This window comes from Glutamicibacter sp. HZAU (assembly GCF_004100365.1).
Classification (GTDB): Bacteria; Actinomycetota; Actinomycetes; order Actinomycetales; family Micrococcaceae; genus Glutamicibacter; species Glutamicibacter nicotianae.
In genome coordinates this window covers 88,075-203,417 of record NZ_SCKZ01000007.1, presented here as the reverse complement: position 1 = coordinate 203,417, position 115,343 = coordinate 88,075, and the positions used below count along the sequence as shown (strand labels likewise).

At 60.3% G+C, this 115,343-nt stretch carries 112 protein-coding genes, 4 tRNA genes, 1 pseudogene and 1 riboswitch (1 of these 118 running past the window's edge); of the genes and pseudogenes, 30 read left to right on the top strand and 87 right to left on the bottom strand.

What is annotated here, in order from left to right:
• On the top strand, positions 1–280 hold the end of the coding sequence (gene cpaB / locus EKH49_RS12935) for a Flp pilus assembly protein CpaB (protein WP_161567522.1). It extends 431 nt beyond the left edge of the window; 280 of the gene's 711 nt are visible here — the last part of the coding sequence; the start codon falls outside the window, past its left edge; it ends in the stop codon at positions 278–280.
• A 4-nt stretch (positions 281–284) separates the two neighbouring features.
• Here cpaB and EKH49_RS12930 read toward each other — a convergent pair whose 3' ends face one another.
• The 7 genes from EKH49_RS12930 to EKH49_RS12900 all read right to left on the bottom strand — a co-directional run bounded on the left by EKH49_RS12930 (position 285) and on the right by EKH49_RS12900 (position 11,098).
• On the bottom strand, positions 285–602 hold the full coding sequence (locus EKH49_RS12930) for a hypothetical protein (RefSeq protein WP_128471153.1): 318 nt from the start codon (positions 600–602) through the stop codon (positions 285–287).
• Positions 599–4,831 carry a DUF4011 domain-containing protein gene (locus tag EKH49_RS12925; RefSeq protein ID WP_236641150.1) on the bottom strand — a complete coding sequence of 1,411 codons (4,233 nt, stop codon included), beginning with the start codon at positions 4,829–4,831 and terminating at the stop codon, positions 599–601. The genes EKH49_RS12930 and EKH49_RS12925 overlap by 4 nt, the downstream gene beginning before the upstream one ends.
• A gap of 392 nt (positions 4,832–5,223) precedes the next feature.
• Positions 5,224–6,810 (bottom strand): glutamine-hydrolyzing GMP synthase, encoded by a 1,587-nt coding sequence (guaA, locus tag EKH49_RS12920; RefSeq protein WP_066140650.1) that lies wholly within the window; start codon positions 6,808–6,810, stop codon positions 5,224–5,226.
• A 146-nt stretch (positions 6,811–6,956) separates the two neighbouring features.
• A complete protein-coding gene (locus EKH49_RS12915) occupies positions 6,957–7,421 on the bottom strand; it encodes a DUF3817 domain-containing protein (RefSeq protein WP_128471151.1) in 465 nt (154 codons plus the stop codon).
• A gap of 50 nt (positions 7,422–7,471) precedes the next feature.
• Positions 7,472–8,281 (bottom strand): SURF1 family cytochrome oxidase biogenesis protein, encoded by an 810-nt coding sequence (locus tag EKH49_RS12910; protein WP_128471150.1) that lies wholly within the window; start codon positions 8,279–8,281, stop codon positions 7,472–7,474.
• A gap of 174 nt (positions 8,282–8,455) precedes the next feature.
• Positions 8,456–9,607 (bottom strand): GuaB3 family IMP dehydrogenase-related protein, encoded by a 1,152-nt coding sequence (locus EKH49_RS12905; RefSeq protein ID WP_128471149.1) that lies wholly within the window; start codon positions 9,605–9,607, stop codon positions 8,456–8,458.
• 174 nt (positions 9,608–9,781) lie between these two features.
• Positions 9,782–11,098 carry a BtrH N-terminal domain-containing protein gene (locus EKH49_RS12900; RefSeq protein ID WP_128471148.1) on the bottom strand — a complete coding sequence of 439 codons (1,317 nt, stop codon included), beginning with the start codon at positions 11,096–11,098 and terminating at the stop codon, positions 9,782–9,784.
• A 232-nt stretch (positions 11,099–11,330) separates the two neighbouring features.
• Here EKH49_RS12900 and EKH49_RS12895 point away from each other — a divergent pair, with 232 nt between their 5' ends.
• Positions 11,331–11,885 (top strand): hypothetical protein, encoded by a 555-nt coding sequence (locus EKH49_RS12895; RefSeq protein WP_128471147.1) that lies wholly within the window; start codon positions 11,331–11,333, stop codon positions 11,883–11,885.
• Positions 11,886–12,153: 268 nt separating this feature from the next.
• Here the strand turns inward: EKH49_RS12895 and guaB are convergent, their stop codons facing one another.
• From guaB to EKH49_RS12870, 5 genes are all read right to left on the bottom strand, one after another.
• Entirely contained in the window at positions 12,154–13,659 is a 1,506-nt protein-coding gene (gene guaB / locus EKH49_RS12890; protein WP_038990687.1) for an IMP dehydrogenase, read from the bottom strand.
• A 121-nt stretch (positions 13,660–13,780) separates the two neighbouring features.
• The gene (locus tag EKH49_RS12885; protein ID WP_236641155.1) at positions 13,781–15,934 is read right to left on the bottom strand and encodes an acyltransferase family protein; all 2,154 of its coding nucleotides are present in this window, start codon (positions 15,932–15,934) and stop codon (positions 13,781–13,783) included.
• Positions 15,935–16,433: 499 nt separating this feature from the next.
• Complete coding sequence (groL, locus tag EKH49_RS12880) at positions 16,434–18,038, bottom strand: chaperonin GroEL (protein ID WP_128471145.1); 1,605 nt, start codon at positions 18,036–18,038, stop codon at positions 16,434–16,436.
• Positions 18,039–18,071: 33 nt separating this feature from the next.
• A complete protein-coding gene (gene groES / locus EKH49_RS12875) occupies positions 18,072–18,368 on the bottom strand; it encodes a co-chaperone GroES (protein WP_013349608.1) in 297 nt (98 codons plus the stop codon).
• Between the two features lie 204 nt (positions 18,369–18,572).
• A complete protein-coding gene (locus tag EKH49_RS12870) occupies positions 18,573–20,111 on the bottom strand; it encodes an amino acid permease (protein ID WP_128471144.1) in 1,539 nt (512 codons plus the stop codon).
• Positions 20,112–20,584: 473 nt separating this feature from the next.
• Here EKH49_RS12870 and EKH49_RS12865 point away from each other — a divergent pair, with 473 nt between their 5' ends.
• Complete coding sequence (locus tag EKH49_RS12865) at positions 20,585–21,826, top strand: THUMP-like domain-containing protein (RefSeq protein WP_128471143.1); 1,242 nt, start codon at positions 20,585–20,587, stop codon at positions 21,824–21,826.
• Positions 21,827–21,981: 155 nt separating this feature from the next.
• Positions 21,982–23,124, top strand: coding sequence for a glutamate--cysteine ligase (locus tag EKH49_RS12860; protein WP_128471142.1), 1,143 nt, complete (start codon positions 21,982–21,984; stop codon positions 23,122–23,124).
• 27 nt (positions 23,125–23,151) lie between these two features.
• Here EKH49_RS12860 and EKH49_RS12855 read toward each other — a convergent pair whose 3' ends face one another.
• Complete coding sequence (locus EKH49_RS12855) at positions 23,152–23,826, bottom strand: FadR/GntR family transcriptional regulator (protein ID WP_128471141.1); 675 nt, start codon at positions 23,824–23,826, stop codon at positions 23,152–23,154.
• A complete protein-coding gene (locus EKH49_RS12850; protein WP_128471140.1) occupies positions 23,823–25,094 on the bottom strand; it encodes an MFS transporter in 1,272 nt (423 codons plus the stop codon). Before EKH49_RS12850 ends, EKH49_RS12855 begins: the two co-directional genes overlap by 4 nt.
• A 227-nt stretch (positions 25,095–25,321) precedes the next feature.
• On the opposite strand from EKH49_RS12850, the gene EKH49_RS12845 reads away from it, so the two are divergent.
• Positions 25,322–26,491: a metallophosphoesterase family protein gene (locus EKH49_RS12845; protein WP_128471139.1), complete on the top strand. Its 1,170-nt coding sequence runs from the start codon at positions 25,322–25,324 to the stop codon at positions 26,489–26,491.
• Positions 26,492–26,643: 152 nt separating this feature from the next.
• Here EKH49_RS12845 and tsaD read toward each other — a convergent pair whose 3' ends face one another.
• The 7 genes from tsaD to coaA form a co-directional block, all read right to left on the bottom strand.
• The gene (gene tsaD / locus EKH49_RS12840) at positions 26,644–27,714 is read right to left on the bottom strand and encodes a tRNA (adenosine(37)-N6)-threonylcarbamoyltransferase complex transferase subunit TsaD (RefSeq protein ID WP_121867119.1); all 1,071 of its coding nucleotides are present in this window, start codon (positions 27,712–27,714) and stop codon (positions 26,644–26,646) included.
• On the bottom strand, positions 27,711–28,202 hold the full coding sequence (gene rimI / locus EKH49_RS12835) for a ribosomal protein S18-alanine N-acetyltransferase (protein WP_128471138.1): 492 nt from the start codon (positions 28,200–28,202) through the stop codon (positions 27,711–27,713). Before rimI ends, tsaD begins: the two co-directional genes overlap by 4 nt.
• Entirely contained in the window at positions 28,199–28,876 is a 678-nt protein-coding gene (gene tsaB, locus EKH49_RS12830; RefSeq protein WP_128471137.1) for a tRNA (adenosine(37)-N6)-threonylcarbamoyltransferase complex dimerization subunit type 1 TsaB, read from the bottom strand. The genes rimI and tsaB overlap by 4 nt, the downstream gene beginning before the upstream one ends.
• A complete protein-coding gene (gene tsaE, locus EKH49_RS12825) occupies positions 28,869–29,447 on the bottom strand; it encodes a tRNA (adenosine(37)-N6)-threonylcarbamoyltransferase complex ATPase subunit type 1 TsaE (protein WP_128471136.1) in 579 nt (192 codons plus the stop codon). Before tsaE ends, tsaB begins: the two co-directional genes overlap by 8 nt.
• Positions 29,440–30,639, bottom strand: coding sequence for an alanine racemase (gene alr, locus EKH49_RS12820; protein ID WP_038992322.1), 1,200 nt, complete (start codon positions 30,637–30,639; stop codon positions 29,440–29,442). The genes tsaE and alr overlap by 8 nt, the downstream gene beginning before the upstream one ends.
• Before the next feature lie 146 nt (positions 30,640–30,785).
• A complete protein-coding gene (mscL, locus tag EKH49_RS12815; RefSeq protein ID WP_128471135.1) occupies positions 30,786–31,184 on the bottom strand; it encodes a large conductance mechanosensitive channel protein MscL in 399 nt (132 codons plus the stop codon).
• Between the two features lie 110 nt (positions 31,185–31,294).
• On the bottom strand, positions 31,295–32,254 hold the full coding sequence (coaA, locus tag EKH49_RS12810) for a type I pantothenate kinase (RefSeq protein WP_038992165.1): 960 nt from the start codon (positions 32,252–32,254) through the stop codon (positions 31,295–31,297).
• Between the two features lie 167 nt (positions 32,255–32,421).
• On the opposite strand from coaA, the gene glmS reads away from it, so the two are divergent.
• The 3 genes from glmS (at position 32,422) to EKH49_RS12795 (ending at position 36,341) form a co-directional block, all read left to right on the top strand.
• Positions 32,422–34,293: a glutamine--fructose-6-phosphate transaminase (isomerizing) gene (gene glmS / locus EKH49_RS12805; RefSeq protein ID WP_128471134.1), complete on the top strand. Its 1,872-nt coding sequence runs from the start codon at positions 32,422–32,424 to the stop codon at positions 34,291–34,293.
• Positions 34,294–34,380: 87 nt separating this feature from the next.
• Positions 34,381–34,731: a holo-ACP synthase gene (locus tag EKH49_RS12800; protein ID WP_128471133.1), complete on the top strand. Its 351-nt coding sequence runs from the start codon at positions 34,381–34,383 to the stop codon at positions 34,729–34,731.
• 161 nt (positions 34,732–34,892) lie between these two features.
• Positions 34,893–36,341, top strand: a complete 1,449-nt coding sequence (locus tag EKH49_RS12795; protein WP_161567521.1) for an NAD(P)H-hydrate dehydratase — start codon at positions 34,893–34,895, stop codon at positions 36,339–36,341.
• A 75-nt stretch (positions 36,342–36,416) separates the two neighbouring features.
• Here the strand turns inward: EKH49_RS12795 and EKH49_RS12790 are convergent, their stop codons facing one another.
• The 5 genes from EKH49_RS12790 to truA all read right to left on the bottom strand — a co-directional run bounded on the left by EKH49_RS12790 (position 36,417) and on the right by truA (position 41,694).
• Positions 36,417–37,787 carry a UDP-glucose dehydrogenase family protein gene (locus tag EKH49_RS12790; protein ID WP_128471131.1) on the bottom strand — a complete coding sequence of 457 codons (1,371 nt, stop codon included), beginning with the start codon at positions 37,785–37,787 and terminating at the stop codon, positions 36,417–36,419.
• 148 nt (positions 37,788–37,935) lie between these two features.
• Positions 37,936–39,282, bottom strand: a complete 1,347-nt coding sequence (glmM, locus tag EKH49_RS12785; protein WP_128471130.1) for a phosphoglucosamine mutase — start codon at positions 39,280–39,282, stop codon at positions 37,936–37,938.
• Between the two features lie 169 nt (positions 39,283–39,451).
• Positions 39,452–39,952 (bottom strand): 30S ribosomal protein S9, encoded by a 501-nt coding sequence (rpsI, locus tag EKH49_RS12780; protein WP_128471129.1) that lies wholly within the window; start codon positions 39,950–39,952, stop codon positions 39,452–39,454.
• 38 nt (positions 39,953–39,990) lie between these two features.
• Entirely contained in the window at positions 39,991–40,434 is a 444-nt protein-coding gene (gene rplM, locus EKH49_RS12775; RefSeq protein ID WP_038992172.1) for a 50S ribosomal protein L13, read from the bottom strand.
• Positions 40,435–40,758: 324 nt separating this feature from the next.
• Positions 40,759–41,694 (bottom strand): tRNA pseudouridine(38-40) synthase TruA, encoded by a 936-nt coding sequence (truA, locus tag EKH49_RS12770; RefSeq protein WP_236641148.1) that lies wholly within the window; start codon positions 41,692–41,694, stop codon positions 40,759–40,761.
• Positions 41,695–41,861: 167 nt separating this feature from the next.
• On the opposite strand from truA, the gene EKH49_RS12765 reads away from it, so the two are divergent.
• Together EKH49_RS12765 and EKH49_RS12760 are read left to right on the top strand one after the other, a co-directional pair.
• A complete protein-coding gene (locus tag EKH49_RS12765) occupies positions 41,862–42,314 on the top strand; it encodes a hypothetical protein (protein WP_161567520.1) in 453 nt (150 codons plus the stop codon).
• 124 nt (positions 42,315–42,438) lie between these two features.
• Entirely contained in the window at positions 42,439–42,879 is a 441-nt protein-coding gene (locus EKH49_RS12760; RefSeq protein WP_128471127.1) for a hypothetical protein, read from the top strand.
• Between the two features lie 167 nt (positions 42,880–43,046).
• Here EKH49_RS12760 and rplQ read toward each other — a convergent pair.
• The 20 genes and pseudogenes from rplQ to EKH49_RS12660 form a co-directional block, all read right to left on the bottom strand.
• A pseudogene (gene rplQ, locus EKH49_RS12755) lies at positions 43,047–43,487 on the bottom strand (50S ribosomal protein L17); the annotation flags it as partial.
• A gap of 82 nt (positions 43,488–43,569) precedes the next feature.
• Positions 43,570–44,571, bottom strand: a complete 1,002-nt coding sequence (locus EKH49_RS12750) for a DNA-directed RNA polymerase subunit alpha (RefSeq protein WP_038992178.1) — start codon at positions 44,569–44,571, stop codon at positions 43,570–43,572.
• 169 nt (positions 44,572–44,740) lie between these two features.
• The gene (rpsK, locus tag EKH49_RS12745) at positions 44,741–45,142 is read right to left on the bottom strand and encodes a 30S ribosomal protein S11 (protein ID WP_038992179.1); all 402 of its coding nucleotides are present in this window, start codon (positions 45,140–45,142) and stop codon (positions 44,741–44,743) included.
• 43 nt (positions 45,143–45,185) lie between these two features.
• Complete coding sequence (rpsM, locus tag EKH49_RS12740; protein ID WP_022874115.1) at positions 45,186–45,560, bottom strand: 30S ribosomal protein S13; 375 nt, start codon at positions 45,558–45,560, stop codon at positions 45,186–45,188.
• Positions 45,561–45,708: 148 nt separating this feature from the next.
• Positions 45,709–45,822, bottom strand: coding sequence for a 50S ribosomal protein L36 (gene rpmJ / locus EKH49_RS12735; protein WP_013349661.1), 114 nt, complete (start codon positions 45,820–45,822; stop codon positions 45,709–45,711).
• Between the two features lie 127 nt (positions 45,823–45,949).
• Entirely contained in the window at positions 45,950–46,171 is a 222-nt protein-coding gene (gene infA, locus EKH49_RS12730; RefSeq protein ID WP_013349662.1) for a translation initiation factor IF-1, read from the bottom strand.
• A gap of 230 nt (positions 46,172–46,401) precedes the next feature.
• The gene (gene map, locus EKH49_RS12725) at positions 46,402–47,235 is read right to left on the bottom strand and encodes a type I methionyl aminopeptidase (RefSeq protein ID WP_128471126.1); all 834 of its coding nucleotides are present in this window, start codon (positions 47,233–47,235) and stop codon (positions 46,402–46,404) included.
• A 144-nt stretch (positions 47,236–47,379) separates the two neighbouring features.
• A complete protein-coding gene (locus EKH49_RS12720; RefSeq protein WP_038992181.1) occupies positions 47,380–47,952 on the bottom strand; it encodes an adenylate kinase in 573 nt (190 codons plus the stop codon).
• Positions 47,949–49,253, bottom strand: coding sequence for a preprotein translocase subunit SecY (secY, locus tag EKH49_RS12715; RefSeq protein ID WP_038992182.1), 1,305 nt, complete (start codon positions 49,251–49,253; stop codon positions 47,949–47,951). The genes EKH49_RS12720 and secY overlap by 4 nt, the downstream gene beginning before the upstream one ends.
• A gap of 256 nt (positions 49,254–49,509) precedes the next feature.
• Positions 49,510–49,962, bottom strand: coding sequence for a 50S ribosomal protein L15 (gene rplO / locus EKH49_RS12710; protein ID WP_038992183.1), 453 nt, complete (start codon positions 49,960–49,962; stop codon positions 49,510–49,512).
• A 2-nt stretch (positions 49,963–49,964) separates the two neighbouring features.
• Positions 49,965–50,171, bottom strand: a complete 207-nt coding sequence (gene rpmD, locus EKH49_RS12705) for a 50S ribosomal protein L30 (protein WP_038992184.1) — start codon at positions 50,169–50,171, stop codon at positions 49,965–49,967.
• 3 nt (positions 50,172–50,174) lie between these two features.
• Positions 50,175–50,852 (bottom strand): 30S ribosomal protein S5, encoded by a 678-nt coding sequence (gene rpsE, locus EKH49_RS12700; protein WP_174520608.1) that lies wholly within the window; start codon positions 50,850–50,852, stop codon positions 50,175–50,177.
• Between the two features lie 29 nt (positions 50,853–50,881).
• A complete protein-coding gene (rplR, locus tag EKH49_RS12695; protein WP_038992187.1) occupies positions 50,882–51,253 on the bottom strand; it encodes a 50S ribosomal protein L18 in 372 nt (123 codons plus the stop codon).
• 2 nt (positions 51,254–51,255) lie between these two features.
• Positions 51,256–51,792, bottom strand: a complete 537-nt coding sequence (gene rplF, locus EKH49_RS12690) for a 50S ribosomal protein L6 (RefSeq protein WP_038992188.1) — start codon at positions 51,790–51,792, stop codon at positions 51,256–51,258.
• A 20-nt stretch (positions 51,793–51,812) separates the two neighbouring features.
• The gene (gene rpsH / locus EKH49_RS12685) at positions 51,813–52,211 is read right to left on the bottom strand and encodes a 30S ribosomal protein S8 (protein WP_013349671.1); all 399 of its coding nucleotides are present in this window, start codon (positions 52,209–52,211) and stop codon (positions 51,813–51,815) included.
• A gap of 57 nt (positions 52,212–52,268) precedes the next feature.
• Positions 52,269–52,838, bottom strand: a complete 570-nt coding sequence (gene rplE, locus EKH49_RS12680) for a 50S ribosomal protein L5 (RefSeq protein ID WP_128471125.1) — start codon at positions 52,836–52,838, stop codon at positions 52,269–52,271.
• A complete protein-coding gene (gene rplX, locus EKH49_RS12675; RefSeq protein ID WP_128471124.1) occupies positions 52,838–53,182 on the bottom strand; it encodes a 50S ribosomal protein L24 in 345 nt (114 codons plus the stop codon). Before rplX ends, rplE begins: the two co-directional genes overlap by 1 nt.
• A gap of 2 nt (positions 53,183–53,184) precedes the next feature.
• Positions 53,185–53,556, bottom strand: a complete 372-nt coding sequence (gene rplN / locus EKH49_RS12670; protein WP_038992191.1) for a 50S ribosomal protein L14 — start codon at positions 53,554–53,556, stop codon at positions 53,185–53,187.
• Positions 53,557–54,020: 464 nt separating this feature from the next.
• Positions 54,021–54,974 (bottom strand): endonuclease/exonuclease/phosphatase family protein, encoded by a 954-nt coding sequence (locus tag EKH49_RS12665; protein WP_145964446.1) that lies wholly within the window; start codon positions 54,972–54,974, stop codon positions 54,021–54,023.
• Positions 54,975–55,075: 101 nt separating this feature from the next.
• Positions 55,076–55,582, bottom strand: a complete 507-nt coding sequence (locus tag EKH49_RS12660) for a VOC family protein (RefSeq protein ID WP_128471122.1) — start codon at positions 55,580–55,582, stop codon at positions 55,076–55,078.
• Between the two features lie 70 nt (positions 55,583–55,652).
• Between EKH49_RS12660 and EKH49_RS12655 the strand changes: the two genes are divergently transcribed.
• On the top strand, positions 55,653–56,444 hold the full coding sequence (locus EKH49_RS12655; protein ID WP_128471121.1) for a helix-turn-helix domain-containing protein: 792 nt from the start codon (positions 55,653–55,655) through the stop codon (positions 56,442–56,444).
• A 189-nt stretch (positions 56,445–56,633) separates the two neighbouring features.
• Here EKH49_RS12655 and rpsQ read toward each other — a convergent pair whose 3' ends face one another.
• The 18 genes from rpsQ to rpoB all read right to left on the bottom strand — a co-directional run bounded on the left by rpsQ (position 56,634) and on the right by rpoB (position 78,737).
• The gene (rpsQ, locus tag EKH49_RS12650) at positions 56,634–56,921 is read right to left on the bottom strand and encodes a 30S ribosomal protein S17 (protein ID WP_013349679.1); all 288 of its coding nucleotides are present in this window, start codon (positions 56,919–56,921) and stop codon (positions 56,634–56,636) included.
• Complete coding sequence (gene rpmC / locus EKH49_RS12645; protein ID WP_038992193.1) at positions 56,921–57,184, bottom strand: 50S ribosomal protein L29; 264 nt, start codon at positions 57,182–57,184, stop codon at positions 56,921–56,923. The genes rpsQ and rpmC overlap by 1 nt, the downstream gene beginning before the upstream one ends.
• Before the next feature lie 2 nt (positions 57,185–57,186).
• Positions 57,187–57,603, bottom strand: a complete 417-nt coding sequence (gene rplP / locus EKH49_RS12640; RefSeq protein ID WP_022874131.1) for a 50S ribosomal protein L16 — start codon at positions 57,601–57,603, stop codon at positions 57,187–57,189.
• Positions 57,604–58,383: a 30S ribosomal protein S3 gene (gene rpsC / locus EKH49_RS12635; RefSeq protein ID WP_038992194.1), complete on the bottom strand. Its 780-nt coding sequence runs from the start codon at positions 58,381–58,383 to the stop codon at positions 57,604–57,606.
• A complete protein-coding gene (gene rplV / locus EKH49_RS12630) occupies positions 58,384–58,749 on the bottom strand; it encodes a 50S ribosomal protein L22 (protein ID WP_013349683.1) in 366 nt (121 codons plus the stop codon). It abuts the gene before it with no gap.
• Positions 58,750–58,808: 59 nt separating this feature from the next.
• Entirely contained in the window at positions 58,809–59,090 is a 282-nt protein-coding gene (rpsS, locus tag EKH49_RS12625; RefSeq protein WP_022874134.1) for a 30S ribosomal protein S19, read from the bottom strand.
• 12 nt (positions 59,091–59,102) lie between these two features.
• Positions 59,103–59,942: a 50S ribosomal protein L2 gene (rplB, locus tag EKH49_RS12620; protein ID WP_038992195.1), complete on the bottom strand. Its 840-nt coding sequence runs from the start codon at positions 59,940–59,942 to the stop codon at positions 59,103–59,105.
• Between the two features lie 31 nt (positions 59,943–59,973).
• On the bottom strand, positions 59,974–60,276 hold the full coding sequence (rplW, locus tag EKH49_RS12615; protein WP_038992196.1) for a 50S ribosomal protein L23: 303 nt from the start codon (positions 60,274–60,276) through the stop codon (positions 59,974–59,976).
• Positions 60,273–60,875, bottom strand: a complete 603-nt coding sequence (gene rplD, locus EKH49_RS12610; RefSeq protein ID WP_038992197.1) for a 50S ribosomal protein L4 — start codon at positions 60,873–60,875, stop codon at positions 60,273–60,275. The genes rplW and rplD overlap by 4 nt, the downstream gene beginning before the upstream one ends.
• 4 nt (positions 60,876–60,879) lie before the next feature.
• Positions 60,880–61,530, bottom strand: a complete 651-nt coding sequence (rplC, locus tag EKH49_RS12605; RefSeq protein ID WP_038992198.1) for a 50S ribosomal protein L3 — start codon at positions 61,528–61,530, stop codon at positions 60,880–60,882.
• 20 nt (positions 61,531–61,550) lie between these two features.
• Positions 61,551–61,859 (bottom strand): 30S ribosomal protein S10, encoded by a 309-nt coding sequence (rpsJ, locus tag EKH49_RS12600; RefSeq protein ID WP_013349689.1) that lies wholly within the window; start codon positions 61,857–61,859, stop codon positions 61,551–61,553.
• A gap of 399 nt (positions 61,860–62,258) precedes the next feature.
• Positions 62,259–66,056, bottom strand: a complete 3,798-nt coding sequence (locus EKH49_RS12595; RefSeq protein WP_128471120.1) for a hypothetical protein — start codon at positions 66,054–66,056, stop codon at positions 62,259–62,261.
• A gap of 126 nt (positions 66,057–66,182) precedes the next feature.
• Entirely contained in the window at positions 66,183–67,373 is a 1,191-nt protein-coding gene (gene tuf, locus EKH49_RS12590; RefSeq protein ID WP_066140741.1) for an elongation factor Tu, read from the bottom strand.
• 241 nt (positions 67,374–67,614) lie between these two features.
• Complete coding sequence (gene fusA, locus EKH49_RS12585) at positions 67,615–69,729, bottom strand: elongation factor G (protein WP_066140744.1); 2,115 nt, start codon at positions 69,727–69,729, stop codon at positions 67,615–67,617.
• A gap of 69 nt (positions 69,730–69,798) precedes the next feature.
• Positions 69,799–70,269, bottom strand: a complete 471-nt coding sequence (gene rpsG / locus EKH49_RS12580) for a 30S ribosomal protein S7 (RefSeq protein WP_038992204.1) — start codon at positions 70,267–70,269, stop codon at positions 69,799–69,801.
• Entirely contained in the window at positions 70,269–70,643 is a 375-nt protein-coding gene (gene rpsL, locus EKH49_RS12575) for a 30S ribosomal protein S12 (protein WP_013349694.1), read from the bottom strand. The genes rpsG and rpsL overlap by 1 nt, the downstream gene beginning before the upstream one ends.
• A gap of 599 nt (positions 70,644–71,242) precedes the next feature.
• A complete protein-coding gene (locus EKH49_RS12570) occupies positions 71,243–75,133 on the bottom strand; it encodes a DNA-directed RNA polymerase subunit beta' (RefSeq protein ID WP_128471119.1) in 3,891 nt (1,296 codons plus the stop codon).
• A 97-nt stretch (positions 75,134–75,230) separates the two neighbouring features.
• Positions 75,231–78,737: a DNA-directed RNA polymerase subunit beta gene (rpoB, locus tag EKH49_RS12565; protein ID WP_128471118.1), complete on the bottom strand. Its 3,507-nt coding sequence runs from the start codon at positions 78,735–78,737 to the stop codon at positions 75,231–75,233.
• Between the two features lie 613 nt (positions 78,738–79,350).
• Between rpoB and EKH49_RS12560 the strand changes: the two genes are divergently transcribed.
• A complete protein-coding gene (locus EKH49_RS12560; RefSeq protein WP_128471117.1) occupies positions 79,351–79,848 on the top strand; it encodes an aminoacyl-tRNA deacylase in 498 nt (165 codons plus the stop codon).
• Here EKH49_RS12560 and EKH49_RS12555 read toward each other — a convergent pair.
• The 8 genes from EKH49_RS12555 to EKH49_RS12520 form a co-directional block, all read right to left on the bottom strand.
• Positions 79,802–80,971 (bottom strand): acyltransferase family protein, encoded by a 1,170-nt coding sequence (locus EKH49_RS12555; RefSeq protein WP_128471116.1) that lies wholly within the window; start codon positions 80,969–80,971, stop codon positions 79,802–79,804. The two genes, EKH49_RS12560 and EKH49_RS12555, sit on opposite strands and share 47 nt — an antisense overlap.
• 147 nt (positions 80,972–81,118) lie before the next feature.
• The gene (rplL, locus tag EKH49_RS12550; RefSeq protein ID WP_066140753.1) at positions 81,119–81,493 is read right to left on the bottom strand and encodes a 50S ribosomal protein L7/L12; all 375 of its coding nucleotides are present in this window, start codon (positions 81,491–81,493) and stop codon (positions 81,119–81,121) included.
• Positions 81,494–81,566: 73 nt separating this feature from the next.
• Positions 81,567–82,088 (bottom strand): 50S ribosomal protein L10, encoded by a 522-nt coding sequence (rplJ, locus tag EKH49_RS12545; RefSeq protein ID WP_128471115.1) that lies wholly within the window; start codon positions 82,086–82,088, stop codon positions 81,567–81,569.
• Positions 82,089–82,643: 555 nt separating this feature from the next.
• Positions 82,644–83,345, bottom strand: coding sequence for a 50S ribosomal protein L1 (rplA, locus tag EKH49_RS12540; protein ID WP_128471114.1), 702 nt, complete (start codon positions 83,343–83,345; stop codon positions 82,644–82,646).
• Positions 83,346–83,480: 135 nt separating this feature from the next.
• Positions 83,481–83,912, bottom strand: a complete 432-nt coding sequence (gene rplK / locus EKH49_RS12535) for a 50S ribosomal protein L11 (protein WP_038992213.1) — start codon at positions 83,910–83,912, stop codon at positions 83,481–83,483.
• Positions 83,913–84,041: 129 nt separating this feature from the next.
• A complete protein-coding gene (gene nusG, locus EKH49_RS12530) occupies positions 84,042–84,854 on the bottom strand; it encodes a transcription termination/antitermination protein NusG (RefSeq protein ID WP_201739611.1) in 813 nt (270 codons plus the stop codon).
• 72 nt (positions 84,855–84,926) lie between these two features.
• A complete protein-coding gene (secE, locus tag EKH49_RS12525) occupies positions 84,927–85,175 on the bottom strand; it encodes a preprotein translocase subunit SecE (protein ID WP_038992215.1) in 249 nt (82 codons plus the stop codon).
• A 114-nt stretch (positions 85,176–85,289) separates the two neighbouring features.
• Positions 85,290–85,362 (bottom strand) — tRNA-Trp (locus EKH49_RS12520).
• Between the two features lie 268 nt (positions 85,363–85,630).
• Here EKH49_RS12520 and EKH49_RS12515 point away from each other — a divergent pair.
• The gene (locus EKH49_RS12515) at positions 85,631–86,830 is read left to right on the top strand and encodes a pyridoxal phosphate-dependent aminotransferase (RefSeq protein ID WP_128471112.1); all 1,200 of its coding nucleotides are present in this window, start codon (positions 85,631–85,633) and stop codon (positions 86,828–86,830) included.
• A gap of 80 nt (positions 86,831–86,910) precedes the next feature.
• On the opposite strand, the gene EKH49_RS12510 is transcribed toward EKH49_RS12515, so the two are convergent.
• Entirely contained in the window at positions 86,911–87,579 is a 669-nt protein-coding gene (locus tag EKH49_RS12510; RefSeq protein ID WP_066140762.1) for a LuxR C-terminal-related transcriptional regulator, read from the bottom strand.
• Positions 87,580–87,583: 4 nt separating this feature from the next.
• Positions 87,584–88,837 carry an ATP-binding protein gene (locus EKH49_RS12505; protein WP_128471111.1) on the bottom strand — a complete coding sequence of 418 codons (1,254 nt, stop codon included), beginning with the start codon at positions 88,835–88,837 and terminating at the stop codon, positions 87,584–87,586.
• A gap of 126 nt (positions 88,838–88,963) precedes the next feature.
• Between EKH49_RS12505 and EKH49_RS12500 the strand changes: the two genes are divergently transcribed.
• The 4 genes from EKH49_RS12500 (at position 88,964) to EKH49_RS12485 (ending at position 92,094) form a co-directional block, all read left to right on the top strand.
• Positions 88,964–90,286: a PspC domain-containing protein gene (locus EKH49_RS12500; protein WP_128471110.1), complete on the top strand. Its 1,323-nt coding sequence runs from the start codon at positions 88,964–88,966 to the stop codon at positions 90,284–90,286.
• Between the two features lie 12 nt (positions 90,287–90,298).
• Complete coding sequence (locus EKH49_RS12495; protein WP_128471109.1) at positions 90,299–90,547, top strand: hypothetical protein; 249 nt, start codon at positions 90,299–90,301, stop codon at positions 90,545–90,547.
• Between the two features lie 35 nt (positions 90,548–90,582).
• Positions 90,583–90,825, top strand: coding sequence for a PspC domain-containing protein (locus EKH49_RS12490; protein WP_128471108.1), 243 nt, complete (start codon positions 90,583–90,585; stop codon positions 90,823–90,825).
• A 240-nt stretch (positions 90,826–91,065) separates the two neighbouring features.
• The gene (locus EKH49_RS12485) at positions 91,066–92,094 is read left to right on the top strand and encodes a 6-phosphofructokinase (RefSeq protein WP_128471107.1); all 1,029 of its coding nucleotides are present in this window, start codon (positions 91,066–91,068) and stop codon (positions 92,092–92,094) included.
• A 75-nt stretch (positions 92,095–92,169) separates the two neighbouring features.
• Here EKH49_RS12485 and ygfZ read toward each other — a convergent pair whose 3' ends face one another.
• The 3 genes from ygfZ to EKH49_RS12470 form a co-directional block, all read right to left on the bottom strand.
• Positions 92,170–93,252, bottom strand: coding sequence for a CAF17-like 4Fe-4S cluster assembly/insertion protein YgfZ (gene ygfZ / locus EKH49_RS12480; protein WP_128471106.1), 1,083 nt, complete (start codon positions 93,250–93,252; stop codon positions 92,170–92,172).
• Positions 93,253–93,254: 2 nt separating this feature from the next.
• On the bottom strand, positions 93,255–93,869 hold the full coding sequence (locus EKH49_RS12475) for an FABP family protein (RefSeq protein ID WP_128471105.1): 615 nt from the start codon (positions 93,867–93,869) through the stop codon (positions 93,255–93,257).
• Between the two features lie 266 nt (positions 93,870–94,135).
• Entirely contained in the window at positions 94,136–94,804 is a 669-nt protein-coding gene (locus EKH49_RS12470) for a hypothetical protein (RefSeq protein WP_038992227.1), read from the bottom strand.
• A 198-nt stretch (positions 94,805–95,002) separates the two neighbouring features.
• Between EKH49_RS12470 and EKH49_RS12465 the strand changes: the two genes are divergently transcribed.
• The 9 genes from EKH49_RS12465 to asd all read left to right on the top strand — a co-directional run bounded on the left by EKH49_RS12465 (position 95,003) and on the right by asd (position 103,417).
• Positions 95,003–95,671: a winged helix-turn-helix domain-containing protein gene (locus tag EKH49_RS12465; RefSeq protein ID WP_128471104.1), complete on the top strand. Its 669-nt coding sequence runs from the start codon at positions 95,003–95,005 to the stop codon at positions 95,669–95,671.
• A gap of 52 nt (positions 95,672–95,723) precedes the next feature.
• Positions 95,724–96,680 (top strand): mycothiol synthase, encoded by a 957-nt coding sequence (gene mshD, locus EKH49_RS12460; protein WP_066140780.1) that lies wholly within the window; start codon positions 95,724–95,726, stop codon positions 96,678–96,680.
• Between the two features lie 84 nt (positions 96,681–96,764).
• Complete coding sequence (locus tag EKH49_RS12455; protein WP_128471103.1) at positions 96,765–98,981, top strand: RNA degradosome polyphosphate kinase; 2,217 nt, start codon at positions 96,765–96,767, stop codon at positions 98,979–98,981.
• Complete coding sequence (locus tag EKH49_RS12450) at positions 98,981–99,988, top strand: NUDIX hydrolase (RefSeq protein ID WP_236641147.1); 1,008 nt, start codon at positions 98,981–98,983, stop codon at positions 99,986–99,988. The genes EKH49_RS12455 and EKH49_RS12450 overlap by 1 nt, the downstream gene beginning before the upstream one ends.
• A 139-nt stretch (positions 99,989–100,127) precedes the next feature.
• Positions 100,128–100,460, top strand: coding sequence for a GNAT family N-acetyltransferase (locus EKH49_RS12445; protein ID WP_066140787.1), 333 nt, complete (start codon positions 100,128–100,130; stop codon positions 100,458–100,460).
• 109 nt (positions 100,461–100,569) lie between these two features.
• Positions 100,570–101,379 carry a thymidylate synthase gene (locus EKH49_RS12440; protein WP_128471170.1) on the top strand — a complete coding sequence of 270 codons (810 nt, stop codon included), beginning with the start codon at positions 100,570–100,572 and terminating at the stop codon, positions 101,377–101,379.
• Positions 101,376–101,951, top strand: a complete 576-nt coding sequence (locus tag EKH49_RS12435; RefSeq protein WP_128471102.1) for a dihydrofolate reductase — start codon at positions 101,376–101,378, stop codon at positions 101,949–101,951. The genes EKH49_RS12440 and EKH49_RS12435 overlap by 4 nt, the downstream gene beginning before the upstream one ends.
• A gap of 7 nt (positions 101,952–101,958) precedes the next feature.
• On the top strand, positions 101,959–102,186 hold the full coding sequence (locus tag EKH49_RS12430; protein WP_038992232.1) for an NF038396 family protein: 228 nt from the start codon (positions 101,959–101,961) through the stop codon (positions 102,184–102,186).
• A gap of 112 nt (positions 102,187–102,298) precedes the next feature.
• Positions 102,299–103,417 carry an aspartate-semialdehyde dehydrogenase gene (asd, locus tag EKH49_RS12425; protein ID WP_128471101.1) on the top strand — a complete coding sequence of 373 codons (1,119 nt, stop codon included), beginning with the start codon at positions 102,299–102,301 and terminating at the stop codon, positions 103,415–103,417.
• 84 nt (positions 103,418–103,501) lie between these two features.
• Here asd and EKH49_RS12420 read toward each other — a convergent pair whose 3' ends face one another.
• The 7 genes from EKH49_RS12420 to EKH49_RS12390 form a co-directional block, all read right to left on the bottom strand.
• Entirely contained in the window at positions 103,502–104,026 is a 525-nt protein-coding gene (locus EKH49_RS12420; RefSeq protein WP_128471100.1) for a GNAT family N-acetyltransferase, read from the bottom strand.
• Between the two features lie 43 nt (positions 104,027–104,069).
• The gene (locus EKH49_RS12415) at positions 104,070–105,131 is read right to left on the bottom strand and encodes a UDP-N-acetylmuramate dehydrogenase (RefSeq protein WP_128471099.1); all 1,062 of its coding nucleotides are present in this window, start codon (positions 105,129–105,131) and stop codon (positions 104,070–104,072) included.
• Positions 105,132–105,184: 53 nt separating this feature from the next.
• Positions 105,185–106,387 carry an MFS transporter gene (locus EKH49_RS12410; RefSeq protein WP_128471098.1) on the bottom strand — a complete coding sequence of 401 codons (1,203 nt, stop codon included), beginning with the start codon at positions 106,385–106,387 and terminating at the stop codon, positions 105,185–105,187.
• Positions 106,388–106,389: 2 nt separating this feature from the next.
• On the bottom strand, positions 106,390–106,830 hold the full coding sequence (locus tag EKH49_RS12405; protein ID WP_128471097.1) for a MaoC family dehydratase: 441 nt from the start codon (positions 106,828–106,830) through the stop codon (positions 106,390–106,392).
• Between the two features lie 2 nt (positions 106,831–106,832).
• Positions 106,833–107,279: an FAS1-like dehydratase domain-containing protein gene (locus EKH49_RS12400; protein WP_128471096.1), complete on the bottom strand. Its 447-nt coding sequence runs from the start codon at positions 107,277–107,279 to the stop codon at positions 106,833–106,835.
• A 100-nt stretch (positions 107,280–107,379) separates the two neighbouring features.
• The gene (locus EKH49_RS12395; RefSeq protein ID WP_128471095.1) at positions 107,380–107,655 is read right to left on the bottom strand and encodes a hypothetical protein; all 276 of its coding nucleotides are present in this window, start codon (positions 107,653–107,655) and stop codon (positions 107,380–107,382) included.
• Positions 107,656–107,739: 84 nt separating this feature from the next.
• A complete protein-coding gene (locus EKH49_RS12390) occupies positions 107,740–108,681 on the bottom strand; it encodes a DUF2797 domain-containing protein (RefSeq protein WP_128471094.1) in 942 nt (313 codons plus the stop codon).
• Positions 108,682–108,920: 239 nt separating this feature from the next.
• On the opposite strand from EKH49_RS12390, the gene EKH49_RS12385 reads away from it, so the two are divergent.
• Positions 108,921–109,697 carry a GTP pyrophosphokinase gene (locus EKH49_RS12385; protein WP_236641146.1) on the top strand — a complete coding sequence of 259 codons (777 nt, stop codon included), beginning with the start codon at positions 108,921–108,923 and terminating at the stop codon, positions 109,695–109,697.
• 92 nt (positions 109,698–109,789) lie between these two features.
• Here EKH49_RS12385 and EKH49_RS12380 read toward each other — a convergent pair.
• Together EKH49_RS12380 and EKH49_RS12375 are read right to left on the bottom strand one after the other, a co-directional pair.
• A tRNA-Met gene (locus EKH49_RS12380) sits at positions 109,790–109,866 on the bottom strand.
• 47 nt (positions 109,867–109,913) lie between these two features.
• A tRNA-Thr gene (locus EKH49_RS12375) sits at positions 109,914–109,985 on the bottom strand.
• 530 nt (positions 109,986–110,515) lie between these two features.
• Between EKH49_RS12375 and EKH49_RS12370 the strand changes: the two genes are divergently transcribed.
• A tRNA-Thr gene (locus EKH49_RS12370) sits at positions 110,516–110,587 on the top strand.
• A 276-nt stretch (positions 110,588–110,863) separates the two neighbouring features.
• A riboswitch (TPP riboswitch) is annotated at positions 110,864–110,971 on the top strand.
• A complete protein-coding gene (gene thiC, locus EKH49_RS12365) occupies positions 110,968–112,710 on the top strand; it encodes a phosphomethylpyrimidine synthase ThiC (protein ID WP_128471093.1) in 1,743 nt (580 codons plus the stop codon). Its footprint overlaps the riboswitch before it by 4 nt.
• Positions 112,711–112,800: 90 nt before the next feature.
• Here thiC and EKH49_RS12360 read toward each other — a convergent pair whose 3' ends face one another.
• Complete coding sequence (locus EKH49_RS12360; protein WP_128471168.1) at positions 112,801–114,693, bottom strand: DEAD/DEAH box helicase; 1,893 nt, start codon at positions 114,691–114,693, stop codon at positions 112,801–112,803.
• Positions 114,694–115,001: 308 nt separating this feature from the next.
• Between EKH49_RS12360 and EKH49_RS16590 the strand changes: the two genes are divergently transcribed.
• The coding region (locus EKH49_RS16590; RefSeq protein WP_161567518.1) for a hypothetical protein at positions 115,002–115,343 on the top strand (342 nt) is incomplete at its 3' end.

The window sequence follows — 115,343 nt, the reverse complement described above, 5'->3', positions numbered from 1 at the left end:
CGACCCGGCCACGGTGACGCTGCTTCACCCCGGGCAATTGGTGGATATCGTGCTGACCACCGGCGACGGTTTTGAGAAGGAAATCAGCTCGCAAACCATCGCCAAAGCGGTGCCGGTGCTCTGGGTTCCGGATAATGCCACTGGTTCTGAATTCGGCATGCTCAGCAGCGCTGACCCGACCGGCGAGGGGATTGTCGTGGTTGCGGCGGCCAACAGCCTCTCGGATGATCTGGCCGGGGCGGTATCGCGCGGCAAGGTTTCAGCGGTCTTGGTGAATTAGACGTTCAGCCCCAGTGCGGCGGCTTCTCGCGCTTCATCATTTCAGCAAGATCTTCCTTGGAGTCGCCCCAATTTCGCGGGTCCTGGTCCTTGGCGAGCAAATCAGCCAGCGGATCGGTGGTGCGCTTCTTGGGTCCTGCCGCCATCGTGTCCTCGGGTGTTCCTGCACTCTGCGGGCCCGCTAGCGCACGGTTGACGGAATCTGAATGGGGCACCGGTGTGTAGCTGCCGGTGAGTTCGACACGTGCAGCCAAATGCTGCGGCGGTGCCACAACGCGCGGCCGCTTGCGGCGGCCGCGCGTTGGTTCTTGCTCAGAAGTCATGGCTTCTTCGGTTCCGATTCATCAATCTTGCTGGTGGCCGGCACAGGTGCTGGAGTCACCGGCTTGCCTGCATTGTCCTTGGCAGGCGACTCGGTTTCAGCCTTGGCCGCGCTGCCGGCAGCCGGTGCTTCCTGCTTGCTCTCTGCCTTGGGTTCCTGACGCGTCTTGGCGGACTTCAGCAGTTTCGATTTTTCCTTCGGCGTCTCCGGCTCGGTGGTGACTTCACGGGCCGAGACTGGTCGAGCGGCGGCCATGCCGCTACGGGCCGATGGTTGTTCAGGAGACGCAGTCTTTTTCAGGCCCAGGGCATGGGCCAGGCGATCGGCGACAGCACCCGGGTCGGTGAAGACATCGATGGTCCACAGCGGAACATAACGCCAACCGTGCTTCTCGAAGAATTCCGGGCGCAGGCGGCTGCGCTCACGCACGGTCAGGCCGGCATAGTGCTCGGTGCCGTCGTAGACCACGGCCAGCGGACGGATGCCGGTGTGCGCCGAGTCGTAGGCATGTGCCGACAAATCCAGCACGCCACGGTAGTCCTCGGAAACTATCGCACCGCTTTCGCGCAAGCGGCGGGCAAGATCCGAGACCAATGGGTCGAAGCGCGGGTTGCGCATCGAGCTGACTCCGGAATCCCCGGCCTGCACGCGTCCAAACAGCTCGAAGAACTGGCGGGCTCCACGGTAGACGCGGTTCAGGTCGACGTCTTCCGGCAGCAGGCTGGAAACCAGGGTCATGCGGGTGCGCGACCGGGTCATCGCGGCGACGAACAGCTGCTCGCCGCCCTCGCGGGACAGGGCGCCGAATTCGTGCAGCGTCTTGCCGTGCGGGGTCCGTCCGTAGCCCCAGGCGAAGATCACCGAATCCCGGCGCAGGCCGATCAGCCGGTCCATGGTGGTCACCACGAACGGTTCGCGCTTGGAGCGCAGGTGCTCCATCGCGTACTTGTGGTTGGGCAGCTGGACGCGGATCGCTTCGGCGATGGCCGAGGCATGGCTGCGGTTCGAGGCAATGACCGCCAGCGATTCGCCACCATGGTTCTTGAAATGCTCGAAGACCAGGTCCACGACCCGCGCCACTTCAGCGGCGGTGGTCTGCACGCCGTCTTCGCTGCTGGACAGCGATCCGGTGGCATCCGGAACATATTCGCCGCGCAACAGCGACGAGTTGCCGGTGAGGTTCACCGCCATCGGCAGGCGCGAGAGCGCAGCGTCGTAGTAGGTGGTGGACAGCTGTTCCACCAGGCCTTCGTCGATTCCGCGGTACACGGTGGACAGCGAACCGGTGACCAGCACCTTGTTCAGCGCTTCCAGCGCGGAACGGTCCACGCCCTGCTCGCGAACACGGGCGGTGGGGTCCACGGAGACTTCGAAGCGCTTCGGGCCACCAAGCATTTCATCGCCGATGGCGATGACCTGCTCGGAGCGGCGGATCGCATCCAGGACTTCCCGCAGGGTCAGGTAGTTGGCTTCAAGCAGGATGACGGCATCGAACTTCGTGTCCTCCGGCAGGGCGCTGCCCAGCAGCAGCGGAGCCGAAACGATGACAGGAGTCAGCGAATTGGCCAGCGGCGCACCAAGATCCAGCAGCCCTGCAATGCTCGGGGTACCGCCCTTGAGCATCTCGCGCAGCGCCCGCGAGCCTGCACGGTGGTCAGCCAGCGCAGCCTTCCAATTGCGGGCCAGCGCCCAGCGGATGCGCTGCGGTCCGGCGGCGATATGCGCACCGTCAGCCAGGCGGTAGTCCGCTTCGATCTTCTCCAGCTTGGAACCGTCGTTCATGGCCAGGAAGTCATCGCCAGAGATCATGGCGTCCAGCACGGACTGCCACCAGGCAAGTTCCAATTCGCTGTCTACCTGGTCGGCATCGATCTCGCGTTCGGCGAAGTCATCAAGCAGGTCGCCGAGGCCGGCTTCGGCCAGCTGCTCGGAGATCAGCGTGCGTTCGGGCAGCTCGCCCAGGTCCTCGCGGCGCTCAACCAGCGAGGCGATCACCGAGAGCAGTTCCTTGATCGGCATTTCACGCAGGCGCGAGCCCAGGGAGGATGGCAGCATTTCGGCCAGCTTGTCGATGCGGGCACCGGCGTCATGGTAGCCGGCCTCGACATCCAGCAGTCCGCCCGGGACCTGGGGGTTGCGCTGGCTCGTGGCGATGGCTCGCCACGCATCGCGCTGGACCGATACGGCTTGCAGCGCAGACTGCAGGTCGGCGACGTGCATGCCCGGACGGACATATTCCTTGGCGATCTTGCGCAGCCGGGAACGGACTATCGAGCCCATCTCGACACCGTGTTCACGGCGCCATGCGCTGGTTGCGGTAGCGGCGATCAAATCGTCGATATCGCCCTCGAAGATATCTGCTTCGAACTTGTCCAGCGAGCCGCGGACGGCGACCAGCAGCTGCAGCTGGTCTCCCCACTTATCGTAGCTTTCTTCCAGCCGGATCTGCGAACGCTCGGCAATCTGCAGCATGTGGTCATGCAGGATTGGCAGGTCGCGGCCCAGGCCGCTGGCCAGGTTCAGGGCCTTCTCGGTGGCCTCGGTGTTGCGCAGCGGAGCACCGTGCCAAGGGCTGGTGGTGTGCACCTTGGAGAAGGCGCCGAGCTGGGCGGCGCGCTTGAGCTGCGCGGCAACATGTCCGCGCTGGCCCATGGAATCGAGCACCGAACGCTTCAGGCGAACGGTGGTGGATGGCGCAGGTTCCAGTGCAGAGAGGCGTGCCAGCTCCTGCATCGCCTGGTACGGCGAGCAGCCCCAGCGGCTGCGGACCGAATGCAGCGACTTCACATGCTCGTGCAACGCATGGCGGGATTCGCGCAGGCGCTTGAACATGGAGCCCAGCTGCGGCTCGGCGGCGCGTTCATTGCGCAGGATCGCCTTGGTGAGCATGGCCCGCAGCGCTTCGGGATCCTCATTCGGTTCCAGCAGCATGCTGCCGGCATCCAGCTGCTCGTTGAAGCGAGACACGAATTCCTCGGCAGCGGAGCGCTGTTCGGCAACAACCAGCACGCGCTTGCCCTGGGCTGCCAGCAGCGCGGCGGCATTCAATGCGGTCTGGGTGGCACCGGTGCCGGCGGCGGCATTGATGGCCACCGATTCGCCAGCGGCGATGTAGTCGAGCATCTTGGACTGGGATTCATCGGCGTCCAGCAGGAACAGCTCGTCTTCCGGATCGCGATCATCGGAAGACTTGGCGATGGTCGTGGTTCCGGTGTGGACCTTGCGGGCCGACGATTCCTCGGAGACTGCGCCCTGCTTCCGCGAGCGAGCGCTTTCCTTGAGGATGTTCTTCACGCGGCTCAGCCTCGAACCGGAGCCTTCATTGCCCTTGGCCTCGGCAGCCTGCGCGGCTGGCTGCTCGTCCTGCTTCTTTGCAGCAGGATCTTCCGTGGCCGCTTCGGGCTTCGCGGCGTCAGCCTTCGGCTCTTCTGCTTTGGCGGCGCCCGGCTTGGACGCCACCAGGTTGGCCAGCGCCTCCGAGGTCTTGCTGCTTTGGCTGTTCCCTTCCTGCTTTTCCACGGTGTCATGGCGGATCAGCGCCTCGATGACCGGGTGCGAGCCGTTGAGCTTGGCCGGGTCTGCAGGGTCCATCAGTTCGGAGAAGGTGGAGAGCAGCAGGCGGTGGCCCACGACTACGCCGGGGACCTCTGCCATCTGGTGGCGCAGGGCATCCATGCCCCGGACCGGATCAAAGCGGGCGATAGAATAGGCGGCGGCGTCAACGGCGTCGACGTCGACCTTGGCGTTGTGGTCGGCTTCGAACTGGCGGACGAACGCCGGGGACACGGTGGCGCGGCCAACGAGCTGCAGGTCGTAGTCGTCGGCGTCCACATGCTTGGTCAGCGTGATTCGTCCGAGCATGATGGGAGCGGACACCGGCTCGCTCTTGCCATCATGGACGGCACGCCAGTTGGCGACACCGGCGGCCAGGTAGCCGACGTCGATGCCGCGTTCTTCCCACAGTTCGCTGATCTTGGCCGACAGCGCACGGGCGGTGCGGCGCGCGGTGGCGTACTGGTCCGCATCATGCAGCAGGGTGGACAGGCGGGTGCGCCGCCCGGCAAGGAACTGGGCCAAGCCCGATGGATTGGCATGGGTTATGTCGATGCTATTGGAGGTCGACGGAGCAAACCGCAGGGTCGTATCCGCCCCGGCACTCTGCCCCAGCGATTTGACCCAGGCAGCTACACGCTCGGCGGCAGCATTCTGTCCACTAGTCACGACAGTCATTCCCTTCACTGAACCGACCACATTCGGGCGCACCACAGGTGCAGATACGCCTCTTTCTAACGTAGTGCACCGACCGTGCAGAACCGGTGCGCGAAACACGTTTTAACCGCGGGATGCGCAAGCTCATGCTCGCGGCGTTCGCTCATGGGCCTCGCGAAGCAAACTGCGGATATTGGATGCGCGATTTCATGAAGCCGTGGCGCGTGGCCAGCGCTCTCGTGCACGATCTGTGCCCATTGGCCAAGATGCGCTTGCGGCCACCTTCCAACTACGATGTCCGCTTCGCGACGCTGCCTTGGCCCTCAAGAGGGTTCCGCGCGCCAGAACACAAAAAATTCCCCTGCCTGTTGCCGCAAGCGCGGCAGCAGGCAGGGGAATTCCAGGCTACGGGATTACTCCCACTCGATGGTTCCTGGTGGCTTGGAGGTGACGTCCAGCACCACGCGGTTCACCCCATCGACCTCATTGGTGATGCGGTTGGAGATCTTCGAGAGCAGATCGTATGGCAGGTGCGACCAGTCGGCGGTCATGGCATCCTCGGAGGATACCGGACGCAGCACGATCGGGTGGCCGTAGGTGCGGTGATCGCCCTGCACGCCTACCGAGCGCACGTCGGCGAGCAGCACTACCGGCATCTGCCAGACCTCGTCGTCCAAGCCTGCGGCGGTCAGCTCGGCGCGGGCAATCGCGTCGGCCTTGCGCAGGATGGCCAGGCGCTCCTCGTTGACCGCACCGATGATGCGGATGCCCAGGCCCGGGCCGGGGAACGGCTGGCGGCCAACGATTTCCTCAGGCAAGCCCAGCTCGCGGCCCACGGCGCGCACTTCGTCCTTGAACAGGGTGCGCAGCGGCTCGACAAGTTCGAACTGCAGATCCTCTGGCAGGCCGCCCACGTTGTGGTGGCTCTTGATGTTGGAGGTACCTTCGCCGCCGCCGGACTCGACGATGTCCGGGTAGAGGGTGCCCTGGACCAGGAACTTAACCGGCTCGCCCTCGGAAGCGGCCTCGGCGATGATCGCAGCTTCGGCTGCTTCGAACGCGCGAATGAATTCGCGGCCGATGATCTTGCGCTTGGTCTCCGGGTCGGTGACACCGTCCAGAGCGGTCAAGAAGCGCTCGCGCTCGTCGGCAATGTACAGCTTGGCGCCGGTGGAAGCGACGAAGTCCTTCTCAACCTGCTCGGCTTCGCCTTCGCGCAGCAGGCCGTGGTTCACGAACACGCAAGTGAGCTGGTCGCCGATGGCGCGCTGCACCAGGGCGGCCGCCACAGCGGAGTCCACGCCGCCGGACAGGCCGCAGATGGCCTTGCCGGTGCCGACCTGGGCGCGGATGCGCTCGATCTGCTCGTCAGCAATGTTGTCGGCGGTCCAGTCGCCCTTCAGGCCGGCACCGTTGTACAGGAAGTTCTCCAGGACGTCCTGGCCGTACTCGCAGTGCTTCACCTCCGGGTGCCACTGCACGCCGTACAGGCGCTTGGCTTCATTGGCGAACGCCGCCACTGGAGCACCAGCGGTGGTGGCCAGGACCTCGAAGCCTTCCGGCGCCTGGGAAACGGCGTCGCCGTGGCTCATCCAGACGGTAGGGGCCTGTGCGGCGCCTGCCAGGATGGAGCGGGCTTCGCCCTCGAAGGTGGTTGCGGTGCGGCCGTACTCGCGCAGGCCGGTCTCGGCCACGGTGCCGCCCAGGGCGTTGGCCATGGCCTGGAAGCCGTAGCAGATGCCCAGGACCGGTACGCCGGCCTCGAACAGGTCGGCCCCCACGGAAGGGGCGCCATCGGCATAGACGCTGGAAGGACCACCGGAAAGGATGATCGCAGCAGGATTCTTGGCCAGGATGGCTTCGGTGGACAGGGTGTGCGGAACGATCTCCGAGTACACACGGGCCTCGCGTACGCGGCGAGCAATGAGCTGCGCGTATTGGGCCCCGTAGTCGACGACCAGAACCGGCTTATGTTCTGGATTGAGGGGAGCAGTAGTCACCGTTACAGTCTACGCGGTTCACTGCGCGCGAAACAGCCAAGGTGATGTCATCAGCGTCACCAAGTGCATTTTTGGCAAAGAGCAAGGGCGGACCGATTCATCGCGAGATGAACCGATCCGCCCTTGCAAGGCAATGCGGCGCAGTGTCAGTAGCGCTTGGCCGCCTTCGGATGGGCCGCCAGCTCGCGATCAACTTCAGCGTGCACCTTGGCCTCGGTCCAGAAGGACAGGAATGGAACAACGCCGCCGAGCGCAATCGTAATGAAGCGCATGAATGGCCAGCGCATCAGCGACCACAGGCGGAAGTCGGCAAACAGGTACACCACGTAGAGCCAGCCGTGCGCAATCAGGATGCCCAGCGAGAGGTTCAGTCCCCCAGCTACCTCGGCGCGGTTGTACATGCCGATGGCGTTGTCGGTGCCATCCACCAGGGTGCCGCCCACGAACAGTTCCAAGGACCAGAAGTACTTGAAAATCATTTCCAGCACGAGCAGCAGCAGCATCACGCCGGTGACGTAGGCGAAGACCTTGTAGAAGTTCGCGGCTGCACGGATCTGCTTAGGTGTGCCGCCGAATTTCCGGGGCTTCGGTGCCGGGGTGGTGCTGGACATCGTTGGTGGTTCCTTCCGATTTCGGTAAGAAGTGCGGTGTGCGTGAAATGCTATTCGTTGCTGTTGCCAGCCTGGGTGGCATTGCCACCCTTGTGATGTGCTTCGGCGGCGCGCTCAGCAATCTCGTCAAGGTCTCGCTGGTAGTCATCGCGCACCATGCGGTACCAGAGGAAGATGGCGAAGCCTGCGAAGAGGACCCATTCCAGGCCGTAGAAGACGTTCAACCAGTTGATCTGGCCTTCTTGGGGCTGCGGGCCGACATTCACGAGCTCCAGGCCCGCCTGCGTTGCGGCCTCGCCCTTGGCCGTGGTGATTTCGTGGGCTGAGACGAATCCTTCATAGAGGATCGAATCCCAGATGTTCGCCAGCTGCGCCGAGGCGACCGTAGGCAGCGTTGGGCTGCGCAGGTCCACGCGGAATTCCGGGCCTTCGCTAGGCAGCAGGCGTCCGGTGATTTCCAGTTCGCCCTCCGGTGCCGGTGCAGGCTTGGTTGCTTCAGGCTGCCAGCCGCGCACCACTGCTATGCCGGCGTCCTTGTCCGCGCCCTCGACCTTGAACTCGGTGACCACCCAGACACCGCGCTGTTCCCCATTGAGCCGCGGCGAGATCAGCTGATCGGTGCCGGGGACGAATTCGCCCTCCATGGTGATGATCTGGTCTGCCTTGATGCCCAGCAGTTCCTTGCCGACTTCCTGATGCTCGATCAGCGCAACCGGCTTCTCGGTCTTGTCGACTTTGACCGGCGGCTCGGTTTCGGAGGCGCCAAACTGCCAACCGGACAGCAGTACAAATCCGGTGGCGAGAGCTAGCGCGGCAAGCAGGGCGCCGATCCATTTGGGCTTCAGAGCGGTTTTAAGCACACTCTAACGGTACTTCTATTTGGCGTAGAACTCGAAATGCGAGGGCGTGAGATTAACCCTGTTGCCTTATTTTCCGCTGGTGGAACCAACTTGCTTATTCATTCGTTGAGACCCAGCGTGCAAATGGCACTGGCCCCGCCCTCCAGCAGAAGAACGGGGCCAGATCGGGATCTGCTAGAAGCGATCCGATTCGTAAGGGGAAAGCACGACATCGACGCGCTGGAATTCCTTGAGCGTCGAGTAGCCGGTGGTGGCCATCGAGCGGCGCAGCGCGCCAACCAGGTTCGAGGTGCCGTTGGTCTCATGCGACGGGCCATGCAGGACCTTCTCCAGCGAGCCGACGGTGCCGACCTTGGCGCGGTCGCCGCGCGGGCTGGCCTCGTGGACAGCTTCCATGCCCCAGTGGTAGCCGGCGCCTGGCGCTTCATCGGCACGAGCCAGAGCGGTACCGAGCATCACTGCGTCGGCCCCCATGGCGATGGCCTTGACGATGTCGCCGGAGTTGCCCATGCCGCCGTCGGCGATGACATGGACATAGCGTCCGCCGGACTCTTCGATGTAGTCGCGGCGGGCAGCTGCCACGTCGGCAATTGCTGTAGCCATCGGGGCATGGATGCCCAGGGTGCGGCGGGTGGTCGAGGATGCGCCGCCGCCGAAGCCGACCAGCACGCCTGCTGCGCCGGTGCGCATCAGGTGCATGGCCGGGGTGTAGCCAGCTGCGCCGCCGACGATCACTGGGACGTCGAGTTCATAGATGAACTGCTTCAGGTTCAGCGGTTCAGTGGTCTTAGAGACGTGCTCGGCCGAGACGGTCGTGCCGCGGATGACAAAGATGTCAACGCCGGCGGCGACTACGGTCTTGTAGTGCTCCTGGGTGCGCTGCGGGGTCAGCGAGCCGGCTACGACAACACCAGAGTCGCGGATCTCGGAGATGCGCGAGGTGATCAGCTCCGGCTGGATTGGAGCCGCATACAGTTCCTGCAGCTTGGCGGTGATCTTGGGGTCGTTGCGGGTTGCCGCCTCGGACTTCAGGCCGGCGATTTCAGCCAGCACTGCTTCCGGGTTCTCGTAGCGGGTCCACAGGCCTTCGAGGTTCAGCACGCCCAGGCCGCCGAGCTTGCCCAGTGCGATGGCGGTAGCCGGGGAGGTCACCGAATCCATTGGTGCGCCCAGGATAGGGGTGTCGAACTGGAAGGCGTCGATCTGCCAGGACACCGATACGTCCTTCGGATCACGGGTACGGCGATTCGGTACGATCGCTACGTCGTCCAGGGAATATGCCTTAGTTGCCCGCTTGCCGCGGCCGATCTCAATCTCGTTACTCACCTAACTAGGTTATCAAGATTCGGGGATAATCCCGCTTTTGATAGCGCGCTGGCTCTCGGTGATGTTTCCGCCCTGGCTTTGAAGCGTGGGGCCGCAGGTGGCGTGCCGGGACAACAATGCCCTGCCAGCCGGTGAATAAGATCACCGGACGGCAGGGCTTATATTGAGCCAGGTTTACTTGGCTGACTTGGATGTCAGCTTCTTGGCGGTCTCGGCCAAGGCGGTCGCGGCCTGTTCCTCGGCTTCGGCGATCCGCTCTATCGCGTCTGCCAGTAATGCGAAGTGCTCTGCGCGCTGTGAGAATTCGATCTCTGGATCGATCAGGTCAGCGAATTCGTCCCATTGCGCAGACAACTGCTGATACGCATCCACGTGCGCTGCCAGCGCCGAGAGACCCGGAAGTTCGGCTGCTTCGGCAAGGAAGTCGGAGTATAGCCCGCGCAATGCGCCTTCACCGCTGAAGCGCGTATCAGAGAAGAACCCGGCCAGCTGGTCCAGGCCATTGGCCAGCGCTTGCTGGCTTGCGAAGATCTGGGACCAGCCGGTCTTGGACTCGGAATCGCGCAGTCGCGTGGCCAAAGTGCGCATTCCGGTAATGCCGAAATTCTTGGCGAAGTGCACCGGGACCCCGGACAGCTCGCTGGTGCCCAGCAACCGAGCGGTGGTTTCCTCGATAGCCTCCACAGCGTTGGCGGACAGGGTTTCGGTCTTCGGCGAGCGCGAGGACGGGATCCACGCCTGCCAGTGCTTTTCCTTCTTGCGCATGGCACGGGCGATGGCCAACTCCTTGGGGCTGATCAGGTTCAGGGCACCGGATCCGTCATCGACCAGCAGGTCTTTCTTGTGCTCGCCAACCACGGCGAGGTCCAAGGTCTCGGCTTCATCCACCGTAGTGCCGTCGATCCATGGCAGCGCGCTGATTGCCACGCGAACCACGACGGCGCGGCCTGCGTCCAGGGCGGCGTCCATGTATTCGGCGGCGCGTTCAGCTGAGCCGGTGGTGCGTTCGGTGACCGTGGCACCGCAGCGGGCCAGCAGGTTCTGGGTGTACGGCTCCGGGTTGTGCCGGGTCACCAGGGTTACTGCGGTTTCTTCGCCGCCTTCGTGGGTGAAGGCCATGAAGCCAATGCCGCCAGCAAGACCGGCGAGCAGCGCCTGGCTCAGCGGTTGGCCGGTGTGCTTGTTGGTGACGCCAGCTTGAACCAGCACGCGGTGCCACAGCGCGGCATCGTATTGGATGACATCTTCTGGGGCCGGGTATTCAGGTAACTCGTCAGCCGGCGAAGCTGCCGGAGCTTCCTTGTCCTTCTTGGCTTGCGCCTTGGCCTTCTCGCGTGCTTCCTTGGCGTAGTCGCGTGCGGCCGCGGCGCGGGCTGCCCGCGGGCTTTCAGGCTTGCCGGCCAGGATGTTCTTGCGCGCGGTCGTGTAGCTCTCCCCCGTGCGCTCCATTCGCTGGCGAGTTTGCTTCTTCAGATTGGCTGGCTGGCCCAAATTGATGTCCTTCGTTGACGTTCGCTCACTTGCGGGTGGTTCCCGCGCACCGAGAGGTATTGCCGAGCTTTCATTCTACGTGGGGTCGCTGGTACTGGATGCCTTGTGCACTGTGCTTCTGGACAAGTCAGTCCCACGCATAAGTCCACTAGATCGCGATGAGGCGTCTTTGTCCCTGTGTTCCCTTAGCCTGACGTCTAGCATCACTCCCCTCGTCTTCAGAAAGATAACCGTGCGCAAATCGCTGACCTGTTTGCCTCTGCTTGCCATCGCAGCTCTGGCTTTGGCATCTTGCACTTCTACCGGATTTGAGCAGGTCCGGGCCTCCACAACTGCAGTCGAGCCTGCTCCTGGGCAGCAGGAAACATCCGAACTGCCAGCACTTGCAGAACCGACGGCTTCGAAAGCACTCGAGGACTATTCGGACAAAGAGCTGCAGGACTGGGCCGATGAAAAGATGCAGCAATGGATGGACGAAATCAATGAGGGCTGGGAGGACGTTGTCATGGACATCGATGAGCCGGAGGATTTCCTGAAGTGGTACCCAACGGATCCACATGGGCATATGCTTCCCTTTGGAGCGCCCGAATACGGTGAATTGCTGATTACCCTTGAACCCTATGAGTGGGAAGTCGACGCCAGGTCCGATTTGGCCTATGTAGGCAGCAACACGATGCTTCGGGTCGGAGAACAGGACAAGAACCTTCGCTCTGTCACAGTGGTTACACAAGATGGAGAATTCAAATACGTGGCAACTCGTAAAGATTGGCCTCCATTCGAAAGCTGAAGACGAACCCCATCGGCCACCAGACCTCTAGGAAACACGATCATCCCTAGCCTGATTCGTTTCTGAACGCATTGCCTGCGGCGTTGCGCCCGTGGGCACCTCGGCTCGTGCCCCGCTGCGAACCGTATTGCTCCTGGCACTGGGCAACCGACCTCCTAGCTGCCACTGTCACGCTGGGCTGTTGACGTGAGAACCCCGGCGAAAGTTGCAACGAAAAACCCCACCAAGCAGAACTCTTTGCTTGGTGGGGTTTCCCTATCAGATGCGTTTAGCGCGAACGGTAGTTCGGAGCCTCAACGGTCATCATGATGTCGTGCGGGTGGGATTCCTTCAGGCCTGCAGCGGTGATGCGGACGAACTTGCCGCGTGCCTTCAGCTCCGGAACGGTGCGGCCGCCAACGTAGAACATGGTCTGGCGCAGGCCGCCAACCAGCTGGTGGGTGACAGCGGACAGCGGGCCGCGGTATGGCACCTGGCCTTCGATGCCTTCAGGAATCAGCTTCTCGTTCGATGGGGCATCCGCCTGGAAGTAGCGGTCCTTGGAGTATGAGGTGTTCTTGCCGCGGGTTTCCATGGCGCCCAGCGAACCCATGCCGCGGTAGGCCTTGAATTGCTTGCCGCCCATGAAGACCAGATCGCCCGGGGATTCTGCGGTACCTGCCAGCAGGGAGCCGAGCATGACCGAGTCGGCGCCGGCAACCAGTGCCTTGCCGATGTCGCCCGAGTGCTGCAGACCGCCGTCGGCGATCACTGGCACGCCAGCTGGAATCGCGGCCTTGGCTGCTTCGTAGATCGCGGTTACCTGCGGGACGCCCACGCCGGCAACAATGCGGGTGGTGCAGATGGAGCCTGGGCCAACGCCGACCTTGATCGCGTCGGCACCAGCATCGATCAGCGCCTTGGCACCGTCGTAGGTTGCTGCCTGGCCGCCGATGACATCCACGTGCGCAGCGGCTGGGTCCTTCTTCAGACGGGCGATCATGTCCAGCACGCCCTGCGAGTGGCCATTGGCGGTGTCGACAACCAGTGCATCAACGCCGGCATCGATCAGGGTCATGGCGCGCTCGTAGCCTTCGCCGAAGAAGCCCACGGCTGCGGCTACGCGCAGGCGGCCGTCCTCGTCCTTGGTGGCCAACGGGTACTGCTCTGCCTTGTCGAAGTCCTTGACGGTGATCAGGCCGGTCAGCTTGCCCTCGTCATCGATCAGCGGCAGCTTCTCGATGCGGTTCTTGGACAGCAGCTCGATAACGGTCTCGCGCGATACGCCTTCCTTGGCGGTGATCAGCGGCATGCCGGTCATGACTTCGTAGACCTTGGTGGTCATGTACTGCTCGCGTGGAACAAAACGGGTGTCGCGGTTGGTGATGATGCCCATCAGCTTGCGGTTCTCGTCGACTACCGGCAGGCCGGAGACGCGGTACTGCGCGCACAGCTCATCCCAGTCGGCCAAGGTGGCGCCCGGGTGGACGGTGACCGGGTCGGTGATCATGCCCGATTCGCTGCGCTTGACCTGGTCAACCTGCTTAGCCTGGTCCTCGATGGACAGGTTGCGGTGGATCACGCCGATGCCGCCCTGACGTGCCAGCGCAATGGCCATTGGAGCCTCGGTCACGGTGTCCATGGCGGCGGAGCTGATTGGCACCTGGATGTTGATGCGCTTGGTGAAGCGAGTGGTGGTGTCCGCCTCCGAAGGAATCACATCCGTCGGGCCAGGCAACAGCAGAACGTCGTCGTAGGTGAGTCCTTCAAAAGCAAAGGGGTTGAACTCAGTCACGTGGAAACCTTTCGGGGCGACAGCGGAGGTTGGTTAAATGGTAGAGCTCTTTTGGCGTTCCAGTTATTCCTTCGTGGTGCACTGTGTTCAAGCTCATGCTTCACACCGGATCCATGGTGACTTATTCCCAGTTTGTTGCTTCCTTGAAGGAGGTGGCGAACTGGCGCTTGGCGCTGAGCACGAAGGTCTTGGACAGGTGCGAATCGTCCAGATACGTCAGGACATTGCCAATGACAGCTTTGCAGACCCCGTCGGGGCAGAGCAACCCCGTCATGTCGAGGGAAACGACCTGGTTCCCGTAATCCTTCGAATCCAGGAACTGCTCTACAGGGTTCACGCTATTCAAGGCGTAGCCGGCCGAGCCATCGCAGTTGTCCAATTCGCCCTTGTTGGAATCCACGCATTCGGGAATGGAGTAGGTGTAGCGCGGGGTATCGCGCATCGCGATGACGCGGCTTCCCGCATCCAGCAACGGCTGGATCATCTCGGCGTAGTTGTCCACCAGAGTTTCCTGCTCTCCCGGGCTGCGCAGCATGGCATCCGGGGCAGCAACGGTCTTGCTGGCGGTGGTCAGCACCATTTGCGGTGCCAAATCCGCGACATAGTCCTGCGCGGCATCCTGGAAGTCGGAGCAGGTTTCATCCACGCGATCCGCATCGGAACCGTAGCGGCATCCTGGCTCGTAGACCAGGATCCAGCTTCCGCCGGCTTCCTCGATCATTGCCGATGCCGCCGCAGACCAGTGCTGCATGTGGGAATCGCCGAGCAGTACCAGGTCCGGTGCTCCCCCGTCAAAGTCGCCGCCCTGCTCGCAGAAGTGGATCCGCTTATCTTCGGGAGCGTTGGGCCCTTCGCAGGCGATGCCCGGGGTCTGCCACTCGCTATCCAGCTCGGTGGCCAGCGGCAAGGTCAAGGCAGCAGGCGATGGATCCCAGTCCTCGGTCGCGTTGGCACCGGGGTTGTCGGTATCGGTCTGCGCCGCAGCCAGGGCACGGCGGTGCTCGACATTGTTCTCCCATGCCAGTACAGGGAGGCTGGCTACGCCAATTCCCAATGCAACAACCGCGAACTGGGCGATCAGCTTGAAGCCGGCCTGCGGTATCAAGCGCGAGAAGCTTGGGCTGGCCTGCCAGGCGATGGCCGGCTTCTCAATGAACTTGGTGGTGCACCACGAGGCGCCGATGGATGCCGCGATGAGGATGGCACCAGCCAGGAAGGAGGCCTTCTCATTGCCGGAGACCTCAAGATAGAAGACCAGCATGGGCCAGTGCCACAGGTACATGCCGTAGGACAGGTCGCCCAGCTTGACCAGCGGGGGCAGGGAAAGCAGGCCGGATGGGTTGGCCCAGCTGCGCGGTGCCGGGGCGGCGATCACCAGCGCGGCGGCGACGGTGGGAACCAGCGCCATGAAGCCCGGGAACTGTCCCTGCACATCCAGCACGGCACCGCTGCCGATCACGGTGACCAGTCCTGCCCAGCCGCCAATGCGGCGGATCTTCTCCGGCAGGGTGGACAGCCATGGCAAGGCCAAAGCCAGCAGCGAGCCGAGCGCGAATTCCCACAGTCGCGCGCCAGTGTGGAAATACGCGACCTGCTGGTTGGTGGCGGTGATGTGGATGGAATATGCCAACGAGCCAACGAAGATGGCACCGAAGGCGCTGCCGGCTACTAGCGCGAAGCTGCGGCGGGAGAAGAACTTCTTCCAGACCAGTGCGCTGCCGGCGAGCACCAGCGGCCAGATGATGAAGATCTGGCCCTGGACCGACAAGGACCAGAAATGCTGAAGCGGCGAGGCGGCAGCGGTGTTGAAGGCGTAGTAGTCCACCTGGTGGTTCGAGAGGTACCAGTTCTGCCAATAGAACAGGGAGGCATTGGACTGGTCAATCAGTTCCAGCCAACGGGTGCTTGGCAGGATGATCCACGCAGCGATGACCACGCCGATGATGACCGCCGCGGCTTGCGGGATCAGGCGGGAAAATCGATGCAGCCAGCCGTCAAGCAGGGGCGGGCGCTGCCCGCGGGCAATGCGCCGGGCAGTGGAGGAAGTCAGGAAGAAAGCGGAGAGCATCAAGAAGATGTCCACACCGCCGGAGACCCGGGAGAACCAGATGTGATAGCACATCACCAGCAGGACTGCGAGGGCGCGAAGTCCCTGCAAATCAACTCGGAAACCGGCACGTTCCGTGGTTTTCCGAGGCTGATCCAAGGTATGGGTCACTGGCTGCGCTTTCGTCGGGAACAGGAAATGGTCCTCGGCGCTTTCTTCTCGAATCACGTCAGACAACCAACCATCTTATCAATCCGCACCACGCGTTCTTCCCCATCTAGTGCTTTCAACCACTGTTCTGCCTCGAATGCTGAAAGCTCCCACAGTGCTGACTTGTGATGGTTTAGTTGCGGTTCCTTGGAAAAATGTCACCGGAATTCCGGCGGTTCATGCTCAAGACCACGCATCTCGGGCTATTCCAACATGCAATGGCGCAATTTGCCTTGGGCCCGACGCTGCGCAATTGGGATGCTAAAAAGGCAGTTGCTACGGCTCAGGACAGGAAGATGCATGTACTCTGCCAGATGCATGGCGCTCCGCTCGAAGCTTGGCCAAGGGCACTACCTGGCCACAGCTTGGACCCGGCGCGCTTTTCCGGTTCCATGCTTTCCAACCTGTCTCGCTATCTGAAGGCAGCATGGAGAAAGCCGCCACCGGAACCAGCTTGAGGCTGGTCCCGGCGGCGGCTTTCGCGCACGGGCACTATGCCCATGCTTCACGCTTGGCCTTAGTGGCTGTGCGCTTCTTCGTCTGCTTCTTCGGCCTTCTCTGCCACCAGGGTCTCGGTGGTCAGCACCAAGGCCGCGATCGACGCTGCGTTGCGCAGTGCCGAACGGGTGACCTTGACCGGGTCGATGACGCCTGCGTGCAGCAGGTTCTCGTAGACACCGGTCTTGGCGTTGAAGCCTTCGTTGGCGCCGGACTCTGCGACCTTGGAGGCAACTACCGAACCGTCGAAGCCTGCGTTGGTAGCGATCCAGAACAGCGGCTGCACCAGGGCGCGGCGAACAATCGCTACGCCTGCTGCTACGTCGCCTTCGGTGGCTGCGATGCGGGCATCGGTATCCAGCGAAGCCAGCGCGTCAACCAGGGCGGTACCGCCGCCGGCAACGATGCCTTCTTCCAGGGCAGCACGGGTGGAGGACACAGCATCCTCGATGCGGTGCTTGCGTTCCTTCAGCTCGACCTCGGTGGAAGCGCCCACCTTGATCACGCCGATGCCGCCGGACAGCTTGGCCAGGCGCTCGGACAGCTTCTCGCGGTCCCACTCCGAATCGGTGCGGTTCAGCTCAGCCTTCAGCTGGGCTACGCGCTCTGCGACATCTTCCTCGGTGCCAGCGCCATCAACGATGGTGGTGGAATCCTTCGTGATGGTCACGCGGCGTGCCGAGCCGAGCACCTCGGTGCCGACCTGGTCCAGGGACAGGCCCAGTTCCGAGGAGACAACCTGGGCACCGGTGAGGATGGCCAGATCCTGCATCATGGCCTTGCGGCGGTCGCCGAAGCCCGGGGCCTTAACGGCTACCACGTTCAGCAGGCCACGCAGCTTGTTGACCACCAGGGTGGACAGGGCTTCGCCCTCGACGTCCTCGGCGATGATCAGCAGCGGCTTCTTCGCTTCCAGGACCTTTTCCAGCAGCGGCAGGAATTCTGCCACGGTGGAGATCTTGCCCGGGTTGATCAGGATCAGTGCGTCTTCCAGGACAACTTCCTGGCGCTCCTGGTCGGTGATGAACTGCGGCGAGAGGTAGCCCTTGTCGAACTGCATGCCTTCGGTCAGGACCAGCTCGGTGGCGGTAGTCGAGGACTCTTCGATGGTGATTACGCCATCGGTGCCCACGGTCTTGAAGGCCTTGGCCAGCAGTTCGCCGATTTCATCCGACTGCGCGGAGATCGCGGCAACGTTGGCAACCTTGTCCTCGACGGCCACGGCGTTTGTTGCCAGTGCGTCAGAGACGATCTCGACAGCCAGTTCAATGCCCTTGCGGACATCGCCCGGAGCGGCGCCAGCGGCGACGTTCTTCAGGCCTTCCTTGACCAGGGCCTGGGCGAGCACGGTGGCGGTGGTGGTGCCGTCGCCTGCTACGTCATTGGTCTTGGTGGCTACTTCCTTGGCCAGCTGCGCGCCAAGGTTCTCGTATGAATCTTCCAGATCGATCTCACGCGCAATGGTGACACCGTCGTTGGTGATGGTCGGGGCGCCCCAGGTCTTGGCAAGCACCACGTTGCGGCCGCGTGGGCCGAGGGTGACCTTCACCGTGTTTGCGAGCTTATCGATGCCCGCTTCGAGGGCGCGTCGCGCATCCTCGTTGAATGCTAGCTGCTTAGCCATGCATTTTCTCCTGAAACTTTAGAGAGGTTGGCGTTACTTTACGACGACTGCCAGTACGTCGCGAGCCGAGAGCACCAGGTACTCTTCGTTGCCGACCTTGACCTCGGTTCCGCCGTACTTCGAGTACAGGACTACGTCGCCTTCTGCGACGTCCAGAGGAATGCGGTTGCCGTTGTCGTCGATGCGGCCTGGGCCTACTGCAACTACGGTGCCTTCCTGCGGCTTTTCCTTAGCGGAGTCTGGGATGACCAGGCCCGAAGCAGTGGTGGTTACGGCTTCGACCTGCTTGATGACAATGCGGTCTTCGAGCGGCTTGATGGAGACAGACATGGTCTCTCCTTTTCGTGTATGAACCAATGGTTGTAGGGGTGCGCCCTATGGCATTGGACCAACCGTCGTCGCGGTGCCAGTTGGTGGTATCCAGTCAGGCGGTGTGCCACGCTGCAAGCTGCAGATGCAACTTCCAATGCGACACCCACACATGACTTTAGGACGAGCTTTAGCACTCGGTCAAGGTGAGTGCTAATCATTGCCCTAGTTCTTCACACCGGTTCGCGCAGAGCGCACAGCCGCGGACTCCTCGATGTCCTCCGGAGCATTCAGGTCCATCTCGGTGAGCTTGACCAGCTTGGACTTGGTCACCATGCGATGCACCAGCCACAGCCCGAGGAACAGCGGCAAGCCGATATAGGCCGAGAGCACTTCCAGGGCATGGCCTGCGAGCACCGCTTGGTAGTTCTGCCCGATGATCACTGCGATGAGCATCAGGAACGCGACTATCGGCCCCAGCGGGAAGAGCGGGGCCACATAGGGCAGGTCCTTTGCGCTGTAGCCCTGCGCGAGGTAGCCGCGGCGGAACCGGTAATGGGAGACGGCGATGCCCACCCAGACGATGAATCCGCACAGGCCCGAGACGTTCAGCAGCCAGGTATAGGCCGCACCCTGGCCCACCAGCGCGGTGAGGAATCCGAACAGGCCGACCGCCGCGGTGGCCAGCAGCGCCATGATCGGCACGCCGCGAGTGTTGGTGCGCCCGAAGATTTTCGGCGCCTTGCCGTCATGGGCCATGGCATAGAGCATGCGGGTCGACGCGTAGAGCCCGGAATTGCCGGCTGACAGGATGGCGGTGAGGATGACGGCATTCATGGCAGCCGCGGCAAAGGCGATGCCGGCGCGCTCGAAGACCAGGGTGAACGGCGAGGACGCCACATCCGCTTCGCCGCTGGCCAGCAGGCTCGGGTCGGTGAAGGGAATCAGGCAGCCGATGATGAAGATGGCGCCAATGTAGAAGAGCATGATGCGCCAGAACACCCGGCGGATGGCCTTGGGCACTTCGCGGCGCGGATCCTTGGCCTCGCCGGCGGCTACACCCACCAGCTCGGTGCCCTGGAAGGAGAAACCGGCAATCATGAAGACCGAGACGATGGACAGCCAGCCGCCATGGAAAACATCCCTGCCTTCGCGCCAGTTCGCCAGGGGATCGGCGTGCGATCCGAGGACGCCGAAAATCATCAGCACGCCGGCGGCCAGGAAGGCGATGACGGTGGCCACCTTGATCAGGGCGAGCCAGAACTCGCCCTCGCCGAAGGCCTTGGCAGACAGCGCGTTCAAGGCGGTCAGCGCAACCAGGAAGACTCCGGCCCAGACCCAACCGGGAACATCGGGCAGCCAGAAGCTCATCACGATGCCGGCCGCGACCAGTTCCGCCGCGACGGTGATGGCCCAGTTGAACCAGTAGTTCCAGCCAATGGCGAATCCGAAGGACGGAGAGACGAAGCGGGTGGCGAAGGTCTGGAAGGATCCTGCCACCGGGATCTTCGCGGTCATCTCGCCCAGGGACTGCATGAGCAGGTACACCATGAGCCCTACGGCCGCATAGGCCAGCAATGCGCCGCCGGGTCCCGCCTGGGCAATCGTGCCGCCCGAGGCCACGAACAGCCCGGTGCCGATGGAACCGCCAATGGCGATCATCTGCAGGTGGCGGCTGCTCATGCCGCGCTTGAGCTGGTTCTGCGCCTGAGGCGCCGGATCCCCCGGCGCAACGGCCGCGGTCTTTTGGTCGATAGTCGACATCGTTGTCGTTCGCTGCATAGGTTTCATCACAGGTGCCATACAACACCAGTCGCGCGACGGAATGCGACGCGGATCACTTCACGTTTTGCGGAAGGCGTTTGCCCGCTTGCCGGCAATACTGCTCCCCGGTCCAGATAACCGGTGCACGGCGACGGTGAACTGTAGAACAGCGAGAGCTCTACTTGTTAGTCGGATGCACCAGATGGCAATAAGGATTACGCTTTCTAACCACTTTAATGCTCATGAAAAAGTATCCCTTTCTCTAGACAGTTCCGGATTTCAGATCCTCCGGCTCCAAGATGCCTCTTGTCCGGGCGCGCCCCGCCCGCGTACCAAGTCGCGGCAATGCCTTCCCGGCGATTCTGTGAATTCCGAATATGACGCGCTTTTGTCATATAGATCACGTTCTTTGCGGGCTGGACGCACCATGATGCCCGCACATCCCCGAGGCTCATCGACGATAGTCTTGGGTCATGGCCCAGGCTTCAAATGACTCCACGCTGAATGAACAATTCGCCGCTCTGCTTTCGGAAGATGGCTGGAAGCTGCTTTCCACCATCGATCCATCCATGGTGGCTACAAAGGATGCCGCTTGGGCGCTAAATGAGAAGCTGCGCAAGGAGGGCCACGACCCCAAGGTTGTCCGCGCCGTCATGGCCCAGGCCCAGCTGCGATTCAGGGCGCGGGTGAAATTCGGCCCATTCGCCGATTCACTGGTCCTGACCCCGGCCGGATTGGAGCAGGCGACCCGCCTGACCATTGCCGGGCTGCATGCCCGTCGCTACACGAATGCCGGATCCACCCATGTGGCCGACCTCGGATGCGGCATCGGCACCGATTCGATTGCGCTGGCCAGCGCAGGACTGCAGGTCACCGCCGTTGAGCTGGATGAAACGACTGCGGCCGCCACAACCTTGAACCTGATGCCTTTTGACAACGCCAAAGTGATCCACGGCAGTGCCGAGGATACGGATCTGACGGGCATTGATGGTGTCTGGCTGGATCCTGCACGGCGCACCGACGTGAAAGGGAGCACCCGTCGGCTCTTCGACCCCGAGGCGTTCTCCCCTCCCCTGTCTTTCGTGGAGAAACTGGTGGACTCGGGGCTGGATGTCGGAGTGAAGCTGGGCACTGGCCTTCCTCATGAAGCGATCCCGGCGAATGCCGAGGCGGTCTGGATCTCCGACCACGGCTCGGTCATCGAGGCCTGCCTCTGGTTCGGCAAGCTGAAGCGCAAGGACATTGCCCGCGCCGCGCTGGTGATCGACAAGGACGGCGCCCACGAATTGTCCAGTGCTGAAACGGCAGAGAATGACCAGCCAGCACCGGTAGGCGACTTGGAAGCGCACATCTACGAACCCGATGGCGCAGTCATCCGCTCACACCTGATTTCGACGCTGCTGGAGCAGACTGGCGGCCATCTGCTCGATGAGCATATCGCCTACTTCACCCATGAGCAGCAGATTTCCACGCCGTTTGCGCGCGGCTACAAAGTCCTGGCAGTCCACGACTACAACGTGAAGAAGCTGCGCAGCTGGGTGAAATCAAACGGCATCGGCACGCTGGATATCAAGAAGCGCGGAGTCGATGTCACTCCGGAAGAACTGCGGCGCATTCTACTGGCAGGCTCTCCCAAGAGTGCCAAGAACAAGGCCACGCTGATCTTGGCCCGCCTCGGAGACAAGCGCGTAGCATTCGAGGTCATCCCGCACTAATCTGGGGTGACGCAGGTCCCACCGGAAGATTGCCCTGGCGGGAGCGGCGCAATACATACAATAAGTATGGAGAATCACCGGGCAATCGGTGCGTACTCCATCCGTTTGGTTCGGCTCCGGAGCAGTCCGTCCGAGATGTCATCAATAGGAGCGCCGTGCAGAAAATCGAGTTCGCCCAGTCTTCCCAATCCACCATCGGTGTCGAGTGGGAAATTGCCTTGGTCAATCGCGAAAGTGCGGACTTGTGCTCGGTTGCCGAGAACATTCTCAATCAGCTCAAGGACGAGGCCGGCCTCGACCATGATGAAGAGCATCCCACGGTGAAGCCGGAGCTGCTGATGAATACCGTCGAGGTAGTCACCGGCGTCCACACCACCGTGGCCGATGCGGCCGAGGAACTGCGCACCAATGTGCGCATGCTCAACGAGGTGGCGGGCAATCACGGCGTGGACTTGTACTCTGCAGGTTCGCATCCGTTTGCCGCCCCGACCTTGCAGCCGGTGACGGACAAGGACCGCTACGCCAAGCTGATTGACCGTACCCAGTGGTGGGGACGGCAGATGGTGATCTACGGCGTGCACGTACATGTGGGACTCGATGACCGCGAGAAGGCTCTGCCCATCACCGACGGGTTGATCAACTACCAGCCGCATTTCCAGGCGCTCAGCGCTTCCAGCCCCTACTGGGGCGGGGAAGACACCGGCTACGCGTCGCAGCGTTCGCTGATGTTCCAGCAGCTGCCGGCGGCAGGGATTCCTTTCCACTTCGATTCGTGGTCCGAGTACGAAGCCCACGTGGCAGACATGCTGCACACCGGGGTCATTGACGATGTCTCGGAAATCCGTTGGGATGTGCGACCGGTGCCGCGTTTGGGCACCGTGGAAATGCGCATCTGCGATGGCGTCAGCTCGCTGGAGGACATTGCAGCGATCACCGCGCTGACGCAGTGCCTGGTGCACGACATGTCGCTGTCCATCGAAGCCGGCTACAAGATTCCGGTCATGCCGGCCTGGTTCCGTGTGGAGAACAAGTGGCGCGCCGCCCGCTACGGACTGGATGCCATCATCATCCTCAATGCGCAGGGCGATGAGATGCTGGTGACCGACCACCTGCGCTCAGAGGTCAAGCGACTGGCGCCGATCGCCGAGCAGCTGGGGTGCTCCGAGGAATTGCAGGGCATCATCCGCTTGATTGAGCGCGGTGCCGAATACCAGCTGCAGCGCAATACCTTTGCGGCTGCGGGCGGGGACTTCAAGGCCGTGGTGCAGGAAAACGTGAGCCGAATGAAGGCCGTCTAGCCTGGGCAGCACCGCAGTGGTCGCAAATTACGGCATCCAGCTCATGCAGTAGTCGAGGTTCTTGATGACGGTGCTGGCGGCGGCTTCAGGGTCGCCTGCCTGGATTGCGTCCACCAATGATTCGTGGCCCTCGTGCAGGCAGCCATCGAATCCGTCGGAAAGCCGCTGGACCATCTTGGTTCCGTGGAAGACATCCCCGAAGCTCTCATAGATCTCGCTCATCAGCGGAATTCCGGATGCCCGCGCCACTTCCAAATGGAACTTCCAATCGGCTTGCGCCCAGGCCGGATAGTCCCGGGATTCCCACGCCTCGCTTCGCTGGCTCAGCAGCGTTCGCAGCTTTTCGATGACTTTCGCATCAGCAGCTTTCGCTGCGAGCCGGGCCGACTGGGTATCGAGGGCGAAGCGCACTTGGAGCACGTCCTGGTCTGAGTGCTCTCGGAACACGCGTTGAGCGGTGCCGCTGATCTCGCTGGTCGCACGCACATAGGTCCCATCACCGCGGCGAACCTCGACGATACCAGTACTGGCCAGCGCCTTGATGGCTTCGCGCAAGGTTCCCCGGGAGACACCCATTTCAGCCATCAGCTCGGGCTCTGCTGGTATCCGTTCCCCGACCTTCCAGCGGCCTTGGGTTACGGCGGCTTGCAACTTCGCTCCGACCTCTTCGGACAATGGCGGACGCAACGGGGTCTTGCTCATGATCGCTCCACTTCGGCATCGCTGTCGACTTCAATCAGCTGGTGGTCATCGGTTTCGGTACGCAAGCCGCCGAGCTTGAAGCAGAACAACAGCTGCATCACGGAGAAGCCAAGGATAATCACCAGGCCAGCCGTCCAAGACCCCAACGCGCCTTGCATGAGTCCCAGTGCGAAAGGGCCGATGGCCGCAAGCAGGTAGCCGACAGATTGGGCCACGGTGGACAGTGCAGTGGTTTCCGCTGCGCTGCCGCCGCTGCGGCTGATCATGAGCATCACCAGCGGGAACACCCCGAAACCCAGGCCGATGAGGATCGAGCTGATCAGGGACAGCTCCACTGGCAACAGCAGCAACGCGATAAAGCCAAGGACAGAGCAACTGGTTGTCAGCAGGAAGGCACTGCGCAGCAAGGTCGGCTTCGACCCCATCCAGAGCATGATCATGACTGCCGGAATGCTGACGCCCTGCACGATGCCCAGCATCAATCCGGCATCAACTGGCTCCAACCCGCGCGAAATGAGAATGTGGGGCAGCCAGCTGACCACGGTGTAGACCAGCAGCGACTGGAGGGCGAAAACGGTGGTGAACAGCAAGCCCTTGCGCGTAGCCAGCAACGGCCATGGGGAAACATGCGCGCCTTTTTCAACGGCAGGCCCCTTCCCGGAAATGGAAAGCGGCACCATGACCAGCAAAGCCATGCCTGCGGGAATAGCCCACAAGGCCAAGGCGGTTGTCGGAGAACCTGCCTGAACCGCCAGTGGAACGCTGACCGCCGAGGCCAGCGTCGCGCCGATGGACATGGTTGTCGTGTAAGCAGCAGTCATCGACGCAGCACGATTCCTGTGGTGCTCTCGGATGAACGATGGCATCGCCACATTGCAGATGGCCAAGCCGCACATGCCCATAACGGTGCCGGCCAGCAAAGCCCAGGTTGAATCGACAACACGCAGGGCGAGGCCTGCGGTGAGCAGCAGCAAGGACAGCGCTATGCCCAGTTCCAGGCCGGTCCAGCGGATCACCAGGCTCGTTGCCGCGCCAGCTACGGCAAAGCACAAAACCGGGATGGTGGGCAGCAACGAAGCGACGAACGTCCCGTACCCCATCATCTCCTGCAGGTCATGGAATAGCGGCGATGCCGAGGCAATGCCCATGCGCAGGTTCAGGCCCACGAGAATAACGGCTGCTACAGCGAGTGCACCAGCCAGCCATGGGGATTTGCGTGGAACGCTGGCCACTGGAGGAAGCACTGATTCAGAGGAGTTGTCGATCACATTTAAACATTAGACGTTTGATGTTTAGCTTAGCGAATCATGTGACTCGTTCCACGTTCTGACCGGCACAAGCGCGAAAGACGGAAGTTCGCCCGTTCTATTTATGCACAACAATGCATGCGGACTACCAATGTTCACCAACCGGTCACTAGACATCCATACGCTCTAGGAGTTATCAGCCGGTCCACTTTGCAGCTGGCTACTAATTTCATGTGAAAGGCAGTTCTTTGAACACTTCGTCTCCTGTCCCCCGTCGTGGAGTATTGATTGGCAGCACCGCTGCCGCGATTACCGGTCTGTTCGCCGCCAGCGGCACCGCAGCAGCTGCTGCTCCAGCCAAGAAGTCCACGGCATCTGCCCCGAAGCTCAAGTTCGCTGCCGACGGCAAATTCAAGATCGTCCAGTTCAATGACACCCAGGATGGGCCACGCACCGACCGACGCACGCTTGAACTGATGAGCAAGGTGCTCGATACCGAGAAGCCGGGCTTCGCACTCATCAACGGCGACGTCATCAACGGTTCGCCGAAAACCGTCACTGAGGTCAAGCAAGCTATCAACAACGTGGTGCAGCCAATGGAATCGCGGGGCATCCCCTGGGCTTTGACTTTTGGCAACCATGACGAGGATTCGATGCCCAACGGCACGAATATGTCCGATGCCAAGATCCTCGATTTCATTCGCGGGTACGAGTTCAATGTCAACGCGAAGAATGACAAGATCCAGGGGGAGTCGAACTCCCAGCTTTTGATCGCTTCGTCCAAGAACGCCAAGCCCGCCTTCGGCATTTGGCTGCTCGACTCGAATCGCTACGCGCCAGATGCCATTGGAGGCCAGGATTTCGCAGGGCTCATGTCCTATGACTGGATCCGTCCGGAGCAGATCGCGTGGTACCGCGACGCGTCCAAGGCCACCGAATTACGCTACGGCAAGGTCCAGTCATTGATGTTCTTCCACATCCCGCTGTGGGAGCACCACCACATGTGGTACGGAGCCCAGTTCACTTCGAGTGATGCCGACCATGAGAAGGCCGTCAAGAAGCACTCCATCGAGGGAGTCAAGAACGAGGGCATCTACACCGCAGCGTTCAACTCGGGCATGTTCACTGCTCTGCAGGAACGCGGAGATGTGCGTGGCGTGTACTGCGGCCACGACCACATCAACACCTTCAAGGGCGACTACTACGGCATCGAGCTGGGCTACGCGCCAGGTACCGGATTCGGCACCTACGGATTAGGCGGTACCGAGAACCACGAGCTTCGTGGCGCCCGCGTCTTCGAACTCGACGAGACTAGGGACGGGGTCTACACCGGAACCCGCACCATCTTTGCCAAGGATCTGGGCATCGATATGGGCACCAAGGCCCAGCCGATCGACGAGCCGCTTCCTCTTCCATAGCAGTGAGGCCTGCTGGACGCTGAATAACCAGCGTGCAGCAGGCCATCTGAACCGAAAAGCACAGGCATAATGGCGTTCCGGTATTTGCCTAAGCCTCCCAGGGACTAGAGGACCAGTACGAGTATCCGGTTCTAAGAAATGCAGATCTGCGCTTACCGCAAGGTGATCTGCGTGACCGGCTGCGACGAGTCAGTAGCGAAATCCAGGCCCGACGGAGCCACACCATCAGCGACCAACTGTGCGCCGAGCGCCGCGACCATGCCGCCATTATCCGTGCAGAGGCTGAACGGCGGAACCACGAGTTCGATTCCCGCCGAGGTGCAACGCGCTGCCAGCAGTTCGCGCAAGCGGGTATTAGCTGCCACTCCCCCGCCCAAAAGCAAGGTCTTCAGGCCTTGTTCTTGCATGGCACGCACGGCCTTCGAGGTGATGACATCCACGACTGCTTCCTGGAAGGACGCAGCAATGTCGGCGACTGGGACTTCTTCGCCATTGGCCTCGAAGTGCTCTACGCAGCGGGCTACAGCAGTCTTGAGTCCCGAGAATGAGAAGTTGTTGCGGTGCTTGCCAGGATTCGCGGCGCTGCCGACGAACTTCGGCAAGGACAAGCCGCGAGGGAAGCGGAATGCCTTGCGGTCTCCGTCTTTGGCCGCTTTGTCGATGGCTGGCCCGCCAGGATACCCCAGGCCCAGCAGACGAGCAGTCTTGTCATAGGCTTCGCCGGCCGCATCATCAATGGTCGAGCCCAGCAGCTGCACATCGTTGGTCAGCGAAGTGACTTTCAAGATTTCGGTATGCCCGCCCGAGACCAGCAAAGCTCCGAAGGTCGATGGCAATACGGTTCCTTCGAGAACACCTACGCCTACATGGGCAACCAGGTGGTTGATGCCGTAGAGCGGTTTGCCGGTTGCCAGGGCCAAGGCTTTGGCCGCTGAAACGCCCACCATGAGCGCTCCAGCCAGGCCCGGACCACTGGTTACAGCGATGGCATCAATATCGTCAAGAGCCAGTTCGGCTGTATCCAACGCGGACTGCAAAGTTGGCACGAATGCTTCCAAGTGCGCACGGGCCGCAATCTCGGGAATGACACCGCCAAAGCGCACGTGTTCATCCATGGAACTGGAGACAGCGTTGGCCAGAAGCTTGTTGCCGCGCACGATGCCTACGCCGGTTTCGTCGCAAGAGGACTCAATGCCTAGTACTACGGGTTCGTTGAAGCTCATGCGTTGCGTTCTTCCTCTTGTCCGTGCTGTGCATCCAGCGGGAGTCTCATAATTAGTGCATCGACCCCGCCCTTGTAGTACCCCTTGCGGCGGTGGATAGTGGTGAATCCAAAGGATTCATACAGGCCAATGGCGGTGGGGTTGTCAAAGCGAACTTCGAGCATCACATCCAGTGCATTTTTCTCACCGGCCGCCTGGACAAGCAATGACAACAGCTTGCGGCCCAAGCCCCGGCCTTGGTAATCCGGGTGCAGGGCTATGGTCTGGACATCGGCTATCGGCAAGACCACGCAAAGCCCTGCATAGCCGACAACTCGACCAGCGTCTTCATAGACCCAGTAGGTGCGGGTATCGCGTTGCGCCAGCTCGGATTCGAAACCGGCAAGGGGCCATGCATCCTCGGGAAAAAGCTGCTGCTCAAGATCATGGACGGCTTGCAGATCATCTGGCTGCATGCGGCGCAGGAGAACCTCGTGCTGCTCGCTCACGCCTTGGCCTGCTTCATGAAGGCAGGAATCTGGGCATCGGATTCGCGCAGATACTGAGGCGAAGTATCTGCGAGGTCCTTGCCTCCAGCGAGGTCGCTCAATGCCCGGCGGGCCAGGAAGCCGGCGTCGGCAATCCATTCGAAGGACTCAGGCATTGGCTTGGCACCGGCTTCCTCAAGCTGCTCGGCGTAGATGCCGGCCCCGACACCGAAAACTGGCATCGCTGGAAGAGCTGACGCTGCTGAAACGTGCGGCCCTCCAACCATGGATCCGGAATTGTCGTAGCGTGCCCAGTAGACTTCTTTGCGTCGTGCGTCCGAGGCGACAACGAATTCAGCAGGAACATCGCTGGACTCCAGCACCTGTTCGGCGAGCGCATGCAGCGACATCACTCCGTGCACAGGTACTTGCCATACGAATCCGAAGGTACGCGCGGCCACCAAGCCAACGCGCAGGCCTGTGAAAGGACCCGGGCCAACGCCGACGATGATGCCCGCAAGGTCTTGGCCCTTCTGGCCTTGGGTGTCCAATAGCTCCTTGACGTATGCCGACAAGGTTTCGGTCTGGTCGTTTCCCTTGGAGGAAACACGCTTGTCGACAAGTAAACCGGTGGTTTCGTCAACTAGTGCCACCGATGCGTTGGCAGAGGTGTCGATTGCTAAGTAATTAGACATGTTTTTCTTCCGTGCGCTGTGCAGCAACCGCAGACAGCAATGAATCTTTCAGCTGGGCAAAGGCATCTTCGTTCCAGCGCGGGCCGATAGCTTTCAGGCTGAACAACCGCGGCTCATCCAGTTCCTCTTCAGCTTCTTCCCATGGATTGCCGACTGGTGCGGCCAGGGCTTCGCGATCCAGCTGGATTTCCAAGCGTGAATCGGTAAGGTGTTCGACCTTCCCCAAGCCCCATTCCACGACGGTAACTGAATCTGCCAGCGTGGATTCAAGATCCAGGGTGTCCACGTCATCATGGTCCTTGAGACGGTAGGCATCTACGTGGATCAGACCGGGTCCATCCCCAAGTGATGGGTGCTGGCGAGCCAGTACGAACGTCGGGGAGATGATTCCTTCACGGACGTTCAGTCCCACGCCCAGCGACTGGGTCAGCGTGGTCTTGCCAGCGCCAAGGGCACCGGTAAGGATGACGAGGTCGCCGGCTTTGAGCTGAGCGCCCAAGGCTTCACCCATTGCTTCGGTGACGGTGAGGTCATCGAGCTGGCAGGAGAACTCCGATACCGTGTTATTCACCGGCCTCACCCCAGCTGCCTTCAATGTAGTAGCGAGGTACACGTGGCGAGATGCGGGTTACCACTTCGTAGTTGATGGTGTTCGCTGCGTAAGCCCAGGTGTTAACTGACTGCCCGCCGTCACCGAAGATAATTGCTTCAGCTCCCAGGAATTCTTCTGGGTTGATATCTGATCCCAAATCGATGACGCACTGGTCCATGGCAATGCGACCACGTACTGGATAGGTGCGCCCATTGACAGTCACTGGAGCACCGGTTGCGATCCTTGGCAGTCCATCGGCATAACCCATGGGGATCAGGCCGAGGTAGGTTTCCCCTTCGGTCTTGTAATTCAGGCCATAGGAAACACCCTGCCCCGGGTGAACCTTCTTGACATTCGCAACCCGGGTCTTCACTGTCATGGCTGGGCGCAGCCCGAAGCTCTCTGGCGATTCACCGTCAAACGGGCTAAGTCCATACAGGCCCAGACCCAGGCGCACCATTTCGTGATGTGAATCCGGTCGAGAAAGGATGCCAGGAGTGTTGGCGATATGACGCACTTCCAAATCGAAGCCAGCAGCTTCCACCAGTTCTATGGCCCTGTCGAAGACTTCCAGCTGCTCATCGGTTTCCGGGCGTTCAGGTTCATCTGCCACCGCCAGGTGGGAGAAGATGCCAACTACACGCAATAACCCTTCTTCCTGGAAATCGCTGGCGCGGTTCAGCAGATCCGGCAGGGCATCCATGGTGGAGCCATTGCGGCCAAGCCCGGTATCTACCTTGATATGGATCCGTGCCGGAGTCTGCACAGCACGAGCCGCGGCGGCAACGTATTCAAGTTCCCAGCCTGAAACACCGAGGTCAAGACCGGCGTCAATGGCGGCCTCGAACGGGGTGTCTTCGGTATGCAGCCAAGCCATCATGGGCGCATCGACTCCCGCGTCGCGCAGGGCGAGTGCTTCAGTGACATGGGCGCAACCTATCCACCGGGCTCCGCCTTCCAAGGCAGCCTTGGCTACCGGGATGGCACCGTGCCCGTACGCGTCAGCTTTGACGACGGCCATGACTGCAGCTGGGGCCACAACATCAGAAATCTGCTTGACGTTGTTGCGGATGGCCGACAGGTCAATGACTGCGCGGCGTTCGAAGCCGATCGCCTGTGCACTGCTGGTGCTGTTTGTCAGGTTGCTTTCTTCAAGCGCTTCAGAGTTCACCCATTCATCTTCGCACTTTTCTGAACCACTTGCCTTGTTCACCCATGCGCCGTTCGGCACATGATGCTGGTTAAAGCCGGAAGGAGCGGGTACGAACAACTTTGCTGTTCGAACCCGCTCCTTGAAGACGGATGTTTTATCGGGGGTTAGCGAAGAGTCTTCAGCTCATCGCGGATCTGGGCAAGCAGCTCCAGCTGTGGATCTACTTCTTCCTCAGGCTCTTCTGCACCTGCAGCACGGCGCGCTGCCATGCGCTCGTTCAGCTTGGTCATTGGCAGAACCAACGCGAAGTAAACGGCTGCGGCAATCAGCAGGAAGTTGACCAGGGCGGTCAGGAAGACGCCGAACTTGATCTCTACCCCGTTAATAGTTAGCAACAGGAAGTCGTCGAAGCTTGGTGAACCAACCAGGGCGGCAATCAACGGCATCAGCACATTGTCGACCAAGGCGGTAACTACGGCGCCGAAGGCAGCGCCGATAACAACGGCAACGGCCAAATCGACAACGTTGCCCTTCATAATAAAATCGCGGAAACCTTTTAGCATGGTTAGAGCATACACAGGAAAAACACAGCACCACTACGATTTTGTGGAGCGATTTCCATTAGTTCGGCAAATTCACAGAATTCGTTTGCTTAAAAATCAGCTGAAGAAGCCTAGATTTTCCGCAACAGCATTCGCCGCACCGAATGATCGGCTGATTTGCGCAGTACCAATTGCGCCCGTCCTCGCGTGGGCAAGACGTTCTCCTTGAGATTCGGTTCATTGATGCGCTTCCAAATGCCGTGCGCGGTTTCCCGCGCTTCCACATCGGTGAGCTGGGAATAGCGATGGAAGTAGCTCGCCGGGTCGGAGAAGGCTCCCGAGCGCAGGCGCATGAATCTTTTGATGTACCACTCTTCGATATCCGCCGTACGTGCATCGACGTATACGGAGAAGTCGAAGAAATCGCTCAGCGCGAGTCCCACGGTTCCATCGGAACGAGTTCGCGCCGGCTGCAGCACGTTCAATCCCTCGACAATGAGCACCTGCGGCGAGCGGATTACATTGCGCTCCCCCGGGATGATGTCGTAGGTCAGGTGCGAATACACCGGGGCACTGACTTCTGGGGCACCAGACTTCACTGCCGAGACGAAGCGCAGCAATGCACGACGGTCATAGGATTCAGGGAAACCCTTGCGGTGCATGATGCCGCGGCGCTCAAGCTCCGCATTGGGGTACAAGAAACCATCAGTGGTGATGAGCTGGACATCAGGAGTATGCGGCCAGCGGCGCAGCATTTCCTGCAATACACGAGCGGTCGTGGATTTTCCCACGGCAACGGATCCGGCGACGCCAATGACAAAAGGCGTCCGATTGGTCTGCTCACCCAGGAAGGTAGTAGTCGCCTGATGCGTTGCACCGGCTCCCTCCACGTACAGCGACAGGAGGCGACTCAGTGGCAGGTAGACGTCGCGGACCTCCTGGAGGTCCAGCTGATCACCGAGGCCGCGAAGGCGTTCGATGTCGGAGTAGTTCAGCGGCTGTTCCATCTTGTTGGACAGTCGCGCCCATGTCTCGCGTTCAAGTTCAACAAACGGCGAGATGGATGATTCTAGTGTTCCGTGTGGTTCCACGAGGGTAAATTCTGCCAAGAATATGCTCCACATCCCAATTAGCAAGATCAACAAGGCAATTAGTTTCGGTGAAATACGGCGGCCTGGTGAGCTAAGACATAGGTAATTTTGAGTGCTGCGCCACGATTATTCCCATCGATGGGGATTGAACCGGTAGGATTTTTCCCATGTGCGGAATTGTTGGATATGCAGGAACCTCGAGCCAGATCGCCGAGCACGGCGCCCTCGACGTTCTAATTGAAGGTTTGCGTCGTTTGGAATACCGAGGCTACGACTCGGCTGGAGTCGCGGTAGTTGCCGACGGCGCCATTCATTCTCGGAAGAAGGCCGGCAAGCTGGTCAACCTTGAAAATGAAATTGCCGAGTCCCCTTTGCCTCAGTCGATGACCGGCATTGGACATACCCGTTGGGCAACCCACGGTGGACCGAGCGATCAGAACGCTCACCCTCACCTGGCCGATGGTGGCAAGCTTGCCATGATCCACAACGGAATTATTGAAAACTTCGCCGGCATCAAGGCCGGTTTGGCAGCCGAGGGCGTTGAATTCCACTCGGATACCGATACCGAGGTTGCCGCAGCTCTGCTGGGCAAGCTCTACAGCACCGAGGCGGAGGGCGATTTGACCCGCGCCATGCAGCTTGCTGTTCAGCAGCTGGAAGGTGCTTTCACCCTCTTGGCCGTTCACCAGGACCACCCAGGCGTTGTCGTCGCGGCCCGCCGCAATTCCCCTCTCGTTCTGGGCCTGGGCGAGGGCGAGAACTTCCTGGGTTCGGATGTCTCGGGCTTCATCGACTTCACCCGTCGTGCCGTAGAGCTGGGCCAGGACCAGATCGTTACCATCACCCCGGATAGCCACTCCATCACCGACTTCGACGGCAACCCTGCCGAAGGCAAGGAATTCACCGTTGACTGGGACGCAGCCAGCGCTGAAAAGGGCGGCTTCCCATCCTTCATGGAGAAGGAAATCTTCGACCAGCCAGCAGCTGTTGCTGATACCCTGCTGGGCCGCTCGGACGCTGATGGCCGTCTGACCCTGGACGAACTGCGAATCGCTCCGGAAGAGCTGGCTGCCATCTCCAAGATCGTGGTTCTTGCTTGCGGCACTTCGGCCTACGCCGGCTCCGTTGCCAAGTACGCGATCGAGTCCTGGTGCCGTATCCCGGTTGAGGTTGAGCTTTCCCACGAGTTCCGCTACCGCGAGCCAATCGTGGACGAGAAGACCCTGATCGTTTCGATCTCCCAGTCCGGCGAGACCATGGACACCCTGATGGCTGTGCGTTATGCCAAGGAGCAGGGCGCCAAGACCATGTCGATCTGCAACACCAACGGGTCGACCATCCCGCGCGAATCCGATGCGGTGCTGTACACCCACGCCGGTCCAGAAATCGCAGTGGCATCCACCAAGGCATTCCTGGCGCAGATCACCGCCACCTACCTGCTGGGCCTGTACCTGGCGCAGTTGCGCGGCAACTTGTTCCAGGGCCAGATCAAGGACATCCTTGCCGACCTGGGCAAGATCCCTTCCAAGATCCAGGACATCCTGGACCGTGCGGACGAGATCAAGGATCTGGCACGCAACATGTCGGAAGCCAACTCCGTGCTGTTCCTGGGCCGCCACGTCGGCTACCCGGTGGCAATGGAAGGCGCCTTGAAGCTCAAGGAAATCGCCTACATCCACGCCGAAGGCTTCGCCGCCGGCGAGCTGAAGCACGGCCCTATTGCGCTGATTGACGATGGCCAGCCGGTGTTCGTGGTAGTTCCTTCCCCACGTGGTCGAGACTCGCTGCACTCCAAGGTTGTCTCCAATATCCAGGAAGTGCGCGCCCGTGGCGCCAAGACCCTGGTTATTGCCGAAGACGGCGATTCCGCCGTCAAGGACTTCTCCGAGTGGGTCTTCTACGTACCAGAAACCCCAACCCTGCTGATGCCTCTGCTGGCCACCGTGCCACTGCAGATCTTCGCTTGCGAACTGGCTTCCGCCAAGGGCTTCGACGTTGACCAGCCACGTAACCTGGCCAAGTCGGTGACCGTGGAGTAATCCACCCAGCATGAATCATTGCGGGCATTCCCTTTCGGGAGTGCCCGCAATTTTTTTGCCTTGCACGCACTGGATAAACTGATAGGCATGATTGCAGGTATTGGAGTGGACATCGTTGATGTGCCACGTTTCGGCCGTCAGCTCGAGAAGACTCCACGGTTGCGCGACCGGCTCTTCACCGAAGAAGAACGGGACCTGCCCCTGCGTTCTCTTGCAGCCCGTTTCGCAGCCAAGGAAGCAATCGCCAAAGCACTGGGCGCTCCTGCCGGGATGAACTGGCAGGACTGCACCATCCGCAAGGACGAAGCCGGTGATCCCCAGATTCTCAACACCGGCTCAGTGGCCGCCGCCAGCGAGCTGCGCGGCATCAAATCCTGGCACCTGACCATGTCCCACGATGGAGACATGGCCATCGCCATGGTAGTTGCCGAACGCTGAGCACCAACGCCACGACGAAGGAATAACGACACGTATCTCATTAAATAGGGCATCGCACAGAAGCCTTGAGTATTGTTTGTCTTATGATTCCTGTCTACAGTGTTGCGCAAATTCGTGCGGTTGAAGCCCAGGAGAAATCCAAGCGGGGCGAGACCAGCTTAATGAAGCAAGCCGCCGCCCATTTGGCTTCAACGGCTGTCGCCATGCTGGCCGAAGGACACAGCACCGAACCGGCGTTCGTGGTCGGACTGATTGGCCCGGGCAACAACGGTGGCGATGGCTTGTATGCACTGGCAGAGCTTCAGCAGCAGAAGATTTCCACGCTGGCTCTGCAATGCCACGAGCAGATTAACGCAGAGGCTGCTGCAGCGTACCAAGCCGCCGGCGGCACCATACTGGATCTGTCAGATGGCGACGGCGAACTAGCGAATGCCTCGCTCGTTATCGACGCCATCTATGGTCTTGGATATCGAGCCGGTTCCGACGTGCCGTCGGTTCCGGCTGGAGTACGGGTGCTGGCTTGCGATGTTCCCTCAGGGTTGGACCCTGAAACCGGCGTTGCGCAGGACTCGGTTCTCCGAGCTGAACGCACGGTGACCTTCGGCGCCATGAAGGCCGGCCTGCTGTCCGTGGATGGACCGCTGGTTACCGGCGAGATCACCGTGGCTGATCTGGAATTCGACTTTTCTTCCGTCCAGCCCGGCACCCAGCTAGTGGACGAGCAGGCTGCCCGCGAGCTGCTGGACCAGCACCGCTCCTGGCGGGATGCCGGACGCCACAAATACCAGCGTGGAGTCCTCGGCCTCATCGCCGGTTCCGATCTGTATCCCGGAGCTGCCCAGCTGACTGCCAAGGCCGCCGTGGCTTGCGGAGTCGGGCTGCTCCGCACCCACGTACCCGATTCCATCCAGCCGCTTATGGCAGTCTCCGTGCCGGAGTCCGTGCCGTTGGATGATGAGCAGATCAAGGAAGCGCTGTCATTCTCGCGCCGCCAGATCCACGGCAAGAGCGCCAAGATCAAGGCGTGGGCTATTGGTCCGGGCTTGGATGGACGCACGCCCCCGACTGGTGCCATCGCTGATGTCTTCGCCAGCCCCCAGCCAGCTGTCATCGACGCATCCGGTTTGGAAGTTGTTCCTACCGGTCCCAGCGAGCAGCCCCGCGTGCTGACGCCCCACACCAAGGAATTGCGCATGCTGCTCAACCGCGCGGGTGTGAAGATCACTCCTGATGAGCTTTCCCAGGACCCGATTCGCTGGACCCGTTGGGCCGCCTTGGCTTACAACGCTGTAGTCCTGCTCAAGGGCCCCACCAGCTACATTGTTGCGCCTAATGGCGACAGCCTGATGGTGAGCCACTCGGCACCGGAACTGGCCACTGCGGGCAGCGGAGATGTCCTGACCGGCATCCTCGGCTATATGCTCTCCGACAGCTCGCTGACGGGCACCGAAGGCCTGCGAACCGTGCCCAACCGCCGCATGATGGAGTTGACTGCGTGCGCTGCTTACATCCACGGCCATCTGGGCAGGGTGACCGCGGCGGATGGCACCGTAAATGCTTCTCGCCTGATCGAGAATCTTCCCAAGGTCATGAAGCAGTTCGGCTTCTAGCCTGCGCGTGCAACACGTAGAACGGGCGGTTCTCCCAATGTGGAGAACCGCCCGTTCCATGTCCGGCTACACCGTTCAGGCCTGCACCGGAATCGAGGTGGTTGCCGGAGCCATGTTGCCCAGCTCGAAGTACTCTCCCGGGCCGGTGATGGTCCAGCCCTGCTTCCGCCATTCCGGGCGGTCCAGGACATTGCGACCGTCGATCAGCTGCTTGTTTGCCACCACGTCGGCAAGGTCAGACGGGTTCATTTCCCGGAACTCGTTCCATTCGGTCAGTACCAAGGTCAAATCTGCGTCCTGCGCGGCTTCCTTGCAGGAGTCCACATAGTTCAAGCGCGGGAAGCGCCGGGCAGCGTTGGCGTTGCCTTGTGGGTCGTAGACGGAGACTTCAGCGCCTTCGTTGTACAGGCGTACGGCGATATCCAAGGCTGGAGAGTCGCGCACGTCGTCGCTGTCCGGCTTGAAGGTCACGCCGAGTACGCACACATGTTTGCCCGCCAGCTCGTTGCCGAGCATGTGCGAGGCGAGCGAGACCACGCGGTCGCGGCGGCGCAGGTTGATCTGGTCGACTTCAGCCAAGAAACCCATGGTCTGGCTCAACCCAAGTTCGCTGACCCTGGCTTGGAGCGCGCGGATGTCCTTCGGCAGGCATCCACCGCCAAAGCCCACCCCGGCGTTCAGGAAGCGGCGTCCAATGCGCTTATCGTGCCCAATGGCGTCGGCGAGGACCTTGATGTCGCCACCCACGGTCTCAGTGACTTCGGCAAAAGCATTGATGAAGGAAATCTTGGTAGCCAGGAAGGCGTTGGCCGCGACCTTGACCAGTTCCGCAGTTTCCAGATCCGTGGCGATCTCTGGCGTGTCCAAGGCTAGGATCGGAGCATAGACTTTGCGCAGCAGTTCCAGGCCTCGCCCATCCTGCAATCCATAGACCAGCCGGTCGGGGCGCAGGGTGTCCTGGACGGCAAAACCCTCACGCAGGAATTCTGGATTCCAGGCCAGCGCGATGTCGCTTCCCGGCTTGGCAGATCGGGCAATCTTCTCGCTCAGCCGTCGTGCGGTGCCTACCGGGACGGTGGACTTGCCGACAATCAGCGCTTCGCCGGTGATGTGCTCCAGCAGGGAGTCCACGGAACCATCGACGTAGGACATGTCTGCGGACTGCGAATCAGCACGCTGCGGCGTTCCCACGGTGATGAAGTGGATATCCGCGCCGGCAGCGACTTCTGCGTAGCTGTCGGTGAAGCGCAGGCGCCCGGAGGCCACGTGCTTGCGCAGCAGCTCGGGCAGGCCCGGCTCGTGGAAAGGCAGAACACCAGCGGCCAAGGCTTCGAGCTTGGCCGTGTCCACGTCCAGTCCAATGACTTCATAGCCCAGTTCAGCCATGCAGGCGGCATGGGTTGCACCGAGGTAGCCGGTGCCGATCACGCTGATGCGTAGAGTCACGAAAGTCCTTCTCTCCGAGAACGCGAACCCATATCGGTTCCTACTAGTTAGCATGCCACACCCCCGCAACGCGTTCCGGCATGGAACGCGCTGCGGGGGTGTGAGTTTTCTTGATATTTACGGAGTGGTTGCTGGGCAGTTGCAGAGCCTAGAGGGCCAAGTGCTCCTTGACCGACTCGGCCAGGGTTTCAGCTTCCGCCTGGGCCTGGTCGTGGGTAGCCGCCTCAACCATGACGCGGACTACAGGCTCGGTACCCGACGGGCGCAGCAGCACTCGACCGGTGGTGCCCAAGCGGGCCTCGGCGGCGGCAACAGCGTCCTGCAGCGGATCGCAGTCCGGAACCCCGGCCTTGTCTACGCCGCGTACATTGATCAGGACCTGCGGCAGGACGGTCAGCACAGCAGCAAGTTCCTTCAAGCTCTTGCCGGTAGCCTTCACACGAGCCGCGATCATCAGGCCGGTCAGGACACCGTCGCCGGTGGTGGCGTGCTTGGAGAAGATCACGTGGCCGGACTGCTCGCCACCCAGGGAGAAGTCGCCTTCACGCATGCCTTCGAGCACGTAGCGGTCGCCCACGCCGGTCTGCTTGACGGTGATGCCTGCAGCTTCCATGGCCAGGGTCAGGCCGAGGTTGCTCATCACGGTGGCAACGAGGGTGTTGTCCTTCAGCTCGCCGCGGTCCTTCATGTCCAGTGCCATGATGGCCATGATCTGGTCGCCGTCAACGATCGTGCCTTCATGGTCAACGGCCAGGCAGCGGTCGGCGTCGCCGTCGTGGGCGATGCCCAGGTCCGCTCCGTGCTCCAGCACAGCGGCCTGCAGCTTCTCCAGGTGGGTGGAGCCGTAGCCGTCATTGATGTTGATGCCATCCGGATCTGCGCCAATGACGATGGTTTCGGCGCCGGCAGCCTTGAAGACCTCCGGGGAGCATCCCGAAGCAGCGCCGTGGGCGCAGTCCAGGACTACCTTCAAGCCGTCGAGTCGGTTGGGCAGCGCCTGCAGCAGGTGCATGATGTAGCGGTCTTCAGCGTCGGCGAAACGCGAGACACGTCCTACCTCTCCGCCGGTTGGGCGTGGCTTTGGCATCTTCAAGCAGGCTTCGATGGCGTCTTCCAGCGCATCGTCCAGCTTCTTGCCGCCACGGGCCAAGAACTTAATGCCGTTATCCGGAGCCGCGTTGTGCGAGGCGGAAATCATGACGCCGAAATCAGCGTTCAAGTCCCCTACCAGGAATGCCGCCGCGGGAGTGGGCAGCGTGCCGGCATCCATCACGTCGACGCCGGAGGCAGCCAGGCCGGCCTCGATTGCGGCGGACAGGAAGTCACCGCTGATGCGCGGATCCTTGGCAACCACTGCGACTGGCTTGTAGCCGTCCTCTGGTTGGCTCAAGCCCAGCACCACGGATGCCGCCTGCGCCAGTTCCAGCGCGAGCTCGGGAGTTAACAGTTCGTTTGCTTTTCCTCGGACCCCATCGGTCCCAAATAACCTTGCCATCGCATTCAATCATATGCCCTCTGCATTGATTTAAATGGCTCAAAGCCCCGGAATAACAGTGATATGAGAAAAGTTTAATAGCATTTTGCGTTCCTCGGCGTTAAATGCCCAAGGGCCCTGGCATCCTTTGCAGGATGACAGGGCCCTTGGAAAGACCTTGAAGTAAGGTTTAGCGCTTCGAGAACTGCGAAGCCTTGCGTGCCTTCTTCAGACCAGCCTTCTTACGCTCGATGACGCGTGCGTCACGGGTCAGGTAACCGGCCTTCTTCAGGGTGGCGCGGTTAGCGTCGCGGTCGATCTCGTTCAGGGCGCGGGCAATGCCCAGGCGCAGTGCGCCAGCCTGACCGGAGATGCCGCCGCCGTTGATGCGTGCGATAACGTCGTATGCGCCTTCCAGACCCAGAACCTTGAATGGTTCGTTAACATCCTGCTGGTGCAGCTTGTTTGGGAAGAAGTTGTCCAGCTCGCGACCGTTTACGGTCCACTTGCCGGAGCCTGGTACCAGGCGAACGCGGGCGATAGCCTGCTTGCGACGGCCAACAGCTGCACCTGGCACGGTCAGTGGAGCGCGCTCGGTGTCAGCAGCAACAGTCGAAGCTGCGGTCTCGGTAGTGTAGGTCGAAGGGGTCTCACCCTCGAATTCAGTGGTTTCTTCAGCGTTCTGAGCCACGATAATCTCCTATTAAGTATTTCTTCTCGGGGCCAGGACTACTGAGCGACCTGGGTGATTTCCAGTGCCTTCGGCGACTGAGCAGCGTGTGGGTGCTCTGCGCCGCGGTATACCTTCAGCTTCGACAGCTGGGCATCCGAAAGCTTGTTCTTAGGCAGCATGCCCTTGATAGCCTTCTCAACAGCCAGTACTGGGTTCTTTTCCAGCAGGTCTGCGTAGTTGATGCTCTTCAGGCCACCTGGGAAACCGGAGTGGCGGTAAGCGCGCTTGTTCAGCAGCTTCTTACCGGTCAGTGCAACCTTGTCTGCATTGATGATGATGACATGGTCGCCCATGTCCATGTGTGCAGCATAGGTTGGCTTGTGCTTGCCGCGCAGCAGGGTTGCGGCCTGGACGGCGAGACGGCCGAGCACTACGTCGGTGGCGTCAATGACATACCACTGACGAGTCTGGTCAGCCGGCTTTGGGGTGTACGTACGCACAGTAATTGCCTTACGTTGATTCGTTTCTGGTCAAACAGTCGCTTGGCTGAAGGCGGTGAGATCCCCCAGTGACAGGCACTGTCGTGTTGTTCTTGTGTTTAGACCAGTACGTCAGGTGAGGACTGATGATAACCGGCCGTCCATATGCTGTTCGCACACCCAGCAGACCAGCGACTATGCAACTAAGCCGTCACGCTTGGGCGTGTAGTGTCGAACGTGGACATACACAACTCATAGAAGTTTAGCGGATTAAAGTGTTTCCGGCCAAAAAAGGATGTACGCCGTGAGCAACAACACCCTTAAGATTCCGGGGCTCAAGGGCAATCAGCCTTCCGAGCGGGCCGTATCCACTTCATCATCGGTGCGCAGCGCGCGGGTCCTGAGCGCCCGCTCTGCCAGCTCTCCCGCTTCCGGATAATAGACCTCTTCGAGAACCAGCGCCCGCGGGTGCGAAAGCTTCGTCTTCGAGTCGCGGACCATCTGCTCCAGCCGCTGGGCCAGGAAGCCCGGCTGCTCGCGCCCGTCCCCCACCATCATTGCAGCGCCGATCAGCGCACGGACCATGTTGTGGCAGAAGGCATCGGCCTTCAGGTGTGCCAGCACCAGGCCGTCGGCGCCGCGGGTGAAGGTGAATTCCTGCAAGGTGCGAATGGTCGTGGCATGCGGACGGGGCTTGCAGTAGGACAAGAAGTCATGGCGGCCCAGCACGCTTTGCGCCTCGCGATTCATCGCCTCGACATCGAGCTCTTCGCGGTGCCATGCGGTCAGGTGCCGTGTCAGCGGATCCCAGCGCTGCTGGCCATCGGCGATCCGATAGGAATAGCGGCGGGCCAGCGCCGAGAACCTGGCGTCGAAGCCTTCTGGAGCACGCTCGGCTTCATGGACCCACACGGCGCCGTCTTGGCGGCCAAGAATGCCATTGATGCGGCGGACGAGCGCTGGGCCAGGAGCCAGGGGCGCCTTGCGCGGCAGGCCCGCATATTCGTCATCGGTCAGGTCGAAATGCACCACCTGGTGGCGCGCATGCACGCCTGCGTCGGTGCGGCCGGCGACAACCACTCGCACACGGCGGCGGACCAGCATTTCCAATGCCTCTTCAACCAGCTGCTGCACGCCTAGTACATTGGGCTGGCGTGCCCAACCGCTGTAGGCGGCGCCGTCGTATCCGAGGACCATGCGCATCCGGATCCACGCTGGTGCGGCAGTGGCCCCCAATGCGCTGGTGCCCATGGGATCGATGCTCTCTGGCTGGATACTCATGCATTCAATTATGCGTAAGGACCTGCGCAACCGTCGAATCAACGGCCGCCTTACGGCCGGTTATCCACAGGCGCAATAACGCAACTCTCCCCCGGAGGTAGCCTGTGTGCATCCAACGTCCTGCCGCTTAGGCGGCAAGGCCATCATCACCGTTCCAAGGACTTCCCATGCGAAGGACTACCGCAAGCATCATTGCAGCATCAACCGCCATTGGGTTTTGCTTGAGTGGCTGCAGTGCCGGTCAGCTGAACACCGAGCAGTCATGCAACCTGCTGAAGGAATTGGCTATCGAACAATCGATCGGGGACAAGTGGGGCCTGGCATATATGGGCGTTATTGAGCAAGACACGCAACCTGTCGTAGATGCCATGGAAGCCACCATCGGCATCTGCCAAGAAGTTTTCGAGCAGACCAGCAATGGGAAACTGCGCACTGCATTGGACTCAGAAATCAGCAGGTTCCAGGACTTCGTCGACCTCATTGAGGGCCGCACTTTCGATGATCCAACGTTCGAGGCAGACCTTGAAGCGGCCGCGGTCGATCTGACAGACCAATATTCGGACTATGTGGATCAGGCCTGCGCGAATTCCGGTGAGGAATCCGGCACGGTCGATCCGTAAATGCGTTTCGTCCGCAGACCCAAGCACGTCAGGCACCGCCTGCAGTAAATCCTGAATATAGAATAATCAAGTAGTCATCAATGGCTACCCTGCTAGACCAGCGGTTCATCATCTAAGGATCTCCATGTTGAAAAAGTTCGCGGCACCTGCAGCTGCGCTCGCGCTTGCTTCCCTAATGCTCACCGGCTGCGGTGATGGAAAAATGTCCACAGAGGACACCTGCGCTTTCATTAACGACCAGGTAGCCGAACGCGAGCTGCAGAAGAGGGCAGATGATTCCAGCGCAAAACTCATGGCGGGCGATACTTCGGCATACGTCGAGGTCATGCACGAGTTCGATGCCATCTTGGGTGAAGCCGCTGAGAAAACCAAAGACAACAAGCTTGCTGTGTCGTTGAACGCAGCTGCCGGGCAGAACAAGGAAATGGCTGGCCTGTTGGCTGAAGCAGACGGCAGCAATATGATGGAGATTTCGCAAAAAGCGGCCAAGCTCGATACTGCCGAAGCTTCAGAGGCTACCGAATACCTGAATACAGCCTGCCCGGACATGGATTCGTTCAGCTAGGAAATTCGAAGTTGCGGATGCTCGTGCCCCGCCATATGACGGGCACGCGCTCCGGCCAGAATCACTGAACAGGCTTAAACGAAAGATTCCCGTTGGCTCCTTGCGGATCCAACGGGAATCTTTTTGCCCTTGCGGGTCAGCGAGCTTCAGCTCGAAGGGGCTTAGGCCTCTTCGGTCTCAGCAGCTTTCTCGGCAGCCTGGGTGGCTTCCTTGACGACAGCCTGCTTTGGCGAAACTGGCTCCATCACGAGCTCGATAACAGCCATAGGAGCGTTGTCGCCCTTGCGGTTGCCGATCTTGGTGATGCGGGTGTAGCCACCCTCGCGGTTTGCCATTGCTGGTGCGATGTTCTCGAACAGTTCGTGAACGATCGACTTGTTGGTGCGCGAACGCGAAGCGATGACGGCCTGGACGCGGCGACGCGAAGCCAGGTCTCCGCGCTTTGCGAAGGTGATCAGGCGCTCTGCGTGTGGACGCAGACGCTTGGCACGGGTCAGGGTGGTGGTGATCTTCTTGTTCTCGAAGAGCTGTGCCGACATGTTAGCGAAAATCAATCGCTCATGTGCTGCACTGCCGCCGAGACGCGGACCCTTGGTAGGGGTAGGCATGGTAGTTCTCCTAGATGAATAACCCGTACTGGACGAATCTGTCGTCCAGTCGGATGAAGTAGTGTGTCGCTAGACGCGGGTCTTACAGACCTTCGTCGTATTCGTCGCCATCGTCGATGGCGCTACGAGCGGCCAGATCGAAGCCTGGAGGGGAATCCTTCAGGGCCAGACCCAGTTCAACCAGCTTGGCCTTGACTTCGTCAATGGACTTTGCACCGAAGTTGCGGATGTCCATCAAGTCGGCCTCGGAGCGGGTAACGAGTTCACCCACGGAGTGGATGCCCTCACGCTTCAAGCAGTTGTACGAACGAACGGTGAGTTCCAGATCCTCGATCGGCAGCGCCATGTCAGCAGCCATGGCTGCATCGGTTGGCGATGGACCGATTTCGATACCTTCAGCCTGAGTGTTCAGTTCGCGGAACAAACCGAACAGCTCAACCAGGGTGGTACCTGCGGATGCAACTGCATCGCGCGGGGTGATCGATTCCTTGGTCTCCACGTCAACGATCAGGCGATCGAAGTCGGTGCGCTGCTCAACACGGGTTGCTTCCACGCGGAAGGTCACCTTCAGAACTGGGGAGTAGATCGAATCAACTGGGATTCGGCCAATCTCGCCATCGATGTTCTTGTTCTGAGCGGCAGACACGTAGCCACGGCCGCGCTCAATGGTCAGTTCCATGTCGAACTTGCCATTGGCGTTGAGGGTGGCGATGTGCAGATCAGGGTTGTGGAACTCCACACCTGCTGGAGGGGTGATGTCCGCTGCAGTAACGATGCCCGGGCCCTGCTTGCGCAGGTAGGCAACGACTGGCTCGTCGTGCTCGGAAGATACCGACAGGTTCTTGATGTTCAAGACCAGTTCGGTGACGTCTTCCTTGACACCGGCTACGGTGGTGAACTCGTGCAGTACACCGTCAATTCGAATGCTGGTGACGGAAGCACCAGGAATCGAAGAGAGCAGGGTACGGCGGAGCGAGTTACCAAGGGTGTAGCCAAAGCCTGGCTCCAGTGGTTCGATAACGAACCGGGAGCGGTTTTCGGCAACTACTTCTTCGGTCAGGGTTGGGCGCTGCGTAATGAGCACTTACATTTCCTTTCAGCGAGCGTCCGCTATATGACGCCTCACGGGGGTGGAAACGACGGTAGCCTGAGGTGGCCGTTCGTCTTTTGCAGGCTAATAAGTCCAAGATAGTCACCGGAGCACCCACGAGTGAATGCTTCGGTGACTTCTTAGGCTAAGCCTAGCGAATCAATTAGACGCGGCGACGCTTCGATGGGCGGCAACCGTTGTGAGCGCTTGGGGAAACATCCTGGATGGATCCAACCTCAAGGCCAGCAGCCTGCAGCGAACGGATCGCGGTTTCGCGTCCCGAGCCTGGGCCCTTGACGAAAACGTCAACCTTGCGCATGCCGTGCTCCTGAGCGCGCTTTGCAGCGGACTCGGCAGCCATCTGGGCAGCGTATGGGGTCGACTTGCGCGAACCCTTCATGCCTACCTCGCCGGCCGAAGCCCACGAGATCACAGCGCCAGTCGGATCGGTGATCGATACGATGGTGTTGTTGAAGGTGCTCTTGATATGCGCCTGTCCCTGCGCAATATTCTTTTTGTCCTTGCGACGCGGCTTACGTACCGCTCCACGAGTCTTTGGGGGCATTTCTTCTCCTACGAAAAAAGTATTTGAACTAGATCGCTAAGATTTAGCGAGTCTTCTTCTTACCGGCGACGGTACGCTTCGGGCCCTTGCGGGTACGTGCGTTGGTCTTGGTGCGCTGACCGCGGACCGGCAGGCCCTTACGGTGACGAATACCTTCGTAGGATCCGATCTCTACCTTGCGGCGAATGTCGGCCTGAACCTCGCGGCGCAGGTCACCTTCTACCTTGTAGGTGCCTTCGACGAAGTCGCGCAGCTGCACGAGCTGGTCATCGGTGAGATCCTTGACGCGAGTGTCCGGGTTGATACCGGTCGCTGCGATGGTCTCTTCTGCACGGGTCTTGCCCACGCCGTAGATGTAAGTCAGCGCGATGATTACGCGCTTCTCGCGTGGAATATCCACGCCTGCTAAACGAGCCAAGTGGCTACCTTTCAACGAACGGAGGTCTGGAGCAGCATCTTCCGTGATTGCTCACGGCCCCGGCCTCCGAATCCGGGGGTGCACCAGAACTTCCGTCCTGGCTGATACTGCCTAATTGACTACGCGTGGGAATCCCGTAAGAACGGAATTAGCCCTGACGCTGCTTGTGGCGTGGGTTCTCGCAGATCACCATGACCACGCCGTTACGACGGATCACCTTGCACTTGTCGCAGATCGGCTTCACGCTAGGGTTAACCTTCAAGGCTTTGTCCTTTTGCGGTTGCAGTTGAATGTGGAGCAGTAAATAGCTTCGCCCAAGAACAATCATCCAGCGGTTGTTGCGCATGACTGCGCTTTGGCCTGCTGGGAGAGTCTTGGGTTGTGCAGATTTACTTGTAGCGGTAGACGATGCGACCTCGGTTGAGGTCGTATGGGCTCATTTCAACCTGCACTCGGTCCTCTGGGAGGATTCGAATGTAGTGCTGACGCATCTTACCCGAGATAGTGGCGAGCACTACGTGTCCATTTGGCAGCTCCACGCGGAACATCGCGTTCGGCAGTGCCTCCGAGACGGTGCCCTCTACCTGGATGACGCCTTCCTTCTTGCCCATTTTCCCCGCTAACTTTTTTTGTTGGCAATTTCCACCAACAAGTAATTGGTTCCGGCTCTTGATCCCTGTACCGAAAACCTAAGGGTTTTAGGCGCAATTAAATCAAGAACCAACAAACAACGATACGGCATTAGTTCTCGCAGTGCCAATCGTTCATCGATATTTAAAATGTTAGATCCAGCACGCCACAGCGCGGTGGCGTACTGGATCCCATGGTTTCCGGGGTGGCGTTAGCCCTGGATCGGCGATGGGGTCACGCCGAATGGAGCCAGGCCCGCCGCTCCCCCGTCGTGCGCGGTCAATACCCAGATGCCGCCCATGTGGAAGGCTACGGTGTGCTCCCACTGCGAGGCGTTGGACTTGTCGTTGGTGACTACCGTCCAGTCATCTTCCAGCACGGAGGTCTCGATGCCGCCGCGTACGAGCATTGGCTCAATGGCCAAGCACATGCCTGGCTTGATCCGTGGGCCGCGGTGTCCGGAGTTGTAGTTCAGCACGTCCGGTGCCATGTGCATCTGCGAGCCGATGCCGTGGCCGCAGTAGTCTTCGAGGATGCCAAGCTCGTCGCCTGGCTGGCTGGTGACATAGTCATCGATGGCCTGCCCGATCTGGCCGACGAAGCGTGCGTTGGCTGCGGCAGCAATGCCGGCCCACATGGCCTGCTCGGTGATATCGCTCAGGCGCTGGTCGGCCGGGTCGATGTTTTCCCCGACCAGGACGGTGCGGGCCGAGTCGGCGTGCCAGCCCTCCACGACGGCGCCGCCATCGATCTTCAGCACATCGCCGTCCTTCAGCTCGTAGTCGGACGGGAAGCCGTGGACTACCTCATGGTTGACCGACGCGCAGATGTTGGCTGGGAAACCGTGGTAGCCGAGAAAGTTGCTGGTTGCGTTGTGGCGTTCCAGCACCTTGCCGAAAACCTCGTTGATAGCTTCGGTCCGCACGCCCGGGCGGGCCATCGCGACAGCTTCGTCCAGTGCTTCAGCCAGAACCAACCCGGCCTTGCGCATTTTCAAGATCTCGGAGTTGGACTTGTACTCGATTTTCGGCTGTCCTAATGCCAATGTGATTCCCCTGCCTTAAAGTGTGATGTCCCGCCCGGTGCCGTTGCCGGCATCTGCAAGGTCCATCAATGCAAAAAGTGCGCAGGGACCGGGCTGCAACATCCATTGTTGCTGCACGGTCCCTGCGCGTTGTAACGCTTGTGCCTAGGCGTTGACGTTCAACGCCGCAAGAACACGTTCGGTGACTTCGTCGATAGCGCCCAGGCCGTCGACCTTGCGCACGATGCCGCGTTCCTCGTAGCGCTCTACAACGACGCGAGTCTCTTCGTTGTACAGGCTCAGGCGGTGGCGGATGACCTCTTCGGTGTCATCGGCGCGGCCTTCGATTTCGGCACGCTTCAGCAGGCGGGCAACCAGCTCGTCATCATCGGCGGTCAGCTGCAGCACTGCGTCCAGGGCGATGCCCTTGTTGGCCAGCATCGCATCCAGTGCATCGACCTGCGCACTGGTGCGCGGGTAGCCGTCCAGCAGAAAGCCGTTGGCTACGTCGTCCTGGTTCAGGCGGTCTTCAACCATGTTGTTGGTGACCGAATCAGGGACGAAGTCCCCGTTGTCAATGTACTTGCTGGCTTCGAGGCCCAGCGGGGTGCCGCCCTTGACGTTGGCACGGAAGATGTCACCGGTCGAGATGGCAACAATGTCCAAGCGCTCGGAGATCTTTACGGCCTGGGTGCCTTTGCCGGCACCGGGAGGTCCAATAATTAGCAGTCGACTCATCGCAGAAGCCCTTCATAGTTCCGTTGCTGCATTTGAGCATTGATTTGCTTGACGGTTTCCAAACCCACACCAACCATAATCAGGATCGATGTACCGCCAAATGGGAAGCTTTGATCAGCGTTGAACAGCACGAAGGCAATCAGTGGAATCAACGCAACGAACGCTAGGTACAGGGCGCCCGGGAAGGTAATACGGGAAATCACGTACTGCAGGTACTGCGCGGTCGGACGACCTGCGCGAATGCCCGGGATGAATCCGCCGTACTTCTTCATGTTGTCTGCGACCTCTTCAGGGTTGAAGGTAATCGCAACGTAGAAGTAGGTGAAGCCGATGATCAGCAGGGTATACACCAGCATGTACCACGGCGAGGACGTCGCAGAGTGCTCCTGCAGCCACATCGCCCACTCGGGCAGGGTACCGTCGTCGTTCTGGTTGAACTGAACGATCATCTGCGGCAGCGCCAGAATGGAACTGGCGAAGATCACTGGGATCACGTTCGCCATGTTCAGCTTCAGTGGAATATAGGTGGAGGTGCCGCCCACGGTACGGCGTCCCACTGTGCGCTTGGCGTACTGCACCGGGACACGGCGCTGGGACTGCTCAACGAAGACCACCAGGGCCACAATCAGCAGGCCCACCAGCAGCACGCCGATGAAGGTCATGATGCCCTGTGCCTGGAAGATCGCGCCCATCGAGGATGGGAAGCCCGAAGCGATGGAGATGAAGATCAAGATGGACATGCCGTTGCCGATGCCGCGTTCGGTGATCAGCTCGCCCATCCACATGATCAGGCCGGTGCCTGCAGTCAGGGTGATGATCATCAGCAAGATGACGATCAGCGAGTCATCCGGGATCAGCGGAAGGGTGCAGCTTGGGAACAGGCTCCCGGTACGCGCCAGGGTGACCAAGGTGGTTCCCTGCAGCAGTGCCAGGGCGATGGTCAGGTAACGCGTGTACTGCGTCATCTTGGCCTGGCCGGCTTGGCCTTCCTTGTGCAGTGCCTCGAAGTGCGGGATCACCACACGCAGCAACTGGACAATAATTGCCGCAGTAATATACGGCATGATTCCCATTGCGAAAACCGATACCTGCAACAGGGCTCCGCCGCTGAACAGGTTCACGAATGAATAAAGTCCACCGGTGGTTTCACCCATTGCCAGACACTGCTGAACGTTGCTGTAATCAATGCCCGGTGCGGGAATGAATACGCCGACACGATAGATCGCAATGATCCCAAGCGTGAACAGCAACTTGTTGCGCAGATCAGGCGTCCGAAAAACTCGGGCTATGGCGCTGAACAAGCGTCCTCCTGAAGTAAGTGCTTGAGTCTGAGGAAGAGATTCTTCCCAGACCTAACGATTCTAGCGGTCAGTTAGGCAATCCTGCCAAATGCGCCACACGAAAAGCGCAGGAATGTTTGCAGAATTGAAACTAAACCGACTAATCAGCCAAGCAATTATTAGAAATCTTAGAATGTTTCGCCGAGAGAATAAGAAAGTCCCGGTTCGCGTTGATTGCTCAACCCGAACCGGGACTATTCAAAGGCTTGACCCTGTATTAGAGGGTGTTTGCCGAGCCGCCAGCAGCAGCAATCTTCTCGGCTGCGGAAGTCGAGAAGGCGTCAACCTTCACGTCAACCTTGACCGTGATGTCGCCGGTGCCCAGGACCTTGACAGGCTGGTTCTTGCGAACGGCGCCCTTGGCAACCAGTGCCTCAACGGTGACTTCGCCACCTTCTGGGAACAGCTCCGAGATCTTGTCCAGGTTTACAACCTGGAACTCGACGCGGAATGGGTTCTTGAAGCCGCGCAGCTTTGGCAGACGCATGTGCAGCGGAAGCTGACCACCTGCGAAGCCTGCCTTCACCTGGTAACGAGCCTTGGTACCCTTGGTACCGCGACCTGCGGTCTTGCCCTTCGAGCCCTCACCGCGACCCACGCGGGTCTTAGCGGTCTTGGCACCCTCAGCTGGGCGCAGGTGGTGAACCTTAAGTGCTTTTTCTTCAGCCATCTCTACTTCGCCTCCTCGACCTTCAGCAGGTGTGGGACCTTGTTGACCATGCCAACAGTCACAGGATCGGCGGTGCGGACAACGGTGTGACCGATGCGCTTCAGACCCAGCGAGCGAACAACGTCGCGCTGGCCCTGGTTACCACCAATGATGGACTTGACCTGGGTGATTGCCAGCTTGGCGTCGCTTGGAACAATGTTCTTAGCCATTGATTAAGCACCTGCCTTCTGGGACTGGATGTGACGCAGCATTGCTGCTGGTGCAACCTCGTCCAGCGGAAGACCGCGGCGAGCAGCAACAGCCTGAGGCTCTTCCAGAGCCTTCAGTGCAGCAATGGTGCCCTGAACGATGTTGATCTGGTTCTGCGAACCCATCGACTTCGACAGGATGTCGTGGATGCCTGCGCACTCCAACACGGCGCGCACTGGACCGCCGGCGATAACACCGGTACCAGGAGCTGCTGGGCGGAGCAAGACGACGCCAGCGGCGGCCTCACCCTTGACCAGGTGTGGAATGGTGGTGCCAACGCGTGGAACGCGGAAGAAGGACTTCTTGGCCTCTTCAACGCCCTTGGCGATAGCAGCAGGAACTTCCTTGGCCTTACCGTAGCCAACGCCAACCAGACCGTTGCCGTCGCCAACGACCACAAGTGCGGTGAAGCTGAAGCGACGACCACCCTTGACGACCTTGGAGACGCGGTTGATAGCTACAACGCGCTCAAGGAACTTGTCCTTGTCTTCGTTGCGGTTATCCTTCTGGTCGCGACCACGACCGCGGCCTTCGCCACGTCCACGGCCTTCACCACGACCGCGGCCTTCGCCGCGACGGGATCCTGCGTTCTCGGTAGCGGGAGCCGATGCAGTCTCGACTGCTTCAGTAGCTTCAGACACCTGAGTTTCCTTCTTGTTAGTTGCTTCGCTCACAGTGCCAGCCCACCTTCACGTGCGCCTTCAGCAACAGCAGCCACGCGACCGTGGTACTTGTTGCCACCGCGGTCGAAGACAACTGCTTCGATGCCAGCAGCCTTGGCGCGCTCTGCAACGAGCTCGCCAATGCGCTTGGACTTTGCGGTCTTGTCGGCATCGCTTGCGCGAAGATCTGCTTCCATGGTCGATGCGCTGGCCAGGGTGATGCCCTGCGAGTCGTCTACGATCTGAACGAAGATGTGACGAGCCGAGCGGTTGACAACCAGGCGTGGACGAACGGAGGTACCAACGATGTGCTTGCGCAAACGCTGGTGACGACGACCGCGCTGAGCGGACTTGCTCTTGCCCTTGATTCCGATAGCCATGTTTACTTACCAGCCTTTCCGACCTTGCGGCGGATGATCTCGCCAGCGTAGCGAATGCCCTTGCCCTTGTAAGGCTCGGTCTTGCGCAGCTTGCGGATGTTAGCGGCAACCTCACCGACGTGCTGCTTGTCGATACCAGCAACGGTGATCTTGTTGTTGCCCTCGACCGAGAAGGTGATGCCGTCAACGGCAGCAACCTTCACTGGGTGCGAGTAGCCCAGAGCAAGCTCCAGGTCGGCACCCTTAGCCTGTACGCGGTAACCGGTACCGTGGATTTCGAGCTTCTTCTCGTAACCCTCGGTCACACCAACGATCATGTTGTTGATCAGGGTGCGGGTCAGACCGTGCAGCGAACGAGCCTCGCGGGAGTCGTTCGGGCGGCTGACGGTAACAGTGTTCTCGTCCTTGGCAACGGTGATAGGAGCCTTGACGGTGATCGAAAGTTCACCCTTGGGACCCTTGACGGCGACCAGCTGGCCGTCGACATTCAACTCAACGTTGGCAGGTACGGAAATCGGAAGACGTCCAATACGTGACATTGTATGTTTCCCCTTTCCCGTTACCAGACGTAGGCGAGGACTTCCCCACCCACGCCCTTCTTTGCAGCCTGACGGTCGGTAAGCAGACCGGAGGAGGTGGACAGGATAGCGATGCCAAGGCCACCGAGCACGTGAGGCAGGTTGGTGGACTTTGCGTAAACGCGAAGACCTGGCTTGGAGATACGGCGTACGCCAGCGATCGAACGCTCACGCGATGGGCCGTACTTCAAAGTGATAGTCAGAGTCTTGCCGACTTCTGCTGCAACTTCCTCGAACGAGGCGATGTAGCCCTGTTCCTTGAGGATGTTGGCAATGCGCACTTTCAGCTTGCTCGACGGCATCGACACAGTGTCGTGGTAAGCCGAGTTGGCGTTGCGCAGACGAGTCAGCATATCTGCGACTGGATCTGTCATAGACATGTGGGCTTCAGCCCTTCCTCGTTACGGTTTCCTTAGCGGACCTGTAACGTAGTGAGATTAGTTGTTGGTCTTGAATGGGAAGCCCAGAGCCTTGAGCAAGGCGCGGCCTTCGTCATCAGTCTTGGCGGTGGTAACGACGGTGATGTCCATACCACGTACGCGGTCAACCTTGTCCACATCGATTTCATGGAACATCGACTGTTCGGTCAGACCGAAAGTGTAGTTGCCATTGCCATCGAACTGGCGGTCGCTCAGGCCACGGAAGTCGCGGATACGAGGCAGTGCCAGGGTGATCAGGCGGTCGACGAATTCCCACATGCGATCGTTACGCAGGGTGGTGTGGGTACCGATTGGCATGCCTTCGCGCAGCTTGAACTGAGCGATCGACTTGCGGGCCTTGGTAACCACTGGCTTCTGACCGGTAATTGCGGTCAGGTCGCGTACGGCGCCTTCAATGAGCTTCGAGTCCTTGGCTGCTTCGCCAACACCCATGTTCACGACAACCTTGGTCAGGGTTGGTACCTGCATTGGGTTGGCGTAGTTGAACTGCTCCTGCAGGGCAGGGCGGATGTCTGCTGCGTACTTAGCCTTCAGACGTGGCTGGATCTTGGTGGCTGCTTCAGTCATTACAGATCCTTTCCGGAAGCCTTGGCGTAACGGACGCGTACAGTCTTGGACACGCCGTTCTTTTCAACGGTTTCCTCGCGGAAGCCGACGCGGGTTGGCTTCTTGGTCTCTGGGTCAACCACTGCAACGTTGGAAACGTGCACTGGAGCCTCGACAACCTCGATGCCGCCAGTGGCCGAACCGGATTCGGTCTGACCTGCCTTGGTGTGCTTGGTGACGCGGTTGACGCCTTCGACCAGCACGCGGTTGGACTCGGTTATGACCTTCAGGACCTTGCCCTGCAGGCCACGATCCTTGCCAGCGATGACCTGGACCAGGTCACCCTTCTTGATCTTTGCGCCCATGGTTACAGCACCTCCGGAGCCAGGGAAACGATCTTCATGAACTTCTTGTCACGAAGCTCGCGGCCCACTGGGCCGAAAATACGAGTGCCACGAGGATCGGCAGCGTCACCCTTGAGGATCACTGCAGCGTTCTCGTCGAACTTGATGTAGGAACCGTCTGCACGACGGATTTCCTTCTTGGTGCGAACGACGACTGCCTTGACGACGTCGCCCTTCTTCACGTTGCCGCCAGGAATTGCATCCTTGACGGTAGCGACAATGGTGTCGCCAATGCTTGCGTAGCGACGCTTCGAGCCGCCAAGAACACGAATGGCAAGGATTTCCTTGGCACCGGTGTTATCGGCAACCTTCAGTCGCGACTCCTGCTGAATCACTTCTTACTCCTGTCGTCTCGCTGGTTCTCATGAATGAGCCTTGCGGAACGGATATGGTCTCCACGATACGTATCGCTTACCCCCACTGGCGCGGGCGCACCGAATGCTGATCCCAATTGCCGGCAGGGCCGAGGCGTAAAATATCGAGGCTGCGCTTGCGCGACCAAACGGATTTGGACCGCACTGCATCATGCCGAAGGTGGATAGTCCTCGAACATCATGCGCACAGATTCTTAAGTCTAGCCTAGAGTGGCGCGAATCCGAAATGGTGTGGTAAGAGAAAGGCGAGCGTCGTTCGTCACACCGCTGGCAGTCCAGATTCCCAGAATTCCGGGGTTTTGGTGCTGGCATCGATTGAGGCAGCTCGCCGCTTGCAGCGGCTTCCGGATGCCTTCGCAGTCCCAACTAGGCGCTGTCGCGGACGCAATGCTGACGAATTGCCATAATCGGCATTAATTTTTGGCTCACTCCATGAACTCGACAGTGGCGCTCACAGCCAGGTGATCAGAACCTCCGACCGCATGCGAGGAAGAATCCGTCACATTGAGTTCCTTTGCCACTATATGGTCAATGCCGATCAGCGGCGGGAAGCTCCGTCCAGCTGGCCAAGTCGGGCGGGGCAAGAAGCCGCCAGCCTGCACGAATCCGTCCCCCAGGGCACGGAACGCAGGATGCGAGCGAACAGAGTTGAAGTCGCCGGCAAGGATCACCGGATTGTCCTTCTGCTGTTCCGACCAGTCGATGACCGAAGCCAAGCCCCGCTCCCACCTTTGCGCATCGCCGACTGGCGGATAGATATGGATGCCGGCCACGCTCACGAGGCCTCCAGGTGCCTGCACATCGACGACAGGCAAGGAATACCAACCCGTGGCTTCTGCATCCAGATCGCTGACGCGTTCCTGCAATGGATACTTTGAGAAGATCACGGTATCCCGTTCTCCCCCACTGGGCGCCTCGTGGCTCCGATAGCCGAGGTCGTCCAGGGCGCCCCGCCTTGCGAGCTGCCGGTGCAATGGTTCGCTGGTTTCCACCAGGACGAGAATCTGCGGTTCCGTCCTGCTGATCACTTCCGCGAGCTGTTCAGGGTCCGCTCCAGCTTTCAACGCATTGAACGATAAGACGACCAGCTCGGAGTTGTCGTTTCCCGACTGCCCCTCGACAGCGTTCAGCTGCACGTTGGGCACTGTCCCGCATAGCAGGAGCACGAACAGGCATCCGCTGATCATCCACTTCTTGCCCAGCAGGCCAATAACCAAGCCCGCTGCCGGAAGGAGCAGGAGGTAAGGTTGGAAAGCCTGGAGCTTGGGAATCCATCCACCGCCGAGGAAACCCAGATACGGAAGGGCTCCAGCAACTAGGGCGAGAATCAGAACCGCGCCGGCAGGCCAACCAAAGTACGGCATTCGTCGTCGAATCATCACGCCCCGAGCCTACGCGATCCGAATTGTGATTCCGGTCAGGTCGCTTTCCCATCCGTTCGTTGCCGGTCGGCTCGCGTCCAGCTAAGCCTTTGGCCAATTCACGATTGCTGCGATGCCCACTGCGCTACACGCCGTGCGCTCTCTTCCGCCGACAGATCCTGAACCCTCGACATGATGGACCAGCGGACGCCAAAGGGATCGAGGATTGATGCAAAGCGGTCCCCCGAGACGAAGTTGCTCAGCGGCTCTCGAATCGTGGCACCTGCAGCTTCGGCCCTGGCCACTACCGCATCTGCATTTTCGCAGTAGTATCCCAAGGAATAGCAGGCGTTCGGAGCCGCCGGTGGCACGACCAATCCATAGGCAGGTGACGGTTCGCCAATCTGCAAGTGGCCATTGCCGAAATCTATCTCCGCGTGGACTACTGCTCCGCCCATTTCGGTCGAATCCACTATGGTGGCGCCAAAGACTTCTGCATAGAAGTCCAGGGCTGCCCTTGCGTTGGGTACCGCCAAGAATGGCGTCAAGCTGGTGACCCCATGCGGCACGCCAGCAGTGGTATGCGTTCCTGTCACGCCGTGCGTGGCTTCTTCGAGATTTTCCATATCTTCAGCCTAGGAGTGTGTGGCAGGCTGGTTCTTGTAAATTTGCGACAACTTGTACGGGTGGTAGGCCATGGAGGAAGCTGCAGCAGATCCGCGCGGCGTTTTGTATCCCGCCCGCCTACCGGCAATCGAGCGCTACTCGCCCGATCCGTGCCTCAGGGAGTTGGTCTCGTGGTTTTGGCTAGTGGAATGGGACATTGCCCCGGGACGCACCTCAAGACAGGAATTGCTGCCCTTTCCGCAAATGAATCTGGTCGTTCAGGCAGAGGGGGTAACGCTTTCCGGCCCGGCCAGCGGAGCATCGCACCGCGACCTGTCCTGCAGCGGATGGGCCGTCTCAGCTTTGCTCCGGCCCGCAACTGCTCAGGCTCTGGGTGTGGAGCCTGTGCAGCTGCTGGACCAGGAAATCCAGTTCAACGCGCCTGAGCTGCTGGCCGCGATCACAGAGATCAAAACGCTGGGCTCCCACGAAGGCAACGGAGCCGCTTGTGCTGATGCCTTCAGCTCGTGGTTCAACGCCCATCTTCCACACGCGTCGCGCGAAGGCCTTCGTGCCAATGAATTGCTCGACGCTGTGGCCATGGAACGCGGGATCGTGAGGGTTTCCCAATTGGCCCAGCACCTGTCGCTCAGTTCGCGCAGCCTGCAACGGATTTCGGAACGGTATTTGGGTCTGGGACCGCTGGCAGTGATTCGGCGCTATCGCTTGCAAGAAGCAGCCCATAGGCTGCGCGAGGACCCTGGGGCCTCCATCGCGGGCATTGCCGCGGAGCTGGGATATGCAGATCAAGCCCATCTCGCTGCCGATTTCCGGAAGGTGCTGGGTTATTCCCCTCGAACTTATCGAAAGAGAAAAATCTAGCCTGCCAACACCGCAGTCGCTATTAGCGGTTAGGCGGCTGTCAGTTGCCTGTTGATCGCTGCACGGCCCATTCGATGGGGCGGTGCCAGATGTCATTCACGGCATTGAATACAGAAAAGCCCCGGACTCTTCTTGCGAAAAGTCCGGGGCGTTTCTTCAATCACGAGATCCGTGAAATCGCGGGGAAGCTTACTTAGCCTTCTCTACGATCTCAACGAGACGCCAGCGCTTGTCAGCGGACAGCGGGCGGGTCTCAGCGATGACAACCAAGTCGCCGATGCCGGCTTCGTTGTTCTCGTCGTGAGCCTTTACGTTCTTGTTGCGACGCATAACCTTGCCGTAGAGGGCGTGCTTCACACGGTCCTCAACGTCTACGACGATGGTCTTCTGCATCTTGTCGGATACCACGTAACCACGGAGGGTCTTGCGGTCGTTACGCTCGGTAGCGTTATCCACACCGTTCTCCTTCTCGCTCATTACTTGGAATCCTTCTTGGTTTCTTCAACCGGAACAACGACATCCTCACGAATGCCCAGCTCGCGCTCGCGCAGCACAGTGTAGATGCGGGCGATATCGCGCTTGATTGCCTTCAGGTTCCCGTGGGATTCCAGCTGGCCGGTAGCCGACTGGAAACGCAGGTTGAACAGTTCTGCCTTGGCCTTCTTCAATTCCTCGTTCAAACGAGCGGTATCGAAGCCGTCCAGGGACTCAATGCTAAGGTCCTTCGAACCGATAGACATCCCTATTCACCACCTTCACGACGCACGATGCGTGCCTTCATTGGCAGCTTGTGGATTGCAAGACGCAATGCCTCTTTAGCTACCTCTTCACTGACGCCACCGAGTTCAAACATGACTCGTCCTGGCTTGACGTTGGCGACCCACCACTCCGGCGAACCCTTACCGGAACCCATGCGGGTTTCGGCAGGCTTCTTGGTCAGCGGACGGTCTGGGTAGATGTTGATCCAGACCTTACCGCCACGCTTGATGTAACGGGTCATGGCGATACGAGCGGCTTCGATCTGACGGTTAGTCACGTAAGCCGGGGTCAACGCCTGGATACCGAACTCACCGAAAGCTACGGTGGTGCCGCCCTTAGCAGCGCCCGAACGCTTCGGGTGGTGCTGCTTGCGGAACTTCACACGACGTGGGATAAGCATTTAAGCCTGTCCTCCTTCCGCAGCCGGAGCTGCAGCGCCCTTGCGATCGTTGCGACGACGGCGTTCGCCGCCACGTGGACGGTCGTTGCCGCCACGGCCACCACGAGCTGGAGCAGCAGCCTGCTGTGCAGCCAGTTCCTTGGCGGTAACGTCACCCTTGTAGATCCAGACCTTCACGCCGATGCGGCCGAAGGTGGTCTTGGCTTCGAACTTGCCGAAGTCGATGTTCGCGCGCAGGGTGTGCAGCGGCACACGGCCTTCGCGGTAGAACTCCTTGCGGGACATTTCTGCGCCGCCAAGTCGACCGGAGCACTGAACGCGGATGCCCTTGGCACCAGCGCGCATTGCCGACTGCATTGCCTTCTTCATCGCACGGCGGAAAGCCACGCGGGAAGCAAGCTGCTCGGCGATGCCCTGGGCGACCAGCATGGCCTCCATGTCAGGGTTCTTGACCTCGAGGATGTTCAGCTGAACCTGCTTCTTGGTGAGCTTTTCCAGCTCGCCGCGAATGCGGTCAGCTTCTGCGCCGCGACGACCAATGACGATACCTGGACGTGCAGTGTGGATATCCACACGTACGCGGTCACGGGTACGCTCGATCTCGACGCGGGCGATGCCAGCGCGGTCCATGCCGTTAGACAGCAGGGCGCGGATCTGGACATCTTCCTTCACGTAGTCAGCGTAGCGCTGGCCTGGCTTGCTGGAATCAGCGAACCAGTGGGAAACGTGATCGGTGGTGATGCCGAGACGGAAACCGTTCGGGTTAATCTTCTGTCCCATTTAGTTCTCCCCACCCTTCTGCGTGGTTGAAACAACCACAGTCACGTGGCTGGTGCGCTTCTTGATCTGGAATGCGCGACCCTGTGCACGCGGCTGGAACCGCTTCATGGTCGGACCTTCGTCAACAAACGCTTCGCTGATAAACAGCTCGTCCTCATTGAATGCTTCACCTGCGCGGTCCGCGGCGGCACGGGCGTTAGCCACTGCCGATGCGACAACCTTGTATACCGGCTCCGAAGCTGCCTGTGGGGCAAACTTCAAGATGGCCAGTGCCTCGTTGGTCTGCAGACCACGAACAAGGTTGACGACGCGCCGGGCCTTCATAGGCGTTACGCGGATGTGACGCGCAATTGCCTTGGCTTCCATTGCTATCCTTCTCTCGTCTATCGAAGAAGTGCTAAGCGATACTAGTACCCTCGCGGGGCCTAGCGGCGCTTGCCCTTCTTGTCGTCCTTCACGTGGCCACGGAACGTACGGGTTGGGGCAAACTCTCCGAGCTTGTGTCCAACCATCGATTCGGTGACGAACACTGGGATGTGCTTGCGACCGTCGTGTACGGCGATGGTGTGTCCCAGCATGTCCGGGATGATCATCGAACGGCGGGACCACGTCTTGATGACGTTCTTGGTGCCCTTTTCGTTTTCAGCAACGACCTTCAGGAACAGGTGCTGATCGACGAAGGGGCCTTTCTTCAGGCTGCGTGGCATGTTTCCAGGCTCCTATCGCTTGTTCTTGCCGGTCTTGCGGCGACGCACAATGAGCTTGTCGCTTTCCTTGTTTGGACGACGGGTGCGTCCCTCACGCTTACCGTTAGGGTTGACCGGGTGACGACCACCGGAGGTCTTGCCTTCACCGCCACCATGTGGGTGGTCAACTGGGTTCATGACAACACCGCGAACGGTTGGGCGTACGCCCTTCCAGCGCATGCGGCCGGCCTTGCCCCAGTTGATGTTGATCTGCTCAGCGTTGCCAACTTCGCCGATGGTTGCGCGGCAGCGCACATCAACGTTGCGGATTTCGCCCGAAGGCAAACGCAGCTGAGCGTAGCGGCCCTCGCGGGCTACCAGCTGGATCGATGCACCAGCGGAACGAGCCATCTTGGCGCCGCCACCTGGGCGGAGCTCAACAGCGTGGATCACGGTACCAACCGGGATGTTACGCAGTGGCAGGTTGTTGCCTGGCTTGATGTCGGCGTTTGCGCCGGCTTCAATAGCGTCGCCCTGCTTCAGGTTGTTCGGTGCGATGATGTAGCGCTTGGTGCCGTCCACGTAGTGGAGCAGCGCAATGCGTGCGGTACGGTTCGGGTCGTACTCGATGTGAGCGACCTTTGCCGGAACGCCGTCCTTGTCGTGACGACGGAAGTCGATCACGCGGTAGGCGCGCTTGTGTCCGCCACCCTTGTGACGGGTGGTGATCTTACCGGAGTTGTTACGGCCGCCTGACTTGGTCAGTGGACGAACCAACGACTTTTCCGGAGTCGATCGGGTGATTTCTGCGAAGTCGGCTACCGACGAGCCGCGAAGGCCCGGGGTAGTCGGCTTGTACTTACGAATTCCCATTATTTATATTCCTCGTTAAAGTGGTCTCCGCTTAGGAAAGCGGACCGCCGAAGATGTCAATCGAGCCGTCCTTCAAGGTGACGATGGCGCGCTTGGTGTTCTTGCGCGCACCCCACCCGAAGCGGGTGCGCTTGCGCTTGCCAGCTCGGTTGATGGTGTTAACGGAGTCAACCTTGACGTTGAAGATGGCTTCAACGGCGTACTTGATTTCCGACTTGTTGGAGCCTGGTGCCACCTCGAAGGTGTACTGACCTTCGTCGATCAGACCGTAGCTCTTTTCCGAAACGACAGGTGCGATGACCACGTCGTGTGGAGCCTTTGAGAACGCGCTCACTTGGCTTCCTCCTTCTGGACCAGGGCATCGAAGGCAGCCTTGGTGAAGACTACGTCATCCGAAACCAGAACATCGTAGGTGTTCAGCTGGTCGACGTACAGAACGTGCACATTGACGAGGTTGCGAACCGAGAGGGCTGCAACATCGTTGGCGCGATCGATGACGACAAGCAGGTTCTTGCGCTCGGTGAGCGAACGCAAGGTAGCCAGAGCTTCCTTGGTCGAAGGCGTTTCGCCAGCAACCAGGTTCTCAATCACGTGGACGCGATCGAAGCGTGCGCGATCAGACAGGGCGCCGCGCAGTGCAGCAGCCTTCATCTTCTTCGGGGTACGCTGCGAGTAGTCACGTGGGGTTGGACCGTGGACAATGCCACCGCCGGTCATGTGCGGAGCACGGATCGAACCCTGGCGGGCGCGGCCGGTACCCTTCTGCTTGAACGGCTTGCGACCTGCACCCGAAACCTCGGAGCGGTCCTTGGTCTTGTGGGTACCCTGGCGGGCAGCAGCAAGCTGTGCGACGACAACCTGGTGCAGCAGCGGGACGTTGGTCTGTACGTCGAAGATCTCTGCAGGCAGTTCGACGTTAAGTGCCTTAGTCATTTACTTATGCTCCCTTCACGGCGTTGCGTACGAGAACGACGCGGCCGCGGGCGCCTGGAACGGCACCCTTGATCAGCAGGAGGTTCTTCTCAACGTCGATAGCGTGAATGGTCAGGTTCTGAGTGGTAACACGCTCAGCACCCATGCGACCGGCCATCTTCTGTCCGCGGAATACGCGACCTGGGGTCGATGCGCCGCCGATGGAACCTGGCTTACGGTGGTTCTTGTGAGCACCGTGCGATGCGCCAACACCGGAGAAGTTGTGGCGCTTCATAACGCCGGCGAAGCCCTTACCCTTCGAGGTGCCTACGACGTCGACCTTCTGGCCGGCTTCGAAGACCTCTACGGAGAGCTCCTGGCCTGCGGTGTACTCGGCAGCGTCTGCGGTGCGCAGTTCTACCAGGTGGCGACGTGGGGTAACGCCAGCAGCCTCGAAGTGGCCAGCCATTGGCTTGGTGACCTTGCGAGGATCGATCTGGCCGTAGCCGATCTGAACTGCGGTGTAGCCATCGCGCTCTTCAGTGATGAGCTTGGTGACAACGTTGCTGTCAGCCTGCACGACGGTGACAGGGATCAGGTTGTTGTTCGAATCCCAAACCTGGGTCATGCCGAGCTTCGTGCCCAACAGGCCCTTGAAATTACGGGTTGCGGTCATAGTTTTCTCGCCACCTCCCCTTAAAGCTTGATTTCGATGTTGACATCCGCTGGCAGGTCGAGACGCATCAGCGAATCAACAGCCTTCGGGGTCGGATCAACGATGTCGATCAGACGCTTGTGCGTGCGCATTTCGAAGTGCTCACGGCTGTCCTTGTACTTGTGTGGCGAACGGATAACGCAGTACACGTTCTTCTCCGTTGGCAGCGGCACTGGGCCGACTACGGTTGCGCCTGCGCGCGTGACCGTCTCAACGATCTTCCGGGCCGAAACGTCAATGACCTCGTGGTCATACGACTTCAGCCGGATGCGGATTTTCTGTCCCGCCATGGCGTCATGCCTCTTTCTGTTAGCACTATCTAAAGTTTCTGTGCCTGTATACGGGTCCTTCCGGACCGGCACGCCTTGCTCTGCGGCTGAATCCGGATCAGATCCGGGTTCCTCACCCGCAGGAGGCTCCGACCCCCGCGCTCGGGCGTGTCGTGAAAATTTCAGTCACAAAACACCCACAAAGTTTTCACCTTATCGAGGGGCCTTATAGTTTGAAGCAGTTGTATCGATCCCGAACCCCAGGCATTATCCTGCGTGAGAGTCGATCCCGGTCGTTCAAACCAGATCCGGTTACCCCATAAATGGGGACCGGGTTGCACTGAAGCAACTTATCTAGTCTGACAGGTCGGCCACGATCGCGCAAATCTTTTATGCCTATCCGTGCCCGTGATCTTGACCTCACGACGACTCTGGCCCATCCTGTCCGGTCCGCTCCGGCCCCGCAGGCAGCGGTGGATCTGCCAGGCTTCCTTGCTTCGTCGGCACGGATTCCTGCTTGTCAACTTTCACCAGCTTGAAGACCGCGGCGGCAATCAGCCCCAGGCCGATGATCACCAGCCAGAGGAACGCCAGGTCGCGCAGGAACCACAAGACTGCCAGGGTGATGGCTGCCGCACCCCACCAGATGAACAGCCGCTCCCCCAGTTTCAACCCCCACGCCACCAGTGCGCCGAAGAAGACCAGTCCGATCACCTGGGCTGCACCATTGGATTCGACCAGCGCCGTCAGCAAGGCCAGGCTGCCGGCAGCCGATGCAGCCAGCAGGTAGATCTTCTGCAATCGCGCATCGGCTCTGGCATTGCGCCACACCACCAGCACTGCTGCAACAATGCAGGCATAGGCTGCCACGCTGCTGGCCCGCGGTGCGCCGGCGATCTGCGCATAGCTGCTGAGCGCCAGCAGGGCCCCGAGGAGAATGAAGCCGTCCACTGCGAAAGGCACCAGCGGCTGGGGAAGCTCGTAGAGCCGCACCAGCACCGCAACACCGAAGATGAGCAGCGCGCCGCCAACCACCTGCCAGGTTGCGCCAGCATCGAGGTGGCCGATCCCACCTGCCAGCAGCAACGCGAGGAGCATGCCGGCAAAATACAATCGCGAAGCAGCACCGGGCGGATCCTCATGGAGGTAGCCGAAATGGGGATATCGCGGTACTGGTTCCTTCATTCGCCCATGGAAGATGGCAAGCAGATACAGTCCCATGCCCGCGCCTGCCAGTGCCCATGCGGCATCCATCGGTTCCATCACCAGGGCCCCGCCAGCTTGCCGCACTTCGAAGACCGCACGCAGGAGAGCCACACCCAGCATGATGCTCGATCCGGCCGCATACCAGGCACTCGTGCGCGTGTGCACCATGAGGATGAACGCGCAAGCCATCAACAAGTGCGCAGCAACTGCCCACCAAGAACCTGCCTGCCATGCCGCGGCCCATACCGCGGGAAGGAAGATGGCCAGCGCCACGGCCAGCGAATACTGCTTCTTGGTACGCGAACGCCATTCAAGGACGAGGGCGCCGAGGCCCACCGCCAGCAGCATGGCGCAAGCAGCTTGCGAACTCCACCAGATGGCGCGGATCCACCCGGTCGCATCGGGCATTGCCAGCGCCGGAATGCTGATCAGCAGGATCAGCGACAGAATCGGGGCCACCAGATAGAGCTGTCGCTTGGCTACCGCTAGGCCGGTCTCAGCCTTGAATGCAGCCAGTCCGTGCAGCCCGAAGAACAAGCAGGCCAGGAGAACCGCTCCCCGATCAAGGCCGCCAGCGAACTGCCCGTAAGCCAACGTTGCTGCTGGAATGCCCGCCAGCAGCCCAACTGCCATCCACCGCAATTCGCTACGCAGCGCATTGCCTCTGCGGATGCCGGCCAGCAAGCGGACCAATTGCGGGATGGCCACTGAAACCAGCAGCAGGCAGAACCTGCCGTGGATGTCGAATTCCATGCTGTAGGCAACCCACCACACCATGGAGCTGAAGAACACTTGGGCCAACGCGGCGTAGATGACCTTCCACTGCTGATTGATGCTACGGCGCAGGCACCAGGCGAAATAACCCAAGGAAGCCGCCCCGACGACGATCGCCAGCGGCCAGAAATCCCTGCCGAAGCTGAGCGCATAGAGCCCCAGCAGCAAGCCGGCGGCCCCCAGGCTGATCGGCTGTCCCAGCTCTGGTCGCTGGGAAGGAAGATCGCGAAGCCGCCACCCCGAGGCAATGACCAGGCCCACTGCAATCACCAGGCCGAGGATGAACCAGGCCAGCGAGCTGAGCCCGAGGAACGCCACCAAACTTGCACCGTAGCCATCATCGCCCCTGGTTGAGAGCACTCTCAGGCCGAGCAGAAGTACCACGCCGAGCAGCGCCGAAACACCCACACGGCCCAGCCGGTGCGCCTGCGCCAATCCTCGTTCCAGCAAGGATCGGCTCGCCAGATTCGCCACCCACAAGATGAACATCACCAGGAGCACCGCAATCAACGAGGCGGCGCCATTCGCAGATCCGTCGCCACCGGTCGCGAGCTCCTGGAGCGCGGCGCCGAGCACTCCTGCGCCAATCAGCGCCAGTACCCAGCGCACGTGCCCGGTGATTTCCCTAAGCAGGCTGCGATTGCGGCGATGCGCCAGCGAAAGGCCGAGCAGTGCCAGCACGAAGGCCGGCAGTGGACGCCAGCTGTAAATCTGCAGATCCACCAGCGTCACGAGCGGAAGAACCGCAATGGCTCCAATTTCCAGCTTGGCTCCGCGCAGCAGGCCCGTCACTGCCAACGCCATGAAGATGGGAACCGCGATGCAGCTGAGCATGAAGGCCTCGATGCCCTCTGCGGCAAAGTACGCGAAGGCGACCGAGGCAATCCCGGCGCTCCACAGCACCGCGCGTTCAACTTGCAAGTGCTTGAGTGCCAATCCCAATCTCTGCCGGTATCCGGTCCCCCAGCGCAGGACTGCCACGGTTTGGAGCCCGAAGGCGTAGGCAAGCACCAGCCAGGTGCTCGTTGCGGTCATGCCGAGATAGTTGCAGCCAGAGACGAGCACGCCCATGAACGCGGCGCGGGCAGCATACGTGCGAAGCAAACGCAGGTTGGCGAGCAGCCTGACACTGAGCAGCAATTGGGCGGTGAGCAAGGCGAAGATCCAGAACAGATTCCGGCTGGTGAGCATCTCGGCAAGGATCGCCGCCAGGACGAAGACGAACGCAGGCAGCAGCTGCGCAGTGCCGAGCAGCGCTTGGAAGAAGATCGAGGCGCGGATCCTTTCGCTGCGTGAGGCGAGAAGCATCAGCACGATCGAGAGCACCAGCAGGATCAGCATGTAGTAGAGGACTCCGCGCTGCAACGTGGCCGCGCCCGCCATGGCGGTGCTGACCAGAATCAGCACGGCCACCCAGGCCAGGACACGGGACTTGAGCGCCAGCGTCGCATAGCCCACTGCTACCGTGCCGATGGCCGAGAATACCAGCCAAGTCGCTGGCCCGGAGATCTCCAGCGTGCTATGCGTGGCAATGGCGCACAACGGCAGCAAGGCCAAACCGGTGCCGGCAAAGGCGGCACCCGCTGGCCGCAAGGAAGGCTTCACTGCATAGGTGACCAGGCCGCCGCCATAGAACCCAGCCGAGAGCAGGAAGAGGGCAATGAGCTTGGATAGCGGTGGCAGCGCGAAGCTCAGGAATAGCGCGCCGGCAGCAACGATCATCAGGGCCGCGACGTAGAGCGTGATATTGATATTGCGCAATTCGCGCTCGCGCTTGGTCAGGACCTTCATCGGCCTTGCCGGCGCCGTAGACCCTGCCGCGGGGGCAGGCGCGCGGTAGGCGGAAGCTGCATTAGCAGGAACTTGCTGGAGGTACGGCTGGCTGCCGCGAACCGCCTCGGCCCCTGGTGCGACCGGCGCGGCATCACCGGCGGCCGCCGGTTGCGGCTGGGCGGGTTGCGCATAATCCGGCGGTACCGGGGCTCCCGGGACACCCAGGGCTTGGTCGACGGCTGGCTCCGCGGGAGCCTTCCCACCGGATTGCCCCAAGTATCTGACGGCCTCGTCGTAGCCCCTCTGCCAGGCTTCGCCCAGCGCATCCAGCTGTTGCGGACTGTGCGAAGCAGCTCGTTTTCCCTGGCGTCGGCCAAGGCCGAAGGCCAGCAGGATCAAGATGATAGATACGATGGCCCAGCCGATCATTGAAGCCACTCCCCCAGATAATGAATTGTTGCGCACTCCAATTAGACCACCTTCTAGATATATTCACTAGCTGACGCTCGCAATTAACCAAAAAAATCCCCCAGCACATCAGTGCTGGGGGATCTTTTCAGTCCGCTAGGGAACTACACCGTCAAGTAATGACTACTTGGTGATGGAGGTAACCTTGCCCGAACCAACGGTGCGGCCGCCTTCGCGAATTGCGAAGCCGAGGCCCTCTTCCATAGCGATTGGCTGGATCAGCTCAACCGACATTTCGGTGTTGTCGCCTGGCATAACCATTTCGGTGCCCTCTGGGAGGGTGATAACGCCGGTAACGTCGGTGGTGCGGAAGTAGAACTGCGGACGGTAGTTCGAGTAGAACGGGTTGTGACGTCCGCCTTCGTCCTTCGACAGGATGTAGACGTTAGCTTCGAAGTTGGTGTGCGGGGTGATCGAGCCTGGGGCTACGACAACCTGGCCGCGCTCAACATCGTCGCGCTTCAGACCGCGAAGCAGCAGACCACAGTTCTCGCCTGCCCATGCTTCGTCGAGCTGCTTGTGGAACATCTCGATACCGGTAACGGTGGTCTTCTGGATTGGGCGGATACCGACAATCTCAACTTCCGAGTTGATTGCCAGGGTGCCACGCTCGGCGCGACCGGTAACAACGGTACCGCGGCCGGTGATGGTGAAGACATCTTCAATTGGCATCAGGAATGGCTTGTCGCGGTCGCGAACTGGATCCGGGATGAAGCTGTCAGCAGCGTCCATCAGTTCCTCAACAGCTGCAACCCACTTTGGATCGCCTTCCAGAGCCTTCAGGCCCGAAACGCGGATCACTGGAGCGTCGTCGCCATCGAAGCCCTGCGAGGACAGAAGTTCGCGAACTTCCATCTCCACGAGCTCGAGCAGCTCTTCGTCGTCAACCATGTCCGACTTGTTCAGTGCAACCATCAGGGTTGGAACACCAACCTGGCGGGCCAGCAGAACGTGCTCGCGGGTCTGAGCCATTGGGCCATCGGTGGCGGCAACAACGAGGATTGCGCCGTCCATCTGTGCAGCACCGGTGATCATGTTCTTGACATAGTCAGCGTGACCTGGAGCGTCTACGTGTGCGTAGTGGCGCTTCTCGGTCTGGTACTCGATGTGCGAGATGTTGATGGTAATACCGCGCTGGCGCTCTTCCGGTGCCGAGTCGATGTTAGCGAAGTCGCGCTGTTCGTTCAGGTCTGGGTACTTGTCAGCCAGAACCTTGGAGATAGCCGCGGTCAGAGTGGTCTTACCGTGGTCAACGTGACCGATGGTACCAATGTTGACGTGCGGCTTGTTGCGCTCGAACTTTGCCTTTGCCACAAGTTCCTCCTAGAAACATTTACAGAAGACATTCTTCGTCTGCGCGGTTCGCAAACGAACTAGAAATAGTCTACTGGGGGCTTGGATAATTTAGGAAATTCCGGTCCTCTGCGGGACCTGCATTGTGATGCAAATCCCTCGTTGGCCGTTTGCGGCGCCGGCTCCGTTTCCCAACGGAACCGGCCCGCGATCGGCCACTTCCCCGCAATGGGGGTCACGGCCAGGTTTTATTCCGAGACGATTACTCGCCGCGGGACTTCTGGATGATCTCGTCGGCTACTGCCTTCGGAACCTCAGAGTAGCTGTCGAAGGTCATCGAGTAAACTGCGCGACCCTGGGTCTTGGAACGCAGGTCACCAATGTAACCGAACATCTCGGACAGCGGCACGCCAGCGCGGATGACCTTGACGCCAGCAGCGTCGGACATCTCCTGGATGGAACCGCGGCGGGAGTTCAAGTCACCGATAACGTCGCCCATGTACTCTTCTGGGGTACGGACTTCAACGCTCATCAGCGGTTCAAGCAGAACAGGGTTAGCGCGGCGTGCGCCTTCCTTGAATACCTGGGAACCAGCGATCTTGAAGGCCATTTCCGAGGAGTCGACATCGTGGTAAGCACCATCGATGAGGGTAGCCTTGACGCCAACCAGCGGGTAGCCTGCGAGGATACCGTACTGCATTGCGTCCTGGATACCTGCGTCGACCGAAGGAATGTATTCGCGAGGAACACGGCCACCGGTAACAGCGTTCTTGAACTCGTAGGTTACGCCGTCGACAACTTCCAGAGGCTCGAACGAGACCTGGACCTTGGCGAACTGGCCCGAACCACCGGTCTGCTTCTTGTGGGTGAAGTCGACCTTCTCCACAGCCTTCTTGATGGTTTCGCGGTATGCAACCTGCGGCTTGCCAACGTTGGCCTCAACGCGGAATTCGCGCTTCATGCGGTCAACGAGGATGTCCAGGTGAAGCTCGCCCATGCCGCCGATTTCGGTCTGGCCGGTGTCTTCGTTCAGGGACACGGTGAAGGTTGGGTCTTCTGCCGACAGCTTCTGGATAGCGGTCGACAGCTTCTCCTGGTCACCCTTGGTCTTTGGTTCGATGGCCACGAAGATCACTGGATCCGGGAAGGTCATCGACTCAAGAACGATTGGGTTCTGCGGATCGCACAGGGTGTCACCGGTGGTGGTGTCCTTCAGGCCGATCACAGCGTAGATGTGACCTGCGTGGATCTCGTCTACCGGCTGCTCCTTGTTGGAGTGCATCTGGAAGAGCTTGCCAACGCGTTCCTTCTTCTGCTTGGTGGAGTTCAGCAGCTGTGCGCCGGACTCTGCCTTGCCGGAGTAAACGCGGATGAAGTTCAACTGGCCGAAGAATGGGTGAGCGGCAATCTTGAATGCCAGTGCCGAGAATGGTGCATCCTCGGAAGGCTCGCGAGTGAGCTCAATTTCTTCGTTCTTTGGATCGTGACCGACCATTGCGCCCACGTCGAGCGGGGTTGGCAGGAAGTCGACAACAGCGTCGAGCATTGGCTGCACGCCGCGGTTCTTGAACGCCGAACCACAGAATACTGGGTAAGCTTCCGAGTTCACTGTCAGCTTGCGGATGCCAGCCTTCAGTTCCTCGAGGGAGATCTCTTCGCCTTCGAGGTACTTTTCCATGAGCTCTTCGGATGCCTCAGCGACATCTTCAACCAGCTTGGCGCGGTACTCTTCAGCCTTTTCCTGCAGGTCTGCAGGGATTTCGCGGGTCTCGTAAGCGGCACCCAGGGAAACGTCGCCCTTGGCGTCGCCTTCCCAAACGAAAGCCTTCATGGTCAGCAGGTCGACAACACCGATGAAGTCCGACTCGGAGCCGATTGGCAGCTGCATGACCAGCGGCTTGGCACCCAGGCGGTTGATGATGGTGTCTACGGTGAAGTAGAAGTCAGCACCCAGCTTGTCCATCTTGTTGACGAAGCAGATACGTGGAACGTTGTACTTGTCAGCCTGGCGCCAAACGGTCTCGGACTGAGGCTCAACGCCTTCCTTGCCATCGAAGACGGCAACGGCGCCATCGAGCACGCGCAGCGAGCGCTCCACCTCAACGGTGAAGTCAACGTGGCCCGGGGTATCGATGATGTTGATCTGGTTCTTGTTCCAGAAGCAGGTGACGGCCGCGGAGGTAATGGTGATACCGCGTTCCTTTTCCTGCTCCATCCAGTCGGTGGTCGAAGCACCGTCGTGGGTTTCACCGAGCTTGTGGTTCACACCCGTGTAGAAAAGGATGCGCTCAGTAGTAGTGGTCTTACCGGCGTCAATGTGAGCCATGATGCCGATATTGCGGACCTTGTTAAGGTCAGTAAGCACGTCCTGTGCCACGTTGTCTCCCTATAAGGTGAGGCCGGAATCGCTGGGCATCGGTTGATGCCCAGCTTTTCCGAGCGGTTCTTACCAGCGGTAGTGGGCGAAGGCCTTGTTGGACTCGGCCATCTTGTGAGTGTCTTCGCGACGCTTCACAGCGGCACCCAGACCGTTCGATGCGTCCAGGATCTCGTTCATCAAACGTTCGATCATGGTCTTCTCGCGGCGAGCCTTCGAGTAGCCAACCAGCCAGCGCAGAGCCAGTGCGGTTGCACGGCCTGGCTTGACCTCAACAGGAACCTGGTAGGTAGCGCCACCGACACGGCGGGAACGAACCTCGAGGGCTGGACGGATGTTGTCCATGGCCTTCTTGAGGGTCGAAACAGCATCGGTGCCGGACTTTGCCGCGGCACCTTCGAGTGCACCGTAAACAATGCGCTCTGCAGTGGACTTCTTGCCGTCTACGAGAACCTTGTTGATCAGCTGGGTGACCAATGGGGAATCGAAGACTGGATCAGAAACTAGTGGGCGCTTTGGCGCCGGACCCTTACGAGGCATTACTTACCATCCTTCTTTGCACCGTAGCGGGAACGAGCCTGCTTACGATCCTTCACACCCTGGGTATCCAGAGCACCACGAACAATCTTGTAGCGGACACCTGGAAGGTCCTTCACACGACCACCACGAACGAGCACGATGGAGTGTTCCTGCAGGTTGTGTCCGACACCTGGAATGTAAGCGGTAACTTCGACGCCACCGGCAAGGCGCACACGTGCGACCTTACGCAGAGCCGAGTTTGGCTTCTTCGGGGTGGTGGTGTACACGCGGGTGCACACGCCACGGCGCATTGGGTTGCCCTTAAGGGCAGGGGCCTTGGTCTTGACGACCTTAGGCGAGCGGCCCTTGCGGACCAGCTGCTGAATAGTAGGCACTTTCGTGTCCTTCCATTGTCTAAGTTCTTCGGCAACACGACGAAAACGCCTAAGCCTAGAAAAGTTTTAGCGCTTCGCAATGTAGCTAGCTGCTTGCTTTACCGCGCACTCAGAATCAAAAGTCCCTAGGCGTGCGAAAGTGTGGCATTCGTTGCGCAACCTACCCGCAACCCGGACGGAGTCCATTTTGCCACACATAAAACAATTGATCTCAGTCTAGCATTAATCCACCGAGCCACCATGTACAGTAAGCTAACTCACCGCCCAGGCCCCTCCAGCCCCTTCCGCCATCGAGCCGGTTCGGGTAGTGACCACGCTATCTCCCGCAACTGAACGCCACTGGGCCGCCAGGTGAAAACTACCTGAACCCCGCACTGCCCTCCAGCTGCTGTGCACCTGTTGCTGGCCGTGGGATTCGTTTCCGCAGTTAATAAGGAGCTAAATCTCCCAGGCGATTCGTCACCTAATTATCTGTCTTGACGGCGTTTGGCTTCTCCCCCGCCCGTCGCGCGCATTCCCGGTTAAACGCCCAATGCCTGCCCGCACAGTGTGCGGGCAGGCATTGGTTCAGGCTACCTTACGGCGCCGGGGTTTCCGGTTTAGCGGAAGTCCGAGCCGTGGTCGTAGTCGTCCATCGAGATGGCTCGGAATTCAGGCGACAGCCCGCCTTCCAGCGCATCGTCGTACAGGCCGGAGGAGAAGGCCGAGGTGCCGGTGAACAAAGTTGCCTTTGCCTCATCGGTTGGCTCGACGTTGACCTGGGTGTAGCGGTCCAGACCGGTACCGGCCGGGATCAGCTTACCGATGATCACGTTCTCCTTCAGGCCGCGCAGCGGATCTTCCTTGCCTTCCATCGCGGCCTGGGTCAGGACGCGAGTGGTTTCCTGGAAGGAAGCAGCCGACAGCCACGAATCGGTGGCCAGCGATGCCTTGGTAATGCCCATCATCTCGTCACGGCCGGCAGCCGGGCGCTTGCCTTCCGAGACAGCCTTGCGGTTCGCCGCGGTGAAGCGCGAACGATCGGCCAACTCGCCTGGCAGCAAGTCGGTCTCGCCGGACTCGATGACGGTGACGCGGCGCAGCATCTGGCGGACGATGACTTCCACGTGCTTATCGTGGATGCCCACACCCTGCGACTGGTACACGTCCTGGACCTCGCGGACCAGGAACTTCTGTGCCTCACGCGGGCCGAGGACTCGAAGAACCTGCTTCGGATCCAGGGTACCGCTGGTCAGCTGGGTACCGGCAACGATGCTTTCGCCTTCTTCAACCAGCAGGCGAGCACGACGCAGAACCGGGTAGGCCTGCTTCTCGTCGCCGTTGTCCGGGGTGACAATGACACGCAGCTGCTTCTCGTCGTCCTCGATCGACACGCGACCGGCGACCTCGGACATCGGAGCCACACCCTTCGGGGTACGGGCTTCGAACAATTCCTGGATACGAGGCAGACCCTGGGTGATATCGTCAGCCGATGCCACACCACCGGTGTGGAAGGTACGCATGGTCAGCTGGGTACCAGGCTCGCCGATGGACTGCGCGGCGATGATGCCCACAGCCTCGCCGATGTCCACGGTCTTGCCGCTGGCCAGCGAACGGCCGTAGCACAGTGCACAGGTTCCGACAGCCGAGTCGCAGGTCAGCACGGAGCGGACGCGGATCTCGTCCACGCCTGCAGCGTACAGCTCGTCGATCAGCACGTCTCCGACATCCGAGCCGGCGGTAGCCAGCACGTTGCCTTCAGCGTCCTTCACGTCGGCAGCCAGCGTACGGGTGTAGGCCGAGTTCTCCACGGTCTCGTGCTTGACACGGATGCCGGCGGAGTTGTCCGCAATGGCAACGGTCAGGCCGCGCTTGGTGCCGCAGTCCTCTTCGCGAACGATGACATCCTGCGAGACGTCGACCAGGCGACGGGTCAGGTAACCCGAGTTCGCGGTCTTCAGCGCGGTATCCGCCAGGCCCTTGCGGGCACCGTGGGTAGCGATGAAGTACTCCAGAACCGACAAGCCTTCGCGGTACGAGGACTTGATCGGACGAGGGATGATCTCGCCCTTCGGGTTGGACACCAGACCACGGATACCCGCGATCTGACGCAGCTGCAGGTAGTTACCGCGAGCCTTGGAAGTCACCATTCGGTTAATGGTGTTCAGCTCTTCCATGCCGTTCTTCATCGCCTCGGCAACCTCGTCGGTAGCCTTGGTCCAGATGTCGATCAGGTCCTGGCGGCGTTCGGTATCGGCAATCAGGCCCTTGTCGTAGGAAGCCTGGACCTTGGCGGCCTTCTCCTCGTATGGAGCAAGAATTGCGGTCTTGTCCATGTTCGAGGTGATGTCCGAGATCGCCACGGTGACACCCGAACGGGTCGACCAGTAGAAACCGGCGTCCTTCAGGTTGTCCAAGGTGGCCGCGGCAACGATCTTCGGGTAGCGCTCTGCCAGATCGTTCACGATCTCCGAAAGCGCATCCTTGCCGGCCACGGTGGCAACCCATGGGTAGTCCGCTGGCAGGGTGTCGTTGAACAGCACCTGGCCGAGCGAGGTCTCCAGCAATGCCGGGGTGCCTGGCTCCCAGCCCTCAGGGGCTGGCTGGTCTGCGGAAGGAACGAAGTTCTCCACGCGGACCTTGATCGGTGCGTTCAGGTGCAGCTCGCCCAGGTCCTTGGCCATGATGGCCTCGGAAACGCTGGAGAACACGCGACCGGCGCCAATTTCATTTGGACGCTTGGTGGTCAGGTGGTGCAAGCCGATGATCATATCCTGCGAAGGCTGTGCCACTGGGCGGCCATCGGAAGGCTTCAAGATGTTGTGCGAGGACAGCATCAAGATGCGTGCTTCAGCCTGTGCTTCTGGGCTCAGCGGCAGGTGCACTGCCATCTGGTCGCCGTCGAAGTCGGCGTTGAACGCGCCGCAGACCAATGGGTGCAGCTGCAGTGCCTTGCCTTCGATCAGCTGTGGTTCGAAGGCCTGGATGCCCAAGCGGTGCAGGGTCGGTGCACGGTTCAGCAGTACCGGGTGCTCGGTGATGATCTCTTCGAGAACATCCCACACCTGCGGACGGTAGCGTTCAACCATGCGCTTAGCCGACTTGATGTTCTGTGCGTGGTTGAGGTCAACCAGGCGCTTCATCACGAACGGCTTGAACAGCTCCAGAGCCATCTGCTTAGGCAGGCCGCACTGGTGCAGCTTCAGCTGCGGGCCGACCACGATGACCGAACGGCCCGAGTAGTCAACGCGCTTGCCCAGCAAGTTCTGGCGGAAACGGCCCTGCTTGCCCTTGAGCATGTCGCTCAGGGACTTCAGCGGACGGTTGCCTGGACCCGTGACCGGACGGCCGCGGCGGCCGTTGTCGAACAGCGAGTCCACAGCTTCCTGCATCATGCGCTTTTCGTTGTTCACGATGATCTCAGGGGCACCGAGATCAAGCAGGCGCTTGAGGCGGTTGTTGCGGTTGATCACGCGGCGGTACAGGTCGTTCAGGTCCGAGGTGGCGAAACGGCCACCGTCGAGCTGGACCATTGGGCGCAGTTCTGGCGGGATCACCGGAACAGCGTCGAGGACCATGCCCTTAGGCGAGTTGCCGTTGGCCAGGAATGCGTTGACGACCTTCAGGCGCTTGAGGGCGCGGGCCTTCTTCTGGCCCTTGCCGTTCTCGATGACGGTCTTCAGCTCTTCAGCCTCGGCCGCGAGGTCGAAGTTCTCCAGGCGCTTCTGGATGGCTTCTGCACCCATGGAGCCCTCGAAGAACAGTCCGTACTTCTCGCGCATGGTGCGGTACAGGCCTTCATCGCCCTCCAGGTCGGCGACTTTCAGGTTCTTGAAGCGCTCCCAGACCGCACGCAGGCGCTCGGCCTCGGCCTTGGCGCGCTTGTCGATCTGCAGAACAGTCTTCTCGGCCAGGGTGCGAGCCTTGTTCAGCTCGGCGTTCTTGGCGCCTTCTGCTTCCATGCGCTCCAGCTCGGCTTCCAGGTCGGCTGCAACAGCCTTCTTGTCGGCTTCCGCGTTGTTCGCAAGGTTGCGCAGCTCCAGGTCGTGCTGGGCCTGCAGGTTCGGCATCTCGGCGTGACGACGTTCCTCGTTCACGCTGGTGATCATGTAGGCAGCGAAGTAGATGACCTTTTCGAGGTCCTTCGGAGCCAGATCAAGCAGGTAGCCCAAGCGCGATGGAACGCCCTTGAAGTACCAGATGTGGGTCACTGGGGCTGCAAGCTCGATGTGGCCCATGCGCTCACGGCGTACGTTCGCGCGGGTCACCTCGACGCCGCAACGCTCGCAGATGATGCCCTTGAAGCGCACGCGCTTGTACTTGCCGCAGTAGCATTCCCAGTCGCGGGAAGGGCCGAAGATCTTTTCGCAGAAAAGACCGTCCTTCTCCGGCTTCAGGGTGCGGTAGTTGATGGTTTCCGGCTTCTTGACCTCGCCGTAGCTCCAGCCGCGGATTTCATCCGCGGTGGCAAGGTTGATTCGCATGAGGCCGAATGAGGAATCGCTGGACATATGGTCCTTTTCTCTCTTCTGTGGTGTCTGAAGTCGATACGAATGAGGTTGGGAATGTGCCGCCGCTGCCTGCAGGTCCTGCAGGCAGGGCGCCAGATTACACTTCCTCTACGGAGTTCGGCTCCGACCGTGAAAGGTCGATGCCCAGCTCTTCAGCGGCGCGGAACGATTCCTCGTCCGACTCACGCATTTCGATAGTGTTGCCGTCGGTACCGAGTACCTCGACGTTCAAGCACAGCGACTGCATTTCCTTGATGAGCACCTTGAACGATTCTGGAACACCAGGCTCTGGAACGTTCTCGCCCTTGACGATAGCTTCGTAGACCTTCACGCGGCCGTGGATATCATCCGACTTGATGGTCAGGATTTCCTGCAGCGTGTAAGCGGCACCGTATGCCTCCAGTGCCCAAACTTCCATTTCGCCGAAGCGCTGGCCGCCGAACTGGGCCTTACCGCCCAGCGGCTGCTGGGTGATCATGGAGTATGGACCGGTGGAACGGGCATGGATCTTGTCGTCCACCAGGTGGTGCAGCTTCAAGATGTACATGTATCCCACGGATACCGGATCCGGCAGCGGGTCGCCGGAGCGGCCGTCGAACAACTTCGCCTTGCCGGAGTTGCCAATCAGGCGCACGCCGTCACGGGTCTTGTTGGTCGAATCCAGGATGCCGCGGATTTCCTCTTCCGAAGCGCCGTCGAAGACCGGGGTTGCCACGGTGGTGGAACCGGTCTCGCGAGGCAGGTTCGGCAGGTTCTTGACCCACTCAGGCTCGCCCTCGATCTTCCAGCCCTGCTTTGCGGCCCAGCCCAGGTGGATTTCCATGACCTGGCCGACGTTCATGCGGCCTGGCACGCCCAGCGGGTTCAGGATGACATCCAGCGGGGTGCCGTCTTCGAGGAATGGCATGTCCTCCAGCGGCATGATGCGCGAGATGACGCCCTTGTTGCCGTGGCGGCCTGCAAGCTTGTCGCCAATGGAGATCTTGCGCTTCTGCGCAACGTAGACGCGGACCAGCTGGTTGACACCAGGCGAGAGGTCGTCGTCGTTGTCGCGGTCGAAGATGCGCACGCCGATCACCGTGCCGGACTCGCCGTGCGGAACCTTCAGGGAGGTGTCGCGCACTTCGCGGGACTTCTCGCCGAAGATGGCACGCAGCAGGCGCTCTTCCGGGGTCAGCTCGGTCTCGCCCTTAGGGGTGACACGGCCAACCAGCACGTCGCCGGCTTCGACCTCTGCACCGATGTAGACGATGCCGCGGTCATCGAGCTGGGAGAGGATGTCTTCCGAGACATTCGGGATGTCGCGGGTGATTTCCTCGGCACCCAGCTTGGTGTCGCGGGCATCGACCTCGTGCTCTTCGATGTGGATCGAGGTGAGCACGTCGTCGAAGATCATGCGCTGGGAGAGGATGATCGCATCCTCGTAGTTGTAGCCTTCCCAGGACATGAATGCCACGAGCAGGTTCTTGCCCAGCGAGAGCTCGCCCGAGTCGGTCGAAGGACCGTCGGCGATGATCGACTGGTACTCCAGGCGGTCGCCTTCCGAAACGCGCACGCGCTGGTTGTAGGCGTTGCCCTGGTTGGAGCGGGCGAACTTCATGATCGGGTACATCGACTCGGTGCCGTCGTCGTTCATGACGACAACCAGGTCGGCCGAAACCTCGGTGACCACGCCGGGCTTGGACGCGACAACGGAGTCGCCGGCGTCAACCGCGGCGAACTTCTCCATGCCGGTACCCACCAGCGGGCGCTCGGACTTCAGCAGCGGCACAGCCTGGCGCTGCATGTTGGCGCCCATCAGTGCGCGGTTGGCGTCGTCGTGCTCGAGGAATGGAATCAGCGCGGTAGCGACCGACACCATCTGGCGAGGGGAAACGTCCATGAAGGTCACTTCATCGGCGTCGACGATGACAGGCTCGCCGCCACCGCCCTTTTCGCGGACCAGCACGGTGTCTTCGACGAAGCGGCCGTTCTCATCCAGCGGCGCGTTGGCCTGCGCGATGTAGTGCTGCAGCTCGTCGTCCGCGGTCAGGTACTCGACCTCGTTGGACACCAGGCCGTTGGAGACCTTGCGGTACGGGGTCTCGATGAAGCCGAAGGCGTTGATGCGGCCGTAGGTAGCCAACGAACCGATCAGGCCGATGTTCGGGCCTTCGGGGGTTTCAATAGGGCACATGCGTCCGTAGTGCGAAGGGTGCACGTCTCGGACTTCCATGCCTGCGCGGTCGCGGGACAGGCCGCCCGGGCCCAGAGCCGACAGGCGGCGCTTGTGGGTCAGGCCGGCCAGCGGGTTGTTCTGGTCCATGAACTGCGAGAGCTGCGAAGTACCGAAGAACTCCTTGATCGCTGCCACCACAGGGCGGATGTTGATCAGGGTTTGCGGGGTGATCGCCTCGACGTCCTGGGTGGTCATGCGCTCGCGCACAACACGCTCCATGCGGGACAGGCCGGTGCGGACCTGGTTCTCGATCAGTTCGCCCACGGCGCGAATGCGGCGGTTGCCGAAGTGGTCGATGTCATCGACGTTCACCGGAATGTCGACGATCTCGCCCTTGCGGGTGCCCTGGACAGTCTGCTCGCCTGCGTGCAGTGCAACGAGGTAGCGGATCATGGCCACCAGGTCGTCCAGCGACAGCACCGAAGCGTTTTCGGCGTTGACCGGAGTCTCCACGCCCAGCTTGCGGTTGAGCTTGTAGCGGCCGACCTTGGCCAGGTCGTAGCGCTTTGGCTCGAAGTACATGTTCTTCAGCAGTGCCTGGGCAGCCTCAACCGTAGGAGGCTCGCCTGGACGCAGCTTGCGGTAGATGTCCAGCAGGGCTTCGTTCTGATCCTTGATGCTGTCCTTTTCCAAGGTAGCGCGCATCGAATCGTACTGGCCGAACTCGGACAGGATCTGCTCTTCGCTCCAGCCCAGAGCCTTGAGCAAGACGGTGACCGACTGCTTGCGCTTGCGGTCAAGGCGTACGCCGATCTGGTCGCGCTTGTCGATTTCCAGCTCGAACCATGCACCGCGCGATGGGATGATGCGTGCCGAGAAGATCGTCTTGTCACTGGTCTTGTCCGGCGCGGACTCGAAGTATGCGCCTGGGGAACGAACCAGCTGGGAGACAACGACACGCTCGGTGCCGTTGATGATGAAGGTGCCCTTTTCGGTCATCAGCGGGAAATCGCCCATGAACACGGTCTGCTGCTTGATTTCGCCGGTTTCATTGTTCATGAATTCGGCCTTGACATACAGCGGTGCCGCGTAGGTGGCGTCGCGGTCCTTGCACTCTGCGATCGAGTACTTCGGATCAGCGAACTCCGGATCCGAGAAGCTCAAGGACATGGTGTCCTGGAAGTCCTCGATCGGGGAGATTTCCTCGAAGATTTCTGCCAGGCCCGAGGTGTTGGGCACGCTGAAGTCGCCAGCGGCTTCTGCCTTGGCCAGGCGCTCTACCCAGTTCTGGTTGCCGACGAGGCGGTCAAAGCTCTCGGTCTGCAATGCCAGCAGGTTAGGCACTTCAAGGGGTTCGTGAATCTTTGCAAAAGAAAGTCGGCCAGCGTATGCAGCATCGCGAGCCGAACTAGCGGTTTGGTTGTTAGGGTTGCTCGAGGCGACCAAGATGGATCCTTCCAAAGACCGTCAGGTTTCCGAACGCTTACCGTGCTAAGGTTCCTGCCATAGGACAGTTCCTCTTTTTCGTCCGCACGAACCCACCGCTATATGAAGGCCGCGCGCGCAAACAGCAAGGCGCAAATTTCTACTCTACCGGAGGAAAATCCGGTTGTCGATACTCGGTGCAGAAATTCGTGCTATAGTTTTCGCCCCCATTTTCGCCTGCTCCCCCAATTCGGTGCCTCGGCGCAGTTCCGGCACGAAACCTGGCGTCATCGTTTCACGATAACCCTACGCATTTTCCCAACTGATGCCCGAGTTTGCGCGGATCCCCCAGAAAAGCAAAGGCTTGGGATTCATTGATGGCGTGATTCATATTCCGGTCATCCAGCACAGCTATGCGTTTTGTCACATCCACGTCCAATGAGTTCCGAAAGCCATCAAAATCATCGATTCCAGTCTCCCGGCGAGCGTTACTGAAAACTTTCCCGGGTCATCCCAGGACATTGGACTGCTGTTTTCCCGAGCAGGTAATAAGCGTCCACGCCGTCGTGTGTCCGGTGGCTTCTTCCATGGCCACTAGCTATGATCGAGCAAACATCCACGGATAGGAGACGAAGTGAATAAGCTGCAATCAGATGAAGCACTTACCCGAGTCACCCTCGACGCCTCGCGCAGGAACATCCCGATTGAGATTGTACCTCGCGACAAGGTCCGTTCTCTGGAAGAGGCAGCGGACGCCATGGGCATCTCGACCTCAGCGCTGCTCAAGACACTGGTGATCAAGCGCGCGGATGGCGCCTTCGTCTTCGCGCTCATTCCCGGTGGACGGAAACTTGATTGGGCGAAACTTCGCGGCGTCTTGGGAGTCAACAAGCTCTCCCTGCCATCCTCCGATATCGCTTGGGATGTCACGCACTACGAGAGCGGAACGATTACTCCTTTCGGCTCCCACACGGTACTGCCGGTTTACGTCGATGCCAGCGTCTTCGAAGAGCCGGTACCAGAACAGATCGGATTGGGCAGCGGCGACCGCTCCCACGGGCTGCTCGTTCGCGCCAAGGATTTGGTTAGCGGATTTGATGCCACGATTGCTGATATTTCGACTCCGGAATAACCAATCCAGGCCTGGCAAATAATTTCTTGGTCCAGGCCTGCGCCGCAGTCAACCCCCTAATCGTTGCGTTGCGCAGCGGCAGTCCCAATGGCTGCTCGACGAAGCGCGCCACCAGGTAGGCGACGACCAGCATCAGCACCATCACACCGGCTAGCAGCACGTACTTGTTCACGGCATCGTGCAGCTGGTTGATCAGCCACCATCCCCACAACTGGTGCACCAAGTACAACGGGTAGGTCAGGGAACCTGCCACCGCGAGCCACTTGCCCTGGACATTCTTGAGCGGGGTCAGGGTGCATGCTGCCAACAGGGCTACGCACAGTACGGTCAGCAGCTGGAAATGCCAGGCGGGAATGTCCAGGCCGGAGAGCAAGTCTGCGTCGCTGCGCCCCTTGATGCCGGTAAAGAATGCTGCGATGGCAGTGTTGGCAGCGACCATGGACCACCGCAGGAGGCTATGGCCACTTTGATAAATCAAGAAGAGCACCATGCCGGCCGCGAACAATGCCGCGTACTGTCCTGCGATCCATTCCTGCAGCTTGTCCAGGCTGGTGAAATGCAGGTACAGGCCCAATGCCGGCCAAACAGCCGAAAGCACAAGGATGTGCTTGTTCTTCACGAAGCCCAAGGACAAGAGCACGGCGAGCAGCACGTAGAAACGCAACTCGACCCATAGTGTCCAGTAGACGCCGTCCATATCGGTGATGCCGAATCCAGCCTGCATCATGGTCAGGTTGGGAAGAATATCGCTGGCCGACCTGCCTTCATTACCGGAGGGCCAGATGCGAAGGGAAAGTACTGCCGCTGCGATCACCGCGAGCCAGTACGCCGGGTAGAGCCTTCCGACGCGCGAACCGATGAAGCCAATGACGTTCTTCCCCTGGAGGGACATCAGGATCACGAAGCCCGATATCAGGAAGAACAGCTGGACGCCCAGCTGTCCATAGCGGGTGAATTCGGAGAGCACTGGCCAGAACTCGGCAGCTTGCGTTCCCCAATGATCGTGTCCCCATGCGGTGTAGTGGTAGAGCACGACAATCAGCGCAGCAGTGATTCTCAGGGCGTCTAGGAGCCCTAGGCGCGGTGCTGGCTTCTGGGTCTGGGTAGCTACGGTTTTTGGCACATTTTCACTGTAAACAATGAACTTGAATGAACCCTGTTAATAGAAACGTTATAAAACTATTGGTATCAATTTCCCAGCTTAACGGCCAAAGGCCCACAGACTTTCGTCTGTGGACCTTTGGCAATAAGTTGCGAGTGACCGCTGAACTTACTTAACGGTGACGGTTGCGCCGGCAGCTTCCAGAGCTTCCTTAGCCTTCTCGGCTGCGTCCTTGGCAACGCCTTCCAGCAGAGCCTTTGGAGCGCCGTCTACGAGCTCCTTAGCTTCCTTCAGACCCAGGGAGGTGATGCCGCGAACTTCCTTGATGACTGCGATCTTCTTGTCGCCAGCCGATTCGAGGATTACGTCGAATTCGGTCTTCTCTTCAGCAGCAGCTTCGCCGCCGCCAGCTGGACCAGCAACTGCAACAGCAGCAGCGGTTACGTCGAAGGTCTCTTCGAATTCCTTAACGAACTCGGACAGTTCGATGATGGTCATTTCCTTGAATGCGGAAAGCAGCTCTTCGTTGCTGAGCTTCGCCATGATGGGCGTCCTTTCGGTTTTTGGCCTTGAGGGCCGATGAATTTGGGTTTACGTTGCGAGAGAACTCGAAAGCTTAGGCTTCTGCCGGAGCTTCCTCGGTAGCTTCGCCACCGTTCTCTTCGAGCTTTGCACGCAGAGCTTCGACAGCGCGGGCAGCAGCGGAAGCTGGAGCCTGCAGCACTGCTGCAACGCGGGCGAGCTGAGTTTCGCGGGATTCCAGCGCAGCCAGAGCAGCGATGCCGCTCTGATCCAGTGCCTTGCCTTCGAACCAACCGGTCTTGATGACCAGCTTGTCGTTAGTCTTGGCGAATTCCGTGAGGCTCTTAGCGGCAGCAACTGCGTCGCCCTTGATGAAGGCGATTGCGGTTGGACCAGAAAGCTGCTCATCGAAAGCATCGATGCCAGCGTTCTTCGCTGCGATTGCGGTCAAGGTGTTCTTCACGACTGCGTACTTGGTCTCCTGACCAAGCGAGCGGCGCAGATCCTTGAGCTGTGCAACGGTAAGCCCACGGTATTCGGTCAAGACAGCCGCCGACGAATCGTTGAATTCCGCAGTGATTTCTTCAATCGCTGCAGTCTTGCTTGGGGTTGCCATAACACTCCTTCCGGGGATTTGTTCGGTACCGTTTCAAAACCGGCGAGGCCATAAAAATAGCCCCGCGCAGGAGCACAGGGCGTTTCAACTTATTCAAAGTCAAAAAATCTATGTAACCTGCGTTGGTCATCCTTGCGGATCCTTAGGAACAAATGGAAACCAGATGCTCAACCGACGGTCTTCGGTAGTTCCAGTTTATAGGAGCAGTCGACGCGACAGCAAATCAATGCCGGAAGCATCCCCATGATCCTGGTCACTGGGAAGATAAAAAATTAGAATGGCGGGACTCGTTTGCCCGCGCTTGGGGAACACTGGCAACAAGCCCCGCCGACATGAAAGTCTTGGGGAAACTTTCGTGCCTCGCCCGCGTAGGGCCTTGGGGGATCCATACGCGGACGACCGAATACTCGGTAGTCAAAGCTTATCACCGGCGGCCGCCCGGCATGAAACGCAGACATGCTTTCGTGTGCCGGCAGCGAAGGAATTTATTGGCTTAAAAGTTGAGGGAGCATGCCGAATTTCGACATGCTCCCTCAAACTAGCTAGCTACTAGGCTTAGGCCTCAACGCGGGTTACGTTCGCGTCAACAGGAATACCTGGACCGAAGGTGGTAGCGATGGTTGCCTTAGAGATGTAGCGGCCCTTCGAAGCCGAAGGCTTCAGGCGCAGAACCTCGTCCAGGGCTGCTGCGTAGTTCTCGGTCAGCTGCTTTGCATCGAACGAAACCTTGCCAATGATGAAGTGCAGGTTCGAGTGCTTGTCGACGCGGAAGTCGATCTTGCCGCCCTTGATGTCGGTGACAGCCTTGGCCACGTCCATGGTCACGGTGCCGGTCTTAGGGTTTGGCATCAGGTTACGAGGACCCAGAACCTTACCCAAGCGGCCAACCTTGCCCATGAGGTCAGGGGTTGCAACTGCTGCGTCGAAGTCGGTCCAGCCGCCCTGGATCTTTTCGATCAGGTCGTCCGAGCCAACAAAGTCGGCGCCAGCTTCACGAGCTGCTTCTGCCTTGTCGCCGTTAGCGAAAACAACCACGCGGGCGGTCTTGCCGGTGCCGTGTGGAAGGTTCACGGTACCGCGAACCATCTGGTCAGCCTTGCGTGGGTCAACACCCAAGCGGAAAGCAACCTCAACGGTCGAGTTTGTCTTGTCGCCTGCGATCTCCTTGGCCAGGGCGATTGCCTCGGCTGGAGCGTAGAACTTGTCCGCGTCGATCTTAGCCGCGGCGGCTACGTATGCTTTGCTGCGCTTTGCCATCTGCGTTATCTCCTTATGCAGTCGTGGTCATATGGACCGCGCCCGGTCCTGCCACGGGCGAATCGATCAACGGATCGAAACGCCTTAGATTAAATTCTTTGTTGCTGTTCACGAGGTGAATAGCGGAAGGCGCAATTAGCCTTCTACGGTCACACCCATGGAGCGGGCGGTGCCGGCGATGATCTTGGCTGCAGCAGCCAGATCGTTGGCGTTCAGGTCAGCCATCTTGGAGCTGGCGATTTCCTCAACCTGTGCCTGGGTCAGGTTGGCGACCTTGTTGGTGTGCGGGACACCCGAGCCCTTGGCGATGCCAGCGGCCTTCTTGATCAGCTCAGCTGCAGGCGGAGTCTTGGTGATGAAAGTGAACGAACGGTCTTCGTATACGGTGATTTCAACTGGAATCACGTTACCGCGCTGCGACTCGGTCGCTGCGTTGTAAGCCTTGCAGAATTCCATGATGTTGACGCCGTGCTGACCAAGGGCTGGACCGATTGGAGGAGCTGGGTTAGCAGCACCTGCCTGGATCTGCAGCTTGATGAGTCCGGTGACCTTTTTCTTTGGGGCCATGTCGGGTCCTTCTACTCTTGCGTTTCCCGCAGCACAGGAGCGTGGTACGGGGATCTGGCTGTCGTGGCGCGACAGCCAACCGTGCTCTCACATCGATAAGCGACCGATATGGAGCACGAAGACTTAATACTACTGGATCTTGGTGACCTGGTTGAAGTTCAGGGTCACTGGGGTTTCGCGTTCGAAGATCGAAACCAGCACGACCAGCTGAGCGGCATCCAGCTTGATTTCCGAGATGGTTGCCGGCATCGTCTCGAACGGTCCGTCGTTCACGATGACCGATTCGCCAACTTCGAAATCAACCGTGACCTCAGTAATTGGAGCACGGCCTGGCTTCGAAGCCGAAGGCTGCTCTACCGGATCAACGATGGTGTGCTCCAGCATGGAGAACACTTCATCAAGGTTCAATGGGTTTGGATCGTGGGCGTTGCCAACGAATCCGGTAACACCTGGAGTGTGGCGAACAACACCCCAAGAAGCATCGGTCAGTTCCATGCGAACCAGGACGTAGCCCGGAATGCGCACGCGGCGAACGATCTTGCGCTGAGTGTTCTTGACCTCAACGACCTCTTCCATCGGAACCTGGATATCAAAGATGTACTCATCCATGTCCTGGGTCTGGATACGGGTCTCAAGGTTGACCTTCACACGGTTTTCATAGCCAGCGTAGGTGTGGATCACAAACCAGTCACCCGGAAGCCGACGGAGCTTAGCGCGGAATTCTTCCTTGAGCTTTGCTACGTTGTCTTCGGCTTCGTTGTCTTCGCCTTCAGCTTCTTCAGCTTCACCTTCGGAAACCTGAGCGTCTTCAGCGTCCTGTGCTGGTGCTTCGGTTGGGTCGATGCCAGCTTCAACAGCTGGCTCTACCTGATCGCCGGCGGCTTCAACGAACTCGTTATCGACCTCGTCATTAATCTGCGGTTCGAGTTCCTTGTCGGACACTGCAGCTCCTGCTTTCTTTGACTGAATGACACTAAATTGCCTCGGGGTAATCATACCGCCGAGGCAACAAAATTACTGTTCTACCTTGTTGGTGAACAGGAGGATCGACCCCTGCCCGAAGACGAAGTCCAGGGCCGTCACGATCAGCATCACCACGACCACGAAACCGACAACAACCAGGAAGTAATTCACCAGTTCGCTGCGGGTCGGGGTGACGACCTTCTTAAGTTCTGCGATTACCTGACGGAAAAACAAGAAGATCCGGGCAAAGAAACCCAACTTCTGTCCACCCTTACCGGAGCTGAGAGCAGATTCGGTCATGTTCTTCCTCGTTTCAAAAATTTGGCCAGTTGAAACAATCACGGTGTGCCATAGTCTATTCGACTGCAACACACCGTGATGAGATAATTCGCTAAGCGATAAATCGCTATTGCGCAGGGCAGACAGGACTCGAACCTGCAACCTGCGGTTTTGGAGACCGCTGCGCTACCAATTGCGCCACTACCCTTCGGAGCTTTTTACCGCTCCCACCTAGAACATCTTAGCGGATAAAACTTTCTGCTTTGTCCGTTGCGATGTCTCGGCAACGAGAAATAACTTTACGCAACGAAATCGGAAATGTCGAACTGACAACCTCCGGTGTGGCGCAGAACGCGTTCCCGGACCCCGATCTGTACCATATTTTGTCATTTTCAAGATTGTGATGCTGAAGTGCAAGGTCGCAAACTAAACTGAGGTGTAACAGCTGTCTCCATAGATTTCAGGACGAATCCCCAATGTCTCGCATTTCTCGCCGCATCGGCGCAATTTCCGAATCCGCGACTCTCGCAGTAGATGCCAAGGCGAAGGCTCTTAAAGCAGCAGGTCGACCAGTCATCGGTTTCGGTGCCGGTGAACCTGACTTCCCAACCCCTGACTATATTGTTGAAGCAGCGGTCAAGGCCGCCCAGGATCCGAAGAACCACCGGTACTCCCCTGCTGCCGGTCTTCCCGAGCTGCGTGAAGCAATCGCCACGAAGACCATGCGCGATTCGGGCTACGCATTGAACGCCAACCAGGTTCTGGTCACCAACGGCGGCAAGCAGGCGGTGTACAACACGTTTGCCACGCTGCTTGATCCAGGCGACGAGGTCATCGTTCCAGCTCCCTACTGGACCACCTATCCTGAAGCCATCCAGCTTGCCGGAGGCAAGGCTGTATCGATCTTCGCCGGTCCGGAGCAGGGCTACAAGGTGACCGTTGAACAGCTTGAGTCCGTGCTGACCGAGCGCACCAAGGTGCTGCTGTTCGTTTCCCCATCGAATCCGACCGGTGCGGTGTACACCCCAGAGCAGGTCCGCGAGATCGGCCAGTGGGCCGCAACCAAGGGCCTGTGGGTCGTTACCGATGAAATCTACGAGCACTTGACCTACGGCGATGCCTCTTTCAGCTCCATCGCGACCTTGGTTCCGGAGCTCGAAGATCGAGTTGTCATTCTCAACGGCGTCGCAAAGACCTACGCCATGACCGGCTGGCGCGTGGGTTGGATGGCAGGTCCACTGGATGTCATCAAGGCGGCCACCAACCTGCAGTCCCACGCAACCTCGAATGTTTCCAACGTCTCGCAGCGTGCCGCCTTGGCAGCCGTGGCCGGGCCGCTGGATGCAGTCAACGAAATGAAGGTCGCCTTCAACCGCCGCCGGCTGGCCATCGTCGAGTCGCTGAACGCAATTGACGGTCTGCACTGCCCAACCCCGGAGGGCGCGTTCTACGCCTATTCGGACGTGCGCGGATTGCTGGGTCGCGAGATCCGCGGAGTTGTGAACAACACCAGTGCAGAACTGGCGGCCTTCATCCTGGAGCACGCAGAAGTTGCCGTCGTTCCAGGTGAAGCGTTCGGCCCGTCCGGATACATCCGCATGTCCTATGCGCTCGGTGATGCAGACCTTGAAGAAGGCGTCGCGCGGATGGCCAAGCTGCTGGGCGAAGCCAAGTAAGCGAGACTCACCACGCAAGAAGCCGGGGAATCCACCACGATCATGGATTTCCCGGCTTCATTGTTTTTCCGCATTGCTGTTCAGAGGATCTTGCGGTCAACGGCCCAACGGGTGAGCTCATGCCGGTTTGATAGCTGGAGTTTGCGCAGCACATTTGAGACATGGGATTCCACGGTCTTCACTGAGATGAACAGCTCCTTGGCAACTTCCTTATAGCTGTATCCGCGGGCGATCAGTCGCATGACCTGCAATTCACGGTCGGACAGCAGATCGAGTTCTTCATCAATTTCCGCCACCGGCGCGCTGCTGCCAAAGGCGTCCAAGACGAACCCTGCCAAGCGTGGCGAGAACACGGCGTCTCCCCCGGCCACGCGCCGCACCGCATCAGAAATCTCCGCCCCGGAAATGCTCTTGGTGACGTACCCGCGGGCACCGGAACGAATAACCGTCACGACGTCCTGCGCCGCGTCGGAAACGCTCAATGCCAGAAAGCGCGTTGATCCCAGCAGCCCGGTGCAGCCCTTGAGCACTTCGGCCCCGCCGCCGCCACGGCCGCCGGGCAGATGCACGTCCAATAGCACCACATCCGGCTGCTGCGCGCTGATCACCTCAATGGCGTCTTCCACGGTGCCGGCTTCGCCGACAATCTCGATATCCTGGGCCAAATCGGCACGTAATCCGGAGCGAAAGATCGCATGGTCATCCACCAGCACTACTCGGTACAGCCCGGAGGCGTTTTCTGCGCTCATATTCCTATTCTTCCTCCATGTCCAATGGCATGCTCAGCTGCACTTCAGTTCCGGATGCGCCGCTGCGGATCTTCGCCGTGCCGCCTGCGCGTTCCATACGGCCAATAATTGATTCCCTGATGCCGTGACGATCCGCCGGTATTCCTTCGATGTCAAAACCGGTGCCGCGGTCGCGCACATACACTTCTACTTGCGCGGCCGAGCATTCGATGAAAACTGAAATCTTGCCATCAGCATGCTTGGCCGCGTTCATCATGGCCTCGCGGCTAGCGGCCACCAGTGCCTGCTGTCCGGCAAAGCCCTGCGCATTGCCTACCGAAACGACTTCAACATCGCGCAAGAGCAACTGTTCAATGTGGCTTGCCTCGTGCTGGATCTCAACGATGACATCTTCGTCATCAAGGTCGTGGTTGCCATACAGCCATTGGCGCAGTTCACGTTCCTGGACACGTGCCAGGGTCCTCACCGCAGCCGGGTCTTCACTGCGTTTTTGAATCACCGCCAAGGTTTGCAAAACCGAATCATGCAGGTGAGCGACGAACTCGGCTCGTTGGGCCGCAGCCTGTCGCGAGCTTCGTTCAGCGATGAAATCCCGCCATAGCCGGGTGCCCCAAGGAAGCAAGACAACGGTCGCGCCGACAATAATCGCCAAAGCCGCCCATAGGCCGCCGAGCAGGTCCGCGGCACCGACAATGTTTCCCAGCAAGGCCAGCAGCCCGCCGATAACCAGGACCAGCCCAAAGCCCAAGCGCAGCAGCAACGGCAGGGCCAGACGTTTCCTGCCCTTGGTGATCCCCTCATCGAATTGGATCCAGGCCAGCACAATGCCAGCAATAATGGACAAGGAAGGCCAGATCAGATCCCAGCGGATATTCCAGCCGGTCCATTGCCCGAAGGCCAGGACGGCGAGCGCCAGCAAGCCCGCACCGATTAGCGTGTCACGCCAGGTGGAGTTCCTTTCCCACCCGTCGCGTGGCCGGAAAATGCCTTGCTGCACTCGGTTCATCTCTTCAGCAAGGCTGCGAGACCTGGTGCCCCAGGAGCGGAGCTCGTCCGCGTGCGCTTCTTCTGCGCTCGGGACGAATACCCAGAGCCAGGCATAGAGCAGTATGCCGACGCCGCCTAAAACGGACAGTCCCAGAAAACCCAGCCGGACGTACTTCAGCGGCAGATTCAGATGCTCCGCGAGGCCGCCGCAGACACCAGCAACGAACCGGTTTTCGCTGCGAACCATCAAACGTCGTTCAGGACTTTCCATGGTTCTAAGTCAAGCACGTTCTTGGCGATTCTTCGCGGTTGATCACCGGATCTAGGGGCACCCCTAGGGGAAGTTCAGGGTATCCCCTCATAGCGCTGGACCCCGGCAACGCGAGAACATTGAACTATGAATAACGAAGGGTCTCAACGTCGTCGCGGCATATACGAACAGCTGCGCAAATCACCGGTCACCCGCCAGGACTCGCAGTGGCTCGGTGGCGTCGCAACTGGCGTGGCCGATTATTTCAAGGTCGATGTGGTCCTGATCCGCGGCATCTTCGTGGTGCTCGGTGTCCTCGGCGGCTTGGGCATGGTGCTCTACGGTCTGGCTTGGGCGTTGCTGCCTGATGCCGCTGGAACGATGCATCTGGAAAGTGCAGTGAATCGCAACTGGACCAGCGGCATGACCGGCGCAGTCATCATCTTGGCGGTGGGCATCTTCCCGGCTCCCTGGTTCCTGGATTCGCTGGCACCGATCTTGTGGCCCGTGGCAATTGTCGCGGCCATCGCATTCATCATCTTCAGCAGGAAAAACACCCGATTTGCGCGGCCGGACGGGGCCCGAAAGACGGCGCCAACCGGTACCAGTCCTGCCGCCTCGCCCAAGCCTGCCAGCAAGACCACGGCGCTGGAGCATCCATGGCGTGGAGATGGCACCCAGAGTTTCAAAGCAAGCGCGGCGAACCGGTTCGCGTCCGGTAATCCAGATGCGCCAACCAAGGAGCACCCCATGAGTTCAGATGATTCTGGCCCCACACGCCAGCACGAGAATAGCTACTCACCAGATCCTGCATACACCAAGGCCTACAACCCCAAGGTGAATCGCAAGCCGATCAGCCACCCGATTCCGGGATGGCTCGGAACGACCGTCTTCGGCCTCACCGTGCTGGTGATCGCTGTGGTCATGCTGGCCGATTACTTGGATATCGTTGCTTTGCCTGGTTCGGGCTGGACGGTGGCCTTGGCTTGCGGACTGCTGCTGGTTGGGCTCGTCATAGTCCTGGCCGCCCTTTCCGGGCGCACCAGTGGAGGCCTCTTGGGCTTGGCAATTCCTCTGCTGGTGTTGACGGTGATCTTCTCTGTAACGTCCTTCGGTGATTCAACCCGCGGGTTCGTTCGCTCTGCTACCGGAGACGACAGCCAGTACAGTGCAGCATTCAGCAGCTCCACGGTAGACCTGACCCACTTGGGCACGATTACCAAGCCCACTACGGTAGAGATCGACTCCGTATTTTCCAAGCTGGACCTGCTCCTGCCGGAGAATGTTCCGGTGAAGGTCCAGACCGAAGGCGCGTTCCTGTCCGGAATGGACTTGGAGCTGCCTCAGGATCTGCGGTCCTTGCCCGGCGATGCACCAATGCTGACCGTTGAAGTCGACGGCGCTTTTTCCTCCTTCTCCACCAGTGTGGATGCTCCCACCATCCTGAACCCCAGCAACAAGGATTTCTAAGGACTGAGCTTCATGAATACTTCTTCTACTCCAGCTAGGAAGTTCCCTACCGGAACCTTGGTCTTCGGGCTGATCATGATCGTTGTCGCCCTGGCATCGCTCAGCCGACTGGTTCTGCAATGGAGCTTCGACATGCCGTTGTTCTTCATCACCATCGTCGCCTTGGCTGGTGTCGCCATGATCTTCTCCGGTCTGGCTGCAGCCGGCAAGGCCCGGAAATCCGCAGCTGAACCGCCGCTCCCCCCGGACCCCAACCTCTAAGTTTCCATGCTTTTCCAACTATTAGGAGTTATCTGATGGACGCATTCTTCAACTCGCTTCGTTCCATGCCCCTTCGCCGCGGGCCAGGCCGCTTGGCCGGTGGAGTCGCCGGAGGCATTGCCGACAAGTTCGGATGGGATGTCACCTTGGTGCGCATTGCGCTGCTGCTTTCGTTCCTGCTTCCGGTCATGGGCATTGCCGCATATATTCTGGCGTGGATCCTGATCCCGGCACAGGACAACACCATCGTCTTGCAGAACTGGCTGCGCAAATTCTAGGTTCTGTTCCCGGCCGGCCAGCTTGGCGCCATGATCCGACTAGGGCGGGTCTCACGCACTTCCGTGACGTGAGACTCGCCCTAGTGGCTTTAAGCACGTACAATGGCACGCAGAGTAGATGCTCAATGGCGCGCGGATATTGAATGACATCCGAATGGAAATCCTTGCTGTCGCAGCTAGATCGGGAGCCTGCTTGGTCCAGTTGCTGCACAAGGCTTTCCCTTTACTAAGCGAGGGCCAATGCGCATTGGAATCATGACCTCGGGCGGCGACTGCCCAGGTTTGAACGCTGTCATCCGCGGAGCGGTACTGAACGGCATCAAAAGCTACGATTACGAGTTCGTCGGTTTCCGCGACGGCTGGCGTGGCGTCAAGGAAGGCGACTTCTTTGATCTTCCCCGAACCGCTGTGCGCGGCATCGCCAAGCAGGGCGGCACCATCTTGGGCACCTCGCGCACGAATGCGTTCGAGGGTGATCTCGGTGGCGCCGAGAACATTTCCAAAGTCCTCAAGTCCAATGGCATCGATTCGCTGATCGCCATCGGCGGCGAAGGCACGCTAGCCGGCGCCCAGCGCCTCTGCGAGGCGGGCCTGCCTATCGTTGGCGTTCCCAAGACCATTGACAATGACCTGGACGCCACGGACTACACCTTCGGTTTCGATACCGCCAACCAGATCGCCGTCGAAGCCATCGACCGCCTGCGCACCACCGGCGACTCGCACCACCGCTGCATGGTCGCTGAAGTAATGGGCCGGCACGTGGGCTGGATTGCCCTGCACGCGGGCATGGCATCCGGTGCGCACGCCGTGCTCATCCCAGAGGTGTCCACCACCATGGAGCAGATCTGCCAGTGGGTGAACGAAGCCCATGAACGCGGACGCGCCCCATTGGTAGTTGTCGCCGAAGGCTTCGTGCCCGAAGGCATGGAAGAGGCGTTCTCGGTACGCGGCCTCGACTCCTTCGGCCGTGCTCGTCTCGGCGGCATTGGCGAGATGCTCGCGCCAGTGATCGAGGAACGTACCGGCATTGAAACGCGTGCAACCGTGCTGGGCCATATTCAGCGCGGCGGCGTGCCTACCGCTTTCGACCGTGTCCTTGCCACCCGGCTGGGAATGGCTGCTGTGGATTCCATTCACGCCGAGGCCTGGGGGACCATGGTGGCCCTGCACGGCACGAAGGTGCTGCGTGTGCCTCTGCGAGCCGCCTTGAACAACCTCAAGCGCGTGCCCATGGAACGCTACGAAGAAGCCGCCGTGCTCTTCGGCTGATCATGGAAACGCAACAAGGGCGTGGGGTGAAATGCATTGGATATGCATTTCACCCCACGCCCTTGTTGTTGGCTTCTAGCCTTGGGGCGGGGTCCTCAGGAACCCGGTAAAGCGCCCAGCCACCTGGCCGGCATCGGTAGCCACGATGACGTCCTGCGTAGCCGGATAGCTCGTTTCGCCGTCAATCACTGACAACACCGCTTCCGGGTCAACGTTGCGCTTGACCACGGCCAAGGCAATGGGGCCTGCTTCATAATGCAGGGTCGCGGAAGTGATCCGGCCTACCGTGCGTTCGCCCAGCTTCACTTCGGCCCCGGCGGCTGGCAACGTGTGCATGGAACCGTCAAGGTCCAGGAAGACCAGTCGGCGCGGCGGGTGGCCGATGTTGTGCACGCGGGCAATCGTTTCCTGGCCCTTGTAGCAGCCCTTGTTCAAATGCACCGAAGTACGCAGCCAGTCCAGCTCGTGGGGAATGGTCTTGTCGTCGATCTCAGCGCCGAAACGCGGTTCCCACGCGGCAATGCGCAAGGCTTCGACAGCCATCATGCCGGCTAGTTCTTCGTCAGCTACGGCTTCGGCCAGCTTTTCCAGCTCCACGATGTGCAAGAACCATGGACGTTCCTTGCCTGGGTGGTCTTCGCGGGAATAGGCCCAACCGCCCTGGGTAATGCCCGGCCATGGGTTCTCCCAGACCAGCGATCCAGCAGTGCCGATCTTGCGAGTAGCTGCCAGAACGCCATAGCTGGAGGAAAGGTCATTCACCTCAACGCGCAGCATGAAGCGCATCGAGTTCAAGAACTGCTCCAACGCTGCCCCGGCGCCCGGTTCAACAATCAGCAGCAAACGGTCTTCGGTGGCGAGCACCTTCATCTCGTGCTCAATGCGACCCTGAACCGAAAGCAGCAGCGCTTGGGTGCTGTCCCCTGGCTTCAGATGGGAAATTCGCTGGCTGCTGAGCGTATCGAGCCAGCTCTGGCGATCATCGCCTCGGATCTCGACAACGTCGAAGTGGCTCAGATCGGCAATTGCCTGGCCCTCGGCGAGCTTGCGTGCTTCACGGGTCGGAGCGCCGTAGTGGGCTGCGACACCGGCATCAACACCGCCAGCTTCCACAGCCCCAGCGCGATCGAGCAAAATTGAACGGTATCCAGCGGCCATGATCAGTTCGCCGTTCCTTCGGCCGTGACGCGCTTGAGCGCCGCGGAGGCGTGCGCCTGGAGGTCCATATTGCCCTTGGAGACATCCCAGCGCCAGAACAGCTCGCCATTGACCAGGCCGTAGATGCGAGTGGACGATGCGTAAGCCTGGGCGTTCTTGCTGCGCAGCAGGCTCTCGGTGGCAAGCTGAATACGCGGCCCATCAATCAGGCCGTAATACAGCTCTGAGATGCCATCAGGCCGGACGATATGCGCCTGGATCTTGAAGCCGTCCTCGGTGTGCAGCTTCTGCACATCGTCAGCCGAACGCAATACCGGGAAGATATCCCCCGGCACCATGCCAGGACCCGCATCGGCATCCTGCTGTTCGCGGTCCAGCGACCAGAATCCGGATTCAACCGCCAGGATGCGCATCTTCGTGCCATCGGCTTCTGTCAGCCAGGCTTCGCTGCGGTATTCAAGGTAAGGGCCGCCAAGGTCGCGGAAAATGACTTGCTGCCAGAAGTACTCGTCCTCGGCTTCGCCTTCGCCAAGACGGCCGGCACCTTCCCAGGTGCCAATGAGCCAAGCGAAAGGTACAAGTTCCGGGGTGAGGTCCGTAGGTAGGTCAAAGGCCATGGACTACTCGCTCCTAATTCAGTTAGTGATGAAAAGAAAACAGCGCACACGTTGTTGTGTGCGCTGTTTCTACTTCTGGCCCTGGAAGAGGCGCTTCACTACCAGGCCCGCGAACCCGGCCATTCCGAGACCGGCGATCACTACAAGTGCCTGGAAGAAAATTTCGATTGCAAGGTAATTTTCATTCATGGCTTCATCTTAGCGTGCGAGCCCGGAGAACTTCGACACGCGTGACGCAGCTTGCATCATATTTGAACCGCTCACCGTTAAATGAATGCCAGAACTTCCATCGCATACCAGCTGACAGCACCGCTCATCAGCAAGATGGCGCAGGCCAAGCCCAGGATTCCACTCAGATTGCGCACGCTGCGGCTGACCAAAGCCAAGGCGCGTAACGAACCAACCAGCAGTCCTGCCAGCAACCCGAGGATCGCACCCTGGTACCAAAGCAGATCCATGGGCAACGCACTGGACGCCGCGCCCAAAGCTGCAGCAACCACAGGTGCAAGAATCATCGTCATCCGGTTCGGAAGTCGGGTTGCGGACACCGCACCAGCCCCGAGCAGCGCGACCACGGTGATCACGGTCAACCCAAAGCCGTATGGCGCGTAAGCGCTGGCGGCCCAGGCAGACCCGAGCACACCCAGGACAATGCCAGTCACACCGGAAACCACGCCGGCCAACCGGCCTTCGGCTTCTGCACCGCGCAATACTTGGCTGATAAATACCAGAAGCACGCCAACCGCGATGACTTCGACGCTATGTGACATCATCGACCCGCCCGGCAGGAACATGGCCAAGGCCGTGGCAGCCAACGAGCATAGCGCCAAGATGATGGTGATCGGCCATGGCGCATCGGAGCGAACCATGCGGGGCCACGTATAGGCGAAAATCAGCTGCAATACCGCGGTGAGCACACCCATCAGCCAGCTCATCGAATTCAGACTTGCGACAACGACAAGCAGTGCTGCTGCAACGAGCCCACTGAATAAAACCTTGATTCTCAAATTCCGATTCCTGACGGTAATGTGTCCGCACTTGCGTGTTCACATGCGTGCTTCAACTGATTCATTCCTTATACTGTGACACGTAAAAGTGATTTTTTCGCAACTATCTGGCAGGAGGCAGACCGATTGGCTCACCTACTGCTCCTAAGTAATCATGCCGAAAATGCCGCTGAAGTTCTTCCGGCACTTGAACTGTTGATGCACGAGATTTCATTCTTCCCTGCAACCACAGAGTCGCTGAGCCAACTCCCGGAATGCGATGCGCTCATTCTCGATGCCCGCACCGATCTGATTCCGGCTCGCTCTTTGGCACAGCTCTTGCACGCCAACTTGAATCTCCCCTTGCTGCTGGTTGTCAGCGAGGGCGCACTGGGCATTTTGAATTCGGACTGGCACGCGACGGATTTCCTGCTGCCTTCCGCGATTCCTGCCGAACTTGATGCACGCATCCGTCTGATGCTCTCAGGCGCATCGGCGCCTGCCCCGGCGCAGGTCGAGCCCGAAAGCTCTTCGGGCCTGCGCATCGATGAGTTGAGCTACACCGCCCGTATCGATAACCGCATGCTGGACCTGACATACAAAGAGTTTGAGCTGCTCAAGTACCTCGCGCAGTTTCCCGGTCGAGTCTTCACCCGCGAGCAGCTGCTGCATGAGGTGTGGGGCTACGACTACTACGGCGGCACCCGTACCGTTGACGTGCATGTGCGCCGTTTGCGCGCGAAACTCGGCACCGATCATGAGCAGCTCATTGGAACGGTGCGCAACGTCGGCTACCGCTTCCACGCCGAATCATAACTTTCGGATAACTCCTACCCACTTCCCACATCTTGCGACTATCGTGAAATGCATGAGCGAACTGCCACAGAACACTGTTTCCATTCAGCACGTCCCGGGTGAGCTTGATGAACGGGTACTGTCCGACGTGCGCCAGCTAGCACTCGATGCGCAGGAAGCCGATGGCAATCCGCCGTTGAGCGATCAGACCCTGGTGGCCTTGGCAGCCGATGAATCAAACGGAAATCTAATTGCACTGCTCGCTGAAGCTGGTGAAGGTGCGGATTCCACGTTGGCCGGTGTGGCTGTCGCGGTTCGGGAATCCGAGGAGCACCCTTGGGTCCTGGAACTGGTGGTCCACCCTGAGCATCGTCGGGCCGGTATTGGCCGCGCCCTGTTGGGCAAGCTCGGCGAGCTGCTGGACCTCTCGCAAATCCAGGCGTGGGCGCACGGCGACCACGAGGCGGCCAAGAAGCTGGCCGCCGGCGTAGGACTGAACCGCGTACGCGAGCTGTTCCGGATGCGCCGCGAAGGCACCGATTATTTGGAAGAATCCCCGATTGACCGCCGCATCACGGTTCGCACGTTCCGCGTTGGCGAGGATGAGCCGCAGTGGCTGGAAGCCAACGCCAAGTCCTTCGCCCACCATCCCGAGCAGGGCTCGCTGACCCTTGACGACCTCGAAGCACGCATGTCCGAGGACTGGTTCGATCCAACCGGTTTCTTCCTCGCATTCGATGCGGAGGAGAATCTGCTCGCCTACCACTGGACCAAGATCCATCCTGCCTCCGCTGACGCGGCACGTCCCACCGGCGAAGTCTATGTTGTCGGGGTGGTTCCCGAGGCGCAGGGACTGGGCTTGGGCCGTTCCTTGACCACCACCGGCGTCAACTACCTGCTTGAATTGGGCGTTGATGCGGTGATCCTGTACGTCGATGCCGATAATGAGGCAGCGGTGAAGCTCTACCGCTCGCTGGGCTTCACACTTTGGGATGCCGACATCATGTACGGTCCGCAGAAGATAGACTAGGGGTATCGGCAGTTCCGATTATTTCGGGACTGCCACTAGCGGTGTCTTTAGCGTCCACTTGCAGGAAAGAAGTGAGTTCAGCAGATGAATAGCTACCCCAAGGAAACTGGTACTCAACTACGCGATGTCCCTTCTTCGAAAGTCAACGAGGACCGCATAGAACCTGCCGATTCGTTGCCGGACTTGCATCCTGATGGCGGATTCAAAAATGAACGTTTCCTTGACCGCGAGCTCAGCTGGCTGCACTTCAACGCCCGTGTCCTGGAACTGGCCGAAGACACCGATCTGCCATTGCTGGAACGCGTGAACTTCCTGTCCATCTTCGCCTCGAACCTCGATGAGTTCTTCATGGTTCGCGTTGCCGGGCTGAAGCGCCGCATCCACGCAGGACTGGCAGTGCCAGCGGCAAACGGCATGAACCCGGTAGACCAGCTGGAGCTGCTGCTCTCCTCGGCCCACGCACTGCAGACCCGCCACGCCAAGGTCTTCGCCGACTCGGTCTACCCGGATTTGACCAAGCAAGGGATCCGCATCACCACATGGGAAGACCTTTCGGCCTCCGAACGAGAACTGCTTTCCAAATGGTTCGTTTCCCAGGTGTTCCCGATACTCACCCCGCTGGCCGTTGACCCCGCCCACCCGTTCCCCTACATCTCCGGCCTCTCGCTGAACTTGGCCGTGGTAGTCCGCAACCCATTGACCGGCAAAGAACTCTTCGCCCGCTTGAAGGTGCCGGACACCATCGCCCGCCTGATCAGCATCGACGGCACCCGCGCTGCGCACTCGTCGCTGCGCACCGCCCGCTTCATCCCGCTCGAAGCGCTCATCGCGGTACACCTGGAGCTGCTGTTCCCCGGCATGGAAATCGTTGAGCACCACTTCTTCCGCGTGACCCGCAACGAAGACCTGGAAGTTGAAGAAGACGATGCAGAAAACCTGCTGCAGGCGCTGGAGAAGGAATTGCTGCGCCGCCGCTTCGGTCCACCGGTTCGCCTGGAGGTCGCCGATGACATCAACCCCGAAATCATGGAACTGCTCACCCGCGAACTAGGTGTGGAAGAGGACGAGGTCTTCAAGCTTCCCACGCCGTTGGACCTGCGCGGCCTCGGGGTCATCGCGTCGCTGGATCGTTCCGAGCTGCACTACACCAAGCATGTCGGCCATACTTCCAACTACCTGAACGAATCGGAAACTGCCAAGGCCGCCAATGTGTTCGCGGCCGTACGCCGCCGCGACATCCTGCTTCACCATCCCTACGATTCCTTCTCCACCAGCGTGCAGGCCTTCTTGGAACAGGCCGCAGCTGACCCGAAGGTCATGGCCATCAAGCAGACCCTGTACCGCACCAGCGGCGACTCGCCAATTGTCGATGCGCTGATCGACGCGGCAGAAGCCGGCAAGCAGGTCCTGGCCCTGGTAGAAATCAAGGCGCGCTTCGATGAGCAGGCCAACATCTCCTGGGCTCGCAAGCTGGAGCAGGCCGGAGTGCACGTGGTCTACGGCATCGTTGGCCTGAAAACCCACTCCAAGCTCTCCCTGGTGGTTCGCCGCGAAGGCGACAAGCTGCGCCGCTACTGCCATATCGGCACCGGAAACTACCACCCGCGCACCGCGCGCTACTACGAGGATTTCGGCTTGCTCACCTGCGACGACGAGGTTGGCGAGGATATCTCCAAGCTCTTCAACCAGCTCTCGGGCTACGCCCCGCGCTCGACATACAACCGCTTGCTGGTTGCTCCGCGTTCGGTACGCACCGGACTGCTGGCGCACATCGAGAAGGAAATCGTCAACGCCACCGCGGGCAAGCCGGCGAAGGTCGTCATCAAGGTCAACTCGATCGTGGATGAAGCCATCATCGATGCGCTGTATCGGGCCAGCCAGTCAGGCGTCAAGGTGGAAGTCATTGTTCGCGGCATCTGCGCCCTGCGCCCGGGTGTCCCCGGACTGAGCGAGAACATCGAAGTGCGTTCCATCCTTGGCCGTTTCCTTGAGCACAGCCGCGTGTTCATGTTTGAAAATGGCGGAGATCCACTGGTGTACATCGGCTCCGCCGACATGATGCACCGCAACCTGGACCGGCGCGTGGAAGCCCTGGTTTCGCTGCGCAACCCGGAAGACATCGATCGCATGATCACACTGCTGGCCCGCTACATGGATGACAAGACCGCTTCCTGGCACTTGAACTCCGATGGAGAATGGATCCGCCATTACCAGGACGAGGATGGCAAGCCGCTCTCCGATGTCCAGTTCTGGCTAGTAGAAGAACATGCCCGCCGACGGAACAGTGGACGTAACAGCTAGTGAACGAATCAGAGCTGCGCGATACCCGCACCAGGGCTCGTGACATCATCCGATCCTCAGACGCCGAGGAAATCCGCCTTGGCGAATACGACATCGTGGCTGCCGGGGCGATCCCCTGGAGGCTGAAGGACGGCAAACTGCAAGTTCTCTTGATCCACCGTCCCAAGTACGACGACTGGTCCTGGCCCAAGGGAAAGCTGGACCAGGGCGAATCCATCGCAGAGTGCGCGTTGCGCGAGGTCCGCGAGGAAATCGGGTTGCGCATAACCTTGGGCATCCCGCTTTCGGCCACTGCCTACACAGTCGGGCAGAAAACCAAGGTCGTCTACTACTGGGCGGCCAAGACCGATCCGCAGACGGTGCTCGAACCCGACGGCGCAGAATGCGACGAGACGCGCTGGGTCAGCCCCAAGAAAGCTGCCGGGATGCTGTCCGCGGCCACCGACAACCAGCCGCTGGACGACCTGGTGCGGGCCCATGACGCTGGCGTGCTCGATACGCACCCGGTGCTGATCGTCCGCCATGCCAAGGCCAAGCCGCGTGGCAAATGGACGCGCGCCGAGGGCGACCGCCCGCTGGCGGCGACCGGACGGCGCCAAGCGCAGGCTGTTTCGCGGATGCTCGAAGCGTGGAAGCCTATGCACGTGGCTTCTTCGCCGTGGATGCGTTGCGTACAGACGATTACGCCCTACGCAGCCTTGCACGCGTTGAACCTCAAGAGCATCAAGGCACTGACCGAACATGCCGCCACGCGCAAGCCGGAGCGAGCCCGCAAGGCCGTGCAGAAGCTGTTCGACAAGTACCGTTCCCAGGTGATTTGCACCCATCGGCCGGTGCTGCCTTTCGTGCTGGAGGTTCTCGCAAAGAACTCCACCGCTGAACTGGCCCAGGCGCTGCCGGATCAAGATCCCTATTTGGAACCAGGATCCTTGATCGTTGCACAGCAGGTCCAAGCCGGCAAGCCGCGCATTGTCTCATTCGAGATCCACACGCCGTACCACGACTAGCCTCAGCGGCCGCTGCCCGTCCAATGCATGCCGTGCATAGGTGTTCTCTCATGGCTTGGCGCAACCCGTTGCATCTGGCTCCGATTAGGGATAAGACTGTAAATAGGACACACGTCACAGCCGAGAATGAGGTAATGCCATGACTGCCAAGCAGCCGCACCAGCCAGTCGAGAAGATTGTGCACCATGGCCTGCGTCTGGATCACGACGCGAGCCGTGGCCGCTATTCTCTGTGGCACGGTTCCACTTTCGTCGGCTTCCTCGGCTACCACGAAGAAGACGGGATCGCCACGATTCAGCACACCATCGTCAATGAGGAATTCGGCCGCCGCGGATATGCTCGTGCCCTGGTGACCCTGGTTCTGGACAAGTTCCGCGACGAAGGGCTGAAGATCATTCCCGAATGCAGCTACGTCCAGGACTACCTGCACCGCTACCCGGAATACAACGACATGGTGGTTTCCGCCAGCTAGCCTCGAATGCGAGCAGGGTCATCCTTGCGCCTTGTTCCGGCAGCATCCCGAGTGATCTAAACTGGAACGTGTGAATAAGCCAGCGCCGACCACCAGCACGACAGGTATGATGACGAGTTCAATCGCGACCCCCTATGAAGATCTGCTTCGAGACGTGCTGGAAAACGGCGCCTCCAAGGAAGACCGCACCGGAACCGGAACCCTGTCGGTATTCGGCCGCCAGATCCGCTTCGATCTGAAGGATTCTTTCCCGCTGATCACCACCAAACGGGTGCACTTCAAGTCTGTGGCTGCCGAGCTCCTGTGGTTCCTGCGCGGCGAATCCAACGTGAAGTGGCTGCAGGACCAAGGCGTTCGCATCTGGAACGAATGGGCTGATGAGCACGGTGAACTCGGCCCGGTCTACGGCGTCCAATGGCGCAGCTGGCCAACTCCCGAAGGCGGCCACATTGACCAGATTTCCCAGCTGGTCGACTCGTTGCGCAATAATCCCGACTCCCGCCGCCATATCGTCTCGGCGTGGAACGTCGCAGAAATCCACAACATGGCGTTGCCGCCATGCCACGTGTTCTTCCAGTTCTACGTCGCCGATGGCAAGCTCTCCTGCCAGCTCTACCAGCGCAGCGCAGACATGTTCCTGGGCGTGCCCTTCAATATCGCCTCCTATGCCCTGCTCACCCGCATGCTGGCGCACCAGCTGGACCTGGAACCAGGCGAGTTCATCTGGACCGGCGGCGACGTGCACATCTATACCAACCACTTGGAACAGGTCCAGGAGCAGCTCTCCCGCGATCCTTACCCATACCCGACGCTCAGCTTCAATTCCAAGCCAAAGTCGATCTTCGACTACACGCTGGAAGACTTCAGCGTCAACGACTACCAGCACCACCCCACCATCAAGGGCACCGTAGCCGTATGACCCGCAATCCGCGCCACGCGCACGAGGTGCAACCGCTGATTGGCGCCATTTGGACCCAAGCCGAGAACGGCATCATTGGCGCTGGCGGCGCCATGCCATGGCATGTTCCCGAGGATCTGGCCCACTTCAAGCGCACCACGGCAGGCCATCCGGTAATCATGGGCCGCGCCACATGGAATTCTTTACCGGCGAAGTTCCGCCCCCTGCCAGGCCGCACCAACATCGTGCTGACCACTCAGGCCGATGCACATGGGCAACTGCGCAAGGATGGCGCAGTTCCCGTCTCTAGCCTGGAAGAAGCCATTGCCCTGGCACAGCGCAGCGAAGGCGGCGAAGAAGTCTGGATCATTGGCGGCGGCAAGGTCTACGCACAGGCACTGGACCTGCTGGACCTCGCAGTGGTCACCAAGCTTGATGTCTCCCCCGAAGGAGATACCTCCGCGCCGTCGCTCACCGCCGACTTCGCTCTCGGCGCTTGCGATCCATCCCAAGATTCGGAAGCTGCCCGCTGGCATGCTTCCTCCACCGGTACCCGCTACCGCTTTGAAACCTGGCTTCGCCAAAAGGACTAGAACGACCATGAAAAAATACATCGGAGAGCTCAAGCAGCACCCCGAGGCACTCTTCATTCTCGGATACATGCTCTTCCCGCTGCTGGCATTGGTAGTGGCCGTACTCGGCTTCTTCATGGTTCTGGGCGGCCACAAGATTTTCGGACTGATCCTGTTGCTGGTTCCCACGCAGATCTTCATCTTCTCGGCGATGTGGGCGATCAAGAACCGCAAGCTGCTGCTTGAGGAAAAGTAAAACTTTCGCTGTACCGAATCACACCTGAACCCTGCTGGGGCTTGGGTGTGATTCTGCTTTAACTCTTGTAACGAACCGGGCTCTGCCCGATCATCGCACCTACCATGGAGACATGACTTCATCTGTTGGTTTTGTAGGTTACCGAGGCATGGTTGGATCCGTGCTGATGCAGCGCATGCTCGACGAGGGCGATTTTGCCCAGATCGACCCGGTATTTTTCTCGACTTCCAATGCTGGCGGCAACGCCCCGGCATTCGCTGAGGGCGCCGGCCCGCTGCAGGACGCGTTCGACATTGACACGCTGTCGAAGTTGCCGATTATCGTCACCGCCCAGGGTGGCGACTACACAACCAAGGTCCACACAGAGCTGCGCAAGTCCGGCTGGGATGGCCTGTGGATCGATGCCGCATCCTCGCTGCGCATGAACGATGATTCGGTCATCGTCCTGGATCCGGTCAACCGTTCGGTGATCGATGAATCCCTGGCCGCTGGCACCAGGGACTACATCGGCGGCAACTGCACCGTCTCGTGCATGCTCATGGGCTTGGGCGGGTTGTTCAAGAACAACCTGGTCGAGTGGGGCACCGCGATGACCTACCAGGCCGCTTCCGGCGGCGGAGCCCGCCACATGCGCGAACTGCTCACCCAGTTCGGCGACATCAACGCATCGGTGGGCAGCGAACTGGCTGATCCGGCCAGCGCCATCCTGGAAATCGACCGCAAGGTCCTGGAAACCCAGCGCGGAAACCTCGACGCTTCCCAGTTCGGCGTACCGCTGGGCGGCTCGCTGATCCCATGGATCGACGCGGATCTGGGCAACGGCCAGTCCCGCGAGGAATGGAAAGCAGGCGTTGAGACCAACAAGATCCTGCAGACTTCCGGCGACAAGCAGATCATCATGGACGGACTGTGCGTCCGCATTGGCGCCATGCGCTCGCACTCGCAGGCGCTGACGCTGAAGCTGAAGGAAGACCTGCCGGTCTCCGAAATCGAGTCGCTGCTGGCAGCCGACAACGAGTGGGCCAAGGTCATCCCGAACGAGAAGGAAGCGACCATGGATCAGCTGACTCCTGTCGCGGCTTCAGGCACCTTGGACATCCCGGTGGGCCGCATCCGCAAGCTGGAAATGGGCCCGGAATACATCTCGGCCTTCACCGTCGGCGACCAGCTGCTGTGGGGCGCAGCGGAACCGCTGCGCCGCATGCTCGCTATCGCCCAGGGCCGCCTCTAGCCATCCCTGAAGCGCAAACCATGGCAAACAGCCCGGAACAGAATTTCTGTTCCGGGCTGTTTGCCATTTCCCTGCAGGTGAGCGCTAGTGGGCCCACTCGTTCCTGAGCACCGAATAGATCAGCTGGTCATGCCACGCACCGGCCCGCCACTGGGCTTGGCGGATGACACCCTCGCGGGTGAACCCCAGCTTCGCCAGGCACCTCTGCTCGGCCAGGTTTTCAGCGGCTGTCGTGGCCTGGATCCGATGGCGCGGGTAATGGGAGAACAAGTAATCGACAAGCAACTCCTGCGCTCGGGTGCCAAGGCCCTGGCCGCGGAACTCGGCAAAGATGCCGATGGCGATTTCCCAGCAGGCAGAGGTGTTGGCCCGGCCCCACGACGTGACGGTGAACCAATCGGCTTTGCCGATGACCTGCTCTCCCAGGCAAACTGCCAGCGCACCGTCAGCGCTGCCGATCATCTGGTCTTGGGCCACGCGGTTGCGCAGCTTGCTGGTATCCCAGAAGCCGAACCATTGGGCTTCGCCGGCGCCCTGGACGGATTGGAAGTTCACCTCCAGCAGGTCGATATCTGCTGGACAGAGCTTTCGCAGGGATACTTCCGCCACGGCATTCCTTCCTTGCCCCGGCAACCGCCGGGAAGCATTTCACCTAGAGCACTTCGCCAATCAGCAACGGCTCGTTGACCAGTTCAATTCCAAAACGTTCCTGCACGCCGGCACGTACTGAGCGGGCGATGGCCAGAATGTCCTGGGCAGTGGCTTCCCCGCGGTTGGTGATGGCCAGCGTGTGCTTGGTGGACAGCGAGGCGCGGCCATCGGCGAGCGCGAATCCGCCGGTCCCCTCCAAGCCGTAGCCCTTGGAGAAACCGGCCTGGTCGATAAGCCACGCAGCGGACAGCTTCACGAAGCCGGCCTGTTCCACCGGGTAGTTCGGGGCGTTCGGCGGAAGCTTGTCCAGGACGCTGGATTCAACGATGGGGTTGGTGAAGAAGGAACCGGTGGAATGCGAGTCGGCGTCCTTGATATCAAAGACCATGCCCTTGGAACGGCGCAATTCGAGCACTGTTTGGCGCACTTGAAGCGCGTTGGCGCGGTCTCCCGCTTCAACCCCGAGCCGGCGGGCCAGCTCTGCATAGCGGATCGGAGCCGATTCGTTCTCGCGGGCCAGCAGGAACGCCACTTCCAGGACCACGTAGCGCGGGGACCCATTGGTGCTGGTGCGCTTGATGAGCGAATCCCGGTAGGCGAATCCAAGCTCGGCGTTATCCAGCTTGAGCACCTGGTCGCTCTCGCGGTCATAGGCGCGCACCCAGGCCAGCGTCTGGGACACGTCTGCACCGTAGGCACCGACGTTCTGCACCGGGGTGGCACCGGTGCATCCAGGGATGCCCGAGAGCGCTTCCAGCCCGCTCAACCCTTCAGCCAGGCTGTATTCAACGGTCGCGTCCCAGTTCTCGCCGGCGGCGGCACGCAGCAGCACCTTGCCATTCGGCTGCTCGTCAAGGTGCAGTCCACGGGTGGCTATCTGCACGGCAACGCCCGGGAAGCCGTCATCTGAGATCACTAGGTTGGAGCCCCCGCCAATGAGCAGGACGTCCTGCCCAGCGGCATCGGCTGCGGCTACGGCGTGCGCCAGTTCGGCTTCGCTGGTTGCGGTCACCATATGCTGGGCTGGCCCGCCGACGCGGGTCGTGGTCAGGTTCTTCAGCATTGCTTCAGTTTACTTTCGGTATGAGGACGATGGTCTGCGGCCAGGGGCGCGTGCTAGGCCTTGGGCTCGCCGCCGGCACGGCTTCCGGCGGCATTCGAGGACAGGCAGAAGGCCACAACCACCAGGATGGAGATGGAGCCCAGGGCCGGCAGCAGCCCGATGACTTCGGCCAGCAGGCCCAGCAGTGGCGGGCCGCCGAGGAACGCGCCGTAGCCGATGGTGGACACTACCGAGACGCGGGTCGCCGCATGCACCGGATCATCCGAGGCAGCGCTCATGGCCAACGGGAAGGTCAGGGCCACGCCCATGCCCCAGATGGCCAAGGCCACGAAGGCCAGGGGCAGATTGTTGCCGAAGGCGAAGAGCAGCACGCCAACCAGCGCGCTGATGGCGCTGGCACGGATCATGAAAACCCTGCCCATCCGCAGGATCAAATCGCCGGAGAGCAGGCGGGTCAGGGTCATGGCGGTCACGAAGACGCCGTAGCCGATGGCTCCCATGCCTTCCTTCGTCTGGTATCCGTCCACCAGCGCCATGGCCACCCAGTCTCCGGCAGCGCCTTCGGCCAGGGCCATGCCCAGCACCAGCACGCCCAGGAGCACGGTCTGCGGTTCGGTCCAGGCCTTCTTCAGCGAGGACCCGTTGCTGCTGGTGCGCGGGGTCCGGCTGAAGTCTTCGCCGTAGAATCGTGCGCTGAACAGCACCGTGGCGATGATGAGAAGGCCCATGAAGCCATAGTGGTACTGCAGCGGGACCTGCAGGCGTGCGCCCAGCGCGCCGGCGCCGGCGCCGATTACCGTGCCAATGGAGAAGAAGCCGTGCAGGGCAGGCATGATGCTCTTGCCCAGAGCCCGTTCCATGGCCGCGCCTTGGACGTTGGAGGCGACATTCCAAGAGGCGGTGCCCAGTCCCTGGGCGAAGAGGAAGATGCCGCAGATGACGGCGCTGCCGAAGATCCCGGCACCGACGCCGACGAGGATCAGCGAGCCGGCGGCCAGAGTCGCGGCGATGCGCATGACGCTGGTGGCGCCCAGCCGCAGGACCAGCTGCCCCGAGACCGACACGGACAGGAAGGACCCTGCGCTCAGGCACAGCAGCAGCAGGCCGACACTGGCGTGGTCCAGCGCCAGGGCGTCGCGCACCGCTGGCAAGCGCGAGACCAGTGCCGAGATCAGCAGGCCGCTGGCCAGATAGGCGGCCATCAGCGCATTGCGCCACTGGGTTGCCGGCCGCTGCGCATCACCTGGAAGCTGCATGCCTAGAGCTGCACCACTGCCTGGCACTTGAGCAGCACCTTGGCTCCATCGGCCGAAACTGCCAGGTCGATGCGGGCGGTGCGGGCTTCGGCGTCCAAGGCGCCGACCTTGCCTTCCACCGAGATGGTGGTGCCTTCATGCTCCGATGGGTTGGAGCCTTCCGGGTCCTCGACGACGACCGGCTTGGTGAAGCGGGTCTGGTAGTCGATGATGGCGCCCGGGTTCCCTACCCACTGCGAGACCAGGTCGATGACCGAACCCATGGTGAACATGCCATGGGCGATCACCGAAGGCAGTTCCACCTCCTTGGCGAAGCGCTCATTCCAGTGGATCGGGTTGAAGTCGCCCGAGGCTCCGGCATAGCGAACCAGGTCCGCGCGGTTGACCTGCACCGTGTGCGAGCCAATGACCTGTCCCTTTTCGAGGCTTTCGAATTCAATCACGCTTAGTCCTCAGCTCGTACCAGTAGCGATGAAACGGTGGTGGCGATCTTCTCGCCGGCCGCGGTGGTGATTTCGGCGCGGGTGGTGATCATCGCGCCGGCGCCCATCTCGCGGATCTGGTCCACGTAGAGCTCGGCGAGCAGTTCATCGCCGGCCACGATCGGTCGGTGGTGGGTGAAGCGCTGGTCGGCATGCACCACGCGGGAGAAGTCGATGCCGCTGGCCGGGTCGGAGATCAGCTGCGCGTCGGCCCGCTGGGCGATAATGATTGCGAAGGTCGGCGGGGCGACAACGTCGCTGTAGCCCAGCTCGCGGGCTGCCTGCACGTCGTAGTGCGCCCGGTTGGCGGCTTTGGTGGCGGCGGCGAATTCGCGGATCTTCTCGCGGCCTACCAGGTAGGACTCGCCGGCAGGGTAGATGCGCCCTACCAGGTCGGGGTTGATACCCATGGGTTCTCCTGAACGTTGTTGTACGTGGCCGGGCGTGGTGCCGCTGGATACGAAATCCGGGCGCAGCTGCCCGGCCACACTGTGGAATTCTTGCGGGAGCCTAGTTCTGCCGGTCGGCGGGGCGCTTGTTGGCCTGTGGCGCGGCGAGGCCGTTGTCGATGCGCCACTGGCGTGCGTCCTTGGCCCGGACGACCAGGCTGGCGATGTGGCAGAGCATGCCGATGACCATGATGCCGATCGCGATGTAGACCGTGGGCAGGGACGGAATGTTGGCGCCGATGATGGCCAGGATGATGCCCACGCCCATGATGCCCATGGCGGCGAAGACGAGCTTCTTGTAGCGGGGCGAGGCGGATTCCCAAGGAGTGTTGGTCATGGCTCAAGTCTAGTTCAGCCCGGGCCGGGAGCGCCCATTGCCGCCGTGGCATTTCCGCGTGACTCCCCCGACAGCGCTCCGGCCTCAGAACAGGGCGGATTGCTCTTCCTTGAAGTCCCCGCGTTGCTCCATCACAGCGACCGCGCGGGTTTTCAGCTCGGAGGCATCCAGCAAGCGCAGGGTGGTGCCATCGCCGCTGTCGGCGAGGATGCTCTGTCCCAGCACGCCACGGATGCGCAGGTTCACGGTGCTTCCGGGCAGGGTCGTGGTCCAGGCATGCAGCGCATGCGCATCCCAGGCGCCAATGACCGGGCGGGCGAAGGCCGGCTGCTCCCACAGCTCGTCGCGCAATTGCACGCCAAAGGTCTCCAGGCCGCGCTGCGCGCCGAGGAAGTCCCTGGCCCGGCCTGCCGCGTCGGCGTTGATCTGATCAAGCTGGGCGTAGTCCAGTTCCCAGCTGGCCAAGCCCTTGACCTTGGACTTCTGCCGCACCTGCTGGCTCAGGCCCACATGCTCGGTGACGAGGTCTTCGAGCACCCGGATGGCCGCCCCGTCAGTGGCGCGGGCGACATAGCGCGCAATGACTGCGCCCTGCTGCGCCAGCCGTGTCCATTTGCTCTGGGCCGACGTGGTGCCGACCTTGGTCGCTCCGTGGGCGAAGCTGGCGATATACAAGAAGTGCGGCTGTTCCAGGTACTTGCGCAGGCCTTCGGGGGCTTCGCCGGTCTTGTGGAAATGGTGCATGAACTTCGACTGGTCCAGCCGGCGGCAGCTCTCGCATTGGGTGCCGGTGCGCAAGGCCTTGTTCTTGGGGCACGGCAGCGTATTGCGCGAGCCGTCGGCGTTCATCGTGATGTAGCCCAGGCAGAACTTCAGTTCTCCGATCTCCAGGGCCAGTGAACGCCCCGCTTCCAGGTACTCGGTGCCCCAGGTTTCGCCGGTCCGCAGCCGGAGCATCGGGGCGGGTTCGTGTTCTGCGAAGCTGATGCCGTGGCATAGCTGCCGGGTAGCTGAAGCGAATTCCATCAGGACCTTTCTGAAGTTTCACCTCCAACGATAGTTCACTGCAGAGGGGCAGGTCCGGTGGGCAGGTTGGCCGATTCGCAAAGTCCGAAAGTTAGCTGGACGAATTCCCGTTTGGTTCTGGTCTAATTCTTAGGAGATGCCCTTAGGCTGAAACTGCACCGGAAACGTACCGCGGGCCGGGCCACAATCTGTTGAGGTGATCCAGGATTTCAGTCCCATTTGATGACGAGACGCGTGCAGTGGCAATCACGGCTGCTGGAACTACCCCGTCCCCGGCCGAGTTGCAGCGATTGACGAAGGCCTTCCATCACGATTTCCAGCGCTTCATGATGGAATACCAGTTTGCGGTGGACGAAGTGCTGACCAAGGTCTCGATCTTGCGTGAAGAGTTCTTGTACTTGCACAAATACAATCCAATCGAGCACGTCAGCTCCCGGGTGAAAACTCCGGAGAGCATCATGCGCAAGGTTGCCCGCCGGGCCATCGCACCGTCCCTTACTGCCATACGCGAGAACATCAGCGATATTGCGGGTGTGCGCATTACCTGCAGTTTCGTCAAGGACATCTATAAGGTCCTGAACACCTTGACCGCTCAAAATGACTTGAAGGTCATCCAGATCAAGGATTACATCAAGAACCCGAAGCCAAGCGGCTATAAAAGTGTCCATGCGATTGTGCAGATTCCGGTCTTCTTATCCGACGGCCCTGTCGACGTTGTAGTGGAGTTGCAAATCCGCACGATCGCCCAGGATTTCTGGGCAAGCCTGGAGCATAAAATTTTCTACAAGTACGAGGGGGCGGTTCCAGAACATCTAGTACAGGAGCTCGCCGATGCGGCAGCTGTTGCAACGAAACTCGATATGCAAATGCAACGCTTGCATACCGAAGTACACGGCCATGATGCCAATGATGCAGCAGGACAAGAGACGAATTTCGATACGAAGGCCTTCCAGGGACTGCTCTCGCTGGCACAGCAAGCCAGCACAAGGAGCCCTGAAAAGGGTGCGGACAACTAAGCGTTATTGGCTTTGAAACGACGGGTCCCTGAAGACCGCTTCGAAGCCGGAAACCAAAAAAGATCCTCAGCCGAAGCCGAGGATCTTTGATTTGGTAGCGGCGCCGGGACTCGATCCCGGGACCTCACGATTATGAGTCGTGCGCTCTAACCAGCTGAGCTACGCCGCCACAAGTGAGAAACAATCCAGTAGAAGCCAAGAAAGCTTCTCACTCAGAGCCCCCTGCCGGAATCGATCCGGCGACCTCGTTCTTACCAAGAACGCGCTCTACCACTGAGCTAAGGGGGCAACGAGTAAATACTCTACACGCATTTCCCGGCAAAGAAAAATCGGTAAACCAACCTGGAAAACACCCCGAAATTTCCATAAAACTACTAGTCAAATTGAGATTAGCCACTCACCCTAGATCTTCAAGGACGAAGACTGGGACAAAAGGTGCTCGGGTGACGATTCTCACTGAGGTGTCCCTTGTGGTCAATCACGGATTCGCCCAGACGCGCAGGATAAAATCCCGCGACACTTTCCCTCGTGGCAGAACCACAGATCTCCCCCGTAAAACACAGGAGGCTCAACTCCCCCAGTCCCTCGACCCTGGGATTATGGATTGCCTGGAAGGACATCTGGCATCCGGTGCGCGGAGTCGCCACAACGCGCCGCGAAAGTAATCCAGGAGGCATGAAGCAAGCTCTCACGCGCACGGAATTCACCTAGGCAACCCGACTCCCATTTCCGTCTTGATTAGGAATATTGTGACGTCAGCAACAAATCCCCGGGGGATTTTGCAAACCTCGAAAACCTGTGTAAAGTATTTACCTGTTGCCCCCTTAGCTCAGTGGTAGAGCGCGTTCTTGGTAAGAACGAGGTCGCCGGATCGATTCCGGCAGGGGGCTCGCAATGAGAGAAGCAATCTGATTCCAGATTGCTTCTCTTTTCGTTTATCTGCCGCTCTTAGTGCCCCATGGCGCGGCCATCCCCTCAGCCTTCGCCCGCGCTGCTTCGCCAGCTTTCTGCCACGCCATCTTCCCCAGATTCCCGATTCGCGCTGCAAGAGGCTGATCGCTTGTACAAGCTAGCTCCTGCCGCCGGGCCATTGCCCGCATCCTGAATTGATGTCACCGTTCTGACCACTGGATTTGCGTTTCCTCCTCCCAAGCGTGCTAAGTTGTTCGCGACCACACGGGTGCCCTGGCAAGGGCTGAGATCGGGCTATCGCCGTCCGCGACCGTTGAACCTGTCCGGGTAATGCCGGCGAAGGAAGTGAGTTTCCCCAGTGGAACAATTTGAACAGCACCCTGCCCACACCCTTGCCTACCGCGAATCTGCGGGAATTTCTGTTCCCGTCACGCAGATCCATCTGGCAGACTCTCCCAATGGAAAGCCCAACGAGCCGCTGTCCGTGTATCGGACCAGCGGACCGGGAAGCGAACCGACCCAGGGCTTGCCGCCCTTCCGCGAGCAATGGATCCTGGAGCGCGGGGATGTGGAGGCTTATGCAGGCCGCGAGCGCAATCTGCACGACGACGGGCGCTCGGCGGTCCGCCGCGGCACGGCCAGCGCGGAATGGGCTGGACGTTCAGCCCCTCCGCTGCGGGCCCTTGGCGGAGCCCGCGTGACGCAAATGCACTATGCGCGCGCCGGGATAATCACCCCGGAAATGCGCTATGTGGCACTGCGCGAGGAATGCGATGTCGAGCTGGTGCGCAGCGAGCTCGCGGCCGGACGAGCCATCATCCCGGCGAACATCAACCATCCGGAATCCGAGCCGATGATCATCGGCAAGGCGTTCCTGGTCAAGATCAATGCGAATATCGGCAACTCGGCGGTGACCAGCTCCATCGCAGAAGAGGTCTCCAAGCTCCAGTGGGCCGCCAAATGGGGCGCCGACACGGTGATGGACCTGTCCACCGGAGATGACATCCACACCACCCGAGAATGGATCATCCGCAACTCCCCCGTGCCCATCGGCACCGTGCCGATCTACCAAGCGCTGGAGAAGGTCAATGGCGAAGCCAACAAGCTGACCTGGGAGATCTTCCGCGACACGGTCATCGAGCAGTGCGAGCAGGGCGTGGACTACATGACCATCCACGCCGGCGTGCTGCTGCGCTACATCCCGCTGACCGCCAACCGGGTGACCGGCATGGTTTCGCGCGGCGGGTCCATCATGGCCGGCTGGTGCCTGGCGCACCACCAGGAGAATTTCCTCTACACCCACTTCGATGAGCTGTGCGAGATCTTCGCGCAGTACGACGTGGCCTTCTCGCTGGGCGACGGGCTGCGCCCGGGCTCCATCGCGGATGCGAACGACGCAGCGCAATTCGCCGAGCTGGACACGCTGGCCGAGCTGACCAAGCGCGCCTGGCACTATGATGTGCAGGTGATGGTCGAGGGACCGGGGCATATCCCCTTCCATCTGGTGCGCGAGAATGTGGAGCGCCAGCAGGAATTGTGCGACGGGGCCCCGTTCTACACCCTGGGCCCGCTGGTTACCGATATCGCGCCGGGCTACGACCACATCACCAGCGCCATCGGCGCCACGGAGATTGCCCGCTACGGTACCGCGATGCTCTGCTATGTCACCCCCAAGGAGCATCTGGGGCTGCCCAACCGGGATGACGTGAAGACCGGGGTGATCACCTACAAGATCGCGGCGCACGCGGCAGATCTGGCCAAGGGGCATCCGGGTGCCACGGCACGGGATGATGCGCTGAGCAAGGCTCGCTTCGAATTCCGCTGGAATGACCAGTTCGCGTTGTCCCTCGATCCGGTCACCGCGCAGGAATTCCATGACGAGACGCTGCCGGCCGAGCCTGCGAAGACTGCCCACTTCTGTTCCATGTGCGGGCCGAAATTCTGCTCCATGCGCATTTCCCAGGATATCCGCGACGAATACGGCTCGGCCGAGGCGCAGGCGGCATTGGCCGGGATGGCGCAGAAAAGCAGGCAGTTCCTGGAAAGCGGGGGCACGGTCTATCTCGGGGACGAGATCCCCGTCGGGACCCCTGCCGAGTAATTAGCCCGGGCATGCGAAAACGCCCTTGGGGCAAGCTTTCGGCTTGCCCCAAGGGCGTTATCCAGTGCTATTCAGCTGTGCGCTGCAGGCTTAGTAGTCGCGACGTCCACCGCTGCGGTTCGAATCGCTGTAGCGGTCCTTGCCGCCGCGTCCGCCGCCGAATCCGCCACGTCCGCCATTGCGTCCGCCACCGAATCCACCACGGCCGCCACGTCCACCACCGTAGCCGCCACGGCTGCCACGGAAACCACCGCGGTCGCCATCGTCGTCACGGCGCGGGCTGCGGCCATTGTCGAGCTGGAGATCAATGGCTTCGCCGCCGATGCGGGTCTTGGACAGTGCACGCCACTGGTCCTTGCTCAGCTCTGCTGGCAGCTCCACCAGGGTGTGGTCCGAACGGATGTCGATGCCGCCGATTTCCGAAGAATCGAAGCCGCCCTCGTTGGCCAGTGCGCCAACGATCGAGCCTGGCTGCACGCGGTTGCGGCGGCCAACTGCCAGACGGTACATGGCGTTGCCCTCGGCAGCGGTCTTGCGGGCACGTGGACCGCGCTCACCGCGTTCGCCACGCTCCGGGCGATCCATGCGGGCCTTCTTCGCAGGCGACATGACCGGCTCGGTCATCAGCAGCGGGCGTCCGCCCTGGGCCATCAAAGCCAGTGCAGCCGCGATTTCCAGGTGGTCCAGGTCCTCGTGCTCGGCAGCGAACTTCTCCACGATCTCGCGGAAAGTAGTCAGGTCCTGGCCGCTGATGGTCTTGTCGATGCGGTCGGTGAACTTCTGGATGCGGCGGTCGTTGACCGAATCCAGCGACGGCAGCTGCATCTGGGTCACCGGCTGGCGGGTCGCCTTCTCGATGGCACGCAGCAGGTACTTCTCGCGCGGGGTCATGAACAGGATTGCGTCGCCCTTGCGGCCGGCACGGCCGGTGCGGCCGATGCGGTGCACGTAGGACTCGGTGTCATGCGGGATGTCGAAGTTGATCACGTGCGAAATTCGCTCGACGTCCAGGCCGCGGGCTGCCACGTCGGTAGCCACCAGGATGTCGATCTTGCCCGAGCGCAGGTTCTCCACGGTGCGCTCGCGCTGCTGCTGCGGGATGTCGCCGTTGATGGCGGCGGCGGTGAAGCCGCGGGCCTTGAGCTTGTCGGCCAGGTCTTCGGTAGCCATCTTGGTGCGCACGAAGGTGATCACGCCGTCGAATTCCTCGGATTCGAGGATGCGGGTCATGGCATCAAGCTTGTGCGCGCCCATGACCTGAAGGAAGCGCTGGGTGATGTTGGTGCCGGTGGTCTGCTTGGACTTCACGGCAACTTCCTGCGGGTTGCGCAGGTATTCAGAGGCGATGCGGCGGATGGTGCGCGGCATGGTGGCCGAGAACAGGGCAACCTGCTTCTCTTCCGGAGTCGCTTCCAGGATCTTGTCGACCTCTTCGGCGAAGCCCATGCGCAGCATTTCGTCGGCCTCGTCCAGCACCACGTACTGCAGGTTCGACAGGTCGAGGGAACCCTTATTGATATGGTCGATCACGCGGCCTGGGGTGCCCACGACTACCTGTGCGCCACGGCGCAGGCCGTTGAGCTGCGGGCCGTATGGGGAGCCGCCGTACACTGGCAGAACGGTGAAGTTCGGCAGGTACTTGGCGTAGGAGGTGAAGGCCTCGGCGACCTGGAGGGCAAGTTCGCGGGTTGGAGCCAGGACCAGGATCTGCGGGGTCTTGGCTGGACCGTTGGTGTCAGCCAGTTCGGCCATGCGGGACAGGGCAGGCAGTGCGAAAGCAGCGGTCTTGCCGGTACCGGTCTGGGCCAGGCCGACCACGTCGCGGCCTTCGAGGAGCAGTGGAATGGTCGCTGCCTGGATTGGCGATGGCTTCTCGTAGCCAAGGTCGGCAAGCGATGCAAGCACGCGGGCATCCAGGCCAAGCTCGGAGAAGAGCACGGTTGGCTCTTCCGGGGTCTGGTTGTCGTTGGTGTTTACGGGCATGTCAGAAGACACGAAGAATTACCTCATTCGTTTGGGGATAGGCCTTGGCCGTCCCCAAAGAAACGACGTATAGGCTGCACAGTCAGATACAAGTCACGCTCATCAAGCGCTCCCCTATGACATAAAGACCCGCACACACTTTGCGGAAAATACAACACGAGAAGGCTCCAGCCTCAAAAATTGGGCTGGATGCGAGAGGGATACCCTGATGTTCGCGAACACTTAATGCTAGCTTGAACGGCCCTGAGTTGTCAGTGCCGAAGCCGTGTGAGATCGGGCACCGCGCCAGAGCACGTAGGGTTAAGCACGTGAAGAGACCACTTTTTCCACGACGTCCCGATGAGCCCACCCCCGGCGGGTTGTTCGTCGCCCAGTTGCTCTGGCTGTTGGCCGGAGTGCTTTTTCTCGGCTTCGGCGGCTTCCTGGCCTATGAGCAGAGCCAGGATTCCACACTGGATTTCGGCAGCATTGCGCTGATGGTCTTTTTCGCCGCAGCGGGCATCGCCTGCGGCGTGCTGGGATACCGGCTGTTCACCGGCGACCGGGCAGCGCGCGCCCAGCTGTCCTGGCTGGGGCTGATTGCCGCACTGCCGCTGCTGCTGCGGTTCGGACGCTATTCGCTGCTGGCCGCCATCATCATGTTCAGCGTG

Coding starts and splice junctions, on each gene's coding strand:
- EKH49_RS12930 (WP_128471153.1), bottom strand. CDS start 602: ATGACTTCTGAGCAAGAACCAACGCGCGGCCGCCGCAAGCGGCCGCGC.
- EKH49_RS12925 (WP_236641150.1), bottom strand. CDS start 4,831: ATGACTGTCGTGACTAGTGGACAGAATGCTGCCGCCGAGCGTGTAGCT.
- EKH49_RS12915 (WP_128471151.1), bottom strand. CDS start 7,421: ATGTCCAGCACCACCCCGGCACCGAAGCCCCGGAAATTCGGCGGCACA.
- groL (WP_128471145.1), bottom strand. CDS start 18,038: ATGGCTAAGCAGCTAGCATTCAACGAGGATGCGCGACGCGCCCTCGAA.
- groES (WP_013349608.1), bottom strand. CDS start 18,368: ATGTCTGTCTCCATCAAGCCGCTCGAAGACCGCATTGTCATCAAGCAG.
- EKH49_RS12870 (WP_128471144.1), bottom strand. CDS start 20,111: ATGTCGACTATCGACCAAAAGACCGCGGCCGTTGCGCCGGGGGATCCG.
- EKH49_RS12865 (WP_128471143.1), top strand. CDS start 20,585: ATGGCCCAGGCTTCAAATGACTCCACGCTGAATGAACAATTCGCCGCT.
- EKH49_RS12855 (WP_128471141.1), bottom strand. CDS start 23,826: ATGAGCAAGACCCCGTTGCGTCCGCCATTGTCCGAAGAGGTCGGAGCG.
- tsaD (WP_121867119.1), bottom strand. CDS start 27,714: ATGAGCTTCAACGAACCCGTAGTACTAGGCATTGAGTCCTCTTGCGAC.
- tsaB (WP_128471137.1), bottom strand. CDS start 28,876: ATGTCTAATTACTTAGCAATCGACACCTCTGCCAACGCATCGGTGGCA.
- mscL (WP_128471135.1), bottom strand. CDS start 31,184: ATGCTAAAAGGTTTCCGCGATTTTATTATGAAGGGCAACGTTGTCGAT.
- glmS (WP_128471134.1), top strand. CDS start 32,422: ATGTGCGGAATTGTTGGATATGCAGGAACCTCGAGCCAGATCGCCGAG.
- EKH49_RS12800 (WP_128471133.1), top strand. CDS start 34,381: ATGATTGCAGGTATTGGAGTGGACATCGTTGATGTGCCACGTTTCGGC.
- EKH49_RS12795 (WP_161567521.1), top strand. CDS start 34,893: ATGAAGCAAGCCGCCGCCCATTTGGCTTCAACGGCTGTCGCCATGCTG.
- glmM (WP_128471130.1), bottom strand. CDS start 39,282: ATGGCAAGGTTATTTGGGACCGATGGGGTCCGAGGAAAAGCAAACGAA.
- truA (WP_236641148.1), bottom strand. CDS start 41,694: ATGAGTATCCAGCCAGAGAGCATCGATCCCATGGGCACCAGCGCATTG.
- EKH49_RS12765 (WP_161567520.1), top strand. CDS start 41,862: ATGCGAAGGACTACCGCAAGCATCATTGCAGCATCAACCGCCATTGGG.
- EKH49_RS12760 (WP_128471127.1), top strand. CDS start 42,439: ATGTTGAAAAAGTTCGCGGCACCTGCAGCTGCGCTCGCGCTTGCTTCC.
- rpsK (WP_038992179.1), bottom strand. CDS start 45,142: ATGCCCCCAAAGACTCGTGGAGCGGTACGTAAGCCGCGTCGCAAGGAC.
- infA (WP_013349662.1), bottom strand. CDS start 46,171: ATGGGCAAGAAGGAAGGCGTCATCCAGGTAGAGGGCACCGTCTCGGAG.
- EKH49_RS12720 (WP_038992181.1), bottom strand. CDS start 47,952: ATGAGTCGACTGCTAATTATTGGACCTCCCGGTGCCGGCAAAGGCACC.
- rplO (WP_038992183.1), bottom strand. CDS start 49,962: ATGGCTGAAGAAAAAGCACTTAAGGTTCACCACCTGCGCCCAGCTGAG.
- rpmD (WP_038992184.1), bottom strand. CDS start 50,171: ATGGCTAAGAACATTGTTCCAAGCGACGCCAAGCTGGCAATCACCCAG.
- rplR (WP_038992187.1), bottom strand. CDS start 51,253: ATGGCTATCGGAATCAAGGGCAAGAGCAAGTCCGCTCAGCGCGGTCGT.
- rplF (WP_038992188.1), bottom strand. CDS start 51,792: ATGTCACGTATTGGACGTCTTCCGATTTCCGTACCTGCCAACGTTGAG.
- rpsH (WP_013349671.1), bottom strand. CDS start 52,211: ATGTCTATGACAGATCCAGTCGCAGATATGCTGACTCGTCTGCGCAAC.
- rplE (WP_128471125.1), bottom strand. CDS start 52,838: ATGACTGAAGCAGCCACCAAGATCCAGCCACGTCTGAAGGCTAAGTAC.
- rplX (WP_128471124.1), bottom strand. CDS start 53,182: ATGGGCGCAAAGATCAAGAAGGGTGACCTGGTCCAGGTCATCGCTGGC.
- EKH49_RS12665 (WP_145964446.1), bottom strand. CDS start 54,974: ATGATTCGACGACGAATGCCGTACTTTGGTTGGCCTGCCGGCGCGGTT.
- EKH49_RS12660 (WP_128471122.1), bottom strand. CDS start 55,582: ATGGAAAATCTCGAAGAAGCCACGCACGGCGTGACAGGAACGCATACC.
- EKH49_RS12655 (WP_128471121.1), top strand. CDS start 55,653: ATGGAGGAAGCTGCAGCAGATCCGCGCGGCGTTTTGTATCCCGCCCGC.
- rpsQ (WP_013349679.1), bottom strand. CDS start 56,921: ATGAGCGAGAAGGAGAACGGTGTGGATAACGCTACCGAGCGTAACGAC.
- rpmC (WP_038992193.1), bottom strand. CDS start 57,184: ATGTCTATCGGTTCGAAGGACCTTAGCATTGAGTCCCTGGACGGCTTC.
- rplP (WP_022874131.1), bottom strand. CDS start 57,603: ATGCTTATCCCACGTCGTGTGAAGTTCCGCAAGCAGCACCACCCGAAG.
- rpsC (WP_038992194.1), bottom strand. CDS start 58,383: ATGGGACAGAAGATTAACCCGAACGGTTTCCGTCTCGGCATCACCACC.
- rplV (WP_013349683.1), bottom strand. CDS start 58,749: ATGGAAGCCAAGGCAATTGCGCGTCACATCCGCGTAACGCCTATGAAG.
- rpsS (WP_022874134.1), bottom strand. CDS start 59,090: ATGCCACGCAGCCTGAAGAAAGGCCCCTTCGTCGATCAGCACCTGTTC.
- rplB (WP_038992195.1), bottom strand. CDS start 59,942: ATGGGAATTCGTAAGTACAAGCCGACTACCCCGGGCCTTCGCGGCTCG.
- rplD (WP_038992197.1), bottom strand. CDS start 60,875: ATGACTAAGGCACTTAACGTCGAACTGCCTGCAGAGATCTTCGACGTA.
- rplC (WP_038992198.1), bottom strand. CDS start 61,530: ATGACCGCAACCCGTAATTTCAAGGGCCTGTTGGGCACGAAGCTCGGC.
- rpsJ (WP_013349689.1), bottom strand. CDS start 61,859: ATGGCGGGACAGAAAATCCGCATCCGGCTGAAGTCGTATGACCACGAG.
- rpsG (WP_038992204.1), bottom strand. CDS start 70,269: ATGCCTCGTAAGGGTCCGGCGCCAAAGCGCCCACTAGTTTCTGATCCA.
- EKH49_RS12570 (WP_128471119.1), bottom strand. CDS start 75,133: ATGTCCAGCGATTCCTCATTCGGCCTCATGCGAATCAACCTTGCCACC.
- rplL (WP_066140753.1), bottom strand. CDS start 81,493: ATGGCGAAGCTCAGCAACGAAGAGCTGCTTTCCGCATTCAAGGAAATG.
- rplJ (WP_128471115.1), bottom strand. CDS start 82,088: ATGGCAACCCCAAGCAAGACTGCAGCGATTGAAGAAATCACTGCGGAA.
- rplA (WP_128471114.1), bottom strand. CDS start 83,345: ATGGCAAAGCGCAGCAAAGCATACGTAGCCGCCGCGGCTAAGATCGAC.
- rplK (WP_038992213.1), bottom strand. CDS start 83,912: ATGGCCCCAAAGAAAAAGGTCACCGGACTCATCAAGCTGCAGATCCAG.
- secE (WP_038992215.1), bottom strand. CDS start 85,175: ATGACCGAATCTGCTCTCAGCTCCGGTAAGGGTGGACAGAAGTTGGGT.
- EKH49_RS12515 (WP_128471112.1), top strand. CDS start 85,631: ATGTCTCGCATTTCTCGCCGCATCGGCGCAATTTCCGAATCCGCGACT.
- EKH49_RS12510 (WP_066140762.1), bottom strand. CDS start 87,579: ATGAGCGCAGAAAACGCCTCCGGGCTGTACCGAGTAGTGCTGGTGGAT.
- EKH49_RS12505 (WP_128471111.1), bottom strand. CDS start 88,837: ATGGAAAGTCCTGAACGACGTTTGATGGTTCGCAGCGAAAACCGGTTC.
- EKH49_RS12500 (WP_128471110.1), top strand. CDS start 88,964: ATGAATAACGAAGGGTCTCAACGTCGTCGCGGCATATACGAACAGCTG.
- EKH49_RS12495 (WP_128471109.1), top strand. CDS start 90,299: ATGAATACTTCTTCTACTCCAGCTAGGAAGTTCCCTACCGGAACCTTG.
- EKH49_RS12490 (WP_128471108.1), top strand. CDS start 90,583: ATGGACGCATTCTTCAACTCGCTTCGTTCCATGCCCCTTCGCCGCGGG.
- EKH49_RS12485 (WP_128471107.1), top strand. CDS start 91,066: ATGCGCATTGGAATCATGACCTCGGGCGGCGACTGCCCAGGTTTGAAC.
- ygfZ (WP_128471106.1), bottom strand. CDS start 93,252: ATGGCCGCTGGATACCGTTCAATTTTGCTCGATCGCGCTGGGGCTGTG.
- EKH49_RS12475 (WP_128471105.1), bottom strand. CDS start 93,869: ATGGCCTTTGACCTACCTACGGACCTCACCCCGGAACTTGTACCTTTC.
- EKH49_RS12470 (WP_038992227.1), bottom strand. CDS start 94,804: ATGAGCTGGCTGATGGGTGTGCTCACCGCGGTATTGCAGCTGATTTTC.
- mshD (WP_066140780.1), top strand. CDS start 95,724: ATGAGCGAACTGCCACAGAACACTGTTTCCATTCAGCACGTCCCGGGT.
- EKH49_RS12455 (WP_128471103.1), top strand. CDS start 96,765: ATGAATAGCTACCCCAAGGAAACTGGTACTCAACTACGCGATGTCCCT.
- EKH49_RS12445 (WP_066140787.1), top strand. CDS start 100,128: ATGACTGCCAAGCAGCCGCACCAGCCAGTCGAGAAGATTGTGCACCAT.
- EKH49_RS12440 (WP_128471170.1), top strand. CDS start 100,570: ATGACGAGTTCAATCGCGACCCCCTATGAAGATCTGCTTCGAGACGTG.
- EKH49_RS12435 (WP_128471102.1), top strand. CDS start 101,376: ATGACCCGCAATCCGCGCCACGCGCACGAGGTGCAACCGCTGATTGGC.
- EKH49_RS12430 (WP_038992232.1), top strand. CDS start 101,959: ATGAAAAAATACATCGGAGAGCTCAAGCAGCACCCCGAGGCACTCTTC.
- asd (WP_128471101.1), top strand. CDS start 102,299: ATGACTTCATCTGTTGGTTTTGTAGGTTACCGAGGCATGGTTGGATCC.
- EKH49_RS12415 (WP_128471099.1), bottom strand. CDS start 105,131: ATGCTGAAGAACCTGACCACGACCCGCGTCGGCGGGCCAGCCCAGCAT.
- EKH49_RS12410 (WP_128471098.1), bottom strand. CDS start 106,387: ATGCAGCTTCCAGGTGATGCGCAGCGGCCGGCAACCCAGTGGCGCAAT.
- EKH49_RS12400 (WP_128471096.1), bottom strand. CDS start 107,279: ATGGGTATCAACCCCGACCTGGTAGGGCGCATCTACCCTGCCGGCGAG.
- EKH49_RS12395 (WP_128471095.1), bottom strand. CDS start 107,655: ATGACCAACACTCCTTGGGAATCCGCCTCGCCCCGCTACAAGAAGCTC.
- EKH49_RS12390 (WP_128471094.1), bottom strand. CDS start 108,681: ATGGAATTCGCTTCAGCTACCCGGCAGCTATGCCACGGCATCAGCTTC.
- EKH49_RS12360 (WP_128471168.1), bottom strand. CDS start 114,693: ATGCCCGTAAACACCAACGACAACCAGACCCCGGAAGAGCCAACCGTG.